The following is a 97,208-nucleotide window of genomic DNA, read 5'->3' on the forward strand; positions in this document are numbered from 1 at the left end:
GACGGCACGCCCAACTACCAGGCCATCGTGGCCAACACCGCCAGCTGGACCGACGCCTGGGACGACAACGCCAAGGTGCCCTACAAAACCAACGGCACCTACTTCCTGAGCTACGACAACGAGCGCTCGGTGGGCCTCAAGGCCCAGTACATCAAGGACCAGCAGCTGGCCGGGGCCATCATTTGGACGGCTTCGGGCGACTGGACCAACCTGGCTGCCAACCCCGTGGTGCTCGGCGGCAAACTGGTGTACAGCCCCGATACGCGGGCGCCGCTGGTGAACAAGATGAACGAGGTATTCGGCTCGGGCAGCGTAGCGCCCGCCAACGCGCCGCCCACGGTCAGCCTCAGCGCGCCGGCCAACAACGCCACGCTGAGCGCGGGGGCCAGCGCCACCATCAGCGCCACCGCCGCTGACGCCGACGGCACCATCAGCCAGGTGGCGTTCTACAACGGCAGCACCCTGCTCGGCACCGACACGAGCAGCCCGTACAGCTACGTGTGGACCAACGTGGTGGCCGGCTCCTACAGCCTCACCGCCAAGGCCACCGACAACCTGGGCGCCGTGACCACCTCGGCCGCCGTGAGCGTGACCGTGACCGGCGGCACCCCGCCGCCGCCCGCGTCCACGCAGGGTCGGGTCATCGTGGGTTATTTCCACACCTGGAACAACGCCAGCGCCCCCTACATCCGCCTCAAGGACGTGAACCCGAAGTACAACGTGGTGAACATTGCCTTCGCAGAGCCCATTTCGGCCGGCGACATGACGATGGTGTTTACCCCCACCCTGCAGCCCAAGGCGGAGTTCATCGCCGACCTGCGCCTGCTGCAAGGCCAGGGCCGCAAGGTGCTGATTTCCATTGGCGGAGCCAACGCGCCCGTGGAGCTGAATACCACGGCTGACAAAGACAAATTCGTGGCCTCCATGAAGGCCATTGTCAACGAGTACGGCTTCGACGGCTTTGACATCGACCTGGAAGGAACATCCGTCATCTTGAATTCCGGGGACACCAACTTCAAAAGCTCCACCACCCCCAAAATAAACAACCTGGTGACCGCCTCGCGCGAGCTGACCACGTTTTTCCGGGGCCAGGGCAAGGACTTCTGGCTGACCTCGGCCCCCGAGGTGCAGTACGTGCAGGGCGGCTACGGCAACTACGGCACCGCCTTCGGCGGCTACCTCCCGGTGCTCTACGGCCTGCGCGACCTGCTCACCTACGTGCACGTGCAGTACTACAACACCGGCTCGCAGAACGCGCTCGACGACAAGATTTACTCGCAGGGCACGGCCGACTTCATCGTGGCCATGACCGATATGCTCCTCAAGGGCTTTCCGGTGGCCCGCAACGCGGCCAACTTTTTCCCGGCCCTGCGGCAGGACCAGGTGGCTTTCGGGCTGCCCGCCACCGGCACCGGGGCCGCGCCCGCCGGGGGCTACGTTACTCCGGCCGACGTGACCAAGGCACTCAACTACCTGGTGAAAGGCACTGCCTACGGCGGGCAGTACCCGCTCACCGCCACGTACCCGAATTTGCGCGGCATTATGACGTGGTCGGCGAACTGGGACAAGACCCAGGGTGACCCGTTCGTCACCAACGCCTACAACTTCTTCAGCACCCTGGGCACGGGCACCAACACGCCGCCCACCGTGAGCCTGAGCGGCCCGGCCAACGGCGCCACGTTCGCGGCCCCGGCCGCCATCACCCTCACCGCTAACGCGGCCGACGCCAACGGCAGCGTCTCCTCGGTTGACTTCTATAACGGCACTACGCTATTGGGCACCGACACGAGCAGCCCCTACAGCTACGCCTGGACCGGCGTGGCCGCTGGTTCTTACAGCCTCACCGCCAAGGCCACCGACAACCAAGGCGCGGCGACCACCTCGGCCGCCGTGAGCGTGACCGTGACCGGCACGCCGCCCGCGGCCCAGGCCATCCCGGGCACCATTCAGGGTGAGAGCTACTCCGCCATGCTTGGCATCCAGACCGAAGCCACCACCGACGCCGGGGGCGGGCTAAACGTGAACGACTTCACGACCAACGAGTGGGTGGACTACAGCGTGAACGTGGCCGCGGCCGGGACTTACACGGTAGGCTTCCGCGTGGCCAGCGCTAACGGCGGCGCCACCTTGCAGTTGCGCAACAGCGGCGGCACCGTGCTGGGCAGCGTGGCCGTGGGCAACACCGGCGGCTGGCAGAACTGGCAGACCATTAATGCCACCGTGAGCCTGCCCGCCGGCGCGCAGACCCTGCGCGTGTTCGCCCAGGCCTCCACCGGCTGCAACCTCAACTACCTCGCCTTCACCACCGGCCCGGCCGCCAACACCCCGCCCACCGCGAGCCTGAGCGGCCCGGCCACCGGCGCCACCGCCACCGCCCCGGCCGCCTTCACCCTCACGGCCAACGCCGCTGACGCCGACGGCACCGTCAGTCAGGTAGCCTTTTACAACGGCAGCACGCTGCTCGGCACCGACACGAGCAGCCCGTACAGCTACGCCTGGACCGGCGTGGCCGCCGGCTCCTACAGCCTCACGGCCCGCGCCACTGACAACTTAGGCGCCGTGACCACCTCGGCCGCCGTGAGCGTGAGCGTAACTGCCGCCGGTGGGGGCACCTGCACTGTGGCCGCCTGGCAGGCCGCCACGGTGTACGTCGGCACCAACCAGGCCTCGCGCAACGGCAACCTCTACACCGCCAAGTGGTGGACCCAGGGCGAGGACCCAGCCACCGCCAGCTGCCCGGATTGCGTCTGGCGGCTCGTCGGGCCCTGCGGCTCGGGGGGCGGCAACACGCCGCCGACCGTGAGCTTCACTTCGCCGGCCGGTGGCGCCAGCTTCACTGCACCAGCCAGCGTGGCCATTGCGGCTACCGCTACCGATAACGTGGCCGTAGCCAAGGTTGAGTTTTTCAACGGCAGCACGCTGCTGTCTTCCAGCTCGGCCGCGCCTTACAGCTACACCTGGGCCAACGTGGCCGCCGGAACGTACACCCTGACCGCCACGGCCACCGACAACGCCGGCCTGACCGCCTCCACCACCCAAACCATTACGGTCAACAGCGTTACCCCGAACCCCAATCCGAACCCGAACACCAGCTTGCCCACGCGCATCATGTCGGGCTACTGGCACACCTGGAACGGCGGCGTTCCCTTCATCAAGCTGCGGGACGTTCACCCGGGCTGGGACGTCATCAACATCTCCTTCGCCGAGCCCATCGCCGCGGGCAGCACCGACGGCCGGATGAAGCTTGACATCACCGGCCTGAGCGCCGGCTACACGAAAGCGGACTTCAAGGCCGACGTGAAAACCCTGCAAGGCCAGGGCAAGAAAATCGTGCTGTCCATCGGCGGCTACGAGGGCTTCTTCTCCCTGGGTTCGACTGGGGCCGTCACGCAGTTTGCGAACGACATCAAGTCCATCGTGAACGAGTACGGCTTCGACGGCATCGACATCGACACCGAGCAATCGTCGGTCACCTTCAACGGCGGCGCGGACCCGGACTTCAAGAACCCGACTTCGCCCAAGGTGGTCAACCTGATTGCCGCCATTCGGCAAGTGGTAAGCGCCTACCCCTCGACCTTCATCTTGTCGTGGGCCCCGGAAACCTTCTACTTCCAGATGGGACGCCAGTACTACGGCGGCAGCAACGGCAACGTGGATACCCGGTCGGGCATCTACATTCCGATGATTCACGCCCTGCGGGACCGGACGACCTACGTGCAGGCGCAGCTCTACAACTCCGCGCAGATGCAGGGCAACGACGGCCAGATGTACACCATGGGAACCGTGGAGGGCGTCGCGGCCATGACGGAGATGGTCATTCAGGGTTTCACGGTGGGCAGCCCCACGGGGGCGCTTTTCCCGGGGCTACGCGCCGACCAGGTGGTCATCGCGGTGCCGGCTTCCCAGGGAGCCGCCGGCAGCGGGCAGATTTCCAATGCCGGCTTGCAGGAAGCCTTCCGCCGGGTCAATACCAAGTACCCCGGCGTGCGGGGCATCATGACGTGGTCCATTAACTGGGACGCTTTCCAGAACGGCAACTCGTTTGTGACCAGCAACGCGGCCTTCCTGAAAAGCCTCCCTGCGGCCCGCCTGGCCGGGAACAGCTCAGCGCTCAGCGCCCCCGCGGCGAAGAGCCCCGCCGCCGCTGCCCTTCCGGTGGACCTGTACCCCAACCCGGTGCTGGCGGGTGCCCGCCTCACCCTGGACCTGGGCGCGCGCTACGCCGCGGTGCAGGTGGTGCTGACGGACCTGGCGGGCCGCCAGATAGCCACCCATTCGTTCCGCGACGTGCGCAGCGCTCAGTTCTCGCTGCCCCCCCGCGACAAGGGCGTGCTGATGCTGCGCATCGTGGCCGATGGCAACACCTGCACCCGAAGGGTTGCGGTTGACTAACCCAAAGTCGTTGCAAGGCCATGAATAACGGAGGGAGCTTTTCTTTCAAGGGCTCCCTTCCTTTTTCCGGGCCGGGCCACCACAAACGCCCCTAAACCATTCTTTCCCCAACCCCGATGAAAAATCCTTCCCGCTCAAAAACCGTTCTGGGGCTTCTGCTCCTACTCCTGTTGGCCACTCCGGCATTTGCCCAGTTCAAGGTTATCGGCTACCTGCCCTCCTGGACGGGCAACGTGGGCGACGTGCAGTACGACAAGCTGACCCACATCAACTACGCCTTTCTGCTGCCCAACGCCGACGGCAGCCTCCGCCCCATCGAAAACCCCGCCAAGCTGCAAAGCCTGGTGGCCACGGCCCACGCCCGGGGCGTGAAAGTGCTCGTCTCCGTGGGCGGCTGGATGAACGACGGCAACCCCACCGAGTTTGCTTCCATTGGCAACAACGCGAACTACACCCGCACCTTCGCCACCAACCTAATCAACTTTGCCAGCCAGTACGGCCTGGACGGCATCGACATCGACTGGGAGCACCCCACTCCCAGCACCGCCAACGGCTACGCAGCCGTAATGCAGGAGCTGGCCACCCGGCTCCACGGCCAGGGCAAGCTGCTCACCACGGCCGTGGCCGGGGGCACCTGGGCCGGGGGCAGCATTCAGGACAACGTGCTCAACAACCTGGACTTCCTCAACATCATGGCCTACGACGACGCGGCCCCGGCCCACTCCACTTACGCCCTGGCTTCGCAGTCGATGGGCTACTGGCGGGGGCGCGGCCTGCCGGCCAGCAAAACCGTGCTGGGCGTGCCGTTCTACGGGCAGTCGGGCGGGGAAACCTTCGCTTCGCTGGTTTCGAGAGGGGCCGACCCCAACGCGGATTTTTTCAACGGCATCGGCTACAACGGCATTGCCACCATCAAGAGCAAAACCAACCTCGCCTTCGACCAGGGCAGCGGCGTCATGATTTGGCAACTGGCCGGCGACGCCGCCGGCGCTAATTCGTTGCTCACGGCCATCCGGCAAGTGGTAGTGGCCCGGGGGGGCGGCGGCACCCCGCCCCCGCCGGGCGCGCAGGCCATCCCGGGCACCATTCAGGCCGAAAGCTTTGCGGCGCAGCAAGGCACCCTCACCGAGCCAACGACCGACGCGGGCGGCGGCGTGAACGTGGACTACTTCGAAACCAACGACTGGCTCGACTACAACGTGACCGTGGCCACGGCCGGCGCTTATACCGTCGGCTTCCGGGTGGCCAGCGCCAACGGCGGGGCCACGCTCCAGCTGCGCAACGGCGCCGGCACCCCGCTCGGCAGCGTGAACGTGGGCAACACCGGCGGCTGGCAGAGCTGGCAGACCATCAACGTCGCGGTGAACCTGCCGGCCGGCACCCAGACGCTGCGCCTGTTCGCGGCCGCCTCCACGGGCTGCAACGTGAACTACCTCAGCTTCGCCACGGCCAGCGGCGGGGGCGGCGCCTTCAGCCGGCAGCTCGAAGCCGAAGCCGCCAACACGAACAGCGGCATGGTGGCGGAAGGCTGCACCGACGCGGGCGGCGGCCAGAACATGGGCTACATCGACGCCGCCGACTACCTGGTGTTCACCAACGTCAACTTCCCCACCTCCGGCACCTACCTCATCGAGTACCGCGTGGCCAGCGGCGGGGGCGGCGGCACCATTTCGTCGGACCTGAACGCCAACGCCTTTTCGCTGGGCAGCACCGCCGTGCCCGGCACCGGCGGCTGGCAAAACTGGGTTACCGTGTCCAAAACCGTGAACGTGGCCGCGAATACGTACAACTTCGGGGTCTACGCCTCCACCGGCGGCTACAACCTCAACTGGGTCCGCATCACCAAAACCAGTAACCGCACGGCCCTGGCCAGCCCCGCCGCCCCCAGCCAGCCGGTGGTGAGCGTGTACCCCAACCCGGTCCTCGACCGACTGACGCTGGACCTGCCCGCCGAGCTGCTGGGCAAGCAGCTCAGCATCCTGAGCATGGAGGGCCGCCAGGTGTGGCGCGGCACCTACGGCGGCCAACCCGTGGACGTTTCCGCGCTGCGGCCGGGCCTGTACACGCTGGTGGGGCAACTGCCCGGGGGGCAGAAAATAGCCAGCCGCTTCAGCAAGCAGTAAGCGGCTGGTTGGTTGCCATCCGGGGGCGGGCGGTGTTGGGCGCAAGCTCCGCGTTACCCGCCCCTCTGTGGCTTCCGTTGGCAATCGGGCCGACGAAAATTTGCGGGCGGCGGCCAGATATCCGCGGGTGAGCTGCGTATGCGCGGGGTAGCCCCGCCGTTGTCCGGCGGGCGGCTCTCCCGATTGCCCATGGCCCAACCGTCGCCCCAACCCCCTTCCCCCGATTTCTCCGGCTTCGTGCGCGTGCGCGGCGCCCGCGAGCACAACCTCAAAAACGTCGACGTCGACATTCCGCGCGATGCGCTGGTGGTATTCACCGGCGTGTCGGGCTCCGGCAAATCCAGCCTGGCCTTTGGCACGCTCTACGCCGAGGCGCAGCGGCGGTATCTGGAGTCGGTGTCGCCCTACGCGCGGCGGCTGTTTCACCAGATGGCCGTGCCCGAGGTCGGCTCCATCGACGGGCTGCCGCCGGCGGTGGCCTTGCAGCAGCAGCGCGGCGCGCCCAGCACCCGCTCGTCGGTGGGCTCGGTCACCACGCTCGCCAACTTGCTGCGGATGCTCTACTCGCGGGCCGGCGACTACCCGGCCGGCCAGGGCATCATCTACGCCGAAGCCTTTTCGCCCAACACCCCGGAGGGCGCCTGCCCCACCTGCCACGGCCTGGGCCGGGTGTACGAAGTGACCGAGCAAAGCATGGTGCCCAACCCCGCGCTCACCATCCGGGAGCGGGCCGTGGCGGCGTGGCCGCCGGCCTGGGGCGGCCAAAACCAGCGCGACATCCTCGTGAGCCTGGGCTACGACGTGGATACGCCCTGGCGGGAGCTGCCCCAAAAAGACCGGGACTGGATACTCTTCACCGACGAGCAGCCCGTGGTGCCGGTGTACCCCGGCTACTCGCCCGCCGAGACGCGGCGCGCCCGCCAGCGCCGCGAGCCGCCGAACTACATGGGCACCTTCACGGGCGTGAAGCGGCACGTGCTGCACACCTTCGCCACCACCCACAGCCCGCTCATGAAGAAGCGGGTGGCGCAGTACCTGCTCGGCGGCGACTGCCCCACCTGCCGCGGCAAGCGCCTGCGGCCCGAGTCGCTGGCGGTGCAGTTTGCCGGCCTGGACATTGCCGACATGGCGCGGCTGCCGCTTCGGCGGCTGGCGAGCCTGCTGGCGCCGTTTGCCAACGGCACCGCGGGCCAGCAGCAGCACGACCAAGCGCACCCGGAGCAGGCCATCGTGGCCCGGCGCATCGCCGAGGATTTGGCCGCCCGGCTGGCTGTGCTGCTGGATTTGGGCCTGGGCTATTTGTCGTTGGAGCGCGCCACGCCCACGCTCTCGCCCGGCGAGTTGCAGCGGCTGCGGCTGGCCACGCAGCTCTATTCCAACCTGTTCGGGGTGGTGTACGTGCTCGACGAGCCTTCCGCGGGCCTGCACCCCGCCGATACCGAAGCCTTGCTCGCGGCCTTGGCGGGTTTGAAAGACGCGGGCAATTCCCTGTTCGTGGTGGAGCACGATTTGGACGTCATCCGCCAAGCCGACTGGCTGGTGGACGTGGGCCCGGCGGCCGGCGAAAAGGGCGGCGAAATCCTGTACAGCGGCCCGCCCGAAGGCTTGAAAACCGTCCTGGAATCCCGGACGCGGCAGTTTCTTTTCGATACCGCCGCCTTTCCCGACCGCCCGCCGCGCCCGCCCGCCGGCTGGCTGAAGCTGGCCGGCGTGACGCGCAACAACCTCGACCGGCTCGACGCGGCGTTTCCGCTCGGCGTGTTTACCACCGTCACAGGCGTGTCGGGCTCGGGCAAGTCCAGCCTGGTCAGTCAGGCACTGGTGGAGCTGGTCGCTCTCGAATTAGGAATGAAGAATGAGGAATTAGGCATTGAAACCGAAGAAGCCGACGACCATTGGCTTGCGCCTTCCTCCGGTTCTTCATTCCTAATTCCTCCTTCTTCATCGACCGAAGGGCGGATTATGGGCGGCCTGGAAGGCATCAAGCGCCTGGTGCGCGTCGACCAGAAGCCCATTGGCCGCACGCCGCGCTCCAACATGGCCACCTATACCGGCCTGTTCGACCACGTGCGCAAGCTCTTCGCCGCCACGCCCGACGCTCGCAAGCGCCGCTACGACGCCGGCCGCTTCTCCTTCAACGTGGCCAAGGGCCGCTGCTCAACCTGCGCGGGCGAGGGCTTCGTGATGGTCGAGCTGCTGTTTCTGCCCAGCGTGTATGCACCCTGCCCCGTGTGCCACGGCGCCCGCTACAACGCCCAAACCCTCGAAATCCGCTACCGCGACCGGAACATTGCCGAGGTGCTGGGTCTGAGCGTGGACGGCGCCTGGGAGTTCTTCGCCAACGAGGCGCCCGTGCACCGCGCCCTCACCGTGCTGCGCGAAGTGGGCCTGGGCTACCTGCGCCTCGGCCAGCCCGCCACCGAGCTGAGCGGCGGCGAGGCCCAGCGCATCAAGCTCGCCACCGAGTTGCAGCGCATCGGCCGCGGCAACACGCTCTACATCCTCGACGAGCCCACCACCGGCCTGCACCCGGCCGACGTGGAGAAACTGATGGGGCAACTGGACGGGCTGGTGGAAGCCGGCAACACGGTCATCGTGGTGGAGCACGACATGCGCGTGGTGGCCGGCTCCGACTGGGTCATCGACATCGGCCCCGGCGCGGGCGAGGAGGGCGGGCGCGTGGTGGCCGCCGGCCCGCCCCGGGAAGTAGCCAACATGGCGCACAGCCAAACCGCTCCGTACCTGAAGCGGTTTTTGGAGCCCGCCTGACAAATTGAAGGCGACGAAAATTACTAGAACGTCATGCTGAGCGCAGCCGAAGCATCTCGCGTGCTCAAGTAATCCAATCGATTGAGTTACTACCCCACGCAAGATGCTTCGCTGTGCTCTGCATGACGTTCAGGATTATCTAACCACTCTATGGACCCCAACATCCCGCAATCTCTCTTCCCCGCCCACGCTTTCCGCCGCCAGGACGAAACCCCCGACGCGGACTTTTACCACCACCCGCGCTTCGTCACGCACATTGATGAGGCGGCCATTGCGGCCGTTACGCAGCTCTACCGCGAGTACTTCCGGCCCGGCACCGACCTGCTCGACCTGATGAGCAGCTGGGTGAGCCACCTGCCGCCCGAGGTGCCCTACCGCCGCGTGGTGGGCCTGGGCATGAACGCGGCCGAGCTGCGCGGCAACCCGCGCCTCCACGCCCACGTGGTGCAGGACCTCAACCAGCAACCCGCCCTGCCTTTCGCAGACGCCGAATTTGACGGGGCGGCCATCTGCGTGTCCGTCGACTACCTGACCCAGCCGGTGGCGGTGCTGCGCGAGCTGGCCCGCGTGCTGCGGCCCGGGGCGCCACTCGTCATCACGTTCTCCAACCGCTGTTTTCCCAGCAAGGCCATTGCCGCCTGGCACCACCTCGACGACCGTGGCCACCTGGCGCTCGTGCGGCAGTACCTGCTGGCGGCCGGCGACTGGCACAGCATCGAGCTGCTGGACCGCAGCCCGCAGCCACCCGGCCGCTCCGACCCGCTGTTTGCCGTGGTGGCGCGGGTCGGCGCCCCGCACGGCTTGAGGTAAGCACATTTCCGTTGCACGAGCCAGCTAAGCCAGCTTCCCAGGCGCTTTACCCACGGCGCAACCGGACTGTAGCTAGGAACAAAATCAGAGCGCCCACCACAAGTTCCTGGCACGTGGCCCGCAACGACTCGCCGTCCGTTTGCAGCAACTCCACTCGGACCTTCGCCGGAAACATCCAGGCATTCCGCCTTAATTTGCTCTCAAGCTCTCGGCTTCGTCCGAGCAGGGCACCCAAGCCTATTCACTGCCTTTTGCGGCAGCGAAATATTCTTTACCTCTGTAATCATAGCTGGCACCCATTTCGCCCTCATTCATGCGCTTTTCTAAGGTTGCCGCCGCCGTGTTCCTCTATTTGACTGCCGGGCTGTCGGGCATGGCTCAGCCTTCGGCTCCGGTGCGCGTGCTAGTGCACCCCGGCACGGAATTACTGCAAATAATCCATTTGCTGTCGGACACCGCCCAGGTTGCGGAGTCTACCTACAATGCGGACGTACTGCGCCACTTCGCGCCCCACCGGCGGCATCCGGCCGTGCTGGCCGCCCGTCATTTGTCGCGCGCAATCAGTTGCGACTACCCGGTGCGCCTGAGTTGGGCGTTCTATAATTTTCCCGACCTCAAACTCGCCACCATGCAACCCGAGCATATGGATGGTTACGAGCAAGAAATGCCACTTGCTGAAGTGCAGGCGTATTTTCGGCAGTGCTTGCAGTTTGCCCGGGACACCCGTTTTACGGAGTTTTACCAGGCGCACGCCTCGCAGCACGCGTTGTGGGTGCGGGAGTTTGAGGCCGGCATGAACCAGCAAAAATTACTTGAAACCATCGACCGGTTCTACCGCCTGCCCCGGCAAAAGCCAGTGGCCTTAACGCTGGGCGTGCTCAATTGCGGCTCCTACGCGATGTCGGATATGCGTGGCATCAATCCCAAGCTGCCCAACCAACACACCATCCTGGTCAGCTATCACCAATTGATGCTCAGCCGGGACACCCTCACCCGTGCACCCCATTTCCATTCTGCAATACAAACCTCGCAACTGGTGTGGCACGAACTGGGCCACACCTACCTCACGGCCGTATTTGCGCGTCACCAGTCAGAAATCAACCAGTTGGCCTACCTCGCGCAGCAAGACCCCAGGGCAAAGCAGTGGTCGGAGGTGCGAGGCGGCTGGAGCAACTTTTTAAATGAGAACGTGGCCCAAGCAGTGACCAATCTGTTGAAACTTCAAGCAGGCACAACCATCCGCGCAGATGCGTTTGCACCCCACGACTTCTACATTTACTCGGCTGAGCTGGCCGAACTAATCGAGCGGCAGTATCATCAAGGCGCGCGCTACAAGAATTTTGATGAGTATTTCCCGGTGCTACTGCGCGAATTCGCTAAAAAACACCCCGCAACAGCCGCAAAGTAGCTAAGCGTCGTGGCAAGAATTCACGCGCTTATGCAACAGTGGCCGCTGCTAGCTTTTTTGGTCCACAAGCAGCAAGCCCAAGAGCGAATGTGCTTTAGCATGTCCACCCGTTTTCAGTGCGCAGCTAACTCGTTGTGGGCAGCGAAGTGCGTGGGCTAGCTAGAATCTGGTCTACCGGTTTATGCGCAATGAAGCTGAAATGGCTAGGTGGATGCGAATCTTCAGAAAAGAAAAAAGGCCGTTTTCCCAGTGAAAACGGCCTTTTAGGTAGCGGGGACTGGACTCGAACCAGTGACCTTTGGGTTATGAGCCCAACGAGCTACCAACTGCTCCACCCCGCACTGTTTGTGGCACAAAGGTAGGGAAATTTTTGGGTAACCCCACAAAAAGTACCACGATTGCCGCAAGCACGCGGTGAAGGGATGATTGTCAGCAAGTAAAAATCGCGGCGGCGGACGGCCGACGGGCTAATTGGCCGTGCACAATCCAGCTACCTTTGCGGGCCGGTAGTGGCGGCCGGCCCGGCAAAAACCCCGAACACTGGCCGGGTGCGCACGGGCCGCTGGCATCTCTCCGTGGCGGGGCCGGCGCGGCCCTGCCAATCAATTTGGTTTCTCCTCCTGCTTCCCGCTGCTCATGGCCGACCAACGCCCCCCCGCCCTCGGCTTCATCTTCGTTACGATTCTGATTGACGTCATTGGGCTGGGCCTCATCATTCCGGTGGTGCCCCGGCTCATTCAGCAGCTCACGGGCGAGGGGCTGAGCCGGGCCTCGGAGTACTCGGGCTGGCTCACGTTTGCCTACGCCAGCGCGCAGTTTTGCTGCGCGCCGGTGGTGGGCGGGCTCAGCGACAAGCTGGGGCGGCGGCCGGTGCTGCTGGCGGCGCTGCTGGGCCTGGGGCTCGACTACGTGTTCCTGAGCTTTGCCCCCACCCTGGCGTGGCTGTTCGTGGGGCGCGTGCTGGCGGGCATCACCGGGGCCAGCTTCACCACGGCCACGGCCTACATCGCCGACATCAGCACGCCCGAGAAGCGGGCCCAGAACTTCGGGCTGGTGGGCGCGGCCTTTGGCGTGGGCTTCATCATCGGGCCGGCGCTGGGCGGGCTGCTGGCCGGCTTCGGCACGCGGGTGCCGTTCATGGTGGCGGCGGGCCTGAGCCTGTGCAATTTCTGCTACGGCTACTTTGTGCTGCCCGAGTCGCTGGCGTCGGCCCAGCGCCGGCCGTTCGAGTGGCGCCGGGCCAACCCCGTGGCCTCGCTGCTGCGGCTGGGAAACTACCCGGCCATTCTGGGTCTGGTGGCGTCGCTGGTGCTCATTTACCTGGCGGGCTCGGCCACGCAGTCGGTCTGGACGTTCTACACCATGCTCAAGTTTGGCTGGACCGAGCGGCTGGTGGGCATTTCGCTGGCGGTGGTGGGGCTGTTTTCGGGGCTGGTGCAGGGCGGGCTGGTGCGGGTGGCCATTCCGAAGCTGGGCGCGGCCCGGGCCATTGTCATCGGCCTGCTGTGCTACGTGGTGGGGTTTGCGCTGTTCGCGTTTGCGTCGCGCGGCTGGCTGATGCTCGTATTTCTGGCGCCGTACTGCCTGGGCGGCCTGGCCGGACCGGCGCTGCAGGGCACCATTTCGAGCCAGGTGCCGGCCAACGAGCAGGGCGAGCTGCAGGGCTCGCTCACCAGCCTCATCAGCGCCACGGGCGTGGTGGGCCCCCTGCTCATGACCTACCTGTTCGGCTACTTCACGCGGCCCTCGGCGCCGGTGCGGTTCCCGGGGGCACCGTTTTTGCTGGGGGCGGTGCTCACGCTGGTAAGCGCGGTGCTGGCGGTGCGCTCCCTGCGCAAGCACCCGCCGGTGGCCAGCGGCGGGGTGCCAGCCGAAGCGGTGCCGGCGCACTAGCTTCCGAGACGGCCGGGGTCGTCAGATGCTGCCGCACCCGTACTTTACGCCCCGCCACTTCTTATATGATGAATTCGGAAGTTACCCTGCCCCTGCTGCAACTCACGCCTCGGCCCGATTTGGGCGTCCTGGTTGGCCGCTGGGGCTACCAGCCCGACCCCGCCGAGCTGCCCGCCGCCTACGAGGCCCTTACCGCCGCCGTGGCGCGCGACCACTGCCGGTTCTGGCTGCAGGACATCCGCCGCCGCAGCCTCAACGACCCGCACATCACGAAGTGGCTGCTGAGTGACTACTTCCCCGGCATGGCCCGCCAGCTGGGGGGCCGCCTGTGCGTGGCCTACCTCGTGAGCCCCGCCCTGCACAAAACCATCACCGACGACCCTGGCTTTCTGCCGTTGGCGGCGTACGAGGACCGGCCGTTTGCGCTGGGTTTTTTTGGCGACGAAGGCGCGGCCATTCAGTGGCTGCAGGCGCAGCAGCGCGCCGCAACCAGCTGATTTTTCCGGCCTGTTTAGCGGCTGCGCAGGACGCAAGTTGCCCTTAAGCCCCGGCCCGCTGGGAGCTTGGGATTTGGCGATAGCGACAGAACGTGATGGAACAAAAGCCTGGCAGATTTTTCTAGCTGTCAGGCCGCGTTCCTTTTTTAAATCCCTCTTGAACGCCACGCCGCCGAAAAGCCGTTTTTTATTCAAGCGCGGCTTTTCGGCTCGATTTAACGGGTATTTACCGCAGGTCAGAATACGGCGGGCGGGCCAGCGCAGTCGTCTTTCTGGCTACTTTGCAGCCACAACCTTTGTCCGGGCACTCATGAACAAACTGTATTCCCGCCCTTGGCTGGCCGCCGCGCTGGCCCTGGCCGGCTGCGCCGGCGCCAAGCCCGCTGCTGTCGTTACCACACCGCCGGCCGGCGCGGTTACGACGGCGCCTGCCCCGCCCGACCCCGCGGGCGTGGGGCTCGACATGGCTGACCTGGACCGCACGGTGAATGCCTGCGACGACTTCTTCCAGTTTTCGGGCGGCAACTGGCTCCGCAGCAACCCCGTGCCGAGCTACGCATCCAGCTGGGGCCCGCGCAACCTGCTCGGCAACCGCACCCAGGCCACGCTGCGCCAGATTCTGGAGGATGCGGCCGCTAACCGCACTGCCGCCCCGGGCAGCAACGCGCAAAAAGTGGGCGACTTCTACGCGGCGGCCATGGACACGGTGGCCATCGAAAAGGCCGGCCTCGCCCCGCTCCAGCCGGAGCTGGCCCGCCTGGCCGCCGTGCGCGACAAGGCCGGCCTGCGCGCCGCCATCGTGCACCTGCAGGCGCTGGGAACCGGGGTGTTTTTCCGGGCCGGCGTGGAAGTGGACGAGAAGAAAACCACCCAGTACGCCGTGCAGATGAACCAGGGCGGCCTTACCCTGCCCGACCGGGACTTCTACTTCAAGGACGACGCCCGCACCGCCAAGGTCAAGGCGGCCTACCGGACGTACATGACGGAGGTTTTTGGGCTGCTGGGCGACGCGCCAGCCGGGGCCCAGCGCAACGCGGCCACCGTCGAGCGCCTCGAAACCCGCCTGGCCAAGGCTTCCCGCACCCGCGTGGAGCTGCGCGACCCCCAGGCCAACTACAACAAGCTGACCGTGGCCGCCGCCCAGCAGCGCTACCCGGCCCTCGACCCCAGGAAGCTGCTGGCCGACATGCAGCTCGGCAAAGCCCAGGAAATCATCCTCGGCCAGCCCGCGTTTTTCGACGAGGTAGATGACGTGCTGAAAACCGAGCCGCTGGCCGACCTCAAAACCTACCTGCGCTGGCACCTGGTGCGCTCGGTGGCCGCCGCCCTGCCCGTGGCCTACGCCGAATCCGCCTTCCGCTACAACCAGGCCCAGACCGGGGCCAAGCAGCAAGCCACCCGCTGGAAACGCATGCAGGCCGCCACCGACCAGACCCTGGGCGAAGCCTTCGGCCAGCTCTACGTGGACCAGGCCTTCCCGCCCGCGGCCAAGGCCAAGGCGCTGGAAATGGTGGCCAACATCCGGGCCAGCATGGCCGAGCACATCCAAAACAACACCTGGATGAGCGCGCCCACCAAGGCCGAGGCCCTAAAGAAGCTGAACGCGCTGCGCGTGAAAATTGGCTACCCCGACGTGTGGAAGGACTATTCGACCCTGAAAATCAGCCGCGAGAGCTACCTGAAAAACGTGCTGGCCGCCCGCCAGTGGAATACCAAGCGCGAAGCCGCCAAGTTTGGCGGGCCCATCGACCGCAACGAGTGGGGCATGACGCCGCCCACCATCAACGCCTACTACAACCCGCCGCTGAACGAAATTGTGTTTCCGGCCGGCTACCTGCAGCCGCCCTTCTTCGACCCCAAGGCCGACGACGCCATCAACTACGGCGCCATCGGCGGGGTGATGGGCCACGAAATGACCCACGGCTTCGACGACCAGGGCCGGCAGTACGACGCCGAGGGCAACCTGCGCGACTGGTGGACGCCCGCCGACGCGGCCGAGTTCACGAAGCGCGCCGCCGTGGTGGGCCGGCAGTACGACGCCTTCTCGCCCCTGGACTCAGTGCACGTGAACGGCAAGCTCACCATGGGCGAGAACCTGGCCGACTTCGCCGGCCTCACGGTGGTGTACGGCGCCCTGCAGAAGCAGCTCCAGCAGCGCTACGGCGACGGCCCGCGCCCCAAGTACGACGGTTTCACGCCCGAGCAGCGCTACTTCTTAAGCTGGGCCCAATTGCGCCGCACCAACATCCGCCCCGAAGCCCTGCGCCAGCAAATTCTCACCGACCCGCACTCGCCCGGGCAGTACCGCACCATCGGCCCGCTGATGAACATGCCGCAGTTCCAGCAGGCATTCGGGTGTCTCGAGGGCAGCAAGATGACGCGCAGCGTGGCAGACCGGGCCGTGATTTGGTAGCCCTGAGCACTCTTGCACAAGTAAGCAGATAAAACAAAACGTCATGCTGAGCTTGCCGAAGCATCTCGCGTGGATTAGTACCCCAACGAAGCGGGCGAGATGCTTCGGCAAGCTCAGCATGACCGCCTATTATGTGGTCACTTGTGCATGAGTACTTAGAGTAAAGAGAACTGCAAAAGGCAATCTGGCGAAACGTGAGGCCGTTTTTTATATACCGATAGTATAAAAGGCGCACAAAATCGCGTTGCTCAGGTTACACACCTCTTCTTTTCCTGGAGTTGCTACAGCCCCTCCATCACCCGATTCTGCCGGGTGATGGACTCCAGGTGCACCGCCGCCAGATACTGTTCCACGAACTCATTCGTCAGGCCCACCGACGAGCCTTGGCGCAGGGCGCGTTCCAGCACCTCGTTCCAGCGGGCGGTTTGCAGGATGGTGATGTCGTTTTCTTTTTTGTACTGCCCGATTTTTTCGGCCACGGCCATGCGGCGGCCCAGCAACTGCATGATTTCAGCGTCGAGCTGGTTGATTTGCTCGCGGAAGCTGGCCAGGGCGGTCAGGAACTCGCGCTGGTCGGTGGTTTCGTGGCGCCACACCAGGCCCTTGATGAGGGCGCGCAGCGCTTCGGGGGTGATTTGCTGCTTGGCGTCGCTCCAGGCCGCGTCGGGATTTTGGTGGCTCTCAATCATGGTGCCGTCGAAGCCCAGGTTGAGGGCTTGCTGGGCCACGGCGAACAGCGTGTCGCGCCGGCCGCAGATGTGGCTGGGGTCGCAGAGCAGCGGCATGTGGGGCAGGCGGCGCTTCATCTCGATGGGCAGGTGCCACATCGGCGCGTTGCGAAAGTCGGTATTGCCGTAGCTGGAAAAGCCCCGGTGAATGAGGCCCACGTGCGCTAATCCAGCTTTTTGCAGGCGCTCCACGGCGCCCACCCACAGCTCCAGCTCGGGGTGAATGGGGTTTTTGACCAGCACCGGCACGTCTACGCCGCGCAGGGCGTTGGCAATTTCCTGCACCGAAAACGGGTTGCCGGTGGTGCGGGCCCCCACCCACAGGATGTCGACGCCGAAGGCCAGGCAGTCTTCCACGTGCTTGGCGGTGGCCACTTCCACGGCCGTGGGCAGGCCGGTGAGCTCGCTGGCCCGCTTCAGCCAGGGCAGGCCCTTGGGGCCCACGCCCTCGAAGCCGCCGGGCTTGGTGCGGGGCTTCCAGATGCCGGCGCGCAGGGCCTGCACCTTGCCGGTGGCGGCCAGCCGCTGGCAGGTGTCGAGCACCTGCTCTTCGGTTTCGGCCGAGCACGGGCCGGAGATGAGGAAGGGCTTGTCGTCGGGCTGGCGGTTGAACAGCGCGGATTTCATGGTGGGCATCATGGCGGTGGATTTGAATTGTTTGGTTGTTAAATGGCCCCGGCGGTCGTGCTCATCTGGCGTCCGCGCAGCCGAAGCATCTCGCGTGGGGTAGCAAATCAATCGTGAGGACGATGCGAGCGAGATGCTTCGACTGCGCTCAGCATGACGCGCTGATGTTTTTCCTTGCTCCTTCTAGGACTCCTCACGGCAGAATCTTGCGGATGTGGTTGGCGAGCTCAATGCGCTCGGCCAGGCCGGCGTAGTCCTCCCGCGCCAGCAGCTCGCGCAGGTGCTGCAGTTGGTGTAGGTGCTCATCGAGCACGTCGAGCACGTTGAGGCGGTTTTGGCGGAAAATGGGCACCCAGGTGGCCGGCGCGCTCTTAGCCAGGCGCACCGTGGACTCGAAGCCGCCACTGGCCAAATCGAAGATGCGCTGCTCTTCCTTCTCCTTCTCTAGCACCGTGAGGGCCAGGGCAAACGAGGTGATGTGCGAAATGTGCGACACGTAAGCCGTATGCAGGTCGTGGTCGGCCCCATCGAGGTAGAGCAGGCGCATGGGCAGCGCGTGAAACAGCTGTTCTACCACCCGCAGGGCGTCGGCGTCGCTACGGGCGGTGTCGCAGAGCACCACGGTTTTGCCTTCGAACAAGCCCGAAACCGCGGCTTCAGGGCCCGAGTGTTCGGTGCCGGCCATGGGGTGGGCAGCCACGAAGCGGCCCCGGCGCGGGTGCCCGGCCACGGCCGCCAGCAGCGCCTGCTTGGTCGAGCCCACGTCGATGACGACCTGGTGCGCGCCCACAGCGTCGAGCACGAGCGGCAGCACCAGCACCATGGCGTCCACAGGCACGGCCACCACGATTAAATCAGCCCGGCGCACGGCGGCGCTCAGGTCAGCTTCGATTTCATCCACCAAGCCCAGTTCCAGGGCGCGGCGGGCGTGGGCGGGGCTGGCCTCCACGCCGATGAAGCGGTGCGCCAGGCCGTGCTGCCGCAGGCTGAGGGCCAGCGAGCCGCCGATAAGGCCCAAGCCGATAATGGTGACGGTCACGATGTCGTTGTTAGTTGTTAGTTATCAGTTGTTGGTTGTCAGTTGTCAGGGACGTCATGCCGAGCGGAGCCGAGGCATCTCGCTTGGGGGAGTAATTCAATCGATTGAGTTAGTGCTGCACGGGAGATGTCTCGGCTGCGCTCGACAAGACCCGTTCTTTCCACTCCTCCACCCGCGCCAGGGCCTCGCGTAGCACGGCTTCCGGCTGGCAGAGGCTGGCGCGCACGTACCCGTTGCCGTTAGTGCCAAAAATGCCGCCCGGCGTGAGAAACACCCTAGATTGGGCCAGCACGGCGTCGCTGAGGGCGTAGCCGTCGGCAAAGCCAGCCGGCACGGCGGCCCAGAGGAACAGGCCCATCTGGCCCGGCGCGGGGTCGCAGCCCAGGGCGCGGAGCAGCGCCCGCACCAGCTCGCGGCGGGCCCGGTAGGTGGCGTTCAACTCGGCAAACCAGTCGTCGCCCAGCGCCAGGGCGGCCACGGCGGCCTGCTGCACCGGCAGAAACATGCCCGAGTCCATGTTGCTTTTGAAGCGGAGCACGTCGGCCAGCACGTCGGCGCGGCCGGCCAGCAGGCCCACGCGCCAGCCGGCCAGGTTGTGCGACTTACTGAGTGAGTTCAGCTCGATGGCCACCTCGCGGGCGCCGGGCACGGCCAGCAAGCTCACGGGCGGCGTTTCGTTGAGGATAAAGCCGTAGGGGTTGTCGTGCACCAGCAGGATTTGGTGGGCTTTGGCAAACTCGACGAGGCGCGTGAGAAAAGAAAAGTCAGCGACCGTGCCGGTGGGCATATGGGGGTAGTTCACCAGCATGAGCTTCACACGGGTGAGGTCGGTGGCGGCCAGCGCGGCCAAGTCGGGTAGCCAGCCATTGGCAGCCGTGAGGGCGTATTCGCGCACTTCGGCCCCGCAGATTTCGGCCACGGCGCGGTAGGTGGGGTAGCCGGGGTTAGGAATGAGCACCGCGTCGCCGGCTTCGAGAAAGGTCATTCCGATGTGCATCAGGCCCTCTTTGGAGCCCAGCAGCGGCAGAATTTCGGTGGCCGGGTCCAGGGCCACGCCGTAGTGGCGCTGGTAGAATTCGGCCATCGCGCCGCGCAGGGCGGGCGTGCCCTGGTAGCCCTGGTAGCCGTGGGCGGTGGGCAGCGCAGCCGTGGCCGTGAGGGCCGCCGTCACGCTGGGGTGGGGCGGCAAATCGGGGCTGCCAATACCCAGGTTGATGACGCGGGCCCCGGCGGCGTTGAGGGCGGCCAGCTCGCGCAGCTTGCGCGAGAAGTAGTATTCGCCGGTGTGGGCCAGGCGGCTGGCAACTTTCATACGCTTTGCTTAATGAGAAATGAGAGACGAGAAACGAGAAACGAGAAGTGAGAAATAAAAAATGGTCCTTGCGAGCAGAGCACGTCGGCCCGTTCTCAGCGTCCGGTTTTGAATTGTGCCCCGTTTAAGGCTGGTTAAAGAAACGCGTTGGGAGGAGAGGTCATCACATTATTTAAATTGGTCGCTGGGAGAGAAAGGATTGCCGCGCTTCTCTGTGTTCCGCTCGCACCGGCAGGTCCTCCCCCGCTGCCATGCTCCCGCGCTGATACGCCCCCAGCACACGCAGCTCCTCCGTAACGGGTGCCAAGTCGGCTAGCAGCGCCTCCAATTGCCCGATTTCCGCAAACTCCACGTCGGCGTGGAAGCCGTAGTGCCAGGGTTGGCCGGGGCGGGGGCACGACTGCAGCTTGCTCAGGTTGAGGCCGTGGGCGGCCACGCGGGTGAGCACCGCGGCCAGGCTGCCCGGCGCGTGCGGCGCGTGGAAGTACAGCGAGGCCTTGTCGGCGCGCGGGTCGAGTTGGGCGGTGTCGGCGCGTTGCAGCACCAGGAAACGGGTGTAGTTGTGCGGGTCGTCGTGGATGGCGGGGGCCAGGATGCGCAGGCCGAACTGCGCGGCGGCGTGGGCGCCGGCCACCACGGCCACGCCGGGCGCGCGGGTTTCGGCCAGGAGCTGGGCGCTGCGGCCGGTGTCGTCGGTTTCGACCAGCTTCCAGTGGGGGTGGCGGTCGAGGAAGTCGCCGCACTGGCGCAGGGCCATGGGGTGCGAGTGCACGGCGTGCACGTCGGCCAGCGCGGTGCCGGGCAGGGCCAGCAGGTGCTGATGAACGGGCAAGTACACCTCGCCGGTGACTTGCACCGCGTGGCGCTCCAGCAGCAGGTAGTTGGGCAGGATGCTGCCGGCCAGCGAGTTTTCCATGGCCATCAGGCCGGCATCGGCGGTGCCGCCCACCACGTGGGCCACCACCGCAGCAAAAGTGGCGCAGGGCAGCAAGGCCGGCTCCGCTCCAAAGAACTGCCGGGCGGCCACCTCGTGGAAACTTCCCCGGAACCCTTGAATAGAAACGTGCTGGGGCATGGCGACGATGGAAAATGGGGCAATAAAAAAGGGCCTCCGTGTGCGGGGCCCTGGGTGTTGGCAGCGGAGTGGTTAGCTCTGGCAACAGCGGGCCGGCTTCTTCGGGAAGAAGAAGTAATAGCCGTAATAAAAGAAAACCGGTTGCGAGCGGAGCATCTGTGCAATGAGCATTAAAAAAGCGCCTTCCCGATGAACGAGCGGCGCTGAGAATGTTTGAGGATTAGCTACAAACGGCGGCTCGTTCTACGCGGCGGCGTAGAAGTAATAGTAGCCAAAAAAGTAGCGCGTCTGGAGCATGGTGGTGGTGAATGCGGCGGCAAGATAGGCACGTGGGTGAGAAAAGCAAATTTGAGCCAGCCAGCATTTAAGAACCTATCCGAAAAATACTGCGGCTGCGCAGACGCCCGTCCTGCTGAGCTTGCCGAAGCATTGTTACAATTTTATCCAAGCACCTGCCGCGATAACCCCAGGCTCAAAAACCAGGTTTAACCAGCTTCGCATTCTTTGGAACTCACCCGCTATGCCCAAGCTATTTGAGCCCCTCGCCCTGCGCGGCGTCACCCTGAAAAACCGCATTGTCGTCTCGCCCATGTGCCAGTACAGCAGCGTCGACGGCTTTGCCACCGACTGGCACCTCGTGCACCTGGGCAGCCGCGCGGTGGGCGGCGCCGGCCTCGTCATCACCGAAGCGGCGGCCGTGTCGCCCGCCGGCCGCATCAGCCCCGACGACCTGGGCATTTGGCAAGACGAGCACCTGCCCATGCTCCGGCGCATTACTGCTTTCATCGCGGCGCAGGGCAGCGTGCCGGGCATTCAGCTGGCCCACGCCGGCCGCAAGGCCAGCACCTACAGCCCCTGGACCGGCAGCGGCGCGGTGCCCGAACGCGAAGGCGGCTGGCCGGTGGTAGCCCCCAGCGCCGAGGCCTTCGCCGACAACTACCCCCAGCCAACGGCGCTGGACGCGGCCGGCGTCCAGAAAGTCATTGCCGATTTCCGGGCCGCCGCGGGGCGGGCCCTGGCGGCGGGCTTCCGGGTCGTGGAGCTGCACGCGGCCCACGGCTACCTGCTGCACGAGTTTCTGTCGCCGCTGAGCAACCACCGCACCGACGCGTACGGCGGCTCCTTCGAAAACCGCGTCCGGCTGCTGCTCGACGTGGTGGCCGCCACCCGCGAAGTGTGGCCCGAGGAGCTCCCGCTCATCGTGCGCCTCTCCGCCACCGACTGGACCGAGGGCGGCTGGAACGCCGACGAGTCGGTGCAGCTGGCCGCCCTGCTCAAGGTGCGCGGCGTGGACTTGATTGACTGTTCCTCCGGTGGCAACGTGCCCAAAGCGCCCATTCCGGTGGGCCCCGGCTATCAGGTGCAGTTCGCCGAGCGCATCAAGCAGGAAACCGGCCTGCTCACGGGCGCCGTGGGCCTCATCACCACGCCGGCCGAGGCGGAGGCCATTTTAGCCAACGGGCAGGCCGACGTGGTGCTGCTGGCCCGCGAGTTTTTGCGCGAGCCGTATTTTCCGCTTTTTGCGGCCCACGAACTGGGCACGGAAATCCCCTGGCCGGTGCAGTACGAGCGCGCCAAGCCGCGGAGCTGACGCTGCGCTTGAGCGCTGCGCTTGAGCGCTGCGCTTGAGCGCTGCGCTTAATGAGGAATGAAGAATGAGGAATGAAGAATTATCATGCGCCCTCGATTCCTCATTGCTCATTGCTCACTCCTCATTCTTCATTAAGCGCAGTGTAAATCACCGCTGGCTTTCCAGCATCTGCAGGGGCGTAGCCATTTCCACGTTCGACGTGTTGGGGAAGGCCAGAAAATGCGTGACGCGCGGCTCTTCGGGCCCGCGGTGGAATTGCCGCACCCGGGCTTCCACGGCTTGGTCTTCCCGCGTGAAGCGGTGGTGCTGGCGCTGGTGCTCGCCCCAGGTGGCCACGTAGTAAAACTCGGTGAGGAGCGCGGGGTTGGCCACGTCCGAAAATACGCCGGCGCGCAGGACCCCGTCGCGCAGCCGCAGGCGCTTGAGCTGCTCGGCGGCCGCGCGGAAGGCGGGCCAGTCGGCGGGCTCCACCCGGTACGCTATCATCACCACCACGGGGCCGTCGTCAGGGTCAATTTTGGCGTGGCCCGGCGCCTCGGGGTCGGGCCAGGGCTCGGCCGGGGCCAGGTCGAGGCCTTCGGCCGCGCGCAAGGGAAAGGGCCAGGCCAGCAGGGCGCTGGCCAGCATCCAGCCGGCGGCCGTGAGCAGCGCGATAGGCAGGGAGAAGTGGTCGGCCAGCTCGCCCCACGCCAGGCTGCCCACCGACATGCCCGCCTGAAACACCAGCATGTAGATGCCGATGACGCGCGCCTGCACCCACCGGGGCACGTTCAGCTGCACGGTGGTGCTGAAGCTGGTCATCACCATCAGCCAGGCAATTCCGGCGAGGAACAGCACGGCGTAGAGCACGTAAATTTCCGTGACGAGGGCCAGCGCCGCGTTGGTGCCCGCCAGGGCCAGCACGCCCAGCAACACCCGCTGGTTGAAGCCGAGCCGCGCGCCGGCCCGGCCCATCAGGAAGGCCCCGGTCACGGCCCCGGCGCCCAGCCAGGCGAGCAGCGCGCCGTAGTGCCCCGCGCTCAGGTGCAGCTTGCGGGCCACCACCACCGACACCAGCCCCCACATGGCCGCCGTGCCGAACGAAAAGGCGAACGTGCGCGCCAGCACCCCGTAGATGGCCGGCGAGTACTGCACGTAGCGCAGCCCGGCCCGCAGGGCGCCCGCGAAATTTTCGGCCGGGCCGCTGGTGCTGGCGGCCTCGCGCTTCCAGCAGTACACCACGGCCCAGGTGCCCAGGAAGGACACGCCGTTGAGCAAAAACACCCAGCCCGCCGAATAATAGGCGATGATGGCCCCGCCCACGGCCGGCCCGATGGCCCGGGCAATGTTGTTGCTGACCCCGTTGAGGGTGATGGCCGACGGCAGCACGGCCCGCGGCACCAGCTCGGTGGTCACCGTCTGCCAGATGGGTGCGTTCAGGGCCGCGCCCATGCCCAGCAGAAACGTGAAGCCCAGCACGCCCAGCGCCGACGCGTAGCCAGCCAGCGTGAGCGCGCCCAGCCCCGTGGCCACCGCCGCCATGAAGCCCTGCGTGAAGAGCAGCAGCCGGCGGCGGTCCACCATATCGGCCAGGGCGCCGGATGGCATGCTGAGCAAAAAGGCCGGCAGGCTGATGGCCGTCTGCATCAGGGCCACGAGCAGGGCCGACGCGGTGAGGGTGGTGACGAGCCAAACGCCGGCCACGTTCTGCATCCAGGTGCCCACGTTCGACACCAGGCCCGCAATCCAGATGGCGCGGAAAATGGCGTAGGTGAAGGGGGTGCCCAGCGTGGCCTTGGGCGCAGCAAGAAGGGGAGAAGGGGCAGCCATGAAACCAGTCAATACTTCTCAACAAGCTCGGGGAGTAAAACGACTTCCTACGGCTTTTTCGGCGGTCAGTTTGCCATTGGCCTGACCGTTCTAGGACTTACGCAGTGGCTTGGGCCACTGCGTAAGTCCTACGTTCTTTTGCAAACTGCGAATTGCCCTACCGCCGCTGCGACGACTCGCGCACCAGCAGCCGGGGCTTGAGCACGATGGGCTTGGGCGGGCCCAGGCGGTTGGGGCCGCTTTTGAGCATCTTTTGCAGCAGCTGCACCGCCGTTTTGCCCATTTGCTCGCAGCGCTGGTCCACGCTGCTGAGCATGGGTTCGGTGAGGGAGGTGAACATCTCGTTGCTGAAGCCCACGATGGCCACGTCCTGCGGCACGCGCAGGCGCTGGGCCTTGGCCACCTGCAGGGCGCCCACCGCCGCCAGGTCGTTGGACGAAAACACGGCGTCGGGGCGCTGGGGCAGCTTCAGGAGCTGGCGCATGGCCGCGGCGCCGCCCTTCTGGTTCATCTCGAAAAACATCACCAAATTCTCGTCTATCGGAATGCCGTGGGCCGTGAGGGCGTCGCGGTAGCCCTGGTGGCGGTTTTTGTGGATGCTCAGGTGCGGCGGCCCGCTGAAGTGGGCAATGCGCGTGCAGCCCTGCTCAATGAGGTGGGCCACCACCTGGTAGGCGCCCTGGTAGTCGTCGATGACCACGGCGCTCACGTTGCTGCCCCGAAAATCCTCCACCATGCGGTCGAAAAACACCAGCGGAATGTTCTGCTGCCGCACGGCTTCAAAGTGGGCAAAATCGTGCGTGGTGTTGGCCAGCGACACCAGAATGCCCTCGACCTGGGAGTTCATCAGCAGGTCGATGTTCTTCTGCTCCTGGCGGGCGTCCTCGTTCGACTGGCATATCATCACGTTGAAGCCCAGCTTGGCGGCTTCGGTGGCGATGCCGTGCACCACCTGCGGAAAAAAATGCCCCGTGATGTGCGGCACCAGCACGCCCAACGTGTTGCTGCGGCCGCGGCGCAGGGCAGCGGCCAGTTGGTTGGGCTGGTAGTGCAGCTCCTCGGCCAGCGCGCGCACGCGGGCCTTGGTGGCCTCGCTCACGTCGTCGTGGTCGCTCAGGGCCCGCGAAATCGTGGAGGGGGAAAGGCCCAGTGTCTTGGCCAGGTCGGTAATGGAAGCGCGGCGGTTGGCCATCTGGTCGTTGGGGCGAGGTGAAAAAATGCCCGGGGCCAGCGCCCGGGGGCCCGGGCCCCGGCACTGCCGGCAGCGGGCGGGCCCGCGGCCCCCGGGCGCGCCGGCGCGGCGTGCTGACGAGTTGCCGAAAGCGGACGGGCGGCCAGTCACCGGGCGGCCCCTTCCGGGCGTCGATGGGAATTCCCCCGCAATCTACTAGCCGGGCCGGGAACCCCACATTTCGCAAAAATGAATTTTTGCGCCACCCGGCCACCCGGCCGTCGGGGCCGCCGGGGGTGCTGGGCCGCCGCGGCTATTCCACCAGCAGCCCGTACTTGGCCACCACGCCCGGCAGGCCCGCCAGCGTGAAACGGGCCCGTTGCAGCGGGTTGGTTTCGGGGTCGATGACGAAGCCGGTGGCGGTGGTGAAGTCAGCCGCCACCAGCCGGGTTTGCTGAAACACGGCGCCCGCCAGCGAGCAGTTCTCAAACACGGCCGCCGTGAGGTCGGCGCCCATAAAATCGGCGTCGTCCAGCCCGCAGCCCACGAAGCGCGTGCCCGGCATATTGCGGCCCGCAAACGAGGCGTAGCGCAGCTGGCACTGGTCGAAGTGCACCCCGAACAGCAGGTCGCGGCAGGCCGTGAACTGCAGCCCCAGCAGCTTGCACTCGGCAAACGCCACGTTCTGCAAAGCCGTGCCCGCCAGCTGGGCCGACGACAAGTTGCACCGCTCAAACAGGCAGTCGGCAAAGCGCCGGTTGCTCAGGTTGGCGCCGCCGAAGTCGCAGTTCACGAAGCGAAACTCCTCAAATTCGTGGTGACCCGCGAGGTGCCGGGCGTCCCAGCCCTCGGCCACGTTCTCGGCCGGGAAATGGTCAGGCTTGCGGGCGGCGGCGGGCTTGCGGCGGGGTTTCATGCGGGGCGTGGTATTTAAGTGGAGCGTCAAGCTAAGCGCAGCAATTCGCGCGCGGGCCAGGAACCCAATCGCCTGTGATGCTGACGCAGGAAGCATCTTCTCACGTCGTGACGGTTCGTTGAGCAGTGGTCAGCGTAAGAGTTGGCGCCCGCGAGCTGCTTCGCCGCGCTCGGCACGATGCCCTCTTTATCTTCACCGCTGGAGGCTACAGCTTCACCACGCGCTGCACCTGGCTGAAGCCGGTGCCGCTGAGCCGCAGCACGTAGGTGCCGGGAGCCAGGCGGGCGGCGCGGCGGCCTATTTCGGCCTGCAACGCCTCGGCCGGGCCGCGCAGCGCCAGCACCCGCTGGCCCAGGGTCGAGGTGATTTCCAGGGTCAGCGGCCGCGCGTTGGGCAGGCCCGTAATGCGGAGGCCGAAGGCGCCCGGCGCCGGGTTGGGGAACACCTGCAGCTGCACCCCGCTCGCGGGCCGGGCGGCGGCCGTCACCACGCCCGAAAAGTTTAGTCCGATGAGCACCGGGTCGTGGTCTGATGAACGGAAGGGGCTGGTGATGTCGGTGGCGGCGCCGGCCACGGAATACTCTAGGAACGCGGGCTCGTTGGCGTTGATGGACCACTTTTCCACGGCGGCGCGGCCCACCAGGCTGGGGGTCAGCACGGCGTGGTCGAGGGAGCCGCTCAGGCCGTTGAACACGTAGGAGGTGCTGCCGGGGGCACCGGCCACCACCAGCCCGGCGGCCCGCAGCAGGTCCAGGGGGTCTTCCTCGTAGTAGGCATTGTAGTCGCCCACGCTCACCACGTGGCGCGTGCCAGCGGGCCGCACCACGGTGTTGATGAACTGCACCAGCGCCGTGGCCTGGTCCTTGCGCCGCGGGTTGGAAGCGCCCTGGCCGTCGCCCTGGTCGGCGTTGGCCCCGCTGCCCGTGGCCTTACTTTTGAAATGGTTGACGACGAGGGCGAAGGTATCGGCGGGGGCGGCCGGGCGGATGGTGGTGAAAAGCTGGGCCACGGGCGGGCGCTCAAACACGCCGGCCACGGTGGCCAGCAGCACGCCGCCGGAGGGCGCCACCACGGCCGGCTTGTAGAGAATGGCGCAACGGATGAGGTCGGTGTTGTTGGGCTGGCGGGTGGCGCCGTCGTCCACGACGGCGTAGGTGCCCGCGCCGAGGGCTTGGTTGAGGCCCCTCACCAGGTCCTGAATGGCCGAGGCGGCGCCGGTGCCGTCGTTCTCAATCTCAATCAGGCCCACCACGTCGGCGTTCATCTGGACCAGCGCGGCGATGATTTTGCTGCGTTGCCGGGCAAAGTCGGCGGGGGTATCGGCGCCGCGGGCCGTGGGGAAGCCGCTGCCCGCGCCGTCGCCGTTGAAGTAGTTGAGCACGTTAAAGCTGGCAATTTTTACGTCAACCGGGCCGAACGTGGGCACCGGCGGCCGCGCCACGGTCAGCACCGGCGCGTCGGCGCCGGCCAGCGGCTGCACGCGCCATTGCCCGCCGCCGTAGCCCAGGATGCCGCGCAGGCTGGCCACGCTGCTGCCCACGCGCACCGTGCCGAGCGCGGGGTCGAGGTAGGGGGTGGGCACGGGATTGACGGCGGCCCGGCCGTCGTCGAGCACCAGGGTCCGGCCGTTGGTGGCGGCCCGGTAGACATTCACGGCGGCCACGTTGCCGGTGCCGGTGCTGCTGGTGCCGGCGGCCGGGTCGTCGTTGGGGTCCACAAGCTGCGTGGGCTGGTAGGCCGGGCCCTGGGTCGAGATGTCCAGCTCGCCGCGCGACCGCAGCGTGGCCACGTCGGTCACGGTTACGGGCCCCGAAAACTGCACCCGCATCCCCTCAAATGGCTCGGCGGTAGCCGCGGTGAACGTGGCGTTGTTGAGCACGCCGAATGCGGGCAAGGCCTGGCCCGCCGCCACCACCGTGATGGCCGGCCCCGTGAGCACGGCCTGGTTGAAGGACGGGGTGCCGGCCGTTTCCTGCACCGCCCCGGCGATGCGCACGCGGTTGCCCACCGCCACGGAGGGCGCGGCTTGCACCACGAACAGGGCATCGGACGTGGCGGGGTCGCCGTCGGCGGTGGCCGCGTCGTTCTGCACGTAGAAACCGGCCGGGCTCAGGCCGGGGTATACGCCCGTCACGATGCCCTCAACCGTGTACGTGCCCGCAGTGGCCAGCGCCCCGCTGCCCTGGATGGCGCCAATGGAAGTGACTTGCTGCGCCAGCGCCGGCAGTTGCGGCAGCGCGCCGGTGAAGCCCAGCAATAAGGCCTTGAGTAAGAGTTTCATGAAGCCGGGCAAAGGGGCGGGAAAATAGCAGCGCAAAAGTACCGGTATTTCGTCCGGGGTTGAAACGATGGCAGCATCGGCGCGCGGTATTTTCTTTTGCACCGTGCGCTGCCCTTTGCGCGTGAACGGCGCCGACGCCCCGGCCCGGCAAGTGGGCGAGTCCAACCACGACGGCCCCGCCGTTCGATGAGCCCATGGCAAGCTGCGGCCCGTTTGTGATGAACACGCGAGCTAAAATGTAGCAGGCTCGCCGCAACTACCAGGGCGGGGCGTTTGGCGCCTGAGCCGGGCACAAGTGGCGGTCGGCGGCAACTTTTAACGGGCAGCACGGTTCACGGCTCAACTTTCGCGCCCCGCGCTTTTGCCCTTTGCCGCTGCTTATGCCCACTGCCCGTACCATCTATTTTGAGAACAGCGTTGGCCGCATTTGGGAAGAGCCCGATGCCTACCTCCGGCTGGAGTACCGGCCCGGCCCACGCGAGGAAACGCACTTCCGGGCCTTGCTCAACCATTTGGCGCAGGCCCTGGCCCGCCGGGGCTGGCACCGCATTCTCGTCGACCAGCAGGCCATGGCGCCCTTCTCGCCCGGCGAGCAGGAGTGGATGACCACCCAGTGGCTGCCCCGCGCCGTGCACGAGCATGGCTACCGCCTCGGGGCCGTGGTGGTGGCCCACAACGTTTTTGCGCGCCTGGTTATGAACCAGTTGGTTATGGCCACCCGCGACCTGCCCCACACCTACCGCACGTTCGAAAGGGACGCGGACGCCGTGGCGTGGCTAACGTCCGTGAGGAATTGAGAAAGAGTTAACAGGGGAGAAGTGAGAAGTGAGAGGTCCGTTCGGTAATCCAGACGGACCTCTCCCCTCCCACTTCTCACCTCTCCTCTGTTAACTTTTCGCTGCCACTTCCACCGCTACTTGCCCGGCCAGCAAGTCCTCGAATGTCTGGCGGCGGCGGATGAGGCGCAGCTCGCCGCCTTCGAGCAGCACTTCGGCCGGGCGGGTGCGCGAGTTGAAGCTGCTGCTCATCTCGAAGCCGTAGGCGCCGGCGTTGTGGAAGGCCAGCAGGTCGTTTTCGCGGATTTCGGGCAGCAGCCGGTCCCAGGCGAAGGTGTCGGTTTCGCAGATGTTGCCCACCACGGTGTAGAGCCGCCCCGTGCCCTTGGGGTTGGTCAGGTTGCTGATGTGGTGGTAGCTGTCGTAGAACATGGGCCGGATGAGGTGGTTGAAGCCCGAATTGACGCCCGCAAACACCGTGGCCGTGGTTTGCTTCACCACCGCCACGCTCACCAGCAGGTAGCCGGCTTCGCTCACCAGGTACTTGCCCGGCTCGAACCAGCACTCCAGCGGCCGGCCGTATTCTTGCTCGAAATTCTTGAAGGCCGCCGCCACTTGCTGGCCGAGGGAATTCACGTCCGTTTCGGCGTCGCCGGGCTTGTAGGGCACCTTGAAGCCCGAGCCCAGGTCCAGAAAATCCAGCTCGGGAAAGCGGCCGGCGGCGTCGAACAGGATTTCCAGGGCCCGCATGAACACGCCCACGTCCTTGATTTCGGACCCCGTGTGCATGTGCAGGCCGCGCACGTGCAGGCCGGTGCCCTTCACCACGCGCTCCAGGTGCCGCAGCTGGTGGATGCTGATGCCAAACTTGGAGTCGATGTGGCCGGTTTGAATCTTGTAGTTGCCGCCGGCCTCGATGTGCGGGTTCAGGCGCACGCACACCGGGTAGGCCCCGCCAAACGTGGCCCCAAAGCGCTCCAGCAGCGAGATATTGTCGATGTTGAGGTTCACGCCCAGCTCCTTGGCTTCCACCAGTTCCTCAAACGTCACGCTGTTGGGCGTGAACAGAATGTTTTCCGGCTCGAAGCCCGCGTGCAGCCCCAGCCGCACCTCGTTGATGCTCACGCAGTCGAGCCCCGCGCCCAGGCCGTGCACGTGGCGCAGAATGCTCACGTTGCTCAGCGCTTTGCAGGCGTAAAAGAAACGCGTGGGGTGGCCCCGGAAGGCCTGCTCAAGTTTGTCGTACTGCCCGGTGATGGTCGCCGAGTTGTATACGTAAAGAGGGGTGCCGAACTGGTCGGCCGCGGCGCGCAGCGCATCGTTGATACCTGACATAGTTGCAAAAGTACGGCCTATTGTGGGGGTGATGGAGTGACGGGGTGACGGGAGTAAGGAAGCGAATACTCGGCGGAATGAACGTGGTGTAATTGACCGTCCTGCCGAGCTTGCCGAAGCGTCTCGCTCGCGCCGCCAATCAGTAGTACTACAACGATGCGAGCGAGATGCTTCGGCAAACTCGGCAGGACGTTCCTTTTTTACAGTTTCATCTCCTCATTTCTTCATCACCCTGTCACTTCACCATTTAAAAAATGCCCACCCCCCAACCCCTCGAAGTGTGGCTGCGCGGCCCCCTGCCCGACGTGCCGCCGCTGTTGCAGCCGGTGGCCCACGCGCTGCTGCAAGTCCGCGAAGAGCTCACCGCCGCCCTGCGCGACTTTCCGCCCGCACTGCTCAACGAGCGGCCCGGTGGCGTGGCCTCGGTCGGCTTTCACCTCCAGCACATGGCCGGCGTGCTCGACCGGCTGCTGACCTACGCCCGCGCCGAAGCCCTGACCGCGGAACAGCTAGCGGCCTTTGCCGCCGAGGAACCGCCGCTGGCTCTCGCGCCCACGGCCGTAGCCGAGCTGGTACAGCGCTTCAGTGCGCACGTTGACGCCGCCCTGACGCAGCTGCGAACCACCGATGAAACAACCCTGACGGCACCGCGCGGCGTGGGCCGGGCGCAGGTGCCGTCCACGCTCATCGGCTTGCTGGTGCACGCCGCCGAGCACACCACGCGCCACCTGGGCCAGCTGCTGGTCACCGCCCGCTGGGTGACTTACGCTGCGATTAATGAAGAATGAGGAACTTATGCCCCGTTTACCAATTCCTCATTCCTCATTCTTCATTCTTTTACAGCATCTGCCGCAGGTCGCTCAGTTGGGTTATGCGCTGGGGGGCTTCGGTGGTGGTGAGGCGGCCAAACCCGTAGGTAGCGAAGATGAACGGCACCTCCGCGGCCTGGCTGGCGGCGAGGTCGCCGGCGGTGTCGCCCACGTACACGGGCGCCCGCAGGCCGTACTGGGCCACCACTTCGCGGATGTTTTCGGCCTTGGGCAGCTTCTTGGTGCCGAAGCACTGGTGGCCTTCGAAGTAATGCCCGAGTTGGCTGTGGGCGAAGAAAGCCTCCACGTACCCCAACTGGCAGTTGCTGACGATGAACAGGCGGTAGCCCCGGCCGGCCAGGTAGCGCAGGGTGTCCTCCAGCCCAGCGTACAGCGCGCCGCCGTGCGCACGGGCCGCGGCCAGCTCCTGGCGGGCGCACAGGGCGCGGTACTCGTTCAGCTTGTCCGCCGGCAGGCCGGGAAACAGTTGTTCGTACACCGCCTCGTACGGCTGCCCGGTCACGGCCCGCACCTGGGCCAGCGTCACGTCGTCGTCGACGTAATCCACGCTGTTTTTGGCAACCTGGAACGCCCGGGTGATGGCGGCCGACGCGTCCCACAGGGTACCGTCAAGGTCAAAGATTACGCTGTCGAAGCGGGACGGCATGGCGGGTGGTAAAAGAGAGAAGGAAGAGGGAGGAAAGAGATGGCGCGCGGGCGCGGCGGCGGTTGCTACTCGTACAGGTCCCGCGGGTCGGCGGCGGCCAGCTCTACCAGAAACTGCGCGATGTTGGTGGTCACGGCTTCCAGCAGGGCCTGGCCTTTTTCCGCGGTGGCCCCGGCCGGGTTGCCCGAGCCCGTATCGGCCGTCACCTGGCTCCACTCGCGCTGCGTCCAGGCCCAGCCCTGGCGCAGGGCCGCGATGCGGAACTGCTTGGCCGCGCCGTCGCCGGCTTCGGCCAGCGGGCGCACCAGCGCGGGGGCAATGTGCAGCATGGCGCTGGTTTCCAGCTCGTCGGCGTGGTCGCCAGGGGCCGTAAAGAACTGGCTCCGGTCGGCGGCCCGGAACCAGGTGAGCGTGCTCAGGAACACGGCCGGAAACTCGGCCTGCAGCTCCCGCAGAATTTGCCGGAAGTCGTTGCCGCCGTGCCCGTTCAGCACCACCAGCTTCGGCAGGCCTTGCCGGGCTAGCACCCGCACCACGTCGCGCAAAATGGCCAGCTGCGTGCTCGGGTTCAGGTTTATGTCGAGCGTGATGTCGAGCTGCCCGGTGTTCACACCGAACGGAATGTTGGGCAGCACCACCACTTTCGCCCCCCGGTCCCAGGCCCGGCGCGCGGCCTCGGCGGCCACGTACTCCACCTGCACGTTGTCGGTGGCGTAGGGCAGGTGGTAGTTGTGGGCTTCGGTGGCGCCCCAGGGCAGCACCACCACTTCGTACCGCATTTCGCGTACGGTTTGCCAGGTGGTTTCGGCGAGGATATAGGGCCGGGGGCTTGTCATCAGCGGGCAGGTTTACGGGGAAGAAAATTAAGCGGCCGGCCCTCCGACCTGTCTGGGCGGGCAGCGGCTGGGGTGCAAGCTGCCGGGGCTTTCTACCCGGCTCCGGGCCGCTCCAGCAGCACGATGGGCTCGCCCTTGTACGTGGTGCGGGCGTATTCGCGGTACCCGAACTTTGCGGCCAGCCGCAGCGAGGGCTGGTTCTCGGGGTGAATGATGCACACCGTGCGCACGGGGCCAAAATGCGCCTCGCCCCAGGCCACGGCGGCGGCCACGGCCTCGGTGGCGTAGCCTTGGCCGTGGGCGGCGGGGTCCACTACCCAGCCCATTTCGGGTGCCTCGCCCAGGGCCGGCGCCAGGTCGCGCTTGAGGTTGAGAAAGCCGACGGCCCCCACAAACCGGCCGCTGGCTTTTTCTTCCACGGCCCAGAACCCGTAGCCCAGCAGCACCCAGTGGCCGGCGCTGCGCAGCACCAGCTTCCACACTTCCTCGGCCGGCATGGGCTCGGAGCCGAAATAGCGGTGGTAGGCGGGCGTCCGACTCAGGGCAAACCACGCGGCGAAGTCATCGGCGCGGAAGCCGCGCAGGACCAGGCGGCTGGTTTCCAATACCGGAACGGCTTGCAAAGGGGAGACCAGGGAAGACATAAGGACGAAAATGGCCCGGCCAGGGAAATGAGCTACAGTTAATATCCTTTGGCTCAGGCCGGTAGGGCGAAGTGCGGATTTTGAATTACACCGAGCAGGTTGCCGAACGGGTCGAGCACGGCTCCGAGCAAAATCCCGCCGCCCACGTCGTGCACGGCCTCGCCGGGGTGGGCCCCCAATTCGAGGAGCCGGGCGAACGCGGCCGCGGCGTCGGGCACGCCCCAGTAGGCCGTGGGGCCGGCTTGGCCCGCCGCCGTGTGCTGCGGCACCAGCCCCAGCTCGTAGCCGCCCACGTTGAAGCCGACGTAGAACGGCTCGTCAAAATAAGGGGCCTGGGCCAGTGCAACGCGGTACCACGCGCGGGCCTCCGCCAAATCCCCGACCGGGTAAACCACCGTGCGCAAGCCTTGGAACATGAGGAAGGAGCTGAAAGAGTGAACGGGGGCGAAAGGTAGCCCGATTTTTCATCCTCCTTCGCCCCGGCCCGCCGGGGTTGCCGCCAGGGCCGCTTCAAGCAAACGGGCCCCGGCACTCTCTGTACCGGGGCCCGTTTATCGCGCGTGGCCTTGCCTTAAAACGAGCCGCTGTCGCCGCTGTCGCCGTCGAAGCCGCCCCCGCCGCTGTCAGCGGAAGAAGTGTCGTCGTAGGACGAGTTGTCGTCGGCCGAGAAATAGTCGCCCGAGGTGTTATCCGCCGCCGACTCATCGGCCGAGAAATAGTCCGGGGCGGGCGCGGCCCCGCCGTCGCGCGAGGAAAAGTAGTCGCCGGCCGCGCCAGTGCCGGCGGCTCCGGCCGCACCCGCGCCCGCCGCAGTGCCCGCGTCCAGATTACTAGCGCTGCCGTCGCCCGCCAGGTTATTGCCCGACGACGGGTCGTTGCCATCGGCCAGGCGGTTGCCGAGGTAGGCGCCGGCTGCCACGGCGGCCCCCGTGGCCAGAATACCGCCCATGCCCATGCCGCCGCCCATGCCACCCATCATCCCGCCCTGGTTGGGCGCGCCGCCGTAGCTGCCTTGCCCTTGACCGAAGCCGGGGCCGCCCGCGGGACCAGTGGGCCGGTTGGGCAGGAAATTAGGCGTGGCGTTGGGCGCACCCGGGGCCGGGTTGGCCGCCGAGCTGCGGCCCCGGAACATCCGAATCAGAAACCAGAGCACTCCCCCCACCAGCAAGGCCCCAATGAGCAGCGTGCCAATTCCAAGGCCGGACGATGCCGGCTCCGGCGCCGGTGCTGGGGTTTGTGCCACGGGCTCGGCCCCGATGGCAGGGACGGCGGCGTTGCTAGCGTCCACGCCGTTGGCACCGGCTGAGGCGGTGGCAGAGGCTCCGGCCGCGCTACCGGCCGGGGCTTCTTCCTGCGCCGAGCCGGGATTGGCCGTGGCCATCAGCGTGTTCAGGCCAGCCCGCAGCCCCACGAAGTAATTGCCCTGCTTGAAACCGGGCGCCATCTGGCCGATGACGCGGCGGGTGACGGCGGGCGTGATGGTGGCGGCCAGGCCGCTGCCGGGCTGGATGGTCACCTTGCGCTCTTGCTGGCTGATGAGCACCACGAGGCCGTTGTTTTTGTCGCGCTGGCCCACGCCCCAGGCGGTGCCCAGGGCCCGGCCGTAGTCGGCCACCTCGCGGCCCCCCAGCGAGGGCACGGTCACGACGACGAGTTGCGTGCCGGTGTTGTCGGCATAGCGGCGCAGGCCACTTTCCAGCTTCTTGGCGTCGGCCGGAGCCAGCAGCTGGGCCTGGTCGTTCACGAAGCGGAAGGGCGCGGGCCGGGGCGGCAGGCCAGCGGCGTCGGTTTGGGCGGCGGCCGGCTGGCCCAGGCCGGTGGTCAGAAATAGCCAAAGAAGGAGCAGGAGGCGGTTCATAGCTGAGCAGCTGAAGTGAAAAAAAGAAGCGTTGCGCCACCCTTGTACGGCCATCGCATCTGATTGGCCGTTTTTAAGACCTGGCCAACCACCGGAGCCGCGGCTTCGGGCGAGGCCCTTCCTCGCATTTTTCCTCGCATTGTTGAGGCGCGGGCGCGGAGCCTCCAAACAACTCTCTGTTATTCTGATGCGTATCACAAACCCTAACCAATGTTCAGCTTCATGAATAAGCCCCTCATTGCCCTAGGCGTAGTGCTGCTCGGCCTCACCAGCTGCGGCCAGAAGCCCGCCGAAGAAACTACCACCGCTCCTGCCGCCACCACCGCGCCGGCCCCCGCGGCACCAGTGGCCAGCGCCCCGCCCGAAACCGGCGTTGCCCGCGCCGAGGTGGCCCCGCCCCCGCCCGCCGCGGCCCTGGACACCCAGCCCGGCCCCAGAGGCACGCAGGTGGCGCTCACCAAGGCCTTGGTGCGGGGCGACATCCTGACGGTGGAGTTGCAGTACAGCGTGAGTCCGAACGCCGACAGTGAGCCCATAGTCCATGAGCCGTTGTCCCAGGTAAACTACATCGACGATGCCACTTCCCGGAAATACGGGGTATTGAAAGACCAGGAGGGCGCCTACATGGCATCGCCCATGAGGTCAGATAACAAAGAGCTGCGGGTTCTTACTTCCAAAACCGGCCCGGCCATCGTCACTGTGAAGTTCCCGGCGCCGCCCCCCACCAGCCAGACCATTTCCCTGACCATTCCCAACGCAGGCTCCTTCAACGGCGTGGCCGTGCAGCGATGAGCAGCCCGCGCGGAGCCGGCGGCTGGCTGGCGCTGGCCCTACTGGCCGGGGCCTGCTCCGACCCCCAGGCCACCACCCAAACTTCCGACCCTGGCCAGCGCCTGACCGGCAGCACCAGCCAGCCGGGAGCACCGGCCGCTACCTCCACCAACCAGCCGCCGGCCGCACCCGCGCCGCCCGCCACCGCCCGCGCGCCCCTCGACCCGGGCCAACGCCTCACGGGCTCGGTAAGCGACCTCGACGGTCTCATCAGCGACCTGGGCGGTAAGCAAACGGCGGCGGGCTTGGTCATCAGCTTCAACGCCGACGTGGTGTTTGATTTTGACAAGGCCGACCTCAAGCCCGAGGCCCAGCCCACGCTGCAAAAGCTGGCCCAGGTGGTGCGGCAATCAGCCAAGAGCCGCGTCCTCATCAACGGCTACACCGACGCCAAAGGCGACGATGCCTACAACCTGCGCCTATCGCAGCAGCGGGCCCAAGCCATTGCCGACTGGCTTCGTGCCCACGAGGCCGGCGGCGTGGGCCAGACCCAGGTGAAGGGCTACGGCGAAGCCAACCCCGTGGCCCCCAATGCCAAGCCCGACGGCAGCGACAACCCCGCCGGCCGGCAGCAAAACCGCCGCGTCGAAATTATTATTTCCTGACCGCGCCGCCTTCAACCGAGGCCTGGCGTCAGCCTGCCGGTTCCACCACCCGCGCCCAGCGCAGGCAGCCATCGGATACGGGGCCCGTCGGGCGAAAGCCGTTGCGAAGCAGCGCGCGCGGCCGGATGGTCGGCGTCGGTGCGCCCCCCTGGCCGTGAGCTGCTTCAGAAAAAGACCACGGCTGCCCGCCGACTGGCCAGTCGGCGAGCATAGCCGCGCCCGGCAAGGCGGGGAAGGGGAAATAATGCGACCTGTACATCTCGGCCGTGAGCGGCGCGGCGGGCGGCCAGCAGCAGCAGGCGGGAGGTGCGGGCAATGAGCGGAATCATGGGCCGATTACACGAAACGGCCGCACCGCTGCCACGCCTACGCCCTTTGCCAACGCCCGCAGCGCAGCCTGGGCTCTTCTTTTTCTGAGCAATGCCCGGTTTCTTGGAAGAGTGACTTCGGGCTGCGGCTGCGGCTAGCGAAGCTGTTGGGGAATTTATGTTCTTCACGAAGTAGGTGCGCAATCCCACCCTACCCGCTTTTGCAAGTCGCTTCGTGGCATGTACATAAAAGGCTGGGAGCATCGTGCAGCGCCGCGCGCCGCAGGACCGGAATTTGAATTCCCAAGCCCCTCGTATTTAGGAGTTGAGAAACCTGTGCTAACATTCGGATAATACCTTTACCTTCCCCCTTAAATTTACTTTCAACTTTCTTATGCCATATAAAATTACGCTAGTTGTCAGCCTGTTCTTGTTGGCCCGCTTGTCGGGTGCTACCTCCATCGGCGCCGTTCAAGGCAGCGGAGCGGCGGCGGCGGCGGGCACATACACGGTTGAGGGGGTCGTGACGGGCGTGTACCCCGGCCTGAGCCCCGCCGGCTTCTACGTGCAGAACGACGCGGCCACCGCCGACGGCGACCCCGCCACGTCCGATGCCTTGTTTGTGGCGCAGGTGGCCCCCATTGTGAGCGTCGGCGACCGGGTGCGCATTACCGGGGCGGTGCAGGAGGGCGCGGGCGCACCTTCGTTCAACCAAGCCGTGCTCACCGACCCGGCCATTACGGTAGTGGCGGCGGGCCAGGCCCTGCCGGCGTTTGTGGTCCTGCAAAACGCCGCGTTCTCGACCGCGACGGCCGAGCGTTACGAGGGCATGCGGGTGCGGTTTGCGGCCCCGCTGACGGTGACGGACAACTACACCCTCAAGCAGCGCGGCGAGCTCACGCTCTCGGCGGTGGGCCTGACGTACCAGGCCACGCAGTTTATCGACCCCAACGACGCCACCGCCACCGGCACCAGCAGCACCGGCACCGCCAACCTCGCCGCCGTCGTGGACTACCAGGCCGCCAACGACGCCAAGAGCCTGGTGCTGGACGACGGCAGCGCGGCCACCAACCCGCAGCCCACGCCCTACCTCGACCCCGCGCTCGGCACCGTGCGCGTGGGCAGCACCGTGGCCAACCTGCGCGGCATTCTGGGCTACGGCTTTGGCCGGTGGCGCGTGCAGCCGCTGGCCGGCGCCGACGCCCCCGTAATAGCAACGACGCGGCCCGCCGGCCCGCCCGTTTTCGGCCCGCTCGACCTGAAGCTGGCCAGCTTCAACGTGCTGAATTATTTCAACGGCGACGGGGAGGGCGGCGGCTTTCCCACGGCCCGCGGCGCCAAAACGCCGGCCGACTTCGCCCGCCAGCGCACCAAACTAATTGCGGCCCTCCGCCAGATGAACGCCGACGTGGTGGGCCTGACCGAGATTGAGAACGACGGCACCGGCGCCACTTCGGCCATTCAGGACCTGGTGAATGGGCTGAACCAGGCCATGGGCGCCAACACCTACGTTTTCGTGAACGACGGCAACTCCGTGCGCCAGCCCAACAACACCGACCTCATTCACTGCGCCATCGTGTACAAGCCCGCTGCTGTGCGGCCGATGGGCCCGCCGATGGTGGCCGCCGTGGAGGGCGTGTTTGAGCGCCCCCCGGTGGCCCAGATATTCGTCACCCGGCGCAAGGAGCGGCCCGACACGCTGGCCTTCGTCGTCAACCATTTCAAGTCCAAGAGCAGTGGCAGCGGCCCGGACGAAGACCAGAACGACGGGCAGGGAGCTTCCAACGAGCGCCGCCGGGCCCAGGCCCGGGCGCTGGTGGCCTTCATCAACCAGACGGTGATACCGGCCGGCGCCGCCCGGGTGGTGAGCGCGGGCGACTACAACGCCAACTACGAAGAGGACCCCATCGACATCCTGCGGGCGGCCGGGCTGGTGCCGGCCACCCCGCCCACCAGCGCGTCCTTCGTGTTCAAGGGCCTCACCGGCTCGCTCGACCACGCCGTGGTGACCAGCAACCTGGTGGGTTTTCTCGACGTGCAAAAGTGGCACATCAACTCGGGCGAGCCCGCTTTCCTGCAGTTCGACCAAGCCGGCGACGCCACCGACACCGACGCCCCGTTCCGCTGCTCCGACCACGACCCCGTGCTCATCGGCGTGAACTTCGCGGGCATCCGCAACGCCGCGTCGGCCAAGTCAACCAACCGCTTGTTCGTGTACCCCAACCCGGCGGCCGGGGCCCGGGCGTTTAGCCTGGCCGACGTGCCCGCCAGCGCCGGCTTGCTCACCCTGGATTTTGCGCTGCCGCAAGGCCCGCGGCTGCTTTCGCTGCACGGCACGCCGGCCCTCATCCAGGGCGAGCTCAACCGCTACACCACCCACCTCGCCCCCGGCATTTACGTGCTAAAGCTGCGCGGCAAGAATTACCAGCAAACCCAGCGCGTAATGAAGGAGTAGCTCACCGCGAGCCTGCCCCGCTCCAAGCCACGCAAACAGCCACGCCGCGCCCGGGGAAAAGCTACTCTACCACGGAAACAACCTGTCCGGCAGGCCCCGTAAAATCCCGGCTTGTGGGCGTCTCCGCCAAACCCGACCGGTGGGGCGGTGGGCCCGGCCTTCGCGGCCCGCACCGCTATTTTTTCGCGGCCAGCAGCGCTGGCAGCACGTATTTGGGCATCAGCTCGTTCGGCGGGGTGTCGCGGGCGGCGTTGTAGTTGCCCCCGGTGAAAACCACCACCGCGTCGAGGGCGGGCAGCACGTAGAGCTTCTGGCCGCCGTTGCCGGTGGCCATGCGGGCCTCCACGGTTTGGCCGTTCACCTGGAACTGCTGGTGCCACCAGAAGTAGCCGTAGGACTTGCTGCCCAATTGGCTGTACTTGCCCCAGGACTTCTCGACCCAGGCCGCGGGCAGCACCTGCTGGCCGGCCCACTGCCCGCGTTGCAGGTAGAGCACCCCGAACTTGAGGAAGTCGCGCGGGGTGAGGTAGAGCTGGGCCACGGTGGGGTTGGTGTTGTCGAGGCGGTAGTTCCAGCGGTAGTTGACGATGCCCAGGGGCTTGAACAGGCTGGTTTCGGCGAACTGGGGCAGGGGCTGGCCGGTAGCGTTTTCCACGGTTTTGCCCAGCACCGCCACCGCGCCCGAGCAGTAGGAGCCCGCCGCGCCGGGGGGGCTGGTCAGGGGTAAATCCAGCACAAACTTCACCCAGTCGGCCTGCGGGTACATCTTCTCCTCATTGCCGGCCGACTTACCGCCGTCGTTGTCGTTGCAGTCGAGGCCGGTGCGCATAGTGAGGAAATCCCGCACCGTCCAGTCCTGCTTGCGGGCGTCGGCGTTGGCGTAGCCGGGGTACTTGAAATAGGGCAGCAGCCGGTCCTGCTCGCTCTGGATGGCCTGCCGCTGCACCGCCGCCCCCACCAGCGCCGACACGAAGCTCTTCGAGGCCGAGCGCAGCTGGTGGAGCTGCTGCCGGTCGTAGCCGTAGAAATACTCTTCCAGCACCAGCTTGCCCCGGTGCCAGATGAGCACGCTGTGCACGTTGGGGTACTCCCGCTCGTCAATCAAAGCCTGCACCATGGCTTGCAGCGGGGCGGGGCTCAGGCCCCCGGCCGCCAGGCTGGCGGTGAGCAGGCCGTCGGCGACGGTGGCGGGCGGCTGGTAGGCGTAGCGCGGGCGGCGCCCGTCGGGCAGGCGCCGGGCGTACATCGAAGCCGGGGCCTTGGCCGTGGTGCCCGACAGCCGCTTGTAGAATGTGCCCCGCTCCACAAACCCCGCCACGGCCCCGGCCGCGTCGCGCCGGAACGGAATGGTGTCGCCCTGGCCGTTGAGGAACAGGTCGCGCCGCAGCCGGCGCACGGGATACTCGGCCTCGTCGATGACGGCCACCAGCAGGCTGTCCTTGGGCAGCAGCTGCAGCGAGCCGCCGTACTGCCGCTGGTACTCGTAGGTGCCCAGGTACTCGTTGAGCGGGTTGGGCGCAATGCGGCGGGCGGGCTGGGCCGCGGCGGCCGGCGCCAGCAGCAGCAAGGCCACCGTGGCCCACCAGGTACGCCGGGCGCGGGGCCGCCCCGGAAGCATTGTTGCTGCTGTTGGTTTCATGACCAGACCCGTTAGAGAGAGGCCCGAAGGTATTGCCTTTGTCGTAAAACCCGCTCCTGCCCGGCCGGCACCGCCATTGGCGCCCAAAACAAACCAGCCGCGCCCGGTACCGGGCGCGGCGGGGCGCGGCTGGCCGCTTGGGCACCACTAGCGCACGGCCGTGGCTTCCACTTCCACTTTCAGCCCCTCAAAGGCCAGGAAGTTTACTTCTACCATGGTGGCCGCCGCCTGAATGCCGTGCCGGGCTACCCAATCGGTGAACTCATCGAAGCACCCGCCTTCGCCAAACAGCGCGGCGGTGTCGGTGGTGTATATGCGCAGGTGCACGATGTCGCGGCACTGGTAGCCGGCCGCCGTCACTACCTGCTCCACGTTGCCGAGCACCTGCTGGAGCTGGGCGCGCATGTCGCCGGTGCTGGGGTTGCCCTCGGCATCGATGGCGGCCTGCCCGGCGCAATAGAGCGTGGCCGACGCTTGGGTTACTTCGACCGCCTGCTGATACGCGCTTTGTGACTGCCACTGCCACGGGTTAATTGCTCGCTTTTCCATGAGGGAGGTTGTTAAGTGCGCCCGGTCCACTGGGGCCGCGGCGCGGGGTGAGGTTGCGGAGGCAAAGGTGCCGGACGGCCCCGCCTGCTCGCTGTGACTTAACGCACTATTTCGGGAAGCGGCCCGGCTCCGCCAGCCGGCTCAGGGTTTCGCGCGACACGCCCAGGTAGGCGGCCAGCAGCGTTTTCGAAACCCGCTGCGGCAGCGTGGGGTACTGGCGCAGCAGCAGCTCGTACCGCTCGCGGGCCGGCAGGGCCAGCAGCGACAGGATGCGCTGCTGCGCGGCCACTCCGCCCCGCGTGAATTTGACGAGGAAAAATCGCGCCATCTGGGGCAGGTGGCGGCAGAGGTAGTCGTAGCCCGCCAGCGGCAGGCCCCACACGGCCGTGTCTTCGAGGCATTGCAGCGCCAGGGTGGCCGGCGTCTGGGCCAGGTAGGCCGCGAAGTCGCCTTCCCACCAGTCTTCCGAAGCAAACGACACCACGTGGGCCCGGCCCGCGGCGTCGGTATGCACCAGCTTCAGCAGGCCTTTCAACACGAAGTACATCTCCCGCACCCGCTCCCCTTCCCGAATCAGAAACTCATGCTTGCGAAACTGCCGGCGGGTGAACTGCGCCAGCACCAACGCAAATTCCTCGTCGGTGAGCGGCACAATTTGTTCCAGGTGCTCTCGTAACTGCTGCGGCATAGGCCCCTACATACGAAAACGCCCCGGTCGGGGGTATCCCCGGGAGCCCCCCAGCCGCCCCCGGGGCGAAGCGGCGGGGTGAAACCCCAGTATCTTCACCCTATGGAATCCTTGCTCTCGCGCATCACCACCAACCCGCGCCAGTGCGGCGGCCGGCCTTGCATCCGCGGCATGCGCATCCGCGTGGCCGACGTGCTCCAGCTCTTTGCCGCCGGCCTCACCGCCGAGCAGATTCTGGCCGAGATGCCCGACCTCGAAGCCGCCGACCTGCAAGCGGCCCTGCAATACGCCGCCCGCCAGATTGACTACCCGCGCCTCGCCGCATGACCCTCTGGATTGACGCGCACCTCTCGCCGCTCATCGCCGCGTGGCTGACGTGGACCTTCACCGACGTTCAAGCCGTGCCCCGGCGCGACCTGGGCTTACGCGATGCCGAGGACGAAGAAATCTTCCAGGCCGCCAAAGCCGCTGGGGTCGTCGTCCTCACCAAAGACGCCGACTTCCGCCACCTGCTCGACCGGTTCGGCCCGCCGCCCCAGGTCCTCTGGCTCACCTGCGGCAACACGTCCAACGAGAAGTTGCAAGAAGTGCTGCGCGCCACCCTGCCCGCCGCAATGGAGCTGTTAGCAGCAGGTGAGCCGCTGATTGAAATCGGCAACGCGCTGCCTTAGCTGGCCCCACGGCCTCCCACCACCACCCCAGCCGCTCCCGCGGCCGCGGCTTGGTGAGACTACATAACGAGCAAATCCCAGACCGTGTACTTCATACTCTCATACGGCTTGTAGACCACCACTTTTACCGTCAAGTCGCTTGGCTCATTGTCTGCCCACAAGTCAAAGTGAGCCATTGACTCATTAGTGTCGTCGATGTCAATAACCCAAACGGTAGCAAATGCTTCCATAGGTGGCTGCGTCAGCTTTCCCGGATATTGCCTTACAGCTTCTTCCAGCCACTCCGGTGTTTGTCGCTCCTCTTGGCTTTCATCCACCAGCTTTTGGTAGTTGCCATTTACAAGGTCAGTGACCACCTGGGCCATCAAGGCTGACAAATACTGATTCATAGCAGCAAGGTATCCTCAAAACCAAACCAGCCGCGCCCGGGGCGGGGGTGGCTGGAGAAGCTTTTTAAGCATTATTAGAAGGCAGTAGGTATCATAATCCACTTCCGAACACTAGAAACATAAAGATGGGTAGCTGCGTTTTTAATAAGGCTTTTAGCGAAAGTTTAGTAGAACCTTCCCATCTTTGCTGTAGAAAAGCTCTGTAGCTCCCGAACGCCCAAGTTCCACTTGGGAAGTTTATGTAGGGAGAACGGAGCTTTTTCTATTTCTTATACTTCGTAGTATCCACCTCTTTAGCATTGGGCACGAAAAGCCAATGTCTATAAGCATGGAGCCAACGGTTCTCCAGGCCGCCGCCACGTAAGCCGGTAGAACAGCCACAATTGAAAGCAGGGAGCAGTCTTTGGATTCGCCCATTGATGTGCTTGTACAACTTCTCTTTTGCAATGGTCCGCTTGCCACGGTACCGGGCACCATCTGGTTTTTCAAGGTGCTTGTCGTTAAGACGAAAGGCCATACTACCAAGCACTACATCCAGTAGCTGAAGTAACCGGTGAGCTTTAGAGTCAACTTCAGTGATATCATCTTTTCTGAATTTGATATGTGCTAATCTAAACTCAGGCTTCGTTTGCAATCCCTTGATATATTCCTTGAATGCCTGCCGCTTGGGCAAGGTGTCAGGCAAATAGTCAAAATATGCTCTTACATATACTGGACGGCCAGAATCGTTGCTATAAGACAAGCCAAAAGCATGCTGGAAGAAGTGATAATAAAGAATGAAATACTCATTCTGTAACTGTTCATCCGACAAGTTGAGCGGACGATTCGCATTCTGAGTAAACATGATTCGCACCTTTAACAACCCGGCATCCATCAGGTCGAAAAAGGTGTCCATCAAGGCAATATACTTATTCAGGTAATTTGCGGTGACCTTCTGCCATTTGATTTCATTGTTGAAATGATGCTCACGACAAACTTCGTCTATCGTTTTCTCTACGCGACGCAGGTCGCGTGAGCGGACTAAAACTCCTCCGTAGAAGTTCGAAAAAAACTTGCCATCCTTGACTGATTCGTCGCAGTAAATTCGATATTCCATTAGGTAAAAAAAGCAAAAAAGGAGGCCTTAACGCCCTCCTTTTTTGAATTAAAGAATATTCCGAATCAGACTACGACCCGCAGGCCTCGCAGGCGTCCGGGTTGTCCAGCGAGCAGCTCATGTCGCTTTGGTTCTGCTCGACCAGGGCCATCGGCTCCAGGGTTTCGGCGGCTTGCTTTTCCACCGTGAACTTGATGGCGTCGGCGGCGGCTTTGGTGCGCAGGTAGTACATGCCCGTTTTCAGGCCGCGCTTCCAGGAGTGGAAGTGCATGCTGGTGAGCTTGCCGAAGTTCACGTTTTGCACGTGCAGGTTCAGGCTCTGGCTCTGGCAGATGTAGGCCCCGCGGTCGGCGGCCAGGTCGATGATGCGGCGCTGCGAGATTTCCCACACCGTCTTGTAGAGGTCCTTGATGTGCTGCGGCACGCGGGCAATACCCTGCACCGAGCCGTTGGCGGCGATGATTTCCTGCTTCATCGCGTCGTTCCACAGGCCCAGGGCCACCAGGTCCTTCAGCAGGTGCTTGTTCACCACCATGAACTCGCCGCTGAGCACGCGCCGCACGTAAATGTTGCTCGTGTAGGGCTCAAACGACTCGTTGTTGCCCAGAATCTGGGCGGTGCTGGCTGTGGGCATGGGGGCCACCAGCAGCGAGTTGCGCACGCCGTGCTGCACTACCTCGGCGCGCAGCGTTTCCCAGTCCCAGCGGTTGCTCTCGGGCGTCACGCCCCACAGGTCGAACTGAAACTTGCCCTGGCTCAGGGGCGAGCCCGGGAAGGTTTCGTAGGCCCCGTCCTTGACGGCGAGGTCCTTCGAGGCCGTCATGGCGGCAAAGTAGATGGTTTCGAAGATGTCCTTGTTCAGGCCGGCGGCCTCGTCGCTCTCGAAGGGCATCCGCAGGGCGATGAACGTGTCGGCCAGGCCCTGCACGCCCAGCCCGATGGGGCGGTGGCGGAAGTTGCTGCGCTCGGTTTCGGGCACCGGGTAGTAGTTCACGTCGATGACCTTGTTCAGGTTCAGCGTGGCCTGGTAGGTCACCTCGTACAGCTTGTCGTGGTCGAAGGTCACGTTGCCGGCCTTGTCGGTGGTCAAGTAGCGGGGCAGCGCCACCGAGGCCAGGTTGCACACCGCAATTTCGTCCTTGTCGGTGTACTCCAGAATCTCGGTGTTCTTCGTAATCAGCCCGTTCACCGTCCAGGAATGCTCGGCGCTGTCCACGATGAGGCAGTAGGCATCTTCGCGGGGCAGCACCTCCAGGCGCTCAAACGTGGCGTGGAGCTTCTGCTTATAGCCTTCCTTGCGCAGGTTTTGCAAGTAGGCCGCGTTGCCGCGGTACTCGCCCAGGCGCGTGGTGCGCTCGGCAATCTGACAGGCTTTGACCGAGGTCAGCAACAAGCGGTATAATGGCTGGCTGGTGTAGAGCGCCTGCCCGCCCAGCCCGTTGGGCATGAGATGGGTTTCCTCGTCGCGCATTTTGGTGAGCGAGGCTTTCACGCCAAAGTTGGCCCACAGGATTTGCACGTCGGCCAGCAACGATTGCTGGGTCGAAGCCAACGAGCAGGTGGTAATTTCGCCGGCCTGCACCGTGCCATCGGCCAAATACAGCCCTTCCAAATAGCGTGACACGGTGCGCTTGCTGCCCGTCCATACAAAGGCGGGCACGGCTAGCTTACTGGCGCGGGTGAAGCCCAAGCGCTCGAAAATGCGGAACAGAATGCTCGAAGACAGCCGGTATTTCGTGCTCTTATCGGCCGTTTTGCACCGCTTGAACGTCGGCCGCTGCGCGGGCGCATAGGTCGCGGCGTGCTCGTTGCCGGTCAGGTGGGCGTAGTCGAATTCGGTTTCGTACTTTTCCACCACGCGGTGTACGGCCGCTTCAATCTCGGCACGTTGCGCCAGGGCATTATTCCAGATGTCGAGGTGAATATTTTGCTTGCTGAAGGTGCCATCACCAGCTACCAAGCCCGCCAAAAATGCCTCGTCCTCAAAATCGCCCTGGCCCCACAGGCCCTCAATTTGCTGCGTCGAGAGCTTGTCGCCGGCCACCAGCTCCTGGGCTTCTTTCCAGCCCACGTTCTCGACCCACACCTTGTGGTCGGGCGTCACTTTGTGGGTGTAGCCTTCGCGGGTGATGATGTTAACCATTTCGGCGTTGGGCCGGGGCAGGTACATTTCCGAAGCCGTCTCAATCCGCTCGCGGCCCACCACCAGGTTTTCGGTGCCGTCGGCGTACAGCTCGCCAATGGTCAGCAGCCCCTTAGCAGTTGGTACGCGCTGGTCGGCGGCGATGCAGCACAGGTTGCTCGACTTGATGGTGCCCAGGTTTTGCTGGTTGCTCTTGCCATTGGCCGCGTCCTTGAACAGCATGTAGGGCGTGCCCGTCTCGGTCTGGCTCTCCAGAATGGCAAACCACAGCTCCTGCGCCTTGATGGTGCGGCGGCCGCGGCCCTCCTTCTCGTACTTGTGGTAGAGCTTCTCGAACTCCGGGCCCCAGCTCGTGTCCAGGCCCGGGCACTCGTGGGGGCACATCAGGGTCCAGTCGCCGTTGGCTTCCACGCGCTTCATGAACAGGTCCGGCGTCCACATGGCGTAGAACAAGTCGCGGGCGCGCATTTCCTCCTTGCCGTGGTTCTTCTTCAAATCCAGGAATTCGAAGATGTCGGCGTGCCAGGGCTCCAGGTAAATGGCGAAGGCGCCCTTGCGCTTGCCGCCGCCCTGGTCCACGTAGCGGGCCGTGTCGTTGAACACCTTGAGCATGGGCACCAGCCCGTTGGAGTTGCCGTTGGTGCCCTTGATGTAGGAGCCCGTGGCGCGCACGTTGCTCACCGCCAGCCCGATGCCGCCGGCCGATTGCGAAATCAGCGCGCAGTTCTTCAGCGTGTCGTAGATGCCCTCAATCGAGTCGTCCTTCATCGTGAGCAGGAAGCAGCTCGACATCTGCGGCTTGGGCGTGCCGGCGTTGAAGAGCGTGGGCGTGGCGTGCGTGAACCACCGCTCCGACATCAGGTTGTACGTCTTGATGGCCGAGTCGATGTCTTCCTTGTGGATGCCCACCGACACGCGCATCAGCATGTGCTGGGGCCGCTCCACCACCTTGCCCTCCAGCCGCAGCAAGTAGCTCCGCTCCAGGGTTTTGAAACCGAAGAAGTCGTAGTTGTAGTCCCGGTCGTAGATAATGGCCGAATCCAGCGTGGCGGCGTTGTTGTGAATGATTTCCCACACGTCCTTGGCCAGCAGCGAGGCGTTGTCGCCGTTCTTGGGGTCCTCGTAGGTGTACAGCCGCTTCATCGTGCTGCTGAACGACTTGCTGGTCACCTTGTGCAGGTTGCTCACCGCAATGCGGGCCGCCAGGATGGCGTAATCCGGGTGCTTGGTGGTGAGCGAGGCGGCCGTCTCGGCGGCCAGGTTGTCCAGCTCCACGGTCGTCACGCCGTCGTAGATGCCGTCAATCACCTTCTTGGCCACTTCAATGGGCGACACGAAATCCATGTGCAGCCCGTAGCAGAGCTTCTCAATGCGCGCCGTGACCTTGTCAAACTTCACGGATTCGCGGCGGCCGTCGCGTTTAATTACTAGCATACCAGTCGTGTTTTGGTTGGAATTTATAAGAAAGCGGCCGGCTTCGGGAGCGCGGCCGCGAGGAGAGCGGGGGTGAAAAAGCAGTGCCGGAGCGCCAAGCGGTGGGCGCCCCCGTTGCATTCAATCCCGGAAATTACCGCCTGGGTTTGGGGAGGGCAAGGAAAAACTACAGAAGTTTTCCACACAGGACCTAAAACAAGCCGCCCGGCCGCTTTTTTCAAAGCAACCGGGCGGCGCAACGCACAAATCGAAACTAAAGCAGTTAGCCGGGCCTACCGGCTGACCGTTGCCGCCGCGTTGGGCTGGCAGGTCAGTATCACGCTGACTTCAATGGATTTGGCGATGTTATTCCGAACCAGGGCCGGAATTTTAATCTTGTAATCGGCCGGGGCCACCGAGAATTTAGAGGTCACCACCAGTTCATTGTCCCGCAACTGCAGCGTGCCGGGCACCCGCACCTTGCGCTTCACGCCGTGAATGGTGAGCAGGCCTTGCACGTACACCGGCTGCGGGCCGCTGCGCAGGGTGGCCTCGTCGGGCATCGTCACCAGTTGGCCCGTGAAGCGCGCCCTCGGGTACTTCTCGCTTTCGGCGTAGTTCTCGTTGAAGTGCTCCTGCATCAGCGAGTTCTTGAACTGAAAGTCCCGCATCAGCATCGAAAACGCCAGCTCCCCGCTGACCAGCTCGAAGATGGCCGCCACCCGCGGATTCAGCGCCTCAATGTCTTCGATGGGCGCCGTGGAATAAAAGGTGGTCAGGCCGCTGGCCGTGGCGTAGCGCAGTTGCATGGCTGTGGGCACGGCCGGCGCGGTGGCCGCCGGCGTAGCGGCCGCTTGGGCCCGGGCGGCGGGCGCCGCAGCTGCCAGGCCCAGCAGCACGAGTAAAACATACTTCATAAACCACTACCGGAAAGCGCGTGAATGCAAGCCCGGGCCAGCGCGGCCCGCATTGCCCCCAACTCTCCTTTTCCGGCTTCGGGGTTGCCTTCCTTCGTCGCCTTATTTCCGGCGGCTGAACCACCACACCGCGCCCACCGCCAGCACCGCCGCCCACGCCGCCAGCTTGGCCACCGTCGCCGGTGGCCCATCGGCCTTGCAGGAGCAGGACGTGAACACCGGCTGGCCGTTCACCAGCAGGCGACGGCGGCAAAAGGCGCACGGCGAAACAAGGGGGTCGACCTGGCCCGGCAGGGGCCAGCTGTCTTGCGGTTCAAGGGAGATGTTCATGGCTGTCAATACCGGTCGCCCGGCAATAGTAACCCACCAAAAAGCCCTGGCTCCGGGCAGGAGTCAGGGCTTTAAAAAAACTGCCGGGCGGGCCTACGCGGCCCGGGCAACTGGCTTTAGAAATCTTCGTCCAGCGAGAAGGCGTTTTCGGTGCGCTCGCTCATCACGCCGGCTTTCTGGTACTCGGCCACGCGCTTTTCGAAGAAGTTGGTCTTGCCCTGCACCGAAATCATTTCCATGAAGTCGAACGGGTTGGCGGTGTTGTAGATTTTGCCGCAGCCCAGGGCCACCAGCAGGCGGTCGGCCACAAACTCGATGTAGTTCGCCATGTTTTTGGCGTTCATCCCGATGAGGCTCACCGGCAGGGCATCGGTCACAAACTCCTGCTCGATGCGCACGGCGTCGGCGATGATGCTCTGCACCCGCTCGGGGTCGAGTTTGTGCTGCAGGTAGCCGTAGAGCAGGCAGGCGAAATCGCAGTGCAGGCCCTCGTCGCGCGAAATAAGCTCGTTCGAGAACGTGAGGCCGGGCATCAGGCCGCGCTTCTTTAGCCAGAAAATGCTGCAGAACGAGCCGGAGAAGAAGATGCCCTCCACGGCGGCGAAGGCGATGAGGCGCTCGGCAAAGTTCTCGGAGTTAATCCACTTCAGGGCCCACTCGCCTTTTTTCTGCACAGCGGGCACCGTTTCGAGGGCATTGAAAAGATAGTCCTTCTCCTTGGGGTCTTTGATGTAGGTGTCAATCAGCAGCGAATAGGTTTCGCTGTGAATGTTTTCCATCATAATCTGAAAGCCGTAGAAGCAGCGCGCCTCGGGCATCTGCACCTCCTGCATGAAGTTCACGGCTAAGTTCTCGTTCACGATGCCGTCGGAGGCGGCAAAGAAGGCCAGCACGTGCTTGATGAAGTGCCGCTCGTTGTCGTTCAGGCCGTTCCAGTCCTTCTGGTCCTGCGAGAGGTCAATTTCCTCGGCCGTCCAGAAGGAGGCCTGCGACTTCTTGTAGTACTGCCACACCTCATCGTTCTGGATGGGAAATAGCACGAAGCGGTTGGGGTTTTCGGCGAGGAGCGGTTCCATGATAATTGCGGGCGTTGGTGGCGGATTTCAGGGAGGAAGGTGGCTAGTCAACTGCCGAGTTCGGACAGATGTTTAGCGGCCGTTGCGGAAACAGAGGAGACCTTCCAGGACCAAATATAGCCCAAACTTCAGGGCCAATTGCCACTCATTTTAGCTTTTTTATTTGTTATTTTTTGATTAAGGCCCAGCTTTCTCCAAGCGCACCTCCACATCCAAGCGGCCCGGCTGACCGCGTGATTGAACCAAATCATCCTCAAAATCAGGCGTTTTCGGCTCACTTATCCACAATTTAGCTGTGGACAACCCCACTTGTCCCCAAATACTGCCCGACCACGGGCCGCTCGCGCCGTTTCTTAACCCGGCCGTAATCCAGCCGTCATTCGCCTGCGGGCCCTTTTGGGGCCGTATGCGCGGGCCAGCCAATGACGATTAACGACTTAGGCTTGGATATGCCAAACCGTCCTCGTACTTTTGCCTTCCCATTTCAGAAAAACCCGCGAAAGCTGATGTACGCAATTGTCAACATAGCTGGCCAGCAGACCAAGGTTGAGGCCAACAAATTCGTTTACGCTCACAGACTGGCCGGCAACGTCGGTGACACCGTGACGCTGGGCAACGCCCTGCTGACCGATGACAACGGCACGCTGACCATCGGCGCGCCCGAATTGAGCGTGGCCGTGGTCGGCACCATCCTCGCCCACGTAAAGGGCGACAAGGTGCTCGTCTTCAAAAAGAAGCGCCGCAAGGGCTACCAGAAAAAGAACGGCCACCGCCAGTCGTTTACCAAAGTAATGATTAACAGCATCGGATAAATCAATTAATAATTATGAATTAACAATTATGAATTGACTTGCTTCTGCCAGTCTGCTCATTTTTAATTCTTAATTTTTAATTCTTAATTAAAATAACATGGCTCACAAGAAAGGTGTCGGCTCGTCCAACAACGGCCGCGAATCGCATTCCAAACGTCTCGGCGTGAAAATTTTCGGGGGCCAGGCCCTCGTCGCTGGCAACATCATCGTGCGGCAGCGCGGCACCAAGCACCACGCCGGCGATAACGTAGGCATGGGCAAAGACCACACGTTGTTCGCGCTGATTGACGGGGAAGTGCAGTTCCGCAAGGGCCGCAAAGACCGGTCTTTCGTGACCGTGATTCCCCGCGAAGTGGTATCGGTGGCGGCTTAATTGCCGGTCCTGACAAGAACAAAAGGCGGCCTCTTGCGAGGCCGCCTTTTTCGCGTTGCGGTTAGGGAGTTGCTAGTGCCCGAAGCAGATGCCAAGGTTGAACTGGGTGGTGATGGTGACGGGCCCCGGCGAAGAGCCAAAGCTTACGTTGCTGCGGTTGGGGCCCGCGCCCACACCCGCGTTGAAATCGAACAGGAAGTTGCGGCCCAGCCGGCGTTGCAGGCCCCACACCAAGTTGAGGCCCGGCGCAATTTCATCGCGCAGGCGGTAGCGCTGCCGGACTTCCGTGTGCGCTTCCACCGCCAAGTAGTTGCCCACGAAGGGCCCGTGGGCCCGGTTGTGCCGGGCGCGGCCCGCCTGGTTGTAGTAGTAGCGGACCCCAACGCCCAGCGCGCCGGCCGGGATGGCAAAATTCTGGTCACCGTAATAGGTGTTCTGGCGGCCCAGCCGGAAGTCAGAATCAAGTTGCCCGTAGAGCGTGAACCTGGAACTGAGCGCATACTCGGCGCCGACCGACACTGGCAGCCGGACCGCTACTCCCTGATAGCCACTGTAGCGAAAGGCCCGGCCCGCATTGAGCCCGACTTTCAACAACCATTTCCCGGGTGCTTCCGCAGCCAAAGAAGTCGGCGCATCGGGTGAGGCCGGCGGAACAGGCGAGGCAGGAATTGTTTGGCCGAAGCTGGCCGTGGCTCCAGCCGCTAGCAGCAAGCCGGGTATGAGTAAGAGAAAGCGAAGAAGGCGCATGGCGGGCAAGTAGATGAAGGGTAAAATTCATCTGGTAGAGCCCGCAGCGGCGGTTACGGTTGCACTGGCGCGGAAGCTAGGCAGCGGGTACCGGGTTCAAGCGGTAGAGCACGGGCTTGCTGGGACTGGCATCCAGCTCCAGGCTGGTGATTTGAATGTTGAGCAGGTACAACCCGTCACTCACTGCATCGGGCACAAAAACCAGCTCCGTGATGGTGGCGCCGCAGCGGGGCTGCGCGGGGTAGCACCAGAAGGCGCGGTGGGCCAGGAGCTGGCCGGCGTCCTCTTCGCGGTCCACGCTGGGCAGGTCGAGCAGGAAGTGCTGGACGTTGTTATCAACCAGAAAATGCGCCAGCGCGGGCTCGACGTAGGCGGGATTGGTGCCGGAGTACCGGCGGGTGCGCTTGGCGTCGTCGTTGGGCAGGGTGCGCAGGACCAGTGCCTCGGGGATGGACCGGTCGGCTTGCGCGGCCAGGGCGGCTTGCACGTCGGCCAGCAGCACCACCCAGTCGCCGTTGGGCTGGGGGCGCGGGGCCACGCTCACCAGCCGGGCCACGAACAGGAAGCGGCGCAGGCACTGGTTGAGCGTGGCGGCCGGGTCGGGCGAGATGTGGCCATAACACTCCGTATGGGTGCCGTTGCCGTGGGGCGTGACGTGGACGCGCTGGTAGTTGGTGCTGCCGCCCAGCGCCACGCTGCCCACAAAGCTGCCCACCCGAATAGTGTCAACCTGCACCGGCTCGGCCCAGAAGCAGTTCACCTGGTCGTGACCGGGGGCCAGGGGCAGCGAGATATCAATGGGCGCGGCGGGGTCGTAAGCGTAGGCGCGGCCGGCGTGGGGGAAGGTGGGAAGCAATTAACAATTAACTGTGAGCAGTGAGCAGCAGAAACGTTGGGCTCATCTGGCGTCCGCGCAGTTGAGCAGAACCATTCTACGTACTGATTATTGATGATTCTTATTGATTACGAATCGAGCCGCACAAAGACCCCCTCGAGGTAAAAGATATTGTGGGGCTGCGGGTCATCGACGCCTGCTTCGTCTTCCGCTTCGCCGTCCTCGGCGGCGGGGTAGGTTACCGACAGTTTCAGCGCGACGCTGGGCAGGGGCACGGGCGGAGCGTCGTCGGAGTTGTATTCGAGCAGGGCGGGCCACTCGGCGGCAGCCAGGGCGTCGGCTACTTCTTCCCGCAAGGCCGCGGCGCGGTCGTGCGCCAGGCTCAGCAGGGTGTCGAGAGACTTGAAAGGCAGCGCGAGGTGGAAGAAGTGCGTGTCGTTGTCGAAGTTGGTGGTGGCCCACACGGTCACGTCGTCGGTGTTGTCGAAGACGATGGCCACGAGGTGAATTTGCTCCACGAAGAAGTCGGCGTCGTCGGCAATGCTGTCACTCAGTAGATTCATAGGGGGCTACGGCAGGGGTTTGGAACAGCTCCAGCGTGATGTGGTCGGCCAGCAATTTGCCCGCGTCGGTCAAGGTAAGGACTTCGTGCTGGATGCGGGCCCAGCCGCTGGCTTGCAGCGCGGCCAGGTAATCGGCGCGGGCGGCCAGCAGGTCGAGGCCGTGGTGGGCGCGCAGGTGGGCCAGGTCGCAGCCGCGGGCGGTGCGCAGGGTGGTGAGCAGGTACTCGTTGGCCCGGTCGGTGGCGGTGAGCTCGTCCACGGTCACGGGCACTGCGCCGCGCTCCAGCACGGCGGCCACGTACTGCGGGTTGTTGGCGAGGGTAAACTGGCGGTTGTGGCCGTCGTAGCTGTGGGCGCTGGGGCCCAGGCCCAGGTAGGGCACGCCGCGCCAGTAGTTGGCGTTGTGGCGGCTCTCCCGACCAGCACGACAAAAGTTGCTGATTTCGTACTGCTCGTAGCCGTGCGCGCGCATGGCCGCCAGCAGCAGCTCAAACTGGGTGGCCACGAACTCATCCGGCGCGGCCCGGAACGTGCCTTTCCGCAGGCGATGGCCGAAAGCCGTGCCCGGCTCAATGGTGAGGGCATAGGCCGACACGTGCGGCACGCCCAGCGCAAACGCGTTGGCCAGGTCCGCTTCCCAGACGTGGTGGCCCGGCGCGGGCACCCCGTATATCAGGTCAATAGAAACATTCTCGAAGCCCGCGTCCTGGGCGCGGCGCACGGCCGTGGTCGATTCCTCGGCGGTGTGGGCGCGGTTCATCAGGCGCAGGTGCGGCTCGTAGAAGCTTTGCAGGCCGATGCTCAGGCGGTTGACGCCGACTTGCCGCAACTCCTGCAGCTTGGCGGCGCTCAAATCGTCGGGGTTGGCTTCGAGGGTGATTTCGGCCCCCGGCGCCACGGCAAAGTGGCGGTGGATGGCGGCGAAAATCTGGTCCAGCTCCGCCGCCGTGAGCAGCGACGGGGTGCCGCCGCCGAAGTAGATGGTTTCCAGCGTGGCTCCCGGGTCCAGGTAGCTGCGGCGCAGCTCCAGCTCCCGCACGATGGCTTCGACCAAGCGGCTTTTCAGGGCCAGGGCAGTACTGAAGTGGAAGTCGCAGTAGTGACAGGCTTGCTTGCAGAAAGGAATGTGGAGGTACAGGCCAGCCATTGGGATGCGAGAGTGGGTGCAGGCTTTTCAACGGTATGCCACGAAACAACATTCCCATTGGCACTACCGGAACCCGGAGCCGCAAAGGTAGCCGCGGCCCGAAGGTGAGCGAGTGGACTCCGGCTATTCGGTAACCGGGCGGGCCTCGGTTGCTGAGGCATCAGCACTAAGTTTCATGGTTGGCAAAGTGTTTCAGGATAGCGCAGCCAACTCATCTCCCCGCTCGGTTTCCCAGGCGATGATTACGCACCTGACCAGCGCGGCCGTGAGAATTCCTGCCCGGCACCAATGAGCTGCTAGGAAGTGGGAGCCTGGCGCTTGAAGAGCAGCAACTGGAGCAGGAGCAGCGCCAGTAGCAGCCCTACTGCTGGGAGGAGCTGCGCGTAATACACCCCCCACCCGAACAAGCCGCCCAGCGCCAGCAGAGCCAGGGAAACGGTGGCATAACGCCGCCATCGGAGGTTCGGATGAGCAAACGCAAGCCCCACGTGAGTTGGCAGCAGCCACAGCAACTGGTAGTTCAACTGCACCGGTGTGTGCAGCGAAAACAACGTGAGGCCGAGCAGGACACAACCCGTTAGCCCTACTCCGACGAACAGGGCGCGGCGTATGCCTCGGCCAATCAAGGCGTAGCGGGCGGGTAAGCACTGGGCCATCAGCATGAGTATTCCCAGCCCTGAAAAGAAGAGCGTCGGGGTCCACCAGGGCTGCTCCTGCTCAAGCAAGTGCGGCCTGACGACCAACAACTGCCGGGTGCGAACCACGAAGGGACGTTGCTGCCGGTCGGCGCGGGCAAAAGCTTGTTGTAGTTCGGTGGGTAAGAACAGCCGTTGGCGGAACGTGGTGGGTTGGTCGGCGGGCCAGCCCAGGCCGAGATTTATGCCCAGGTTCAGCCAGGGGGCCGGGGCTAGGTAAGGGGCCAGGAGCTGCCGGAAGGTGCGGGAAGATGGTACGTGAGCGGAATCCAGGCGCAACGGCACAGCGGCACTGGTGCGAACCAACTCGAAGAGGCGAGTGGTGCAGTTATCCGCAAAAAACTGGTATTGGTAGAAACGGGCTGGCGAGTGCCGCGTCGCTTCCAAGCGGTCGTAAAGCCGTTGGACTTCGCCCGGATGCAGCGCCAGTACTTGTTCGGACAGCGCGCGGTTTTCTTGTTGGTAAGCCCGCTGAAATGCCTGAAATGAGGTGGCCGACAAGAAATAGCGCAAATCGCCGCGCAGAAAGCGCCAGTAGAAGTGCGGCGTGTCAAAATCGAACGTGCCGTAGTTGTATACCCGGTCCAGGTTGCGCAACGGGTCCGCGATACGCAGGGCGGAATGGCCAAATAATGCGTAGGTTTCCGAGCCGGGGCCGCAGGTTAACAAGCTGATAGTCGCCGTGTCCGACAAAGGAAGGGGGACCGCCAGGAGATGGCCCAGACCGCTTCCCCACAACCAGAGGCTTCCCCAAAGGAAAAGGCGAGCAAGCATTAAAGCAGTAGCGAGGCCGTTGGGTGAAGGGTCAGAAATGGACGGTTTTCACGGAGAAGCACCGCATTTAACGGCCATCGGGTGGTGCCCGCAAACCTACCATTTTTCCGAGCAGGTAGCTTAACTGTTCAACGAACGGTGGTTCAAGCTCGCGAGTACTCAAGCACTCCTTGCCTCCAACTGGGAAGCATGAGAACATCGTGTGGCTACACTCGTTGGGCAGGGCCAACGGGCTGCCCGGGGGTTTACCTTCGGGAAATTAAATACCGGCTTTTGCGTTGGTCCATTCCGAATGAATACCCGGTTTCTGCTGCGCTGTTTGGGAATGCTGCTGCTGGGCTGGCTGACCGGCTGGCCGGCGCACGCCCAGACGCCCACGCTCGACCCCAACGCGCCCAACCAGCCCGGCCTGGCCACCCCGCCCCTGCCGCCGGCCCCGCCGCCACCCGCTCCGGCGGCTCCGCGCCGCCTCGGCCGGCCGCGGGTGCTGCGCCTGGATGCCGAAGCCGCCGACCGGCCGCTGCTGCGCCGCTACAAGGTGCGGGCGGCGGTGCCCGACTCCCTGAGCGCGTTGCGCGAAATCCGGGAGCTGGTGCTGGCCTTGCAGGGCGACGCCTACCTCACGGCCTCGGCCGACACCCTGCGCTGGGGCCGCGACACGGTGCGGGTGCGCCTGTACGTGGGCACGCAGTTTCGCTGGGCCTACCTGCGCAACGGCAACCTCGGCGACGGCCTGCTCACCCGCGCCGGCTACCGCGAGAAATTCTTCCGCCAAACCCCGTTCGTGCCCGCCGACTGGGTCCGCCTGCAGGAGCGCGTCCTCACCGAAGCCGAAAACCAGGGCTTCCCTTTTGCCACGGTGGGCCTCGACTCGATTCGGCTCAGCGACCGCGACATTGCCGGCCGCGTGGTGCTCAAGCGGGGCCCGGCCGTGGTGTTCGACTCGCTGCAAATTGTGGGCAACACCAAGACCAAGAAGCGCTTCCTGACCAAGTACCTCCAGATATTTCCCAACCAGCCCTTCAGCCAGCAGCGCGTAGCCGCCGCGGCCCAACTGCTGCGCCAACTGCCCTACGTGAAGCTGCGGGCCGAGCCCGAAATCCGGTTTGCCAAGGGCCGGGCGCGGGTGTACCTGCTGCTCGACGACCGGCCCTCGAACCAGTTCGACGCCATTGTGGGCATCCTGCCCAATGCCGACCAGCGCAAAACCGGCGTTCAGATTACCGGCGACGTCACCATCAACCTGCGCAACATCAAGGGCGGCGGCAAGCAGATTGGCCTGCAATTCCGCAAGACCGACGCCCTTTCGCAGCTGCTCGACGCCCAGTACGTGCACCCCAACTTTTTCGGCACGCCGCTGGAAGTGGCCGGCACCTTCAACCTCTACCAGCAAACCAACGCCTTCCTCACCCTGCGGCCCCGCGTGCAGGTCACCTACCCCACGGCGCGGGCCGGCCGCATCAGCTTCTTCACGGAGCAGCGCGGCTCTTTCCTGCTCAATCCCGACAGCCTGAGCACTGCGCTGCCCGAGAACATCGACTCGCAGTACAATTCCTACGGCCTGGGCTACGCCTGGAACAGCCTCGACGACCTATTTTTTCCGCACCGCGGCTACCTGATAACCGCCCAAGGCGCCGTGGGCACCAAAACCATCACCCGCAACGGCGTGCTCAAGCCCGAACTCTACGACGGGGTGCTGCTGCGCTCCACCCAGTATTCCTTGGGCCTGCGGGCCGAGCGTTATTTTCCAGTGAAAAAAGCGGGCGTGCTGCTGCTGCGCCTGCGCGGCGAAGGTCTTGTTAACCCCCGCTTATTTACCAACGACTTGTTCCGCCTCGGGGGCCTGAACTCCCTGCGCGGCTTCAACGAAAACGAGTTTTACTCCAGCTCCTACGCCGTGGCCACGGCCGAGTTCCGCCAGTTCATCGGGGCCGACTCCTACGCGTTTTTGTTTGCCGACCAGGCGTATTTCCGGCACGACCTTGCCACCGACCGCTACGCCGACCAGCCCACCGGCGTGGGCGCGGGCCTGAGTTTCCGCACCGCGGCGGGGCTGTTCCAGTTCGTGTATTCGGTGGGGCAATCGAGCTACGCCCAGCAAGGGTTCGGACTGAAAACCTCCAAAATTCACTTCGGCCTGACCAGCCGGTTTTAGGATGGGGCATGGGCTCCGTAGTCCATACCCAAAATTGAATTAGAACCGCAAAATTCGCGCGGTGGAGGTGTCATACCGTCCGTTTTTCGGCTTTCGGAACACTGATTCCGCCAGTGTGGCCGGGGCTCAAAAAGTTATGGCCAAAAGCCCGCCAATACGACTGATATTCAGGCGCAGTACGCCCTCATTCAGATTGGTACATCATTTGTCATGGTGGGTGCGAAGCCGCTCCTAAAACCGGCCCCCTGCCATGAAATTTATCAGCTCGAAGTTCATCCGTTCTATCGCCCCGCAGCTTGACTTGCTCAACACCATCGGGGGCGGCGTGGCCCAGCCCCAGCTCCGCATCGACCAGCGCCCCAAGGGCGTGACGGTGCGCGTGGCCATGCCCACCGTGCCGGCCGACAGCTTCCGCGTGGTGCTCAACCAGCAGCGCCTCACCGTGTTCGGCGAGTACCGCCACGAGCCCGCCGACCAGTTGGCTGCCCCCCTCTTCATTCAGGCCCTCGACCTGCCCGCCAACCTGGACCTGGCCCGCATCGATGCCGTGCACGAGGGCAACGAGTTGCGCGTGCGCATCCCCTTCTTAAACCCCAGCGACCAGCAGCGCGAAATCGACATCCGCCACAACTAATCCGGCCAGTGCCTACCGTGGTTTATTCGTCCATACTATCTGTTTATTAGTCTTATAACGCCGGGACCGACCGGCACCGCAGTCCACTGATAACGCCGGGACCGACCGGCTGCTGCCCCCGTCTTTTGGCGTTCACCCTTGAGCCACCGCCCACAGCGGTGGTTTTGTTTTTTGAGGTGTTTCGGTAGTGTAAGACGGTTACGGAGCACGTAGCATTCCGTCGCGCCAACCTCACCCCCTGACCCCCTCTCCCGCAGAGAGGGGGCACCGGAAATGCTTTAGCCAAAAGTTATTATAGCTTTTCTTTCAGGAGGCCCGCGCTACCTGAATAGCGGGATTATCAGCACGAAGCTCATTAGCAGCGAGAGGTAGAACCAGCCCATTACCTGCCCGCGGTAGCGGCGCGGCATCCGGTTGCTGAGCACCAGCATGGCCGCGATGACCAGTACCAGGTGCGCCACGAAGAACACCATGGTCTTTACCCAGTTGCTGACAATGGTGTTTTCGGCCTGGTACTGGTCCGATTCGCCCAGGCCCGAGGTGAGGTAGCGCAGGCCGTAGAAAGCCAGCGTTTCGAAAGCCACGAACAGCACCAGGCCCGCCAGCAGCGCGGCTTTGGAAGATTTTTCGGTTACGTCGGCCATCGGAGGTTACGGGCGGGGGCGGCCCTGCACCTCGGCGGTGCGGGCCTTGATGTAGAGTTCTTCCACCTTGGCGCGGGCCCAGGGCATGCGGCGCAAAAACGTGAGGCTGGACTTCACGCTCGGGTTTTCGGCGAAGCAGTTCATGTGCAGACGGGCGTCGAGCTCGGGCCAGCCGTAGGCGGCCACCAGGTACTCAAGGATGCCGGCGAGCGTGACGCCGTGCAGCTCGCGGATGAGGTGGCCGGATTCGTCGCGGGCATCGGCGGCGCGGAGGAAGGACATAGGGGAACGGGACGGCGGGAAGCGCAAAGTTCGCGAAAAGCCGGGGCCCGGCACACCACGGCCGCCGGCCGGGCGTTATTTTTGGGTCCTTCCATTCCATTCCGTCCTTGCCTGCCGCCCGTCATACCGCTAAAGTCCCCCCGCACCGCGCGCCGCCCGGGCCGTGGCGCCGCGTGCTGTTGGCGGGGCTTCTGCTGGGCTTGCTGCTGGGCGGCGCGTACTACTTCCGCCACCAGGTGCAGCTGAACCGCTACGCCCGCCGGGCCTGGGCCGCGCTGACCAAAGGCGGCCTCACGGGCCGCGAAAAAACCCCGCTGCTGACCGGCTACTCGGTGCACGGCATCGACGTGTCGTCGTACCAGGGCCGCATCGACTGGCCCACGGTGGCCCGCAACCGGGTGCGGTTTGCCTTCATCAAAGCCAGCGAAGGCGGCACGCTGCGCGACCCGCGCTTCGCCCGCAACTGGCGCGAGGCCCGCGCCGCGGGCGTGCTGTGCGGGGCCTACCACTACTTCCAGCCCAACCGCGGCGGCCAGCTCCAGGCCGACCTGTTTGTCCGCACCGTGCCCCTGGCCCCCGGCGACCTGCCGCCCGTGCTCGACGTGGAAGCCGCCAATTTCCACGACGTGGCCGTGCTGCGGCGCGAAGTGACCCGCTGGCTGCGCCTCATCGAGGCCCACTACGGCGTGCGCCCCATCCTCTATTCCAACCACAGCTTTTACAAGCGCTACTTGGCCGGGCATTTCGACAACTACCCGCTGTGGCTGGCCCACTACGAGGTGGAGCGCCCCGCCTTGGCCACCAGCAAGTGGATAATCTGGCAGCACTCCGACGAAGCCTACGTGCCGGGCATCCGCGGGGTGGTGGACTTCAACGTGTTCCAAGGCAACTTCCAGGCCCTGCAGGCGTTGCGCGTGCCAGCCACGGCCGCGCGGGCGGCTCCGGCCCCAGCTTCGGCGCGGCGTTGACGGGCCGGGTCTGAATTTTATCTTTCACGCGAGCTGGTTCGCAACAGTTGGCCTCGCGATTCGGCAAATGACCATGGCATCTACCCAAATTCAGAGAATAGCGCCGGGAAACACGGGGGCAGTGGGTGCTTTTTGGCGGGCGGCCCGGCTCCTGCCGCTGCTGGCACTCGTCCTGCTGGCCTCGTGCAGCAGCACCCGCGAGGTGGGCAAGAGCCCGCGGGCGGCCCCGCGCGGGGCCTACTCGCAGAAAGGCCTGGGTTCGTACTACGCCAATAAATTTGCGGGCCGGGCCACCGCCAGCGGTTCCATCTACCGGCCCGGCGAAATGACGGCGGCCCACAACACGTTGCCCTTCGGCACTCTCATCCGGGTGACGAACACCCGCAACGGCCGCTCGGTGGAAGTGACGGTCACCGACCGGGGCCCCCACACCAAGGGCTACATCGTGGACGTGTCGCGCCGCGCCGCCGTGCAGCTCGACATCATCGAAGCCGGCGTGGTGCCCGTGCAGCTCACCGTCATCAAACCGGCCGGCAACTCCCGCTAAGTTTGCCCCGCCGGCCGGCCGGCCGGCTTTATCCCAACCCGTATTCGTTGCCATGAACATCCGCAAGAAAGTACGCTGGACCTTGCCACCCGGCACCAACCGCTACGCCGCCCTCGACCTTTGGGTGCCCGCCGCCGAAGACGAGGGCTGGTCGGAAGCCGAAATCCAGCACGTCCTCGACGAAGTAGTGGAAGCCGAAGACAATGCCGCGGGCCTGGAAGTGCTGGCCTGGTACACTTTCAAGTAGACCTTGGAGCGGTTCTGTACTTTACGCAAAGAGTGAAAAATTGAGAGTTAAAATTCAGACAAATAGAATTTCAACTTTAAGGCTTACGCAGTTGATGAGCTGCACCAGCCGCAGCGCGGCGACACGTAACTGCGTAAGTCCTGAACGTTTAACTGCTTTCAAGAATACGCCTGGAAACCGCCGTATGTATTGCCCCCCGGGAGCTCAACTCGGGGGTTGCTTGCCCGGCGGCTCTCAACTATTTCTCGGTACTAACTGCGCGCCGGCGCGGGGCGCAGCGCCTCACGCAGCCAGGTGCCCGCCAGCGCGGCCAGCCCCCCCACCAAGCCCGCCACCACGCCCGTGACGACGACCAGTGCCGCCGCCGAACCGCCCAGTGGCAGCAGCTCCGCCACCCGGTGCGCGAGCAGGCCCTGGTTCTGGTAGGAGTGCCAGGCGGCGGGCAGCAGCCAGCTCAGCCCGGCCCCGCCAAAGCCCGCCCCAAAGGCAACCCGCCCTGAGGGTGCCAAGACAAACCCGACGGCCCCCGCCATCGCGGCCAAGCTCCACCACGGCAAGTCGAGCTGAACGGCCGAGGCCAGCACGAAAATGAGCAACAGCAAAAGCCAGGGGTTACGCCAGTTCATGCGGGCAAAGGTAAACGCTGCGCTTAATGAGGAATGAAGAATGAAGAATGTTATGTCGAGCTTGCCGGGACATCTCGCTCGCGTCGTTGAACGATTGAATCACTGCTGCACGCGAGATGCTTCGGCTGCGCGGCCGCCAGAAGAGCATGACGCTCCCTTTGCCCATTCTTCATTCCTCATTCCTCATTCCTCATTAAGCGCAGCGTTCAAGCGGCAGCCAGCACCTCGGCGTCGTTGTTGGCCGGCGAGTTCACGCGCTTGCTGATGACGTATTCCTGCATGGCCGCGGCGTCGTAGGGCGCCAGCAGCTGCTGGTGCGCGGCCAGGCCCCGGCCGTCGTCGAGCCAGGCTTGCTCGGCGGCGCGGCTGGGCAGGATGACCGGCATGCGGTTGTGAATGCTGGCCATCAGCGCGTTGGGCTCGGTGGTGATGATGCTGAAGGTGGGGTGCAGTTCGCCGGTGCCGCGGTCGAGCCATTCGTCCCACAGGCCAGCGAAAGCGAAAGGCTGCTCATCGCGCAGCAGGATGCGGTGGGGCACCTTGCCCGCGGGCGTGGCCTGCCACTCAAAGAAACTATCGGCCAGCACCAGGCAGCGCCGCCGCCCCAGCAACTGCCGAAACGAGGGCTTCTCGGCCAGCGTCTCGGCGCGGGCGTTGATGGGCTTGGGCCCGGCGGCCGGGTCGCGGCTCCAGCTCGGCACCAGGCCCCAGCTCAGCAGCTGAATCTGGCCGGGCGCGGCGTTGGTGACGACGGGCAGCCGCTGCGAAGGCGCGGCGTTGTAGGTCGTCGGGGCCGGCTCGGTGAAGGCGGCGTCGAAGCGCTGCTCGACCTTGGGAGCCGGGGCAATGAAGGTGTAGCGGCCACACATTTTTATAGGCGATGAAGTGATGAGGTGAGCGAAGGCGAACCGGACCCGGCAAGGCAAAAGGACCTTGTCAGGTTCAAACGCGCCGGGTATACGACAATCGTTCGAACCTGATAAGGTTCTTCGCCGGCTCGGGATGACAAACGACTACCTCATCATCCAGAACCCTCATTCCTTACGCTTACTTGTACAGCAGCTCGTAGTATTCCCGGGCCATGCGGCCCGACTCGAAAGCGGGCTCCACGTCCTTCATGGCGGTTTTCGCCACTTTTAGAAACTGCTGGGGCTGGTCGTAGTACAGGGGCACCACGGTGTTTTCGAGCACGTCGAGCAAAGCCGTAGCCTCGGAGTCGTCCTTCACGTTGTCGGGCAGAACGACGTCGGCGATGGGGATGAGGAAGCCGTTTTCGCCGTCGCGGCAGAACTCGGGAATCCAGCCGTCGGCGATGCTCAGGTTCACGCAGGCGTTCATGGCGGCGGTCATGCCGCTGGTGCCGCTGGCCTCGCGCGGGAAGCGGGGCGTGTTCAGCCACACATCGGAGCCCTTCTTGATGGCCGCCGACAAGCCCAGCTCGTAGCCGGTGAGCACGGCGCAGTTCTTTAAGGAAGTCGTGCGCTTGATGATGTCGTTGAACAAAGCCACCGCGCCGTAATCTTTCGGGTACGGCTTGCCGGCCCAGATGATTTGGATGGGCCGCCGGGCATCGGTAACCAGCCGCGCAAACCGCTCGAAGTGGCGCAGAATCAGGTCGGCGCGCTTGTAGCCGGCGAAGCGCCGGGCCCACACGATGGTCAGCACCGCGGGGTCGAAGATATTGCCGGTCTGGTCGGCCACTATCTTGAACAGGTCTTTTTTAAGCTCGCGCTTGCGGGCCAGCAGGGCCGCGTCGTCCTTGCTTTTGAGGGCGGCGGCCAGTTGCGGGTCGCGCCAGTAAGTGCCGTTCTGGCTGTTGGTGATGGGGATGATGGGGCAAATGCCCTCGTAGTGGCCCCACATTTCCTGGCTCACGGTGCCGTGCACCTTGCTCACGGCGTTGGCCTTGCGGGCAAAGCGCAGGGCGGTGAGGGTGTAGTTGAGCGCGTCGCCGCTGCCAATGCGGGCCACGCGACGGATTTCCTCCTCCGGCACCGCGCCGAAGAAACTCATGTCGGTGAGCAGCTTCATGGGGCGCTCCTCGTTGCCGGCCAGCTCGGGCGTGTGCGTCGTGAACACGAGGCGCTTCTGCACCTCGGCCAGGTCGCGGCCGTGCTTTTCGTAGAGGTAGAACGCCAGCGGCAGGCCGTGGCCTTCATTGAGGTGGTACACGTCGGTTCGGCGGCCGAGCAGGTCGAGCAATTTGCCCCCGCCCACGCCCAGCAGGATGCTCTGGGCCACGCGGGCCGCGGCGTCCGGGTCGTAGAGGTGGTGGGAGATGGTGCGCGAGAGGTGGTCGTTCTCGGCGATGTCGGTGGTGAGGAAAAACATCGGCACCGTGCCGAATACTTCGGGGGCCAGGTACAGGGCCTTCACGTGCACGTCGGCCCCGTGGATGGTGATGGGAAACACCAGGCCGGTGTCCTCCAGGAACGAGTAGTGCTTCTGGCGGAAGTCGGCCCGCATGCTCTGGTCCTCGTTGCGGCCCTGGTCGTAGTAGCCAAAGCTCCACAGAATGCTGATGCCCACCAGGTTTTGCTTGAGCTCGTAGGCCGAGCGCATGTGCGAGCCGGCCAAAAAGCCCAGGCCGCCGGAGTAGGTTTTAAGGGCCTGGTCGACGGCAAATTCCATCGAGAAATACGCCGCCGCGGCTTTGAATTTAGCCGCCGGGGCGTAGGGGTTGAACGTAAAAGCCATAAGAAATCAGGGGACGCACGCCGCGGCCTGCGCCAAAGGAGAGAAGTAAAAGGTGAAGCGCGTGAGCCGGAGTCGGGGCCCATTGCGGCCGCAAGGTCCGACGCTTTTGGCAAGAAAAGCAAAAGCCCGATGTTCCAACTGCGTCGCAAGGCGCGCGGCAGCCCGCGTCACAGCGCCGGTAAGAGCCCGTTGAGATTTCAAAACAACGCTTCAACGGCGCGGGCACCTGGAGCACCGCCGCGCATCACCGGCCGGCATTCGGCACCTTATTTCTCGATGCCTTTCAACTGCTGCAACTTTCGCAGGGTTTCCTGGGAGGCCTGGTGCTGGCGTTCCACGGCCTGGCGGGCGGGCCCGGCCAGGTCGGCATTGGCCAGGGCTTCGACGTAGGCTTTGATGGCCCATTCTTCGCCGTAGATGTTGGAGTCCAGAATGCTTTTCTCGTCGCGACCGGTCACCAGGGCCTTGGCGTCCATGAAGCCGCGGTAGAACTTGCCTTTGAGCGTGGTGCTGCTTTCGGCACCGCCCCCGGCGGCCCGGGCAAAGCCGTTGAGCTCCTGCACAAACTGCTCGCTCTGCTGCACCAACTGCTGGTAGTAGGCTTGGTTGGGGGCGTCCTTGGTTTCGCGGGCGGCCGTTTTGTAGCCCTCAATCCGGTCGTTGATGAACAAGGCCAGCTCGTTGAGCGTGTCGGCTAGTTTGGAGGTTTCGGCCATGGGGTTAGGAGTTTGTAGCGGAATAAAACGCGGGCGACACGCGCCGGCCGGTGGTCAGGCGGCCACCACCGGGCGTAACGGTGCCCGGCCGGCCGGGGTTGACTCCCGACGCCACTTTCTCGCTCCAAAGGCGGGGCGCTGTGGTCCACGGCGGCACGGGTTGCCCGCATCGGTGGGAATGGACACAATCTCATAACCCGCCCCCGTGCCGCGCAACTGGCTAATCTACCTAGGTTTGTCGCGCTATTTCACCCCTTCCAAACCCTTCCAAAACGTATGCGCCTGACCTTTTCCGCCCGCCCCCTGGTAGCCACGCTGCTGGGGGCCGTCCTGTTTGCCAGCTGCTCCAGGTCGGAGCCGACGCCGGCCACTCCCAAGGCCGCTGCCGTTACGCAAAACGTTTCGGCTCCCGGCTTCCCCGAAGGGTTTGCGACCGGCACCAAAACCTCCTACGCCACGGGCAGCGTCACGCTCGGGTCGGGCTCCTGGACGCTGAACGAGGCGCTGATTGGCAACACCACGGCCGACGCCAAAACGGGCGCGCAGTCGGCCCGCGTGCGCTACGACGGCTCGCTGAGCATGAACTTTAGCCTCACCGCCGGGGCCGGCGCCGTGACCGTGGCCCACGCCCGCTACGGCTCCGACGGCAGCGGCACCTGGGAGCTGTGGGCCTCGGCCAACGACGGCGCCTCCTACGCCCGGGTGGGCAGCGCCGTGACCACCAACAGCTCCGCGCTCAGCACGGCCTCCTTCGCCGTGAACCTGGCCGGCTCCGTGCGCTTGCAAGTGCGCAAAACCGACGGCGGCAGCAACCGCATCAACTTCGACAACATCACGGTGGAGAGCTACGGCGGCGGCACCCCGCCCCCGCCGCCCCCCACCGGCGGCGGCAAGAAATTTCTGTTCGACGGCTCGCACGGCGAGCTGGCCGGCAACGCCGACTGGGTGCTGGACGTGAACAGCGGCGTGGCCTCGCGCTACCCCACGCCCGCCCAAAGCGGCATCACGAGCAGCACGCCCGAAACCTTCTGGACCGGCGCCGTCTCGGCCTGGGGCGTGGCTTTGGTCAAGCTGGGCCACACCGTGGAGCAGTTGCCCAGCGGCGCGGCCATTAGCTACGGCAACGCGGCCAACCCGCAGGATTTGGCCAACTACAGCGTGTTTGTGGTGGATGAGCCGAATACCATTTTTACGTCGGCTGAGAAAACGGCCATCCTGCGGTTTGTGCAGAACGGCGGCGGCCTGTTTATGATTACGGACCACATTGTGTCGGACCGCAACAACGACGGCTTCGACTCGCCCGAAATCTGGAACGACTTGATGGCGAACAACTCGGTGCAGACCAACCCGTTTGGCTTCGCAATAAACTCCGACAACATCGTGGAAAACAGCAGCAATGTGCGCCCCGGCCCCAACCCTATCACGAACGGCTCGCAGGGCGCGGTGTCGCAGCTCGCGTTCTACAACGGCGCCACCATGACGCTTAGTCCCGCCGCCAACGGCACGGTGCAGGGCCTGGTGTGGCGCCGCACGGCCAGCCAAGGCAACAGCCTGGCCATGGCCGCCAGCAGCACCTTCGGCAATGGCCGCGTGGTGATTATCGGCGACTCCTCGCCCGCCGACGACGGCACCGGCTCGCCCGGCAACACGGTGTACGACGGCTGGGGGGAAAACGTGAGCCACCCCCGCCTGCACCTCAACGCCTCGCTCTGGCTGGCCAAGCTGCAATAAACTGCCGCGCGCTAGAGCTGCCGTACCCCTGGGGTGCGCCCGGCTGCAATCGCAAAAAAGCCCGTCCCCGAAATTGGGGGCGGGCTTTTTTGCTAAATAACGGTCGGTAAGTGTGCGCGGCAGGACGGGCGAATTCGTTACTTTGGGTTCCCACCTTACTCTCCCGCATTATTCCTATGATTTTCATACGCTCGCTGACCGCGGCTGCGCTGATACTCGCGGCCAATTTGAATGCTTTCGCTACTCCGCGGCTTTTTGCCGCCAACGCTCCGGTGGCCAGCCGCCCCGCCAAGGCCGCGCTCGTTACCCGCGTCGACCCTACGTTCTGGTTCGTGGGCATGAAAAATCCCAAGCTGCAGTTGCTGGTGCACAGCCCCGGCATCGGCGCCAGCAAGGTGGCGCTGGCCTACCCCGGCGTGACGCTGGATGGCACGCAGCCGCTGGAAAACCCCAATTACCTGGTGGTGAACCTCACCATCGGGCCCGATGCCAAGCCGGGCCTGCTGAAGCTCCAGTTCCAAGGCGCCAAAAAGCTGGTGTATTCCTACGAATTGCGCGCCCGCAGCACCGACCCCAGCCGGGTGCAGGGCGTGACGGCGGCCGACTTCGTGTACCTGCTCATGCCCGACCGGTTTGCCAACGGCGACCCCAAGAATGACGTGGTGAAGGGCACCCGCGCCCCCCGCGTGGCCCGCGACTCGATGTACGCCCGCCACGGCGGCGACCTCAAGGGCATTGAGCAGCACTTCGACTACCTCAAGGAGCTGGGCGTGACAGCCATCTGGCCCACGCCGGTGGTGGCCAACGACATGCCCAAGGCCAGCTACCACGGCTACGCCCTCACCGACTACTACAACGTGGACCCGCGCTACGGCACCACGGCCGACTACGCCCGCTTCGTCCAGAGCGCCCACAAGGCCGGGCTAAAGGTGGTGCACGACGTGGTGCTCAACCACATGGGCTCCTACAACTACCTGCACCTCGACCCGCCCGCCCAGGACTGGGTGCACCAGTGGCCGGCCTTCACGCGCAGCAACTACCGCGACGCGGCCTTCAACGACGTCCACGTGAGCAAGCACGACCGGGAGCAGTTCGGCAGCGGCTGGTTCGACACCACCATGCCCGACGTGAACCAGAGCAACCCGCTGGTGGCCACCTACCTCATCCAGAACTTCATCTGGTGGGTGGAGTACACCGGCCTCGACGCCTACCGCATCGACACCTACCCCTACTCCGACCGCAAGTTTCTGATGCAGTGGGGCGAGGCCCTGGCCACGGAGTTTCCGAGACTGGGCGTGTTTGGTGAGGCCTGGGTGCAGGGCACGGGGCAACAGGCGTTTTTTGCGAAAAACATTCTGCCGCCCGTCGACGGCTTCAAGTCCAACCTGCCCGGCGTGACGGACTTCCAGTCGCAGTACGCCATCAACGAGGCCCTGACCAAGGACGCGGGCTGGACCGACGGCATCGCCAAACTCTACTACGCCCTGCAGGGCGACTGGATGTACGAGGACCCCCTGCGCAACGTGGTGTTCCTCGACAACCACGACTTGAGCCGCTTCTACTCCGTTATCGGCGAAGACTTTGCCAAGTACAAGATGGGGCTGGCTTGGCTGCTCACCACCCGCGGCATCCCGCAGCTCTACTACGGCACCGAGGTGCTGATGAAGAACTTCTCGGCCCCCGACGGGCTGGTGCGCGAGGACTTCCCCGGCGGCTTCGTGGGGGATAAGAAGAACTACTTCACCGCCGCGGGCCGCACCGGGCCAGCCGGCGAGGCGTTTGCCTACGTGAAGACACTGGCCAACTACCGCAAGACCCATCCGGCGCTGCATTCTGGGCAGCTCACGCAGTTCATCCCGGCGGAAGGCGTGTACACCTACTTCCGCCATTCTGATGCGGGCACGGTGATGGTAATGATGAATTCCAGCAAGGACGAAAAGACGGTGGACACCGGGCGGTTTGCCGAGCGGCTGGCGGGTTTTTCCTCCGGGCAGGAGGTAACTTCGGGAGCGGTGCTTGCGGACTTGAAGACGATGAAAATTCCGGGGCGCACGGCTTGGGTGGTGGAGTTGCGGAAGTAGTGCGGTATATTTCTCGCTGAGGACCGCAGAGGTTTACGCAGAGGTTCGCTGAGTTATGGTGCACGAAAACACGCTTTCTTTCGACATCCGCAAATCGGCTTTTCAGGTGCACACGGCCCTTGGACCGGGGCTGCTGGAGTCGGTGTACGAAATAGCTTTGGCGTACGAGCTACGGCAGCTTGGCTACGAGGTAAAGACGCAGGTGCCCCTGCCCATGGAGTACGCCAGCCAACGAATGGACATCGGCTTTCGCTTGGATTTGCTCGTGAACAACCGGGTAATCATTGAAATTAAATCCGTAGACGCAATGCTGGATGTTCACAAAAAACAGTTGTTGACTTACCTGAAACTCTCGGGCTGCAAGCTGGGCCTGCTCATCAACTTCAACGTAGCCCACGTCAAGGAAGGAATCGTACGCATCGTCAACGGCCTGGAAGAAGAACCTCAGCGAACCTCTGCGTAAACCTCTGCGGTCCTCAGCGAGAAATAAATATGACCGACCTCACCGACCAAGTAGCCATCGTATCCGGCACGAGCCGCGGCATCGGGCGGGCCATTGCCCTGCTCCTGGCCTTGCAGGGCGCCAAAGTGGTGGCCGTGGCCCGCACCGAGGAAGAACTGGCCGAGCTCACCCACAAAACCCAGGGCCTGAGCCTGGTGGCCGACGTGACGATGGAGTCCGACGCGCAGCAGGTGGTGGAAAGCGCGCTGCTGCACTACGGCCGGCTCGATATTCTGGTGTGCAACGCCGGCGTGGGCTCGTTCAACGAGCTGGAAAACTTCACCGGCAGCGAATGGGACCGAATATTCGACACCAACGTGAAGGGCACCTTCCTGCTGTGCAAGGCCGCCGTGCCCCACTTCAAAGCCCAGCAGCGGGGCCACATCGTGGGCATTGCCTCCGACGTATCGAGGCGCACCTTTGCCCACGGCACGGCCTACGGCGCCAGTAAGTACGCTCAGGACGCCGTACTGGCCAGCCTGCGCAAGGAAGTACGGCCGCACGGCATCAAGGTCAGCACCATTTACCCCGGGCTGGTCGACACCTACTTCAACGACACCACGCCCGGCCGCCCGGAAACCGAGAAAACCCACCTGCGCCCCGCCGACGTGGCCCAGGCCGTGCGCTACGTGCTGGAGGCCCCGCCCCACGTGGTGATTGACGAGCTGATGCTGCACCCACTCTCGCAGGAGTATTGACGCTGTGCTTAATGAGGAATGAGGAATTTTAGTTATCTCCGCCAATTCTACATTCCTCATTCTTCATTCTTCATTAAGCGTAGCGTTATCTTGCCGGCCATGAAAAAACTGTTACTGGCCGGCGGCCTCTTGACCTTGGCTGCTTTCTCTTTGCCCAACCCACCCGTGGACGACACACGCCCCACCGCCACCGACCCCAATACCACCGCGGAAGTACCCCAGGACCATAAACTCGTCATCTACCAATTGATGACGCGCCTGTTTGGCAACAAAGTGGCCCTGAACAAGCCCTACGGCACTATTGGCGAGAACGGCTGCGGTAAATTCAACGACATCACCGACAAGGCCCTCGACGAAATCAAGAAGATGGGCGTGAGCCATGTCTGGTACACCGGCGTGATTGAGCACGCCACCATGACCGACTACACCGCTCAGGGCATTCCGCCCGACGACGCCGACGTGGTGAAGGGCCGCGCGGGCTCGCCCTACGCCATCAAGGACTACTATGACGTGGCCCCCGACCTGGCCGTGGTGGTTAAGAACCGCATGGTCGAGTACGAAGCCCTCATCAAGCGCACCCACGACAAGGGCCTGAAGGTGCTCATGGACTTCATTCCGAACCACGTAGCCCGGTCCTACAAATCGGACGCCAAGCCGCCGGGCGTGGTGGACCTGGGCACGCTCGACGACAAAACCAAGGCTTTTGCGCCCAACAACAACTTCTACTACCTGCCCGGCAAAAGCTTCGTGCCGCCCGCCGGCCACCACCCGCTGGGCGCGCTGAAAGGCCCGCGCGAGGACGGCAAGTTCTTCGAAATTCCGGCCAAGGCCACCGGCAACGACGTGTTTTCGGAAGCACCCAAGCTCGACGACTGGTTCGAAACCGTCAAGCTGAACTACGGCGTGGACTATGCCAACGGCCGTAAGCCCTTCTTCAGCCCCGTGCCCGATACCTGGAAGAAGATGCGCGACATCCTGGTGTTCTGGGCCGGCAAAAACGTGGACGGCTTCCGCTGCGACGTGGCCGAAATGGTGCCCGTGGAGTTCTGGGCCTACGTCATCCCCGAGGTCAAGAAGGTGAAGCCCGACATCGTATTCATCGCCGAAGCCTACAACCCCAAGGAGTACCAGACCTACCTCGACAAGGGCAAGTTCGACTACCTCTACGATAAAGTGGGCCTCTACGACGGCCTGCGCAAGCTGATGCGGCAGGAAGGCACCACCGAGGACATCACCAAAGTGTGGAAAGAAGAGAGCAACGGCTTCTCGTCGCGGATGCTGCGCTTCCTGGAAAACCACGACGAGCAGCGCATTGCCTCCAAGGAATTTGCCGCCGACCCGCGCCGCGCCATTCCGGCTATGACCGTGACCGCCACGCTGGCCAGCGGCCCGGTGATGCTCTACATGGGCCAGGAAGTGGGCGAGGCGGCCAACGGCGTTGCCGGCTTCAACACCGGCGACGGCCGCACCACCATCTTCGACTACTGGGGCGTGCCCGAGCACCAGAAGTGGCTGAACCAGGGCAAGTGCGACGGCGCCAAGCTCAACCCCGAGCAAAAAACCCTGCGCGACTTCTACGCCCGCCTGCTGACCCTGGCCAGCACCAGCGACGCCATCCGCCGGGGCCGCTTCTACGAGTTGCAGGACGCCAACAACCTGGGCAAGGAGTACAACCAGCGCTACCTCTACGCCTACCTGCGCTACACCGATAAGCAGCAGGTGCTGGTGGTGGTCAATTTCAGCAGCGACAAAACCTACCGGCCCGTCATCAACATCCCCGCCGAAGCCGTGACGGCCATGGGCCTCAACCCCAAAAAATTCTACACCTACACCGACCTTCTCACCCCCGAGGAGCCCCGCAACGCCCTGAACCTAACCCTGGCACCGCTTTCGGCCTGCATTTTTGAGATAAAGCCCCGGTAACGTTGCCGTAGTCCGCAGGCGAATCAGTAGATTTGAAGGCGGCCGCACTCCTGCTTTGGGAGTGAGGCCGCCTTTCTCCTTTCCCTGGCAATTCCCACCCCACGTCCGATGGCATCTGTCGCTGCGGCTCCGGCCACAAGTATTCGCAAGAAGCCCCGCCTGAGCTTCTGGCAAATTTGGAACATGAGCTTCGGCTTCATGGGCATTCAGTTCGGCTTCGCGCTGCAAAACGCCAACACCAGCCGCATCTTCTCCAACCTGGGGGCCAACGCCGACGACATTCCGATTCTGTGGGTGGCCGCTCCGCTCACCGGCCTCATCGTCCAGCCTGTCATCGGCTACCTCTCCGACCGCACCTGGAGCCCGCGCTGGGGCCGGCGGCGGCCGTTTTTTCTGATTGGGGCCGTGCTGGCGTCGCTGGCCATGCTCGTCATGCCCAACTCGCCCACGCTCTGGATTGCCGGCGGCATGCTCTGGATTATGGATGCGTCCATCAACGTGAGCATGGAGCCATTTCGGGCCTTTGTGGGCGACAAGCTGCCGGCCGAACAACACACGACGGGGTTTGCTACGCAGTCTTTTTTCATCGGCATCGGGGCCGTGGTGGCCTCGCTGCTGCCCACCATCCTCACCAAGTTCGGGGTGGCCAACGAGGCGGTGGCCGGCGTGGTACCCAACTCGGTGAAGTTTGCTTATTACATCGGCGCGGGCGCTTTTCTGCTCTGCGTGCTCTACACGGTGCTCACTTCCACCGAGTACCCGCCCGAAGACATGGCAGCTTTCGAGCGCGAGAAAAACCGCGTCACGCTGCTGGAAGGCATCAAGGAAACCTTCACCGGCGTGCTGCACATGCCCAAGGTGATGAAGCAGCTGGCTTCGGTGCAGTTTTTCACGTGGTTCGGGTTGTTTTGCATGTGGATTTTCACCACCCTGGCCGTTACCAAGCACCTGTACCACACCACAGACACCAACTCGGCGGCTTTCAACAAAGGCGCCAATTTCGTGGGCGTCGCGTTTGCCGTGTACAGCGGCGTCTCCGCGGCGTTCAGCCTGGTGCTGCCCATCGTGGCCCGCAAATTCAGCCGCAAGCTCACCCACATGCTGTGCCTGACGGCAGGCGGGGTGGGCCTGCTGTCGGTGGCCTTCATCACCGAGCCGTGGATGCTGTATCTCTCGATGATAGGCGTGGGCATTGCCTGGACCAGCATCCTGTCGGTGCCCTACGCCATGCTGGCCGGCGTCATTCCAGCCAACAAGATGGGCCACTACATGGGCGTGTTCAACGCCTTCATCGTGCTGCCGCAGGTGTGCGCCTCGCTGGGCCTGCCCTTCATCATGAAGCAGTTCCCCAGCCTCGACCCGCTGAATGTAGTGGTATTAGGCGGGGTGCTGATGATAATTGGCGGCCTGCTCACGCTGCGCGTGTCCGACGATGAAAAAATTCGCCTGCCGGCCGAAGGTGAGCAGGGCCTGACTCCGGCCTTTGAAACACCCGCCACGCCGAACCCAGCGGTTTGAATGAGTAGCAAATCCAAGTTGCGGACTGCCGACTTGCCGCCCCGCTGGGGCCGTTGTTCAGCAGTCCGCAACTTGGATTTGCAAGCAGAACTACATCTCAAGTAGTCGTTCAGAAGTAAACGAGTTGTCAGTTGCTCGTTGTTCGTTATTAGTCAGACATTTATCAAGGGGCTAACAACTGACAACGACTGCCTGACAACTTAATTATTTGCTACTTTTCAACAATCATCTCCGCCACTTCGCGGCCGGTGGCCAGCGCCGCGTTCAGCGAGGGATAAGCCGCCCAGTCGCCGCAGTGGTACAGTCCCTCGCTCAGCTTTAGGGGCTGCCGGGCGGGCTGTCCGGGCAGGTACACCGGCAGCGCCGCCGCGATGCGGTAGCTGCGCAGGTGCTCCCACCGCCGCGCCGCCGGCCCGAACCACGCGGCCAACTCCTCGCGCAGGCGGGCGGTGAGTTCTTCTTCGCCCAGGCTGCGCTCGCCGTGGGTGCTCACCGATACCAGAGCCCGGCCGGCCGGCGCGTAGGCCCCGCTCACATCGGCCGGGAAGCTCACGTTGTGCGCCAATGCGTTGGGGCCGGCGTTCAGCCGCAGCAGCTTGTCGTTGCGGCCCGGCGAATGGCCGCCCTCGGTGGCAAAGTACGTGCAGGTGGTGAGGCGGGCCGCCGTGGGGCCGATGAGCGCGTGGGCCGCAACGGCATCGTTGGGGTTGCCGCTCCGGCCGGCCAAGAGGCGTAGGGCGGTGAGCCCGTCGGTGGCCAGCACAATGGCCGAACCTTCCAACACCTCGCCCGAGGTGAGGCGCACCTGCGTGCCATCGACGAGGCCCGCCACGGACGTGTTGAGGCGCACCGCGCCGGAGGGCAGGCGCGCGGCCAGCTGCTCGGGCAGCTGCTGCATGCCCAGGGCGGGCACGGCGGCTTCGCCGGTCACGAACTGCTGGAACACGAACTCGAAAAAGTTGCTGGCCGTGGTCAGTTCCCGGTCGAGAAAAACGCCGCCGAAAAAGGGTTTGAAAAACGTATCTATCATCCGCTCACTCCAGCCGTAGCGCCGCAGAAAGGTGAGCGTGGCGGTGGCGGGGCGGGCCAGCAGTTCTTCGGGCTTGTGCTTGAGCACGTGCCGCACCAGGCTGAGAATGCGCAGCTTGTCGGAAAGGTCGCCAATGGGCGAGGTCAGGGCCGAAAAGGCGGCTAGAGGCCGCTGCAGCGGGTTTTGCAAAGTGGTTTCGCGGCCATCGGCCAGCCGGATGACGGCGCCCGAGCGGAAGGCTTTGAGGTTGAGGGCGCGGTAGTCGAAGATGCGCCGGGCCTCAGGGTAGTTGGTGAGCAGCACCTGAAAGCCGCGGTCGAGCCGAAAGCCCTCGGGGGTGAGGTCGGTGCGCACGCGGCCGCCCACGGCGTCGGCCGCTTCGAGCAGCCGCACGGGCCGGCCCGCGCGGTGCAGCCAGGTGGCGCAGGCTAGGCCCGCCATGCCGGCCCCGATGATGATGGTGGGTTTCAAAGAACTCATAGAAAGGGCGGGCAGAAATTTCTTAGAAGCTGTTTGAGTTATTTTTTGGTGGCATGAGAACAATGTAGAGACGCATCCTGGCGTCTCGTCGTGCGCGCAGGTCGGCCAATTGCGTTCAATGACGAGACGCCAGGATGCGTCTCTACATCGACCAGCGGCTAATTCAAACAGCTTCTTAACTCCAAAACCCGGAAATGGAGGGGCTTGCGTGCAGGTTAGCGCAACGAGAAAGCCCGGCGCCGGCAGGGCCCAGCCTCCCAGCGTAGCGGCCAAACCGATGCCTCAAAACAGCTTGGGCAGCTTGTGTTCCTTCCACTTCTTGCGGGTCTTCATCGTCCAGAATTCCGCCACGCCGTCGCGCCGCAGGCTGAGCTGCCAGGCGCCCACGGGCTGACCCAGGCGGTAGCCCGTGACCTGGTCCCGCGGGAATTTCTGCTTGAGCACGGCGTAGTCGGCCGCCGAAACGTCTTGGCCCACCTCGCCATGGCAACGCAGGCACAGGGCGTTGTTGGCCACGATGGGGCGCTGGTAGAAAAAGACTTCCTGCGACTCCCGCCGCACGGTGCGGGCCGTGTCCGGGCTCAGCGCCTGGGCCAACAGTGCGCCCTGGTTGGCCGGGTTGCGGGGGCGGGGGCTCACGCGACGGGCGGTGGCTTTGAGCACGCCGGCCAGCGAATCAACGAATCGGTAGGTTTCGGGCCGGCAAAAAGCGGCGGCCCGGGCCACGCCGCCCGCGGCCAGCTCGCGGGCCAGGGTTTGGCGCAGCAGCGTGTCGGCGGTGGCCGTCAGCGAGTCGCCGGCCCAGCGGGTGGCCTTGAGCAAGTCCTTGGGCATGATGCGCTTGACTTCCCAGTTGGCGGTTTCGACGCCGATGCGCTTGCTGTCCTTGAGGTGCTCAATCTGGTCGGGCCGGCAGGCGGCCGTCGCCAGGACCAACAGCCAGCCGGCCGGAGTCAGCGCGCGTCTCAGGGCCCGGGTCGCCGGGCTGAGGTGAGGTAATAAAGTATTCAAAGCGAAAGGCAACATGCTGCTTAGGCTAACTCCGAATGCGCCGGGCTGCGTTCCTGCAGCAGGTAAGCTTTTAGTTCGTCGTACTTAACCGCCAAGGGCACGCTTCGTTTGGCGCGGCCCTGCAAGGCCGCCACCACGGCCGGCAACGGAATGGCCCGGCCGAGGATGGGCTCCACCACGGCGGGAAACTTGACGGGGTGCGCCGTGGCCAGCAGCAGCCCCGCGGCGGCCGGGTGCCGGGCCTGGTAGCGCCGCAGGGCCGCGTAGGCCACCGCGCCGTGGGGGTCGAGCAGGTAGCCGTGGTCGGCCCACGCCTGCCGGATGGCGGCCACCGTGTCCGCGTCGCTCACGGTGTCGGCGCTTAGGGCGGCCCGCAGCCGGCCCAGGTCGTGGCCGAACAGCTCCAGGATGCGCGCGAAGTTGCTGGGGTCGCCCACGTCCATGGCGTTCGAGAACGTGGGCACGGCGGGCCGGGGCGCGTAGGTGCCGGTGCGCAGGTAGGCCGGCACGGGCTCGTTGGTGTTGCAGGCGGCGATGAAATGCCCTAGCGGCAGGCCCGACGCCTGGGCCAGCAGCCCCGCGCACAGGTTGCCGAAGTTGCCGCTGGGCACTGCTACCACGGGCGGCGCGGCCCCGGCCGGCCACTGTTGCCAGGCGAAGCAGTAGTAGAGCTGCTGGGGCAGCCAGCGGGCCACGTTGATGGAGTTGGCCGAGGTCAGGAAGCGCCGCCGGGCCAGCTCGGGGTCCCGAAACGCCTGCTTCACCAGCGCCTGGCAGTCGTCGAAGGTGCCGCTCACCTCCAAGGCGGTGATGTTCTGGCCCAGGGTGGTGAGCTGCTGCTCCTGCACGAGGCTGACCTTGCCGGAAGGGTACAGAATCACGACTTCCACCCCCGGCACGCCCAGAAAGCCGCTGGCCACGGCCCCGCCCGTGTCGCCGGACGTGGCGACGAGCACCGTCACGGGTGGGGTGTCGCCGCGCCGGGCGAAGTGGCCCAGGCAGCGGCTCATAAACCGCGCCCCCACGTCCTTGAACGCCAGCGTGGGCCCGTGGAACAGCTCCAGCGCCGCCACGCCCGCCGCCACCGGCACCAGCGGAAATTCAAAATCCACCGCTTCGGCGCAAATATGCTGCAGGTCGGCCTCCGGGATGGTGGCGCCCACGTAGGGCCGCATCACGTTCAGGGCCACGGTGGCCCGGCTCAGGCCGCGCAGCTCGCGCAAAAAGCCGGCGGTGAACTTGGGAATGTTTTCGGGGAAGTACAATCCGCCATCGGGCGCCTGCCCGGTGAGGGTGGCAGCACGAAAATCAACCGGCGGCGACTGGTGGCGGAGGCTGTAGTATTTCATTCTGTAGTTGCCAGTTGCTCGTTGTCAGTTGTCAGTCTATCAGCGAAAAGAACGTCATGTCGAGCTTGCCGAGACATCTCGCATGCGGCAGTAACTCAATCGTGCAACGAAGCGCGCGAGATGTCTCGGCAAGCTCGACATGACGTGCTGGTTTAGTGCATAGTCACAAGACTTCCTCCACCACCCGGGCTCCTTCGGTGCCCACTGGCCCCACGTACGTATTGAAAGCTATGCCCAGCTCGGCAAACACGCTGCCCATGGCCGCGCCCACCGCCTGCGCCGTGGCTTCGGTCTGGTTCAGCATAAAAATGGACGGGCCCGAGCCGGAGATGCCCCCGCCCAGCGCCCCGGCGGCGCGGGCCCGAGCCCGCGCTTCGGCCAGGCCCGGGATGAGCGCCAGCCGCGCCGGCTCCACGATGTAGTCGTCCAACGAGCGGCTGATTAGTGCGTAGTCCGCCGTCAGAAACCCGGCCACCAGCCCGGCCACGTTGGCCCACTGCCGCACGGCCAGGCCCAGGGGCACGGTGGCTGGCAGCACCCGGCGGGCGTCGCTGGTTTTCACCTCGATTTGGGGGTGCACCACGGCCACCCACAGCGGCGGCGCGGCCAGGGCCGTGATGTCCGTCACCGGCTCCAGGGACCGGACCACCGTGAAGCCGCCGAACATGCCGGGCGCGATGTTGTCGGCGTGGCGGGCGCCGGAGGCCACCATCTCACCGGCCAGGGCAAACTCCACCAACTGCATTTTGGTGAAGCGGTTGCCCAGCAGGGCATTGGCTCCCACCACGGCGCCTACGGCGCTGGCGGCGCTGCTGCCCACGCCGCTGCCCGGCCGGATGCCCTTGGTGATTTCCACGTCGAACCCCGCGGCTTCGGGCACCTCGCGCAGCAGCGCCAGCAGGGCCACGCCCGCCACGTTGTGAGCCGGGTCGGTGGGCAGGCAGTAGCCATCGAGATGCCGGATGCGCACGCCCGGCACGGCGGTGCGCCACATGCGGATGGTATCGTAAGGAGCAGTCAGGGCCAGGCCCAGCACATCGAAGCCGCAGCCCAGGTTAGAAAGGGTAGCGGGGGAATGAACGAGAACGGAATCGAGCATGAGCGAAACGAATTAAAAACGAAGAACGAAGAATGGCTTGTGCCACTCCCCTCCGCACCCCGATTTTTAATTCTTCATTTTTAATTTTTAATTCGTTTACAGCCCTGCCGCGCGCACGATGTCGGCAAATACTCCACTGGCCGTGACCTCCGCACCGGCGCCGGCGCCCTTCACCACCAGCGGCTGCTCCACGTAGCGGTCGGTGTAGAAGAGCACCACGTTGTCCTTGCCACGCAGGTCGTAGAGGTCGTGGCCGGGCGCCACCTTTTGCAGGCCCACGGCGGCCTGCCCGTTGGCGTAGCGGGCCACGAATTTCAGGCGGGTGCCGGCGGCCGTGGCGGCGTCGTACAGCGCGCGGAAGTGGGCTTCGTGCGCGGCCATTTGGGTATAGAAAGCCTCCACGTCGCCTTCGAGGCAAGCGGGTGGCAGGAAAGAGTCGATGGCGATGTCGGCCATTTCCATTACTTCGCCGGCTTCGCGGGCCAGGATGAGGATTTTGCGGGCCACGTCGCTGCCGCTCAGGTCGAGGCGCGGGTCGGGCTCGGTGTAGCCTTCGGTTTGGGCCTGGCGCACCACCTCGGCAAAGGGCCGGCGGCCGTCGTAGTGGTTGAACACGAAGTTGAGCGTGCCGGAGAGCACGGCCTCCATGCGCCGGACCACGTCGCCGCTGCGCGTGAGGTCGTTCAGGGTGCCGATGATGGGCAGGCCCGCGCCCACGTTGGTTTCGAACAGAAAGCTGGCGTTGAACTCCTTCGACAGGCTTTTGAGGCGGGCGTAGTGGGCGTAATCGGAGGAGCAGGCCACCTTGTTGCAGGCCACCACGGCCACGCTCTTGGCCAGCAGGTCGGCGTAGCAGCCGGCGGCGGCGGGGTTGGCCGTCACGTCCACGAAGATGGAATTGCGCAGGTTGCGGCCGATGATAAGCTGGGTGAACTCGGCCAGCGTTTGGGCGGGCGCCTGGGCCAACTCGGCGGGCCAGGCGGCCAGGTCGAGGCCGGTTTCGTGCACCAGGCAGTGGCGGCTGTTGGCGATGGCCACCACCCGCACCTGCAGGCCCAGCTTCTCCAGCAGGTGGGCCTGCTGCTGCGCCAGCTGCCCCAGCAGCTTGCTGCCCACGTTGCCGGGCCCCAGCAGAAACAGGTTCACCTGCTTCACGGTGGCCTCGAAAAAGGCTTCGTGCAGCACGTTGATGGCCTTGCGCACGTCGGCGGCGCGGATGACGGTCGAGATGTTCTTCTCCGAAGCGCCCTGCGCGATGGCCCGGATGTTGACCCCGTTCTGCCCCAGCGCGCCAAACAGCTTGCCGCTGATGCCGGGGTGGTCCTTCATGTTGTCGCCCACCAGCGCCACAATGGCCAGGCCGGTTTCGGGCCGCAGCGGCTCGATGCGGCCGGCCGCAATTTCGGCCGCAAACTCCGCGTCGACCGCCGCCCGGGCCGGGGCCGTGTCGGCCTCGCTCACGCCCACGCAGATGGAGTGTTCCGACGAGCTTTGGGTGATGAGCACCACGTTGATGCGCTCGCGGGCCAGGGCCGCAAACAGCCGCTTCGAGAAGCCGGGGATGCCCACCATGCCGCTGCCCTCCAGGTTGAGCAGCGCCAGGCTGCCGATGCTGGAAATGCCCTGCACCACAGCGGCCGTGGGCGGCGGCGCCAGTTCCACCAGCGTGCCGGGGTCGGCCGGGGCGAAGGTGTTTTTAATCCAGAGCGGAATGCCGCGCCGCATCACCGGCTGGATGGTGGGCGGGTAGAGCACCTTGGCTCCGAAGTGCGACAGCTCCATGGCCTCCTGGTAGCTGAGGCGCGGAATGGGCCGGGCGCTGCGCACCAGGCGCGGGTCGGCGGTCATCATGCCGCTCACGTCGGTCCAGATTTCCAGCTTCTCGGCGCCGAGCGCGGCGGCCAGCAGGGCGGCGGTGTAATCGGAGCCACCGCGGCCCAGCGTGGTGGTGTTGCCCTGGGCGTCGGCCGCGATGAAGCCGGGTACTACCCACGAAACGTCGGGGTGCCGGGCTTGGAAAGCGCGCACCCGCTGCTCGGTGGCGTCAACATCTACTTCGGCATTGCCAAAACGCGAATTAGTGCGAATCAACTGGCGGGCATCGGCCCACACCGTGTCCAGCCAAAAGCTGTGGAAATACACCTGAAACAGCCGCGACACCAGCAGCTCGCCGTAGCTAACTAGCCGGTCAAGAGTGCGGCCCGACAGCTCCCCCAGCGCCGTAATCCCGCTGCCTAGCCGGTGCAGCTCCAGGAAATCATCCGTGATTAAGGCCACGGCTGTATCCATTGGCGCTGGCGGCAACCGCAACTGTTCGGCGGCCAGCAGGTGGCGCTGCTCCAACTGCTGCAATATCTCCTGGTAGGCGGGGTCGTCGGCCGCCGCCAGTTGACCCGCTTTAATCAGGGCATCGGTGGTGCCGCCCATTGCCGAAACTACCACCACCACCGGGCCTTCATCAAGCGCCCGCAAGGCAATGGCAGCGCTTTTCTCAATGCTCTCGGCGGAGGCCACCGACGTGCCCCCGAATTTCAACACTTGCATAGCCGTTATTCGTTGCTGGTTGTCAGTTGTCAGGCATTTGAAACCACGCTTTGTGAGCAGGACTAGCAACTGACAACTAGCAACTGACAACAAACAGAACCAGAAGCCCAAACGGCGGTGTTTGGATTCAGTACCTTTGCAAACTACTGAACTATTTCCCGAACACCCGATGCTCGATAAACTAGAAGCCATCAGCCAGCGCTACGACAACGTCAACGAAGAACTGATGCAGCCCGACGTCATGTCGGACCTTAAGCGCTACAAGTCACTTAACAAGGAACTCAAGGAACTGGGCAAGATTGTGGCCGAGTACCGCAAGTACCAGGGCGTGCTCAGCAACATCGAAAACGCCCGCGCGGTCGTTTCCACCGAGAAGGACGAAGACTTCCGCCAGATGGCCAAGGACGAGCTCGACGAGCTGCTGCCCGAGCAGGAGCGCCTGGAAGACAGCATCAAGGACCTGCTGCTGCCCAAAGACCCCAACGACTCGAAGGACGTCATCATGGAAATCCGGGCCGGCGCGGGCGGCGACGAGGCGGCCCTGTTCGCCGGCGACCTGCAGCGCATGTACATGCGCTTCGCCGAAAAGCAGAACTGGAAAATGGAGCTGATTGACGCCATGGAGGGCACGGCCGGCGGCTACAAGGAAATCATCGTGGCCGTGCGCGGCGAGGACGTGTACGGCAAGCTCAAGTTTGAGAGCGGCGTGCACCGCGTGCAGCGCGTGCCGGCCACCGAAACCCAGGGCCGCATCCACACCAGCGTGGCCTCCATCGTGGTCATTCCCGAGGTGGAAGAGTTCGACATCGAGCTGAACATGGGCGACATCCGCAAGGACTACTTCTGCTCCAGCGGCCCCGGCGGTCAGTCGGTGAACACGACTTATTCGGCCGTGCGCCTCACCCACTTGCCCTCCGGCCTCGTGGCCCAGTGCCAGGACCAGAAGTCGCAGCTCAAGAACTTCGACAAGGCCCTGGCCGTACTCCGCTCCCGGGTGTACGACATGGAGCTGGCCAAGAAAAACGAAGCCGACGGCCTGGTGCGCAAAAGCATGATTGGCGGCGGCGACCGGAGCGACAAAATTCGCACCTACAACTACCCGCAGGGCCGCGTTACGGACCACCGCATCGGCTACACCGTCTACAACCTGGCCAGCGTGATGGAAGGCAACGTCGACGACTTCGTGGAGCAGCTCCGCATCGCCGAGAGCGCCGAGCGCCTGCAGGAAGGCGTGACGAAGTAAGCAAGACAGCGCGTTGGACGGACAACTCCCCTCCTTGGCAAGGAGGGGATGTTTCAGCGAAGCTGAAACGGGGGTGGTCAGGGCGTCCGCGCAGTTTGCACCATTAGGTTTGCATTCATCCGTTGTTGCAACAATTTCCTCCCAACCTGCCCGTTCAACGCCCCAACCACCCCAGCCACCGCTTCGCGTTGGCGTCCCCTCCTTGCTGAGGAGGGGAGTTGTCCGTCCAACGCTTCCCATGCGCCACCTCTTCCCGCTCTTCCTCATCCTTAGCTGCCTGCTCACCTTCCTGCCCGGCTGCGAGCCGAAGGAAGACCTGGTGCAAACCTCCGGCCGCCTGGAATTTGCGGCCGACACGGTGCTGTTCGACACGGTGTTTACCACCATCCGCACCGTGACCAAGCGGTTGTGGGTGTACAACCGCAACCGCGGCGCGGTGCAGACGGACGTGAGCCTGGGCGGCGAGGCCGGCCCCACCTACTCGCTCATCATCAACGGCGACGCCGGCCCCGCCGCCAGCGGCGTCACCATCCGGGGCAACGACAGCCTGCTGGTGCTGGTGCGGGCCGTGCTCGGCGACAACGGCCAGAGCGCCGCGCCCAAGCAGTACCTCGTCACCGACGAGCTGCGCTTCCGCACCAACGGCAACGAGCAGAACGTGAAGCTGGTGGCCTACGGCCAGAATGCCTATTTCCACCGGGCCGACATCATTGCCCGCGACGAAACCTGGCGCACCGACAAGCCCCACGTCATCATCAACGCCGACTACGCGAGCGGGGGCCAAACCTACCCGGTGGGCGTGGCCGTGCTGCGGGGCGTCACGCTCACCATTCCCAAGGGCGCCCGCGTCTACGCCCACGCCGGCGCCTTTTTGCAGGTGGACGGCACGCTGCTGGTGGGCCAGGACTTCGTGCCCGGCACGGGCATCACCGACACCGTGAAGGCCAGCAACGCCAACATCGTGCGCTTCCAGGGCGACCGGCTGGAGCCGTTCTACGCCGACGTGCCCGGGCAGTGGGGCGGCATCGTGTTCACCAGTAGCAGCCGGGGCAACCGCATTCGCTACGCGGAAATCAAGAATGCCGTCTTTGGCGCCTTGCTGTTCAACCCGGATAACGTTACGCCCCGGACGGACCTGGCCCTTGAGAATACCGTGATTCGCAACATCTCGGGTTCTAACCCCTCCTTCGCCAACGCCAACGCCTCCACCGGCGCGGGCATCCTGAGCTACTCCGGCGAAGTGACGGCCACCAACTGCCTGTTCACCAACTGCGGCGAGTACGCCGTGCGGGGCGTGGGCGGTGGCACCTACGACTTCAACTTCTGCACCGTGGCCAACTACACGCCGTCGTTCCGGCGCGAAACGCCCTCGCTCGAATTCACCAATGCCTTCGAAACCCGGGCTGGCGTTGTCAAGCGGCCCACCAGCGTTAGCATCCGCAATTCCATCGTGTGGGGTTCTTACGAGGACGAGCTGTTTCTTGAGAACAACGCCGACCCCAACTATGCATTCAATGTGGTAAACACGTTGCTGCGCACTAAGGAGTACGAAGCCGGCACCAACGCCCCCGGCAAGCCCGGCCTGGCCGCCCCGGCCCTCGCCAACCTCGTCAACGCGGACCCGCAGTTCAAGCGCACGCCGCTTTCTTTCCTGGGCGGCGCGCTCGACTACAGCCTCCTGCCGGCGTCCCCGGTCGTCACCCCCAAGCGCCCCCGGGCCGGCGCCGCACCCGCCGCCGACATCCTCAACCTGCCGCGCCGCAACGCCAACGCCCCCAGCCTGGGCGCGTTCGAGTCCACTCCCTAGTTTGGGTATCCGGGGCTATTCTACCCGCCCGGCCGCGGCGTAGCGCAGCGTGTCAAAAAACACGAGCTTCTGGGTTCCTACCACCTCGTAGCGCCGCAGCTGCCCGTTCTGCAACTCAAACCGCAGTTGCTTTTGAGCCGAGAACAGCGCATTGTTTTGCACCACGGTGGCGGCCACTTCCTGGGCGGCCGCGCCCTGCTGCACCACCGTCAGGCGGGCCACCGGGGCGTTGGGCTGGCCGGGCCGGCGGGTGTAGGTGCGGCGCAGGCGCCCGTCGGGCAGCAGCACCGAATCCACGGCGTAGGCCCCGCGCAGGGCGGCCTTATTGATGTCGGCCTGAAAAAAAATCTGGAGCTCGTCGGCCCATTTCACGGCGGGCACCCGCACGGTTTCAACGGCATTGCCGCGCAGGCTCACGCGCTTGGTGACGGCGGCGCGGCGCTGGGCCAGTTGCGCCACTTGCTGCGTGAGCAGCCCCTTCACGTCGAAATAAAGCGGGCGGCGCGCGGCCGGCGCGGCGGGGCCCGCGTCGCCGCAGCCCGCCAGCAGCCCGGCGCCGGCCAGCAGCCACGGCCATTGTCCCAGCAGCTCACTCATCCCCACCAGGCCGTGCCTACGCATTCGAGGCAGTGGTTTTGTTGCGGCGCAGCAGGCTCACGCCCGTCATCTCGGCCGGCTGGGGCAGGCCCATCAGCTCCAGGATGGTGGGGGCCAGGTCGCCCAGCTTGCCGTCGGCCAGGGTGCCGGCGTAGTCGTTATCGGCCAGGATGCAGGGCACCAGGTTGGTGGTATGGGCGGTGTTGGGCGAGCCGTCGGCGTTGCGCATGAACTCGGCGTTGCCGTGGTCGGCAATGATAATACTGGCGTAGCCGGCGGCCAGGGCGGCTTCCACCACGGCGCGGGCGCAGGCGTCGGTGGTTTCCACGGCCCGCACCACGGCCTCGAACACGCCGGTGTGGCCCACCATGTCGGGGTTAGCAAAGTTCAGCACCACAAAATCAGCCGCCTGGGCTTGCAGCTCCGGGATGAGCGCGTCGCGCAGTTCGGCAGCGCTCATCTCGGGCTGCAGGTCGTAGGTGGCCACCTTGGGCGAGGCCCGCAGGATGCGCTGCTCGCCCGCGAACTCGGTTTCGCGGCCGCCCGAGAAGAAGAACGTCACGTGCGGGTACTTCTCGGTTTCGGCAATGCGAATCTGGGTTTTGTGGTGCGCCGCCAGCACTTCGCCCAGGGTGTTGTCGAGGTTGTCCTTCTCGAACACCGGCGTCACGCCCACGAAGGTGTCGTCGTAGTTAGTCAGAGTGAGGTAGTGCAGGTTGAGGCGCTGCATCTGGAAGGCGTGGTTGTCCTGCTGGGTGAGCACCTCCGTGATTTCGCGGCCCCGGTCGGTGCGGAAGTTGAAGCACAGCACCACGTCGCCGTCCTGAATGGTGGCCAGCGGCTGGCCGTCGGGCCCAGTCTTCACGATGGGCTTGAGAAACTCGTCCGTCACGCCCTCCTTGTACTGCTCCTGGATGGTTTGGATGAGGTTTTGCGACCGCTCGCCCACGCCGTGCACCAGCAGGTCGTAGGCCACCTTCACCCGCTCCCAGCGGCGGTCGCGGTCCATGGCGTAGTAGCGGCCCACCACCGAGGCAATTTTGGCGCCGCTGCGCTCCAGGGATTCTTCCAACTCGTTGAGGTAGCGCACGCCGCTCTTCGGGTCGGTGTCGCGCCCGTCGGTGAAGGCGTGCACGAACACGCGCCGCACGCCCGCCTCGTGGGCAATGGTGCACAGCGCCTTCACGTGGTCGATGTGCGAGTGCACGCCGCCGTCGGAGAGCAGGCCGATGAGGTGCACGGGTTTGTCGTTGGCCACGGCGTACTCGAAAGCCTTCACCAGGGCCGGCATCTGACCCAGCTTCCGCTCCCGGATGGCCTTGCCGATGCGCACCAGCTCCTGGTTTACCACCCGGCCGGCGCCGATGTTCATGTGGCCCACTTCCGAGTTGCCCATCTGCCCCTCGGGCAGCCCCACGGCCTCGCCCGAGGCCTGCAGTTTGCTGTGCGGAAACCGCCGCAACAGCTCGTGGTAGAACGGGGTGCGGGCGGCGTCCACCGCCGAAACCGCCGTATCCTGCGCGATGCCCCAGCCATCGAGAATAACCAATAAAACCTGTTTACTCATGCCGCAAAGATACGGCCGGCGGCCCCGTGGGTTGGAATCATCTACCTTAGGCGTTGCTTTTCCGCCGCCTTGCCCCGTGGTGCGTTTGGTGGCAGCTTGGCGGGCCGTTGGACTTCCTGGCACCATTTTCGCTCATAATCTTACCGCGCATGACGCACTTATTACCCCAATAATGAAACGCTATTTTTTTAGGGCACTACTTTTAAGTTGGTTATTCCTTTTTGGCACCGGCGCGGCCCACGCGCAGGTCGACAACCTGGGCGCCGTGGGCTCGGCCATGCGCAACGGTTCCTCCCGCGAGCTGTCGCAGTACCTCGCCGCCACGGTGGAAATCGGGTTCGACGGCGACAAGCAGAGTTACAACGCCACCCAGGCCGAAATCGTCATCAAGGATTTTTTTGCCAAGAACACTCCCAGCAACTTCGAATTCATCCACCAGGGCGAAAGCCGCGAGCACATCCAGTACGCCATTGGCCGCTACACCGGCCGTAGCGGCACCTACCGGGTGTTTGTGAAGCTCAAGCCCTCGCGCGGCGCCCCGGTTATCGACACCCTGGACTTCACGAAAGAATAACCTGACAAGCCCCATTCCGAACCGGATGGGGCTTTTTCGTGGGCCGTTAGCAACCGCGTTGGGTATTTGTCATCCTGAATGCAGCGGACGGCCTTATCGCCGTCGAACCACCCGCGGCGGCGCGGCTGAGTTCCTTCGTTGCACTCGGGATGACAGGCGAAGCCGATGGGTGCATGTTCGGCTTTATTCGCAAAGGCGAGGGCCGTACCTTTGCGCCGTGCAAACCCCCACCCCTGCTTACCTCACGCCCGAGGCCCTGACCGCCTTCATCCGCACCGCCTTGGCCGAGGACGTGGGCGACGGTGACCATTCGGCCCGGGCCGCCATTCCGGCCGATGCCCGCAACCGGGCCCACCTGCTGGTAAAAGGCGAAGGCCTGCTGGCCGGCATGGCCCTGGCCCCACTCATTTTTGAGGAAGTAGACCCCACCCTGCAGTTGCACCTGCTGCTGCCGGACGGGGCCCGCGTGAAGCACGGCGACGTGGCTTTCACCGTGGAAGGCCCCGCGCGCAGCATCCTCACCGCCGAGCGGCTGGTGCTCAACTGCATGCAGCGCATGAGCGGCATCGCCACCTACACGGCCCACTTGAACACGCTGCTGGCCGGCACCAATGCCAGGCTGCTTGATACCCGCAAGACCACGCCCAACTTCCGCATCTGCGAGAAATGGGCCGTGCTGATTGGCGGCGGCGTGAACCACCGCTACGGGCTGTTCGATATGATTATCCTGAAGGACAACCACGTGGACTACGCCGGCGGCGTAGCCCCGGCCATTGCTGCCACTCAGAAATACCTGGCCGACACCGGCCGGCAGCTGCCCATCGAAATCGAAACCCGGACGCTGGCCGAGGTGCAGCAGGCGCTGGCCACCGGCGGCATTGCCCGCATCATGCTCGACAACATGCCGCCCGACCAGCTGCGCGAGGCGGTGGCGCTCATCAACGGGCGCTTTCCCACGGAGGCCAGCGGCGGCATCACCGAGCAGACCATTGCCGAAGTGGCCCGCACCGGCGTCGACTATATTTCCGTGGGCGCCCTCACCCACTCCGTCAAAAGCTTGGACTTGAGCTTAAAAGCCTATTAACTAGTTGTCTGTTGCTCGTTGTCAGTTGTCAGGTTGTTCTGGTGGCGGCAACGGCTAACAACTGACAACGAACAACTGACAACGAACAAATGAACCAACCCAACCAACGCGGCAGTGGCGGCGGCTTCCGCCAGTCGCAGCAAGCTTCGCCGCTGGCCATTCGCACCAAGAAAACGCAGTTCGATACCAACACCTACACCCGCCTGGCCCTGGCCGACGTGTGGCGCAAGGACTGGGTGTACGCGCTGGTTCCATTTGCGCTGGGGCTGCTGCCGGCTATTTTCGTGCATTCGTGGTGGTGGCTGGGGCTGGCCGTGGTGCTCACGGTGCTGTTTGCGCTGCTGCGCTCGGCCCAGGTAACGGGCGTGGCCCAGATGGAGCAGAGCAAGCCGCTGTTTGAACGCATGAACTTCGAGATGGACCAGAAGCAACTGCTGCTGCGCGTGGGCCCCGAAAAAGCCATGCAGTTGACCTGGGACATGATAGGCCGCGCCCGCCGCGACGCCGACGCCTACCGTCTCTACCTCAAGCCCGGCGCGCCCCCGGCCGACACCGCCCCGTGGCGCCTGTGGCTGGCCCGCACCTTCGACGTGCCGGTGTTTCTGCACCTGCCCCTGCGCATCTTCAACTCGCCCAACGACCAGAAGCTGTTCGAAGCCCTGCTGCGCCGCAAGAACCTGCTGCCGGCCGAGGCCGGGGCCGCAACCGTTTAGTCCAGCAGCCGGTACGCAGTTGTTACCGGGTGAGTCGCAACGGCCGGCCCAGTGACGCCGCTTTCGCCGACCACGTGCTTTTTTTACATTCGTTACCCTGCAAATTTTATCCCGATGAAACTGACCCACACCCTGTTGCTGGCTTTGGCGGCCACCGCCCTGGCCTCGTGCAGCGCCGAGCCTTCCGACTGGCGGCCCGACGACAAAGTATCCGTTGACATGGTGGCCCCCGGCACCCGCGCCACCGACAACTTCGACCAGAACACCGACTACGCCCCCAACCAGGCCAAGGGCGCGGCCATCACCAAGCCCATCAGCTCGTCGGCCGATTTGGACGAGCGGCCGAAACCGTCGGCCGAATCGGCCATCACGGCCAACGCCGAAGAGGGCCTGCGCAAGCGCGGCCGGCTGAACGACGCGGGCAAGTCCAGCCAGGCCGACACCACTGCGGACGGCCACGAGATACAGCGCTGAGCCGCCGGCCCGGCCGGACCATTGGTGCAAGCGGCAGCTTTGCCCGCCCGCTGGCGGCCGCAAAGCTGCCGCTGCTTTTGAGTGAAGCATGAAAAATAAGGAATGAGGAATTGCCAACAGCATGACTCTTTATTCCTCATTCCTCATTCTTCATTCCTCATTCTTTTCTCCATGGGGTTTGCTATTTTTCTGCTGCTGCTCACGGTGCTGGGCGCTGGCGCCGCGGCGGCCTGGGTGCCGGTGGCGCGGGGCAGCCGGTGGCTCAAGCCGCTGCTGGCCTTCAGCGGCGCGTACCTGTTCACGCTCACCATCACGCACATTTTGCCCGAGGCCCTGCAGTTGCTGCCCGCGCACCCGCAGCAAATTGGGTACTGGGTGCTGGCGGGCTTCTTCGGCCAGCTGCTGCTCGAAGTGCTCTCGCAGGGCGTGGAGCACGGGCACGTGCACCACGAGGCCGCCCACGACCCGCACGAGGGCGGGGGCCGGGTGCCGTTTCTGCTGCTGGGGGCGCTGGTGGTACACTCCTTTCTGGAGGGCAGCATCCTGGTGCACGCCCCGGAAGTGGGGCAGATGAGCCAGAACTTCTACGCCATCGTGGTGGGCGTGGCCTTGCACCACATGCCGGCGGCGTTTGCGCTGGCCACGCTGCTGCGGCTGCGGTTCGGCGGCTTCCGGCGGGTGTGGCCGTGGCTGCTGGTGTTTGCGCTGGCCTCGCCGGTGGGCATCGTGGTGAGCAACTACGTGGTATTGGGCGAGCTGCTGCGCGGCGGCGTCTACGCGGCTTTGCTGGGGCTGGTGGCCGGCAATTTCCTGCACGTCTCCACCACCATTCTATTTGAAACCAGCCCGGAGCACCGGCTCAACTGGCCCAAGCTGGGTGCCACGCTGGCCGGGCTGGCGCTGGCTTTAGTCGTGGCGTGACAAGCTCAGCAGGTAGCTTTGAGCACCGATAGCAGGACGGAAGGAATTCTGTTTAAATATGCCGTAAAAGGCCTCGATTCACCAAGTTTACCGAATGAAAATGGTGCCTGGGTGATACTTGCTGTAGTCTGGCTTTGGCGATGAAGCTAACCAAATATCTACCCTTGTCTCTGGAAGTTCAGGTGTTGGACGCAGGATGTGAATTTGCCCAATGGCTGCGGGGGCAATTCGAAGGACTGCGACTGCTTGCGCTTCTAGCGGGTGGCCATTGAGCGCAAAGGTGAGCGGGCCGCGTAGGCCGAGTTGGTGGCCTAGCTGAACGAAAGACTTACTGCGAATACGTTTCGAGGAGGTAATGTCGAGCACATCAACTCCTAAATTCTTTAATTGAGGCGCTATTTTCTGGGCACCAAGTGTGTATGCTCCTTTGTACACCACTATTTTCTTTATTTCCCTAGTATCCTGTGCCGTAAAATCAGCTAAAACACCATTAATGATAATAGTGGAGTTGAGCACATACAGTGGGTCGGGTATTGGTGCTTGAAGCCTGCTGTAAGAAGTAGTTTCCTGCGCATGACTTCCGATTGGGGCACTGCTTAGACCAATTAAGAACAATAGGTGAAGCCAATTACAATGCATGGTGAATTCTGTAAAAGTGCAAGTGATGGCGCGGAGAGAACAAGGCTGAGAACTATGATATCTGCTCAGACTGGCCCAAAAACGCATGTTGTGTTAAAAGAGAATTCTCGCCCTTCGACGCCCCTGCGTGCTCCCCAATCTTGCTGCCTATGGCCCACTTCGCAGATACTCAAGCAGCCTAAGTAGGGTGAGGTGCAGCCAGCCCCCTGGCCTTTCCGTCGGGCATTTACAATTCCTCCAGCGGCCCGTTGCCGCGCACGAATGCCTCCAGCTGCCGGGCCCGCGCCGTCTCGTGCACCAGCGCGGCCTGGAGCCGCACCAGCCGCTGGCGCATGGCCAGGATGACGTCGAGTGCCTCCGGGGCCAGGCCCAGCTCGTGGTGCAGGCGGGCCAGGCGGGGCAGGTCGTCGGGCTCGTCGACAAACACGGTTTCGGGCGCGGGGGCCGGGCGCAGCAGGCCCGCCTGCAGGAACTCGTGCAGCGCACCCGGCCCCAGGCCGTAGCGGGCCGAGCATTCCTGAAAAGTGAGGATGAGAACGTGGGCGTCCATGGCAACAAGGCAAGGCGTTAGGCTTCGGCGCGCAGGGCGGCCAGCTGCTGAATCAGCTCTTTTTCCGGTTCGGTGAGGCGCTGGGGCAGCACCAGGGTCAGGCGCAGGTACAAGTCGCCGAACTGGCCGGCCTGCTTGTATACGGGAAAGCCCTTGCCGCGCAGGCGCAGGCGGGTGCCGTTCGGGGTTTCGGGCTTGAGCGTGATTTTGACGGGGCCGCTCAGGGTTTCCACCGTGTGCTCGCCGCCCAGCAGGGCCTTGTAGAGGGGCACGGGCGCGTCCTGGGTCAGGTCGTTGCCGGTGCGGGCGTAGCGGGCATCGGGCCGCAGGCGGAAGGTGATGAGCAGCGAGCCGCGGGGCCCGCCGTTACGGCCGGGGCCGCCCTGGTCGCGCAGCCGAATGGTCTGGCCGTCGGCCGTGCCGGGCAGGATGGTCAGGCGCAGGTTTTTGCCCTGCACCGTGATGGTGCGCGGGCCGCCGTGGTAGGCTTCTTCCAGGCTCAGCTCCAGCTCGGCCTGGTAGTCGGGCCCGGCGCCGGGCCGGCTGCCGCCCGCGCGCGCGCTGCCCCCGCCGAACAGAGAGCCGAAGAAATCGGAGAAGTCGTCGCCTTCGTCGAACGGGCGGCCGCCCCCGCCGCCCTGCGTGTACTGGCTCCAGTCGAAGCCGCCGCCGGGCGGGGCGCCCCGGCCCGCGCCGCCGGGCTGCTGCTGGTAGCGCTGCCAGTCGGCCCCAAACTGGTCGTACTTCTTTCGTTTATCGGGGTCGCTGAGGACTTCGTTGGCCTCGTTAATTTCCTTGAAGCGCTGCTCGGCGCCGTTGTCGTTCGGGTTCACGTCGGGGTGGTGCTGGCGGGCCAGCTTGCGGTAAGCCTTTTTGATTTGGTCAGCCGTGGCCGTTTTTTCCACGCCCAGCGCCTTGTAATAATCTTTGTAGTCCACGGTGGAAGGATTGGGTTAGATGTGCTGAGGGTGGAATTTACGGTTTTCCGGCTTCAGCCCAACGCCCCCTGGCGGCGGCGTGGCGGCGCAAGTTCATCATTCGGCATTTGAATTTCCCCAGCCCGCCGCGGCGCCCGGGCGGTGGGCTCGCCCAAGAAAGGCGGTATTCCAGCCGGGCGAAGCTGGCCCCGGTTTTGCACTCGTACATTACCTTGGCGTTAAGCCGTGTGCTGAATACGCCGTATCTTGCGTTCGCCAGCAGTTTATACTCATTCTTCCATATTTCATCTTACACTTTTCCATGAAACTCCGACACGTTTTTCACTGCTTGTTTGTGGCAGTGCTACTGGGCGAGGCGGCCACGGCGCAGGCCCAAACCAAGCTGCCGCCGCGCCGCACCGGCGGCGTGGCGCCGCGGCCCCGCATGGTGGCCACGGGCGTCGGCCTCAAAGACGGCCTCACGATGCAGAAAGGCCGGGTTGTGCTCACCGAACTGGGCGTCACCAACCCGCTCACGGCCGACAAAAAACTCATCAATGGCGTCCGCATCAGCCCCACCGGCCTCGTGACGGCCAAGGACAGCAGCACCATTCAGATGGCCGAGGGCGACGTGGTGTCGCTCACGGGCCGCGTCACCAGCCGCGCCTCCATCGCGGAGGCCGACAGCTTGCTCAAAATCAAGACCTTTGACATGCGCTACCCCGGCAAGCGCAAAAAAATGGAGGAGGAGCGCGCCCGCAAAGAAAAAGTTAAAATCAAGCTCGCCGAGGACAAGGCCAAGGCCAAGGCCAAGCGCGACAAGTAGCCCCCCCGCAGCCACTACCTGCCGGGCGCAGCCGGGTCTTTGGGCCCGGCTGCGCTCTTGGTTTGGGGGCGCCGGGACTGGGGCGCCGCACCGGCCGGGCCCTATCTTCGGGCCTCACGTTTTCGGCCCATGCTCTTTTACACCGTTATGAAACCGCTGGTGCAGGTGGCCCTGCGGGTGTTTTTTCGCCGCGTGGAGGTGCGCCACCCCGAGCGCCTGCGCCTGCCCGGCCCGCTGCTGTTGGCCAGCAACCACCCCAACACCCTCATGGACCCGCTGCTGGCCGCCGTGAACCGCCGCCAGCCCATTGCCTTCCTGGCCAAGAGCACGTTCTTCAAGAACCCCGTTCTGCGGGCCGTGCTGGAATCGGGCAACTCCATTCCCATTTACCGGGCCCAGGACGCGGGCGAAGCCGGCCCCATTACGGCTGAGCAGCGCGCCGCCCGCAACGAGGCCACCTTCGGGCGCTGCTACGACTACCTGGGCCGCGGGGGTACGCTCATGATTTTTCCCGAAGGCACCAGCATCAGCGAGCGCCGGCTGCGGCCCCTTAAAACCGGCGCCGCGCGCATTGCGCTGGGCACCGAGGCCCGCCACGGCTTCCGGCTGGGCCTGCAAATCGTGCCGCTGGCCATCAACTACTTCGACCCCAGCAAGTTTCGCTCCGACGTGCTGCTGAACGTGGCCCCGCCCATTGCGGTGGCCGACTTTGCCGCCGCCTACGCCGCCGACCCGGAAGCCGCCGCCGACCAGCTCACCGAGCGCATCCGCGAGGCCCTGGAACAAAACCTGGTGGTGAGCAAGGACGCGGCCGACGACGCCCTGGTGCAGCAGGTGGAACGCACCTTCGGCGACCACCTCAACCCCGACGACGACCCGGCCACGCTCTACGACAACTTCCAGCTCAGCCGCACCCTGCTCGAAGCCCTGGCCTGGGCCGAGCAGCACTTTCCCGAGCGCCTCACCGCCGCCCGCCGCCAGTTCGATGCCTACCTGGCCAACCTGCGCCGCCACCGCCTCACCGACGCCGCCCTCGACGACCAGCGGCGCGGCTCCGTGGCCGGCTTGGTCAACCTGGTGCTGGGCGCGCCGGTGTGGATTTACGGCGTGCTGAACAACTACCTGCCCTACAAACTGCCGTCCCTGGTGGCGCAGCGGGCCACCAAAGAAGCGGAGTTTGTGGCTCCCATCATGATGGTCATGGGCATGGTCACCTTTCCGCTGGCCTACACCCTGCAGGCCGCCGCCGTCCAGCACTGGCTCACCCACGACTGGCGGCTCACGGCACTGTACGTGCTCACCCTGCCCTTCGCCGGGTTCTACGCCCTGGGCTACTGGAACATGCTGGCGGCCCGGCTGCAGGGGCTGCGGGCGGCGCGCCTGTTCCGCACAGCCCCGGCCGCCGGGGCCGAGCTGCTGCGGCAGCGGGCCGGGCTGGTGCAGGAATTAGAGGAAGCCCGCACCGCGTTTCTGGCGCGGTTCAGCAATGGGTGAATGGATGAATGGGTTAGGGAGTGCCGTTACGAGCTTGGCGCATAACGGCACTCCCTAACCCATTCGCCCATTAGATAAACGCTCCTGCCAGCAGCGCTACGGCAATGATGACCACCGACGGCACTTTTTCCCAGAGCAGCAGCAGAAAAGTGGTGCCCACCAGCAGCGGGTTCAGCGGCAGGGTATCGATGGGGCCCAGGTGAAAGGGCAGGGCCAGCAGGCGGTCGGGCAGCGGGTGGTAGAGCAGGAACGTGGCCGCGCACACCAGCCCGGCGCTCACGGCGTTGATGCCTTCGAGCGAGGCCTGCACCACGCGGTACTGCCGCAGCCGGTCCCAGAACCGAATGACGAAGAAGATGAGGAACGTGCCCGGCAGGAAGATGCCCGCCGCCCCCACCAATGCGCCCAGTACCTGCATGCCCAGCCCCCCGGCCGGCCGCATGGCCAGCGCCCCGATGTAGGCCGCCAGCGAGAAGTTGGGCCCCGGCATGGCCTGCACCAGCCCCAGCCCCGACAGGAACTCCGGCCCCGTGAGGTAGCCCTTGAACTCCACGAACTCGGCGTAGAGCAGCGGGGCCAGCACCTGGCCGCCGCCGAACACCAGCGAGCCGTTGCGGTAAAAATTCTCGAACAGGCGCACCGGCAACAACCGCGTGTAGTGCCCCAGCACGGCCGCCCCCACCAGAATGCCCAGCCACAGCACGAAGTTGGCCCACTCCACGCGCAAGGGGCTTTTCTCCTGAATGATGGCGTGCTTGCGGTAGCGCGCGGTGGTCACGGCCCCGCCGGCCAGCAGCAGCGTGGGCAGCATCCAGGGCAGCTGGAAAAAGTAGGCCAGCATGGCCGCGGCCACCATCAGGGCCACCGCCGTTTTGGTGTGGATGACCTTCTCGGCAATGCGGTAGGCCGAGAACGCGACGAAGCCCACCGCCACCGGCTGCACGAACTGCACCAGCGCCCCCACCCGGGCCGGGTCGAGGCGGCTCAGGGTGAGGCCGGCCAGGGTCATGAGCGTCACGGCCGGCGTCACCCAAATCAGCAACGTGAGGTAGGCCAGGTTGGGCCCGCCCAGCCGGAAGCCGATGACCGTAATGGTTTGGGTGGAGGTGGGCCCGGGCAGCAGCGCGCACAGGGCTTGCAGCTCCAGCAGCTCCGCCGTGCTCAGGTAGCGGCGCCGGTTCACCAGCAGCCGGAAAAACATGGCCAGGTGCGCCTGCGGCCCGCCAAAGGCGGTGAGGGCCAGCACCGCCACGTCCTTCAAAAAAATAATGCCCCGCACCCGCCGCGTCCGCTTGCCCGAGCGCCGCGGGGGCGGCGCGAGGGAAACGGGCACGGGCGGGGGTGGGGCATTGTTTGGAACGGAAGCCGGAACGGTCATGCCAGACAAAAGAGAACGTCATGCTGAGCGGAGCCGAAGCAAAACTACCACGGCACAAACTCAAACGATGGGATTAGTTAAGGGGGAGAGATGCTTCGGCACCGCTC

The 97,208-nt window shown here is 64.7% G+C and carries 83 protein-coding genes and 1 tRNA gene (1 of these 84 cut by a window edge); 38 read left to right on the forward strand and 46 right to left on the reverse strand.

The window, feature by feature from the left end; translation table 11 throughout:
• From RMO51_RS11230 to RMO51_RS11250, 5 genes are all read left to right on the forward strand, one after another.
• Nucleotides 1–4,392, forward strand: the 3' portion of a protein-coding gene (locus tag RMO51_RS11230) for a glycosyl hydrolase family 18 protein (protein ID WP_310394669.1). It extends 1,191 nt beyond the left edge of the window; the window shows 4,392 of its 5,583 coding nt (coding positions 1,192–5,583); the start codon falls outside the window, past its left edge; the stop codon is at nt 4,390–4,392.
• 116 nt (nt 4,393–4,508) lie between these two features.
• Nucleotides 4,509–6,515: a carbohydrate-binding protein gene (locus RMO51_RS11235; RefSeq protein WP_310394671.1), complete on the forward strand. Its 2,007-nt coding sequence runs from the start codon at nt 4,509–4,511 to the stop codon at nt 6,513–6,515.
• 189 nt (nt 6,516–6,704) lie between these two features.
• On the forward strand, nt 6,705–9,284 hold the full coding sequence (locus RMO51_RS11240) for an excinuclease ABC subunit UvrA (RefSeq protein ID WP_310394673.1): 2,580 nt from the start codon (nt 6,705–6,707) through the stop codon (nt 9,282–9,284).
• 150 nt (nt 9,285–9,434) lie between these two features.
• Nucleotides 9,435–10,094: a methyltransferase domain-containing protein gene (locus RMO51_RS11245; protein WP_310394675.1), complete on the forward strand. Its 660-nt coding sequence runs from the start codon at nt 9,435–9,437 to the stop codon at nt 10,092–10,094.
• 313 nt (nt 10,095–10,407) lie between these two features.
• Nucleotides 10,408–11,502, forward strand: a complete 1,095-nt coding sequence (locus RMO51_RS11250; RefSeq protein ID WP_310394677.1) for a DUF4932 domain-containing protein — start codon at nt 10,408–10,410, stop codon at nt 11,500–11,502.
• 268 nt (nt 11,503–11,770) lie between these two features.
• Here RMO51_RS11250 and RMO51_RS11255 read toward each other — a convergent pair.
• Nucleotides 11,771–11,843 (reverse strand) — tRNA-Met (locus RMO51_RS11255).
• 295 nt (nt 11,844–12,138) lie between these two features.
• On the opposite strand from RMO51_RS11255, the gene RMO51_RS11260 reads away from it, so the two are divergent.
• The 3 genes from RMO51_RS11260 (at nt 12,139) to RMO51_RS11270 (ending at nt 16,305) form a co-directional block, all read left to right on the forward strand.
• A complete protein-coding gene (locus RMO51_RS11260) occupies nt 12,139–13,395 on the forward strand; it encodes a TCR/Tet family MFS transporter (protein WP_310394678.1) in 1,257 nt (418 codons plus the stop codon).
• A 68-nt stretch (nt 13,396–13,463) separates the two neighbouring features.
• On the forward strand, nt 13,464–13,892 hold the full coding sequence (locus tag RMO51_RS11265; RefSeq protein WP_310394679.1) for a hypothetical protein: 429 nt from the start codon (nt 13,464–13,466) through the stop codon (nt 13,890–13,892).
• Nucleotides 13,893–14,202: 310 nt separating this feature from the next.
• A complete protein-coding gene (locus tag RMO51_RS11270) occupies nt 14,203–16,305 on the forward strand; it encodes a M13 family metallopeptidase (RefSeq protein WP_310394681.1) in 2,103 nt (700 codons plus the stop codon).
• Between the two features lie 281 nt (nt 16,306–16,586).
• On the opposite strand, the gene RMO51_RS11275 is transcribed toward RMO51_RS11270, so the two are convergent.
• The 4 genes from RMO51_RS11275 to RMO51_RS11290 all read right to left on the reverse strand — a co-directional run bounded on the left by RMO51_RS11275 (nt 16,587) and on the right by RMO51_RS11290 (nt 21,086).
• Nucleotides 16,587–17,672, reverse strand: a complete 1,086-nt coding sequence (locus RMO51_RS11275; RefSeq protein WP_310394682.1) for a chorismate mutase — start codon at nt 17,670–17,672, stop codon at nt 16,587–16,589.
• A 181-nt stretch (nt 17,673–17,853) separates the two neighbouring features.
• Nucleotides 17,854–18,699, reverse strand: a complete 846-nt coding sequence (locus tag RMO51_RS11280; protein ID WP_310394684.1) for a prephenate dehydrogenase — start codon at nt 18,697–18,699, stop codon at nt 17,854–17,856.
• Nucleotides 18,700–18,808: 109 nt separating this feature from the next.
• Nucleotides 18,809–20,011, reverse strand: a complete 1,203-nt coding sequence (locus RMO51_RS11285; RefSeq protein ID WP_310394686.1) for an aminotransferase class I/II-fold pyridoxal phosphate-dependent enzyme — start codon at nt 20,009–20,011, stop codon at nt 18,809–18,811.
• Between the two features lie 172 nt (nt 20,012–20,183).
• Nucleotides 20,184–21,086 carry a prephenate dehydratase domain-containing protein gene (locus tag RMO51_RS11290; RefSeq protein WP_310394687.1) on the reverse strand — a complete coding sequence of 301 codons (903 nt, stop codon included), beginning with the start codon at nt 21,084–21,086 and terminating at the stop codon, nt 20,184–20,186.
• Nucleotides 21,087–21,606: 520 nt separating this feature from the next.
• Here RMO51_RS11290 and RMO51_RS11295 point away from each other — a divergent pair.
• Entirely contained in the window at nt 21,607–22,677 is a 1,071-nt protein-coding gene (locus RMO51_RS11295) for an NADH:flavin oxidoreductase/NADH oxidase (RefSeq protein ID WP_310394688.1), read from the forward strand.
• Nucleotides 22,678–22,824: 147 nt separating this feature from the next.
• Here RMO51_RS11295 and RMO51_RS11300 read toward each other — a convergent pair whose 3' ends face one another.
• The 4 genes from RMO51_RS11300 to RMO51_RS11315 form a co-directional block, all read right to left on the reverse strand.
• A complete protein-coding gene (locus tag RMO51_RS11300) occupies nt 22,825–24,486 on the reverse strand; it encodes an MFS transporter (protein ID WP_310394690.1) in 1,662 nt (553 codons plus the stop codon).
• Between the two features lie 157 nt (nt 24,487–24,643).
• Complete coding sequence (locus RMO51_RS11305; RefSeq protein ID WP_310394691.1) at nt 24,644–25,678, reverse strand: LacI family DNA-binding transcriptional regulator; 1,035 nt, start codon at nt 25,676–25,678, stop codon at nt 24,644–24,646.
• A 292-nt stretch (nt 25,679–25,970) separates the two neighbouring features.
• Nucleotides 25,971–26,573, reverse strand: coding sequence for a pentapeptide repeat-containing protein (locus RMO51_RS11310; RefSeq protein ID WP_310394692.1), 603 nt, complete (start codon nt 26,571–26,573; stop codon nt 25,971–25,973).
• A gap of 205 nt (nt 26,574–26,778) precedes the next feature.
• A complete protein-coding gene (locus tag RMO51_RS11315) occupies nt 26,779–28,854 on the reverse strand; it encodes an ExeM/NucH family extracellular endonuclease (protein ID WP_310394694.1) in 2,076 nt (691 codons plus the stop codon).
• A gap of 380 nt (nt 28,855–29,234) precedes the next feature.
• On the opposite strand from RMO51_RS11315, the gene RMO51_RS11320 reads away from it, so the two are divergent.
• Nucleotides 29,235–29,651, forward strand: coding sequence for an STAS/SEC14 domain-containing protein (locus RMO51_RS11320; protein WP_310394696.1), 417 nt, complete (start codon nt 29,235–29,237; stop codon nt 29,649–29,651).
• Nucleotides 29,652–29,741: 90 nt separating this feature from the next.
• On the opposite strand, the gene lysA is transcribed toward RMO51_RS11320, so the two are convergent.
• On the reverse strand, nt 29,742–30,965 hold the full coding sequence (gene lysA / locus RMO51_RS11325; RefSeq protein ID WP_310394698.1) for a diaminopimelate decarboxylase: 1,224 nt from the start codon (nt 30,963–30,965) through the stop codon (nt 29,742–29,744).
• Nucleotides 30,966–31,219: 254 nt separating this feature from the next.
• Between lysA and RMO51_RS11330 the strand changes: the two genes are divergently transcribed.
• Nucleotides 31,220–31,753 carry a DinB family protein gene (locus RMO51_RS11330; RefSeq protein WP_310394700.1) on the forward strand — a complete coding sequence of 178 codons (534 nt, stop codon included), beginning with the start codon at nt 31,220–31,222 and terminating at the stop codon, nt 31,751–31,753.
• Nucleotides 31,754–31,802: 49 nt separating this feature from the next.
• On the opposite strand, the gene RMO51_RS11335 is transcribed toward RMO51_RS11330, so the two are convergent.
• The 5 genes from RMO51_RS11335 to RMO51_RS11355 form a co-directional block, all read right to left on the reverse strand.
• Nucleotides 31,803–32,441, reverse strand: a complete 639-nt coding sequence (locus RMO51_RS11335; protein WP_310394702.1) for an HAD family hydrolase — start codon at nt 32,439–32,441, stop codon at nt 31,803–31,805.
• A 65-nt stretch (nt 32,442–32,506) separates the two neighbouring features.
• The gene (locus tag RMO51_RS11340) at nt 32,507–33,277 is read right to left on the reverse strand and encodes a creatininase family protein (protein WP_310394704.1); all 771 of its coding nucleotides are present in this window, start codon (nt 33,275–33,277) and stop codon (nt 32,507–32,509) included.
• A gap of 92 nt (nt 33,278–33,369) precedes the next feature.
• Nucleotides 33,370–33,921, reverse strand: a complete 552-nt coding sequence (locus tag RMO51_RS11345) for a GNAT family N-acetyltransferase (protein ID WP_310394707.1) — start codon at nt 33,919–33,921, stop codon at nt 33,370–33,372.
• Between the two features lie 53 nt (nt 33,922–33,974).
• Nucleotides 33,975–34,337: a VOC family protein gene (locus tag RMO51_RS11350; protein WP_310394708.1), complete on the reverse strand. Its 363-nt coding sequence runs from the start codon at nt 34,335–34,337 to the stop codon at nt 33,975–33,977.
• A gap of 155 nt (nt 34,338–34,492) precedes the next feature.
• Complete coding sequence (locus tag RMO51_RS11355; RefSeq protein WP_310394710.1) at nt 34,493–35,779, reverse strand: TPM domain-containing protein; 1,287 nt, start codon at nt 35,777–35,779, stop codon at nt 34,493–34,495.
• Nucleotides 35,780–36,001: 222 nt separating this feature from the next.
• Here RMO51_RS11355 and RMO51_RS11360 point away from each other — a divergent pair, with 222 nt between their 5' ends.
• From RMO51_RS11360 to RMO51_RS11370, 3 genes are all read left to right on the forward strand, one after another.
• Entirely contained in the window at nt 36,002–36,571 is a 570-nt protein-coding gene (locus tag RMO51_RS11360; RefSeq protein ID WP_310394712.1) for a hypothetical protein, read from the forward strand.
• Entirely contained in the window at nt 36,568–37,215 is a 648-nt protein-coding gene (locus RMO51_RS11365) for an OmpA family protein (RefSeq protein ID WP_310394715.1), read from the forward strand. The genes RMO51_RS11360 and RMO51_RS11365 overlap by 4 nt, the downstream gene beginning before the upstream one ends.
• A 702-nt stretch (nt 37,216–37,917) precedes the next feature.
• Nucleotides 37,918–39,978, forward strand: coding sequence for an ExeM/NucH family extracellular endonuclease (locus tag RMO51_RS11370; RefSeq protein WP_310394717.1), 2,061 nt, complete (start codon nt 37,918–37,920; stop codon nt 39,976–39,978).
• A gap of 175 nt (nt 39,979–40,153) precedes the next feature.
• On the opposite strand, the gene RMO51_RS11375 is transcribed toward RMO51_RS11370, so the two are convergent.
• The 3 genes from RMO51_RS11375 to RMO51_RS11385 form a co-directional block, all read right to left on the reverse strand.
• Complete coding sequence (locus RMO51_RS11375; RefSeq protein WP_310394718.1) at nt 40,154–41,617, reverse strand: serine hydrolase; 1,464 nt, start codon at nt 41,615–41,617, stop codon at nt 40,154–40,156.
• Nucleotides 41,618–41,764: 147 nt separating this feature from the next.
• Nucleotides 41,765–42,166, reverse strand: a complete 402-nt coding sequence (locus RMO51_RS11380; protein WP_310394720.1) for a RidA family protein — start codon at nt 42,164–42,166, stop codon at nt 41,765–41,767.
• A gap of 106 nt (nt 42,167–42,272) precedes the next feature.
• Nucleotides 42,273–42,854, reverse strand: a complete 582-nt coding sequence (locus RMO51_RS11385; protein ID WP_310394722.1) for a Crp/Fnr family transcriptional regulator — start codon at nt 42,852–42,854, stop codon at nt 42,273–42,275.
• A gap of 102 nt (nt 42,855–42,956) precedes the next feature.
• Between RMO51_RS11385 and RMO51_RS11390 the strand changes: the two genes are divergently transcribed.
• Both RMO51_RS11390 and RMO51_RS11395 read left to right on the forward strand, forming a co-directional pair.
• Nucleotides 42,957–43,181 carry a DUF433 domain-containing protein gene (locus RMO51_RS11390; RefSeq protein WP_310394724.1) on the forward strand — a complete coding sequence of 75 codons (225 nt, stop codon included), beginning with the start codon at nt 42,957–42,959 and terminating at the stop codon, nt 43,179–43,181.
• Nucleotides 43,178–43,525 carry a DUF5615 family PIN-like protein gene (locus RMO51_RS11395; protein WP_310394726.1) on the forward strand — a complete coding sequence of 116 codons (348 nt, stop codon included), beginning with the start codon at nt 43,178–43,180 and terminating at the stop codon, nt 43,523–43,525. Before RMO51_RS11390 ends, RMO51_RS11395 begins: the two co-directional genes overlap by 4 nt.
• Before the next feature lie 59 nt (nt 43,526–43,584).
• On the opposite strand, the gene RMO51_RS11400 is transcribed toward RMO51_RS11395, so the two are convergent.
• The 6 genes from RMO51_RS11400 to RMO51_RS11425 all read right to left on the reverse strand — a co-directional run bounded on the left by RMO51_RS11400 (nt 43,585) and on the right by RMO51_RS11425 (nt 50,889).
• Nucleotides 43,585–43,914, reverse strand: a complete 330-nt coding sequence (locus RMO51_RS11400) for a hypothetical protein (RefSeq protein WP_310394727.1) — start codon at nt 43,912–43,914, stop codon at nt 43,585–43,587.
• Nucleotides 43,915–44,176: 262 nt separating this feature from the next.
• Nucleotides 44,177–45,010 (reverse strand): DUF3800 domain-containing protein, encoded by an 834-nt coding sequence (locus RMO51_RS11405; RefSeq protein WP_310394729.1) that lies wholly within the window; start codon nt 45,008–45,010, stop codon nt 44,177–44,179.
• 70 nt (nt 45,011–45,080) lie between these two features.
• A complete protein-coding gene (locus tag RMO51_RS11410) occupies nt 45,081–48,587 on the reverse strand; it encodes a ribonucleoside-diphosphate reductase subunit alpha (RefSeq protein ID WP_310394731.1) in 3,507 nt (1,168 codons plus the stop codon).
• 272 nt (nt 48,588–48,859) lie between these two features.
• The gene (locus RMO51_RS11415) at nt 48,860–49,483 is read right to left on the reverse strand and encodes a YceI family protein (protein WP_310394732.1); all 624 of its coding nucleotides are present in this window, start codon (nt 49,481–49,483) and stop codon (nt 48,860–48,862) included.
• Between the two features lie 102 nt (nt 49,484–49,585).
• Nucleotides 49,586–49,813 carry an MYXO-CTERM sorting domain-containing protein gene (locus RMO51_RS11420; protein ID WP_310394734.1) on the reverse strand — a complete coding sequence of 76 codons (228 nt, stop codon included), beginning with the start codon at nt 49,811–49,813 and terminating at the stop codon, nt 49,586–49,588.
• 116 nt (nt 49,814–49,929) lie between these two features.
• Nucleotides 49,930–50,889, reverse strand: coding sequence for a ribonucleoside-diphosphate reductase small subunit (locus RMO51_RS11425; protein ID WP_310394736.1), 960 nt, complete (start codon nt 50,887–50,889; stop codon nt 49,930–49,932).
• Between the two features lie 506 nt (nt 50,890–51,395).
• Here RMO51_RS11425 and rplU point away from each other — a divergent pair.
• Together rplU and rpmA are read left to right on the forward strand one after the other, a co-directional pair.
• Entirely contained in the window at nt 51,396–51,701 is a 306-nt protein-coding gene (gene rplU, locus RMO51_RS11430) for a 50S ribosomal protein L21 (protein WP_310394738.1), read from the forward strand.
• Nucleotides 51,702–51,798: 97 nt separating this feature from the next.
• The gene (gene rpmA / locus RMO51_RS11435; protein WP_310394741.1) at nt 51,799–52,074 is read left to right on the forward strand and encodes a 50S ribosomal protein L27; all 276 of its coding nucleotides are present in this window, start codon (nt 51,799–51,801) and stop codon (nt 52,072–52,074) included.
• 72 nt (nt 52,075–52,146) lie between these two features.
• Here the strand turns inward: rpmA and RMO51_RS11440 are convergent, their stop codons facing one another.
• From RMO51_RS11440 to RMO51_RS11460, 5 genes are all read right to left on the reverse strand, one after another.
• A complete protein-coding gene (locus tag RMO51_RS11440) occupies nt 52,147–52,593 on the reverse strand; it encodes a hypothetical protein (RefSeq protein ID WP_310394742.1) in 447 nt (148 codons plus the stop codon).
• 304 nt (nt 52,594–52,897) lie between these two features.
• The gene (locus RMO51_RS11445) at nt 52,898–53,677 is read right to left on the reverse strand and encodes a cyclase family protein (protein WP_310394743.1); all 780 of its coding nucleotides are present in this window, start codon (nt 53,675–53,677) and stop codon (nt 52,898–52,900) included.
• A gap of 107 nt (nt 53,678–53,784) precedes the next feature.
• Nucleotides 53,785–54,219, reverse strand: coding sequence for a hypothetical protein (locus RMO51_RS11450; RefSeq protein ID WP_310394745.1), 435 nt, complete (start codon nt 54,217–54,219; stop codon nt 53,785–53,787).
• Complete coding sequence (hemW, locus tag RMO51_RS11455) at nt 54,203–55,366, reverse strand: radical SAM family heme chaperone HemW (RefSeq protein WP_310394747.1); 1,164 nt, start codon at nt 55,364–55,366, stop codon at nt 54,203–54,205. Before hemW ends, RMO51_RS11450 begins: the two co-directional genes overlap by 17 nt.
• Nucleotides 55,367–55,662: 296 nt before the next feature.
• Nucleotides 55,663–56,835, reverse strand: a complete 1,173-nt coding sequence (locus tag RMO51_RS11460) for a DUF4105 domain-containing protein (protein ID WP_310394749.1) — start codon at nt 56,833–56,835, stop codon at nt 55,663–55,665.
• 292 nt (nt 56,836–57,127) lie between these two features.
• On the opposite strand from RMO51_RS11460, the gene RMO51_RS11465 reads away from it, so the two are divergent.
• Together RMO51_RS11465 and RMO51_RS11470 are read left to right on the forward strand one after the other, a co-directional pair.
• On the forward strand, nt 57,128–58,990 hold the full coding sequence (locus RMO51_RS11465; RefSeq protein ID WP_310394751.1) for a BamA/TamA family outer membrane protein: 1,863 nt from the start codon (nt 57,128–57,130) through the stop codon (nt 58,988–58,990).
• Between the two features lie 250 nt (nt 58,991–59,240).
• A complete protein-coding gene (locus tag RMO51_RS11470) occupies nt 59,241–59,624 on the forward strand; it encodes an Hsp20/alpha crystallin family protein (protein ID WP_310394753.1) in 384 nt (127 codons plus the stop codon).
• Between the two features lie 320 nt (nt 59,625–59,944).
• Here the strand turns inward: RMO51_RS11470 and RMO51_RS11475 are convergent, their stop codons facing one another.
• Nucleotides 59,945–60,268: a hypothetical protein gene (locus tag RMO51_RS11475; RefSeq protein ID WP_310394754.1), complete on the reverse strand. Its 324-nt coding sequence runs from the start codon at nt 60,266–60,268 to the stop codon at nt 59,945–59,947.
• A gap of 6 nt (nt 60,269–60,274) precedes the next feature.
• Nucleotides 60,275–60,550 carry a VF530 family protein gene (locus RMO51_RS11480; RefSeq protein WP_310394756.1) on the reverse strand — a complete coding sequence of 92 codons (276 nt, stop codon included), beginning with the start codon at nt 60,548–60,550 and terminating at the stop codon, nt 60,275–60,277.
• Between the two features lie 107 nt (nt 60,551–60,657).
• Here RMO51_RS11480 and RMO51_RS11485 point away from each other — a divergent pair, with 107 nt between their 5' ends.
• From RMO51_RS11485 to RMO51_RS11495, 3 genes are all read left to right on the forward strand, one after another.
• On the forward strand, nt 60,658–61,518 hold the full coding sequence (locus RMO51_RS11485) for a glycoside hydrolase family 25 protein (protein ID WP_310394758.1): 861 nt from the start codon (nt 60,658–60,660) through the stop codon (nt 61,516–61,518).
• Between the two features lie 73 nt (nt 61,519–61,591).
• Nucleotides 61,592–62,065, forward strand: coding sequence for a septal ring lytic transglycosylase RlpA family protein (locus tag RMO51_RS11490; RefSeq protein WP_310394759.1), 474 nt, complete (start codon nt 61,592–61,594; stop codon nt 62,063–62,065).
• Nucleotides 62,066–62,117: 52 nt separating this feature from the next.
• Nucleotides 62,118–62,312, forward strand: coding sequence for a hypothetical protein (locus RMO51_RS11495; RefSeq protein WP_310394761.1), 195 nt, complete (start codon nt 62,118–62,120; stop codon nt 62,310–62,312).
• 251 nt (nt 62,313–62,563) lie between these two features.
• Here RMO51_RS11495 and RMO51_RS11500 read toward each other — a convergent pair whose 3' ends face one another.
• The 4 genes from RMO51_RS11500 to RMO51_RS11515 all read right to left on the reverse strand — a co-directional run bounded on the left by RMO51_RS11500 (nt 62,564) and on the right by RMO51_RS11515 (nt 66,351).
• Nucleotides 62,564–62,938, reverse strand: a complete 375-nt coding sequence (locus tag RMO51_RS11500; protein WP_310394762.1) for a hypothetical protein — start codon at nt 62,936–62,938, stop codon at nt 62,564–62,566.
• A 206-nt stretch (nt 62,939–63,144) separates the two neighbouring features.
• Nucleotides 63,145–63,807: an SOS response-associated peptidase gene (locus RMO51_RS11505; RefSeq protein WP_310394763.1), complete on the reverse strand. Its 663-nt coding sequence runs from the start codon at nt 63,805–63,807 to the stop codon at nt 63,145–63,147.
• A gap of 178 nt (nt 63,808–63,985) precedes the next feature.
• Nucleotides 63,986–65,635: an alpha-glucan family phosphorylase gene (gene glgP, locus RMO51_RS11510; RefSeq protein WP_310394765.1), complete on the reverse strand. Its 1,650-nt coding sequence runs from the start codon at nt 65,633–65,635 to the stop codon at nt 63,986–63,988.
• 266 nt (nt 65,636–65,901) lie between these two features.
• Nucleotides 65,902–66,351: a PA2169 family four-helix-bundle protein gene (locus RMO51_RS11515; RefSeq protein ID WP_310394767.1), complete on the reverse strand. Its 450-nt coding sequence runs from the start codon at nt 66,349–66,351 to the stop codon at nt 65,902–65,904.
• A gap of 276 nt (nt 66,352–66,627) precedes the next feature.
• Between RMO51_RS11515 and RMO51_RS11520 the strand changes: the two genes are divergently transcribed.
• The 6 genes from RMO51_RS11520 (at nt 66,628) to RMO51_RS11545 (ending at nt 74,804) form a co-directional block, all read left to right on the forward strand.
• Nucleotides 66,628–68,082 carry a hydrolase gene (locus RMO51_RS11520; protein ID WP_310394769.1) on the forward strand — a complete coding sequence of 485 codons (1,455 nt, stop codon included), beginning with the start codon at nt 66,628–66,630 and terminating at the stop codon, nt 68,080–68,082.
• Nucleotides 68,083–68,258: 176 nt separating this feature from the next.
• Nucleotides 68,259–70,163, forward strand: coding sequence for a glycoside hydrolase family 13 protein (locus RMO51_RS11525; protein WP_310394771.1), 1,905 nt, complete (start codon nt 68,259–68,261; stop codon nt 70,161–70,163).
• 55 nt (nt 70,164–70,218) lie between these two features.
• On the forward strand, nt 70,219–70,626 hold the full coding sequence (locus RMO51_RS11530) for a GxxExxY protein (RefSeq protein ID WP_310394773.1): 408 nt from the start codon (nt 70,219–70,221) through the stop codon (nt 70,624–70,626).
• A 29-nt stretch (nt 70,627–70,655) separates the two neighbouring features.
• Entirely contained in the window at nt 70,656–71,363 is a 708-nt protein-coding gene (locus RMO51_RS11535; RefSeq protein WP_310394775.1) for an SDR family oxidoreductase, read from the forward strand.
• Between the two features lie 99 nt (nt 71,364–71,462).
• On the forward strand, nt 71,463–73,286 hold the full coding sequence (locus tag RMO51_RS11540) for an alpha-amylase family glycosyl hydrolase (RefSeq protein ID WP_310394777.1): 1,824 nt from the start codon (nt 71,463–71,465) through the stop codon (nt 73,284–73,286).
• A gap of 108 nt (nt 73,287–73,394) precedes the next feature.
• Nucleotides 73,395–74,804 carry an MFS transporter gene (locus RMO51_RS11545; RefSeq protein WP_310394779.1) on the forward strand — a complete coding sequence of 470 codons (1,410 nt, stop codon included), beginning with the start codon at nt 73,395–73,397 and terminating at the stop codon, nt 74,802–74,804.
• Between the two features lie 211 nt (nt 74,805–75,015).
• On the opposite strand, the gene RMO51_RS11550 is transcribed toward RMO51_RS11545, so the two are convergent.
• The 5 genes from RMO51_RS11550 to thrA form a co-directional block, all read right to left on the reverse strand.
• Entirely contained in the window at nt 75,016–76,314 is a 1,299-nt protein-coding gene (locus RMO51_RS11550; RefSeq protein ID WP_310394781.1) for an NAD(P)/FAD-dependent oxidoreductase, read from the reverse strand.
• Nucleotides 76,315–76,596: 282 nt separating this feature from the next.
• Nucleotides 76,597–77,340, reverse strand: a complete 744-nt coding sequence (locus tag RMO51_RS11555; protein ID WP_310394782.1) for a DUF3365 domain-containing protein — start codon at nt 77,338–77,340, stop codon at nt 76,597–76,599.
• Nucleotides 77,341–77,345: 5 nt separating this feature from the next.
• On the reverse strand, nt 77,346–78,674 hold the full coding sequence (thrC, locus tag RMO51_RS11560) for a threonine synthase (protein ID WP_310394783.1): 1,329 nt from the start codon (nt 78,672–78,674) through the stop codon (nt 77,346–77,348).
• 163 nt (nt 78,675–78,837) lie between these two features.
• On the reverse strand, nt 78,838–79,773 hold the full coding sequence (locus RMO51_RS11565) for a homoserine kinase (protein ID WP_310394785.1): 936 nt from the start codon (nt 79,771–79,773) through the stop codon (nt 78,838–78,840).
• Between the two features lie 96 nt (nt 79,774–79,869).
• Nucleotides 79,870–82,317, reverse strand: coding sequence for a bifunctional aspartate kinase/homoserine dehydrogenase I (gene thrA, locus RMO51_RS11570; protein ID WP_310394786.1), 2,448 nt, complete (start codon nt 82,315–82,317; stop codon nt 79,870–79,872).
• 169 nt (nt 82,318–82,486) lie between these two features.
• On the opposite strand from thrA, the gene prfA reads away from it, so the two are divergent.
• Together prfA and RMO51_RS11580 are read left to right on the forward strand one after the other, a co-directional pair.
• The gene (gene prfA, locus RMO51_RS11575) at nt 82,487–83,560 is read left to right on the forward strand and encodes a peptide chain release factor 1 (RefSeq protein WP_310394787.1); all 1,074 of its coding nucleotides are present in this window, start codon (nt 82,487–82,489) and stop codon (nt 83,558–83,560) included.
• 238 nt (nt 83,561–83,798) lie between these two features.
• Nucleotides 83,799–85,367 carry a hypothetical protein gene (locus RMO51_RS11580; protein ID WP_310394789.1) on the forward strand — a complete coding sequence of 523 codons (1,569 nt, stop codon included), beginning with the start codon at nt 83,799–83,801 and terminating at the stop codon, nt 85,365–85,367.
• A gap of 15 nt (nt 85,368–85,382) precedes the next feature.
• On the opposite strand, the gene RMO51_RS11585 is transcribed toward RMO51_RS11580, so the two are convergent.
• Together RMO51_RS11585 and gpmI are read right to left on the reverse strand one after the other, a co-directional pair.
• A complete protein-coding gene (locus RMO51_RS11585) occupies nt 85,383–85,988 on the reverse strand; it encodes a hypothetical protein (RefSeq protein WP_310394790.1) in 606 nt (201 codons plus the stop codon).
• Entirely contained in the window at nt 85,981–87,531 is a 1,551-nt protein-coding gene (gene gpmI, locus RMO51_RS11590; protein ID WP_310394792.1) for a 2,3-bisphosphoglycerate-independent phosphoglycerate mutase, read from the reverse strand. Before gpmI ends, RMO51_RS11585 begins: the two co-directional genes overlap by 8 nt.
• A 172-nt stretch (nt 87,532–87,703) precedes the next feature.
• Between gpmI and RMO51_RS11595 the strand changes: the two genes are divergently transcribed.
• The 5 genes from RMO51_RS11595 (at nt 87,704) to RMO51_RS11615 (ending at nt 91,297) form a co-directional block, all read left to right on the forward strand.
• Nucleotides 87,704–88,105 (forward strand): DUF4783 domain-containing protein, encoded by a 402-nt coding sequence (locus RMO51_RS11595; RefSeq protein ID WP_310394793.1) that lies wholly within the window; start codon nt 87,704–87,706, stop codon nt 88,103–88,105.
• A gap of 217 nt (nt 88,106–88,322) precedes the next feature.
• Complete coding sequence (gene nadC, locus RMO51_RS11600; protein WP_310394795.1) at nt 88,323–89,189, forward strand: carboxylating nicotinate-nucleotide diphosphorylase; 867 nt, start codon at nt 88,323–88,325, stop codon at nt 89,187–89,189.
• Between the two features lie 89 nt (nt 89,190–89,278).
• Nucleotides 89,279–89,902, forward strand: coding sequence for a hypothetical protein (locus RMO51_RS11605; protein ID WP_310394797.1), 624 nt, complete (start codon nt 89,279–89,281; stop codon nt 89,900–89,902).
• A 114-nt stretch (nt 89,903–90,016) separates the two neighbouring features.
• Nucleotides 90,017–90,376, forward strand: coding sequence for a hypothetical protein (locus RMO51_RS11610; RefSeq protein ID WP_310394798.1), 360 nt, complete (start codon nt 90,017–90,019; stop codon nt 90,374–90,376).
• A 171-nt stretch (nt 90,377–90,547) separates the two neighbouring features.
• Nucleotides 90,548–91,297 carry a ZIP family metal transporter gene (locus RMO51_RS11615; protein ID WP_310394800.1) on the forward strand — a complete coding sequence of 250 codons (750 nt, stop codon included), beginning with the start codon at nt 90,548–90,550 and terminating at the stop codon, nt 91,295–91,297.
• An 87-nt stretch (nt 91,298–91,384) separates the two neighbouring features.
• On the opposite strand, the gene RMO51_RS11620 is transcribed toward RMO51_RS11615, so the two are convergent.
• From RMO51_RS11620 to RMO51_RS11630, 3 genes are all read right to left on the reverse strand, one after another.
• Complete coding sequence (locus tag RMO51_RS11620) at nt 91,385–91,813, reverse strand: hypothetical protein (RefSeq protein ID WP_310394802.1); 429 nt, start codon at nt 91,811–91,813, stop codon at nt 91,385–91,387.
• A gap of 349 nt (nt 91,814–92,162) precedes the next feature.
• Complete coding sequence (locus RMO51_RS11625; protein ID WP_310394804.1) at nt 92,163–92,486, reverse strand: hypothetical protein; 324 nt, start codon at nt 92,484–92,486, stop codon at nt 92,163–92,165.
• Between the two features lie 17 nt (nt 92,487–92,503).
• Nucleotides 92,504–93,424 carry a J domain-containing protein gene (locus RMO51_RS11630; RefSeq protein WP_310394806.1) on the reverse strand — a complete coding sequence of 307 codons (921 nt, stop codon included), beginning with the start codon at nt 93,422–93,424 and terminating at the stop codon, nt 92,504–92,506.
• Between the two features lie 301 nt (nt 93,425–93,725).
• Here RMO51_RS11630 and RMO51_RS11635 point away from each other — a divergent pair, with 301 nt between their 5' ends.
• Nucleotides 93,726–94,229 carry a DUF6799 domain-containing protein gene (locus tag RMO51_RS11635; protein WP_310394808.1) on the forward strand — a complete coding sequence of 168 codons (504 nt, stop codon included), beginning with the start codon at nt 93,726–93,728 and terminating at the stop codon, nt 94,227–94,229.
• Nucleotides 94,230–94,358: 129 nt separating this feature from the next.
• Complete coding sequence (locus tag RMO51_RS11640) at nt 94,359–95,723, forward strand: lysophospholipid acyltransferase family protein (protein ID WP_310394809.1); 1,365 nt, start codon at nt 94,359–94,361, stop codon at nt 95,721–95,723.
• 70 nt (nt 95,724–95,793) lie between these two features.
• On the opposite strand, the gene RMO51_RS11645 is transcribed toward RMO51_RS11640, so the two are convergent.
• Nucleotides 95,794–97,056 (reverse strand): chromate transporter, encoded by a 1,263-nt coding sequence (locus RMO51_RS11645; protein ID WP_310394811.1) that lies wholly within the window; start codon nt 97,054–97,056, stop codon nt 95,794–95,796.
• Nucleotides 97,057–97,208: the final 152 nt, after the last annotated feature.

This window comes from Hymenobacter sp. (assembly GCF_031398885.1).
Classification (GTDB): domain Bacteria; phylum Bacteroidota; class Bacteroidia; order Cytophagales; family Hymenobacteraceae; genus Hymenobacter.

What these genes read in the sequence shown, in the direction of transcription:
- RMO51_RS11235 (WP_310394671.1), top strand. Translation starts at nt 4,509, where the DNA reads ATGAAAAATCCTTCCCGCTCAAAAACCGTTCTGGGGCTTCTGCTCCTA.
- RMO51_RS11240 (WP_310394673.1), top strand. Translation starts at nt 6,705, where the DNA reads ATGGCCCAACCGTCGCCCCAACCCCCTTCCCCCGATTTCTCCGGCTTC.
- RMO51_RS11245 (WP_310394675.1), top strand. Translation starts at nt 9,435, where the DNA reads ATGGACCCCAACATCCCGCAATCTCTCTTCCCCGCCCACGCTTTCCGC.
- RMO51_RS11250 (WP_310394677.1), top strand. Translation starts at nt 10,408, where the DNA reads ATGCGCTTTTCTAAGGTTGCCGCCGCCGTGTTCCTCTATTTGACTGCC.
- RMO51_RS11260 (WP_310394678.1), top strand. Translation starts at nt 12,139, where the DNA reads ATGGCCGACCAACGCCCCCCCGCCCTCGGCTTCATCTTCGTTACGATT.
- RMO51_RS11265 (WP_310394679.1), top strand. Translation starts at nt 13,464, where the DNA reads ATGAATTCGGAAGTTACCCTGCCCCTGCTGCAACTCACGCCTCGGCCC.
- RMO51_RS11270 (WP_310394681.1), top strand. Translation starts at nt 14,203, where the DNA reads ATGAACAAACTGTATTCCCGCCCTTGGCTGGCCGCCGCGCTGGCCCTG.
- RMO51_RS11275 (WP_310394682.1), bottom strand. Translation starts at nt 17,672, where the DNA reads ATGATGCCCACCATGAAATCCGCGCTGTTCAACCGCCAGCCCGACGAC.
- RMO51_RS11285 (WP_310394686.1), bottom strand. Translation starts at nt 20,011, where the DNA reads ATGAAAGTTGCCAGCCGCCTGGCCCACACCGGCGAATACTACTTCTCG.
- RMO51_RS11290 (WP_310394687.1), bottom strand. Translation starts at nt 21,086, where the DNA reads ATGCCCCAGCACGTTTCTATTCAAGGGTTCCGGGGAAGTTTCCACGAG.
- RMO51_RS11295 (WP_310394688.1), top strand. Translation starts at nt 21,607, where the DNA reads ATGCCCAAGCTATTTGAGCCCCTCGCCCTGCGCGGCGTCACCCTGAAA.
- RMO51_RS11300 (WP_310394690.1), bottom strand. Translation starts at nt 24,486, where the DNA reads ATGGCTGCCCCTTCTCCCCTTCTTGCTGCGCCCAAGGCCACGCTGGGC.
- RMO51_RS11305 (WP_310394691.1), bottom strand. Translation starts at nt 25,678, where the DNA reads ATGGCCAACCGCCGCGCTTCCATTACCGACCTGGCCAAGACACTGGGC.
- RMO51_RS11310 (WP_310394692.1), bottom strand. Translation starts at nt 26,573, where the DNA reads ATGAAACCCCGCCGCAAGCCCGCCGCCGCCCGCAAGCCTGACCATTTC.
- RMO51_RS11315 (WP_310394694.1), bottom strand. Translation starts at nt 28,854, where the DNA reads ATGAAACTCTTACTCAAGGCCTTATTGCTGGGCTTCACCGGCGCGCTG.
- RMO51_RS11320 (WP_310394696.1), top strand. Translation starts at nt 29,235, where the DNA reads ATGCCCACTGCCCGTACCATCTATTTTGAGAACAGCGTTGGCCGCATT.
- lysA (WP_310394698.1), bottom strand. Translation starts at nt 30,965, where the DNA reads ATGTCAGGTATCAACGATGCGCTGCGCGCCGCGGCCGACCAGTTCGGC.
- RMO51_RS11330 (WP_310394700.1), top strand. Translation starts at nt 31,220, where the DNA reads ATGCCCACCCCCCAACCCCTCGAAGTGTGGCTGCGCGGCCCCCTGCCC.
- RMO51_RS11335 (WP_310394702.1), bottom strand. Translation starts at nt 32,441, where the DNA reads ATGCCGTCCCGCTTCGACAGCGTAATCTTTGACCTTGACGGTACCCTG.
- RMO51_RS11340 (WP_310394704.1), bottom strand. Translation starts at nt 33,277, where the DNA reads ATGACAAGCCCCCGGCCCTATATCCTCGCCGAAACCACCTGGCAAACC.
- RMO51_RS11345 (WP_310394707.1), bottom strand. Translation starts at nt 33,921, where the DNA reads ATGTCTTCCCTGGTCTCCCCTTTGCAAGCCGTTCCGGTATTGGAAACC.
- RMO51_RS11350 (WP_310394708.1), bottom strand. Translation starts at nt 34,337, where the DNA reads ATGTTCCAAGGCTTGCGCACGGTGGTTTACCCGGTCGGGGATTTGGCG.
- RMO51_RS11355 (WP_310394710.1), bottom strand. Translation starts at nt 35,779, where the DNA reads ATGAACCGCCTCCTGCTCCTTCTTTGGCTATTTCTGACCACCGGCCTG.
- RMO51_RS11360 (WP_310394712.1), top strand. Translation starts at nt 36,002, where the DNA reads ATGAATAAGCCCCTCATTGCCCTAGGCGTAGTGCTGCTCGGCCTCACC.
- RMO51_RS11365 (WP_310394715.1), top strand. Translation starts at nt 36,568, where the DNA reads ATGAGCAGCCCGCGCGGAGCCGGCGGCTGGCTGGCGCTGGCCCTACTG.
- RMO51_RS11370 (WP_310394717.1), top strand. Translation starts at nt 37,918, where the DNA reads ATGCCATATAAAATTACGCTAGTTGTCAGCCTGTTCTTGTTGGCCCGC.
- RMO51_RS11375 (WP_310394718.1), bottom strand. Translation starts at nt 41,617, where the DNA reads ATGAAACCAACAGCAGCAACAATGCTTCCGGGGCGGCCCCGCGCCCGG.
- RMO51_RS11380 (WP_310394720.1), bottom strand. Translation starts at nt 42,166, where the DNA reads ATGGAAAAGCGAGCAATTAACCCGTGGCAGTGGCAGTCACAAAGCGCG.
- RMO51_RS11385 (WP_310394722.1), bottom strand. Translation starts at nt 42,854, where the DNA reads ATGCCGCAGCAGTTACGAGAGCACCTGGAACAAATTGTGCCGCTCACC.
- RMO51_RS11390 (WP_310394724.1), top strand. Translation starts at nt 42,957, where the DNA reads ATGGAATCCTTGCTCTCGCGCATCACCACCAACCCGCGCCAGTGCGGC.
- RMO51_RS11395 (WP_310394726.1), top strand. Translation starts at nt 43,178, where the DNA reads ATGACCCTCTGGATTGACGCGCACCTCTCGCCGCTCATCGCCGCGTGG.
- RMO51_RS11400 (WP_310394727.1), bottom strand. Translation starts at nt 43,914, where the DNA reads ATGAATCAGTATTTGTCAGCCTTGATGGCCCAGGTGGTCACTGACCTT.
- RMO51_RS11405 (WP_310394729.1), bottom strand. Translation starts at nt 45,010, where the DNA reads ATGGAATATCGAATTTACTGCGACGAATCAGTCAAGGATGGCAAGTTT.
- RMO51_RS11410 (WP_310394731.1), bottom strand. Translation starts at nt 48,587, where the DNA reads ATGCTAGTAATTAAACGCGACGGCCGCCGCGAATCCGTGAAGTTTGAC.
- RMO51_RS11415 (WP_310394732.1), bottom strand. Translation starts at nt 49,483, where the DNA reads ATGAAGTATGTTTTACTCGTGCTGCTGGGCCTGGCAGCTGCGGCGCCC.
- RMO51_RS11420 (WP_310394734.1), bottom strand. Translation starts at nt 49,813, where the DNA reads ATGAACATCTCCCTTGAACCGCAAGACAGCTGGCCCCTGCCGGGCCAG.
- RMO51_RS11425 (WP_310394736.1), bottom strand. Translation starts at nt 50,889, where the DNA reads ATGGAACCGCTCCTCGCCGAAAACCCCAACCGCTTCGTGCTATTTCCC.
- rplU (WP_310394738.1), top strand. Translation starts at nt 51,396, where the DNA reads ATGTACGCAATTGTCAACATAGCTGGCCAGCAGACCAAGGTTGAGGCC.
- rpmA (WP_310394741.1), top strand. Translation starts at nt 51,799, where the DNA reads ATGGCTCACAAGAAAGGTGTCGGCTCGTCCAACAACGGCCGCGAATCG.
- RMO51_RS11450 (WP_310394745.1), bottom strand. Translation starts at nt 54,219, where the DNA reads ATGAATCTACTGAGTGACAGCATTGCCGACGACGCCGACTTCTTCGTG.
- hemW (WP_310394747.1), bottom strand. Translation starts at nt 55,366, where the DNA reads ATGGCTGGCCTGTACCTCCACATTCCTTTCTGCAAGCAAGCCTGTCAC.
- RMO51_RS11460 (WP_310394749.1), bottom strand. Translation starts at nt 56,835, where the DNA reads ATGCTTGCTCGCCTTTTCCTTTGGGGAAGCCTCTGGTTGTGGGGAAGC.
- RMO51_RS11465 (WP_310394751.1), top strand. Translation starts at nt 57,128, where the DNA reads ATGAATACCCGGTTTCTGCTGCGCTGTTTGGGAATGCTGCTGCTGGGC.
- RMO51_RS11470 (WP_310394753.1), top strand. Translation starts at nt 59,241, where the DNA reads ATGAAATTTATCAGCTCGAAGTTCATCCGTTCTATCGCCCCGCAGCTT.
- RMO51_RS11475 (WP_310394754.1), bottom strand. Translation starts at nt 60,268, where the DNA reads ATGGCCGACGTAACCGAAAAATCTTCCAAAGCCGCGCTGCTGGCGGGC.
- RMO51_RS11480 (WP_310394756.1), bottom strand. Translation starts at nt 60,550, where the DNA reads ATGTCCTTCCTCCGCGCCGCCGATGCCCGCGACGAATCCGGCCACCTC.
- RMO51_RS11490 (WP_310394759.1), top strand. Translation starts at nt 61,592, where the DNA reads ATGGCATCTACCCAAATTCAGAGAATAGCGCCGGGAAACACGGGGGCA.
- RMO51_RS11495 (WP_310394761.1), top strand. Translation starts at nt 62,118, where the DNA reads ATGAACATCCGCAAGAAAGTACGCTGGACCTTGCCACCCGGCACCAAC.
- RMO51_RS11500 (WP_310394762.1), bottom strand. Translation starts at nt 62,938, where the DNA reads ATGAACTGGCGTAACCCCTGGCTTTTGCTGTTGCTCATTTTCGTGCTG.
- RMO51_RS11505 (WP_310394763.1), bottom strand. Translation starts at nt 63,807, where the DNA reads ATGTGTGGCCGCTACACCTTCATTGCCCCGGCTCCCAAGGTCGAGCAG.
- glgP (WP_310394765.1), bottom strand. Translation starts at nt 65,635, where the DNA reads ATGGCTTTTACGTTCAACCCCTACGCCCCGGCGGCTAAATTCAAAGCC.
- RMO51_RS11515 (WP_310394767.1), bottom strand. Translation starts at nt 66,351, where the DNA reads ATGGCCGAAACCTCCAAACTAGCCGACACGCTCAACGAGCTGGCCTTG.
- RMO51_RS11520 (WP_310394769.1), top strand. Translation starts at nt 66,628, where the DNA reads ATGCGCCTGACCTTTTCCGCCCGCCCCCTGGTAGCCACGCTGCTGGGG.
- RMO51_RS11525 (WP_310394771.1), top strand. Translation starts at nt 68,259, where the DNA reads ATGATTTTCATACGCTCGCTGACCGCGGCTGCGCTGATACTCGCGGCC.
- RMO51_RS11530 (WP_310394773.1), top strand. Translation starts at nt 70,219, where the DNA reads ATGGTGCACGAAAACACGCTTTCTTTCGACATCCGCAAATCGGCTTTT.
- RMO51_RS11535 (WP_310394775.1), top strand. Translation starts at nt 70,656, where the DNA reads ATGACCGACCTCACCGACCAAGTAGCCATCGTATCCGGCACGAGCCGC.
- RMO51_RS11540 (WP_310394777.1), top strand. Translation starts at nt 71,463, where the DNA reads ATGAAAAAACTGTTACTGGCCGGCGGCCTCTTGACCTTGGCTGCTTTC.
- RMO51_RS11545 (WP_310394779.1), top strand. Translation starts at nt 73,395, where the DNA reads ATGGCATCTGTCGCTGCGGCTCCGGCCACAAGTATTCGCAAGAAGCCC.
- RMO51_RS11550 (WP_310394781.1), bottom strand. Translation starts at nt 76,314, where the DNA reads ATGAGTTCTTTGAAACCCACCATCATCATCGGGGCCGGCATGGCGGGC.
- RMO51_RS11555 (WP_310394782.1), bottom strand. Translation starts at nt 77,340, where the DNA reads ATGTTGCCTTTCGCTTTGAATACTTTATTACCTCACCTCAGCCCGGCG.
- thrC (WP_310394783.1), bottom strand. Translation starts at nt 78,674, where the DNA reads ATGAAATACTACAGCCTCCGCCACCAGTCGCCGCCGGTTGATTTTCGT.
- RMO51_RS11565 (WP_310394785.1), bottom strand. Translation starts at nt 79,773, where the DNA reads ATGCTCGATTCCGTTCTCGTTCATTCCCCCGCTACCCTTTCTAACCTG.
- thrA (WP_310394786.1), bottom strand. Translation starts at nt 82,317, where the DNA reads ATGCAAGTGTTGAAATTCGGGGGCACGTCGGTGGCCTCCGCCGAGAGC.
- prfA (WP_310394787.1), top strand. Translation starts at nt 82,487, where the DNA reads ATGCTCGATAAACTAGAAGCCATCAGCCAGCGCTACGACAACGTCAAC.
- RMO51_RS11580 (WP_310394789.1), top strand. Translation starts at nt 83,799, where the DNA reads ATGCGCCACCTCTTCCCGCTCTTCCTCATCCTTAGCTGCCTGCTCACC.
- RMO51_RS11585 (WP_310394790.1), bottom strand. Translation starts at nt 85,988, where the DNA reads ATGCGTAGGCACGGCCTGGTGGGGATGAGTGAGCTGCTGGGACAATGG.
- gpmI (WP_310394792.1), bottom strand. Translation starts at nt 87,531, where the DNA reads ATGAGTAAACAGGTTTTATTGGTTATTCTCGATGGCTGGGGCATCGCG.
- RMO51_RS11595 (WP_310394793.1), top strand. Translation starts at nt 87,704, where the DNA reads ATGAAACGCTATTTTTTTAGGGCACTACTTTTAAGTTGGTTATTCCTT.
- RMO51_RS11605 (WP_310394797.1), top strand. Translation starts at nt 89,279, where the DNA reads ATGAACCAACCCAACCAACGCGGCAGTGGCGGCGGCTTCCGCCAGTCG.
- RMO51_RS11610 (WP_310394798.1), top strand. Translation starts at nt 90,017, where the DNA reads ATGAAACTGACCCACACCCTGTTGCTGGCTTTGGCGGCCACCGCCCTG.
- RMO51_RS11615 (WP_310394800.1), top strand. Translation starts at nt 90,548, where the DNA reads ATGGGGTTTGCTATTTTTCTGCTGCTGCTCACGGTGCTGGGCGCTGGC.
- RMO51_RS11625 (WP_310394804.1), bottom strand. Translation starts at nt 92,486, where the DNA reads ATGGACGCCCACGTTCTCATCCTCACTTTTCAGGAATGCTCGGCCCGC.
- RMO51_RS11635 (WP_310394808.1), top strand. Translation starts at nt 93,726, where the DNA reads ATGAAACTCCGACACGTTTTTCACTGCTTGTTTGTGGCAGTGCTACTG.
- RMO51_RS11640 (WP_310394809.1), top strand. Translation starts at nt 94,359, where the DNA reads ATGCTCTTTTACACCGTTATGAAACCGCTGGTGCAGGTGGCCCTGCGG.